The 114,879-nt window shown below is 70.6% G+C and carries 102 protein-coding genes, 4 tRNA genes and 4 pseudogenes (2 of these 110 cut by a window edge); 31 read left to right on the top strand and 79 right to left on the bottom strand.

Annotated features, from left to right (window positions below; translation table 11 throughout):
- From rplV to EV371_RS10900, 32 genes and pseudogenes are all read right to left on the bottom strand, one after another.
- Positions 1-309, bottom strand: a pseudogene (gene rplV, locus EV371_RS11055) (50S ribosomal protein L22); its annotated part reaches 150 nt to the left of the window's first position; the annotation flags it as partial.
- 37 nt (positions 310-346) lie between these two features.
- The gene (gene rpsS, locus EV371_RS11050) at positions 347-628 is read right to left on the bottom strand and encodes a 30S ribosomal protein S19 (RefSeq protein ID WP_101368142.1); all 282 of its coding nucleotides are present in this window, start codon (positions 626-628) and stop codon (positions 347-349) included.
- Positions 629-643: 15 nt separating this feature from the next.
- The gene (rplB, locus tag EV371_RS11045; RefSeq protein WP_130461957.1) at positions 644-1,483 is read right to left on the bottom strand and encodes a 50S ribosomal protein L2; all 840 of its coding nucleotides are present in this window, start codon (positions 1,481-1,483) and stop codon (positions 644-646) included.
- Positions 1,484-1,495: 12 nt separating this feature from the next.
- Entirely contained in the window at positions 1,496-1,798 is a 303-nt protein-coding gene (gene rplW / locus EV371_RS11040; protein WP_101368144.1) for a 50S ribosomal protein L23, read from the bottom strand.
- The gene (gene rplD / locus EV371_RS11035) at positions 1,795-2,448 is read right to left on the bottom strand and encodes a 50S ribosomal protein L4 (RefSeq protein ID WP_130461956.1); all 654 of its coding nucleotides are present in this window, start codon (positions 2,446-2,448) and stop codon (positions 1,795-1,797) included. Before rplD ends, rplW begins: the two co-directional genes overlap by 4 nt.
- A 159-nt stretch (positions 2,449-2,607) precedes the next feature.
- Positions 2,608-3,273 (bottom strand): 50S ribosomal protein L3, encoded by a 666-nt coding sequence (rplC, locus tag EV371_RS11030; protein ID WP_130461955.1) that lies wholly within the window; start codon positions 3,271-3,273, stop codon positions 2,608-2,610.
- Positions 3,274-3,284: 11 nt separating this feature from the next.
- Entirely contained in the window at positions 3,285-3,593 is a 309-nt protein-coding gene (gene rpsJ, locus EV371_RS11025; protein WP_007073037.1) for a 30S ribosomal protein S10, read from the bottom strand.
- A 346-nt stretch (positions 3,594-3,939) separates the two neighbouring features.
- The gene (gene tuf / locus EV371_RS11020; protein ID WP_130461954.1) at positions 3,940-5,133 is read right to left on the bottom strand and encodes an elongation factor Tu; all 1,194 of its coding nucleotides are present in this window, start codon (positions 5,131-5,133) and stop codon (positions 3,940-3,942) included.
- A gap of 235 nt (positions 5,134-5,368) precedes the next feature.
- Positions 5,369-7,465 (bottom strand): elongation factor G, encoded by a 2,097-nt coding sequence (fusA, locus tag EV371_RS11015; RefSeq protein ID WP_130461953.1) that lies wholly within the window; start codon positions 7,463-7,465, stop codon positions 5,369-5,371.
- Between the two features lie 87 nt (positions 7,466-7,552).
- Positions 7,553-8,023 (bottom strand): 30S ribosomal protein S7, encoded by a 471-nt coding sequence (rpsG, locus tag EV371_RS11010; protein WP_101368149.1) that lies wholly within the window; start codon positions 8,021-8,023, stop codon positions 7,553-7,555.
- A 1-nt stretch (position 8,024) separates the two neighbouring features.
- Positions 8,025-8,399 (bottom strand): 30S ribosomal protein S12, encoded by a 375-nt coding sequence (gene rpsL, locus EV371_RS11005; RefSeq protein ID WP_101368150.1) that lies wholly within the window; start codon positions 8,397-8,399, stop codon positions 8,025-8,027.
- 509 nt (positions 8,400-8,908) lie between these two features.
- Positions 8,909-9,514: a hypothetical protein gene (locus EV371_RS11000; RefSeq protein ID WP_349338945.1), complete on the bottom strand. Its 606-nt coding sequence runs from the start codon at positions 9,512-9,514 to the stop codon at positions 8,909-8,911.
- A 478-nt stretch (positions 9,515-9,992) separates the two neighbouring features.
- On the bottom strand, positions 9,993-10,340 hold the full coding sequence (locus EV371_RS10995; protein ID WP_130465818.1) for a hypothetical protein: 348 nt from the start codon (positions 10,338-10,340) through the stop codon (positions 9,993-9,995).
- 97 nt (positions 10,341-10,437) lie between these two features.
- On the bottom strand, positions 10,438-14,325 hold the full coding sequence (locus EV371_RS10990) for a DNA-directed RNA polymerase subunit beta' (RefSeq protein WP_130461952.1): 3,888 nt from the start codon (positions 14,323-14,325) through the stop codon (positions 10,438-10,440).
- A 178-nt stretch (positions 14,326-14,503) separates the two neighbouring features.
- Positions 14,504-17,935, bottom strand: a complete 3,432-nt coding sequence (gene rpoB, locus EV371_RS10985; protein WP_130461951.1) for a DNA-directed RNA polymerase subunit beta — start codon at positions 17,933-17,935, stop codon at positions 14,504-14,506.
- 661 nt (positions 17,936-18,596) lie between these two features.
- Positions 18,597-18,980 (bottom strand): 50S ribosomal protein L7/L12, encoded by a 384-nt coding sequence (gene rplL, locus EV371_RS10980; RefSeq protein WP_130461950.1) that lies wholly within the window; start codon positions 18,978-18,980, stop codon positions 18,597-18,599.
- Positions 18,981-19,041: 61 nt separating this feature from the next.
- Complete coding sequence (gene rplJ, locus EV371_RS10975; protein ID WP_130461949.1) at positions 19,042-19,581, bottom strand: 50S ribosomal protein L10; 540 nt, start codon at positions 19,579-19,581, stop codon at positions 19,042-19,044.
- Positions 19,582-19,923: 342 nt separating this feature from the next.
- Entirely contained in the window at positions 19,924-20,613 is a 690-nt protein-coding gene (locus tag EV371_RS10970; protein ID WP_130461948.1) for a hypothetical protein, read from the bottom strand.
- Complete coding sequence (locus tag EV371_RS10965) at positions 20,610-21,536, bottom strand: ATP-binding cassette domain-containing protein (protein ID WP_130461947.1); 927 nt, start codon at positions 21,534-21,536, stop codon at positions 20,610-20,612. Before EV371_RS10965 ends, EV371_RS10970 begins: the two co-directional genes overlap by 4 nt.
- 169 nt (positions 21,537-21,705) lie before the next feature.
- Positions 21,706-22,419, bottom strand: a complete 714-nt coding sequence (rplA, locus tag EV371_RS10960) for a 50S ribosomal protein L1 (RefSeq protein ID WP_130461946.1) — start codon at positions 22,417-22,419, stop codon at positions 21,706-21,708.
- An 89-nt stretch (positions 22,420-22,508) separates the two neighbouring features.
- Positions 22,509-22,940, bottom strand: coding sequence for a 50S ribosomal protein L11 (rplK, locus tag EV371_RS10955; RefSeq protein ID WP_130461945.1), 432 nt, complete (start codon positions 22,938-22,940; stop codon positions 22,509-22,511).
- 162 nt (positions 22,941-23,102) lie between these two features.
- A complete protein-coding gene (nusG, locus tag EV371_RS10950) occupies positions 23,103-23,822 on the bottom strand; it encodes a transcription termination/antitermination protein NusG (RefSeq protein WP_130461944.1) in 720 nt (239 codons plus the stop codon).
- Positions 23,823-23,860: 38 nt separating this feature from the next.
- Positions 23,861-24,250 (bottom strand): preprotein translocase subunit SecE, encoded by a 390-nt coding sequence (gene secE, locus EV371_RS10945; RefSeq protein ID WP_130461943.1) that lies wholly within the window; start codon positions 24,248-24,250, stop codon positions 23,861-23,863.
- A gap of 274 nt (positions 24,251-24,524) precedes the next feature.
- Positions 24,525-24,597 (bottom strand) — tRNA-Trp (locus tag EV371_RS10940).
- A 139-nt stretch (positions 24,598-24,736) separates the two neighbouring features.
- Positions 24,737-25,129 carry a MaoC/PaaZ C-terminal domain-containing protein gene (locus EV371_RS10935; RefSeq protein ID WP_130461942.1) on the bottom strand — a complete coding sequence of 131 codons (393 nt, stop codon included), beginning with the start codon at positions 25,127-25,129 and terminating at the stop codon, positions 24,737-24,739.
- A gap of 1 nt (position 25,130) precedes the next feature.
- A complete protein-coding gene (locus EV371_RS10930) occupies positions 25,131-25,577 on the bottom strand; it encodes a MaoC family dehydratase N-terminal domain-containing protein (RefSeq protein ID WP_130461941.1) in 447 nt (148 codons plus the stop codon).
- Positions 25,578-25,784: 207 nt separating this feature from the next.
- Entirely contained in the window at positions 25,785-25,952 is a 168-nt protein-coding gene (rpmG, locus tag EV371_RS10925; protein WP_007073056.1) for a 50S ribosomal protein L33, read from the bottom strand.
- Positions 25,953-26,081: 129 nt separating this feature from the next.
- Positions 26,082-26,154 (bottom strand) — tRNA-Met (locus EV371_RS10920).
- Positions 26,155-26,179: 25 nt separating this feature from the next.
- A tRNA-Thr gene (locus EV371_RS10915) sits at positions 26,180-26,252 on the bottom strand.
- Between the two features lie 117 nt (positions 26,253-26,369).
- Positions 26,370-28,940 carry a sensor domain-containing phosphodiesterase gene (locus EV371_RS10910; RefSeq protein ID WP_130461940.1) on the bottom strand — a complete coding sequence of 857 codons (2,571 nt, stop codon included), beginning with the start codon at positions 28,938-28,940 and terminating at the stop codon, positions 26,370-26,372.
- Positions 28,941-29,004: 64 nt separating this feature from the next.
- Positions 29,005-29,235, bottom strand: coding sequence for a hypothetical protein (locus tag EV371_RS10905; protein WP_130461939.1), 231 nt, complete (start codon positions 29,233-29,235; stop codon positions 29,005-29,007).
- 428 nt (positions 29,236-29,663) lie between these two features.
- Positions 29,664-30,197: a TetR/AcrR family transcriptional regulator gene (locus EV371_RS10900; protein WP_207230730.1), complete on the bottom strand. Its 534-nt coding sequence runs from the start codon at positions 30,195-30,197 to the stop codon at positions 29,664-29,666.
- A gap of 230 nt (positions 30,198-30,427) precedes the next feature.
- Here EV371_RS10900 and abc-f point away from each other — a divergent pair, with 230 nt between their 5' ends.
- Both abc-f and EV371_RS10890 read left to right on the top strand, forming a co-directional pair.
- The gene (gene abc-f, locus EV371_RS10895) at positions 30,428-32,083 is read left to right on the top strand and encodes a ribosomal protection-like ABC-F family protein (protein WP_130461937.1); all 1,656 of its coding nucleotides are present in this window, start codon (positions 30,428-30,430) and stop codon (positions 32,081-32,083) included.
- 72 nt (positions 32,084-32,155) lie between these two features.
- A complete protein-coding gene (locus tag EV371_RS10890) occupies positions 32,156-33,046 on the top strand; it encodes a virginiamycin B lyase family protein (RefSeq protein WP_130461936.1) in 891 nt (296 codons plus the stop codon).
- A gap of 43 nt (positions 33,047-33,089) precedes the next feature.
- Here the strand turns inward: EV371_RS10890 and EV371_RS33375 are convergent, their stop codons facing one another.
- The 5 genes from EV371_RS33375 to EV371_RS10870 form a co-directional block, all read right to left on the bottom strand.
- Positions 33,090-33,248 (bottom strand): hypothetical protein, encoded by a 159-nt coding sequence (locus EV371_RS33375; protein WP_165436664.1) that lies wholly within the window; start codon positions 33,246-33,248, stop codon positions 33,090-33,092.
- A gap of 217 nt (positions 33,249-33,465) precedes the next feature.
- Positions 33,466-34,347, bottom strand: a complete 882-nt coding sequence (locus EV371_RS10885) for a hypothetical protein (RefSeq protein ID WP_130461935.1) — start codon at positions 34,345-34,347, stop codon at positions 33,466-33,468.
- 80 nt (positions 34,348-34,427) lie between these two features.
- Positions 34,428-35,579, bottom strand: coding sequence for a DUF6596 domain-containing protein (locus EV371_RS10880; protein WP_130465817.1), 1,152 nt, complete (start codon positions 35,577-35,579; stop codon positions 34,428-34,430).
- 11 nt (positions 35,580-35,590) lie between these two features.
- A complete protein-coding gene (locus EV371_RS10875; RefSeq protein WP_130461934.1) occupies positions 35,591-35,998 on the bottom strand; it encodes a YciI family protein in 408 nt (135 codons plus the stop codon).
- A 236-nt stretch (positions 35,999-36,234) separates the two neighbouring features.
- A complete protein-coding gene (locus EV371_RS10870) occupies positions 36,235-36,594 on the bottom strand; it encodes a metalloregulator ArsR/SmtB family transcription factor (RefSeq protein ID WP_130461933.1) in 360 nt (119 codons plus the stop codon).
- Between the two features lie 74 nt (positions 36,595-36,668).
- On the opposite strand from EV371_RS10870, the gene EV371_RS10865 reads away from it, so the two are divergent.
- Both EV371_RS10865 and EV371_RS10860 read left to right on the top strand, forming a co-directional pair.
- A complete protein-coding gene (locus tag EV371_RS10865) occupies positions 36,669-37,175 on the top strand; it encodes an ArsI/CadI family heavy metal resistance metalloenzyme (RefSeq protein WP_130461932.1) in 507 nt (168 codons plus the stop codon).
- A gap of 153 nt (positions 37,176-37,328) precedes the next feature.
- The gene (locus tag EV371_RS10860; RefSeq protein WP_207230457.1) at positions 37,329-37,466 is read left to right on the top strand and encodes a hypothetical protein; all 138 of its coding nucleotides are present in this window, start codon (positions 37,329-37,331) and stop codon (positions 37,464-37,466) included.
- Between the two features lie 14 nt (positions 37,467-37,480).
- Here EV371_RS10860 and EV371_RS10855 read toward each other — a convergent pair whose 3' ends face one another.
- The 4 genes from EV371_RS10855 to EV371_RS10840 all read right to left on the bottom strand — a co-directional run bounded on the left by EV371_RS10855 (position 37,481) and on the right by EV371_RS10840 (position 40,402).
- Complete coding sequence (locus EV371_RS10855; RefSeq protein ID WP_130461931.1) at positions 37,481-37,876, bottom strand: hypothetical protein; 396 nt, start codon at positions 37,874-37,876, stop codon at positions 37,481-37,483.
- A 251-nt stretch (positions 37,877-38,127) separates the two neighbouring features.
- Positions 38,128-39,594 carry a tyrosine-type recombinase/integrase gene (locus EV371_RS10850; protein ID WP_130461930.1) on the bottom strand — a complete coding sequence of 489 codons (1,467 nt, stop codon included), beginning with the start codon at positions 39,592-39,594 and terminating at the stop codon, positions 38,128-38,130.
- Positions 39,591-39,773, bottom strand: a complete 183-nt coding sequence (locus EV371_RS10845; RefSeq protein ID WP_486484571.1) for a helix-turn-helix transcriptional regulator — start codon at positions 39,771-39,773, stop codon at positions 39,591-39,593. Before EV371_RS10845 ends, EV371_RS10850 begins: the two co-directional genes overlap by 4 nt.
- Positions 39,774-39,796: 23 nt before the next feature.
- A complete protein-coding gene (locus tag EV371_RS10840; RefSeq protein WP_486484928.1) occupies positions 39,797-40,402 on the bottom strand; it encodes a replication initiator in 606 nt (201 codons plus the stop codon).
- A 100-nt stretch (positions 40,403-40,502) separates the two neighbouring features.
- Here EV371_RS10840 and EV371_RS10835 point away from each other — a divergent pair, with 100 nt between their 5' ends.
- A complete protein-coding gene (locus EV371_RS10835; RefSeq protein WP_130461928.1) occupies positions 40,503-41,435 on the top strand; it encodes a hypothetical protein in 933 nt (310 codons plus the stop codon).
- A gap of 201 nt (positions 41,436-41,636) precedes the next feature.
- On the opposite strand, the gene EV371_RS10830 is transcribed toward EV371_RS10835, so the two are convergent.
- Positions 41,637-42,239, bottom strand: coding sequence for a hypothetical protein (locus EV371_RS10830; protein ID WP_130461927.1), 603 nt, complete (start codon positions 42,237-42,239; stop codon positions 41,637-41,639).
- Positions 42,240-42,245: 6 nt separating this feature from the next.
- Positions 42,246-43,841: a reverse transcriptase family protein gene (locus EV371_RS10825; protein ID WP_165436663.1), complete on the bottom strand. Its 1,596-nt coding sequence runs from the start codon at positions 43,839-43,841 to the stop codon at positions 42,246-42,248.
- 437 nt (positions 43,842-44,278) lie between these two features.
- Here EV371_RS10825 and EV371_RS10820 point away from each other — a divergent pair, with 437 nt between their 5' ends.
- From EV371_RS10820 to EV371_RS10810, 3 genes are all read left to right on the top strand, one after another.
- A complete protein-coding gene (locus tag EV371_RS10820; protein ID WP_130461925.1) occupies positions 44,279-44,863 on the top strand; it encodes a hypothetical protein in 585 nt (194 codons plus the stop codon).
- 651 nt (positions 44,864-45,514) lie between these two features.
- A complete protein-coding gene (locus EV371_RS10815) occupies positions 45,515-46,384 on the top strand; it encodes a hypothetical protein (protein ID WP_130461924.1) in 870 nt (289 codons plus the stop codon).
- A 249-nt stretch (positions 46,385-46,633) separates the two neighbouring features.
- A complete protein-coding gene (locus EV371_RS10810; RefSeq protein ID WP_130465816.1) occupies positions 46,634-47,899 on the top strand; it encodes an IS701 family transposase in 1,266 nt (421 codons plus the stop codon).
- 386 nt (positions 47,900-48,285) lie between these two features.
- Here the strand turns inward: EV371_RS10810 and EV371_RS10805 are convergent, their stop codons facing one another.
- Positions 48,286-48,588 carry a hypothetical protein gene (locus tag EV371_RS10805; RefSeq protein WP_130461923.1) on the bottom strand — a complete coding sequence of 101 codons (303 nt, stop codon included), beginning with the start codon at positions 48,586-48,588 and terminating at the stop codon, positions 48,286-48,288.
- 186 nt (positions 48,589-48,774) lie between these two features.
- A tRNA-Tyr gene (locus EV371_RS10800) sits at positions 48,775-48,858 on the bottom strand.
- A gap of 146 nt (positions 48,859-49,004) precedes the next feature.
- On the opposite strand from EV371_RS10800, the gene EV371_RS10795 reads away from it, so the two are divergent.
- Together EV371_RS10795 and EV371_RS10790 are read left to right on the top strand one after the other, a co-directional pair.
- Positions 49,005-49,499 carry a YajQ family cyclic di-GMP-binding protein gene (locus tag EV371_RS10795; protein WP_130461922.1) on the top strand — a complete coding sequence of 165 codons (495 nt, stop codon included), beginning with the start codon at positions 49,005-49,007 and terminating at the stop codon, positions 49,497-49,499.
- A 272-nt stretch (positions 49,500-49,771) separates the two neighbouring features.
- Positions 49,772-50,530 carry a DUF5131 family protein gene (locus tag EV371_RS10790; RefSeq protein ID WP_130461921.1) on the top strand — a complete coding sequence of 253 codons (759 nt, stop codon included), beginning with the start codon at positions 49,772-49,774 and terminating at the stop codon, positions 50,528-50,530.
- Positions 50,531-50,551: 21 nt separating this feature from the next.
- On the opposite strand, the gene tcmP is transcribed toward EV371_RS10790, so the two are convergent.
- Positions 50,552-51,742 (bottom strand): three-Cys-motif partner protein TcmP, encoded by a 1,191-nt coding sequence (tcmP, locus tag EV371_RS10785; RefSeq protein WP_130461920.1) that lies wholly within the window; start codon positions 51,740-51,742, stop codon positions 50,552-50,554.
- A gap of 139 nt (positions 51,743-51,881) precedes the next feature.
- Between tcmP and EV371_RS34255 the strand changes: the two are divergent.
- A pseudogene (locus EV371_RS34255) lies at positions 51,882-52,031 on the top strand (FAD-binding protein); the annotation flags it as partial.
- A 355-nt stretch (positions 52,032-52,386) separates the two neighbouring features.
- On the opposite strand, the gene EV371_RS10775 reads toward EV371_RS34255, so the two are convergent.
- Positions 52,387-53,652: an MFS transporter gene (locus EV371_RS10775; RefSeq protein WP_130461919.1), complete on the bottom strand. Its 1,266-nt coding sequence runs from the start codon at positions 53,650-53,652 to the stop codon at positions 52,387-52,389.
- A 273-nt stretch (positions 53,653-53,925) separates the two neighbouring features.
- Here EV371_RS10775 and EV371_RS10770 point away from each other — a divergent pair, with 273 nt between their 5' ends.
- Complete coding sequence (locus EV371_RS10770) at positions 53,926-55,599, top strand: right-handed parallel beta-helix repeat-containing protein (RefSeq protein ID WP_130461918.1); 1,674 nt, start codon at positions 53,926-53,928, stop codon at positions 55,597-55,599.
- 29 nt (positions 55,600-55,628) lie between these two features.
- Here the strand turns inward: EV371_RS10770 and EV371_RS10765 are convergent, their stop codons facing one another.
- Genes EV371_RS10765 through EV371_RS10745 form a run of 5 tightly spaced genes read right to left on the bottom strand, consistent with a single transcriptional unit; the run spans position 55,629 to position 66,709 of the window.
- A complete protein-coding gene (locus tag EV371_RS10765) occupies positions 55,629-56,135 on the bottom strand; it encodes an MSCRAMM family protein (RefSeq protein WP_130461917.1) in 507 nt (168 codons plus the stop codon).
- A 1-nt stretch (position 56,136) separates the two neighbouring features.
- Positions 56,137-57,696: an ICP22 family protein gene (locus EV371_RS33370; RefSeq protein WP_165436662.1), complete on the bottom strand. Its 1,560-nt coding sequence runs from the start codon at positions 57,694-57,696 to the stop codon at positions 56,137-56,139.
- 1 nt (position 57,697) lies between these two features.
- Complete coding sequence (locus EV371_RS10755; protein ID WP_130461916.1) at positions 57,698-65,977, bottom strand: toxin glutamine deamidase domain-containing protein; 8,280 nt, start codon at positions 65,975-65,977, stop codon at positions 57,698-57,700.
- Positions 65,958-66,302 (bottom strand): PE domain-containing protein, encoded by a 345-nt coding sequence (locus EV371_RS10750; protein WP_130461915.1) that lies wholly within the window; start codon positions 66,300-66,302, stop codon positions 65,958-65,960. The genes EV371_RS10755 and EV371_RS10750 overlap by 20 nt, the downstream gene beginning before the upstream one ends.
- A complete protein-coding gene (locus tag EV371_RS10745; RefSeq protein WP_130461914.1) occupies positions 66,299-66,709 on the bottom strand; it encodes a YbaB/EbfC family nucleoid-associated protein in 411 nt (136 codons plus the stop codon). The genes EV371_RS10750 and EV371_RS10745 overlap by 4 nt, the downstream gene beginning before the upstream one ends.
- 47 nt (positions 66,710-66,756) lie before the next feature.
- On the opposite strand from EV371_RS10745, the gene EV371_RS10740 reads away from it, so the two are divergent.
- Both EV371_RS10740 and EV371_RS10735 read left to right on the top strand, forming a co-directional pair.
- Positions 66,757-67,899, top strand: a complete 1,143-nt coding sequence (locus tag EV371_RS10740; protein ID WP_130461913.1) for a S8 family serine peptidase — start codon at positions 66,757-66,759, stop codon at positions 67,897-67,899.
- A complete protein-coding gene (locus EV371_RS10735) occupies positions 67,860-68,576 on the top strand; it encodes an SUKH-3 domain-containing protein (RefSeq protein ID WP_130461912.1) in 717 nt (238 codons plus the stop codon). Before EV371_RS10740 ends, EV371_RS10735 begins: the two co-directional genes overlap by 40 nt.
- Positions 68,577-68,652: 76 nt before the next feature.
- On the opposite strand, the gene EV371_RS10730 is transcribed toward EV371_RS10735, so the two are convergent.
- The 4 genes from EV371_RS10730 to eccD form a co-directional block, all read right to left on the bottom strand.
- A complete protein-coding gene (locus tag EV371_RS10730) occupies positions 68,653-68,949 on the bottom strand; it encodes a WXG100 family type VII secretion target (protein ID WP_130461911.1) in 297 nt (98 codons plus the stop codon).
- A 15-nt stretch (positions 68,950-68,964) separates the two neighbouring features.
- Positions 68,965-69,348 (bottom strand): WXG100 family type VII secretion target, encoded by a 384-nt coding sequence (locus EV371_RS10725; protein WP_130461910.1) that lies wholly within the window; start codon positions 69,346-69,348, stop codon positions 68,965-68,967.
- Between the two features lie 71 nt (positions 69,349-69,419).
- Complete coding sequence (gene eccB / locus EV371_RS10720) at positions 69,420-70,823, bottom strand: type VII secretion protein EccB (RefSeq protein ID WP_130461909.1); 1,404 nt, start codon at positions 70,821-70,823, stop codon at positions 69,420-69,422.
- A gap of 106 nt (positions 70,824-70,929) precedes the next feature.
- Positions 70,930-72,327, bottom strand: coding sequence for a type VII secretion integral membrane protein EccD (eccD, locus tag EV371_RS10715; RefSeq protein WP_130461908.1), 1,398 nt, complete (start codon positions 72,325-72,327; stop codon positions 70,930-70,932).
- A gap of 89 nt (positions 72,328-72,416) precedes the next feature.
- Between eccD and eccCa the strand changes: the two genes are divergently transcribed.
- The 3 genes from eccCa to EV371_RS10700 all read left to right on the top strand — a co-directional run bounded on the left by eccCa (position 72,417) and on the right by EV371_RS10700 (position 78,440).
- On the top strand, positions 72,417-76,457 hold the full coding sequence (gene eccCa, locus EV371_RS10710) for a type VII secretion protein EccCa (protein WP_130461907.1): 4,041 nt from the start codon (positions 72,417-72,419) through the stop codon (positions 76,455-76,457).
- Positions 76,458-76,579: 122 nt separating this feature from the next.
- The gene (locus EV371_RS10705; RefSeq protein WP_130461906.1) at positions 76,580-76,984 is read left to right on the top strand and encodes a hypothetical protein; all 405 of its coding nucleotides are present in this window, start codon (positions 76,580-76,582) and stop codon (positions 76,982-76,984) included.
- A 19-nt stretch (positions 76,985-77,003) separates the two neighbouring features.
- Entirely contained in the window at positions 77,004-78,440 is a 1,437-nt protein-coding gene (locus tag EV371_RS10700) for a hypothetical protein (RefSeq protein ID WP_130461905.1), read from the top strand.
- A gap of 182 nt (positions 78,441-78,622) precedes the next feature.
- Here EV371_RS10700 and EV371_RS33365 read toward each other — a convergent pair whose 3' ends face one another.
- Complete coding sequence (locus tag EV371_RS33365; protein WP_165436661.1) at positions 78,623-79,318, bottom strand: hypothetical protein; 696 nt, start codon at positions 79,316-79,318, stop codon at positions 78,623-78,625.
- 163 nt (positions 79,319-79,481) lie between these two features.
- Here EV371_RS33365 and EV371_RS10690 point away from each other — a divergent pair, with 163 nt between their 5' ends.
- The gene (locus EV371_RS10690) at positions 79,482-80,597 is read left to right on the top strand and encodes a hypothetical protein (protein ID WP_130461903.1); all 1,116 of its coding nucleotides are present in this window, start codon (positions 79,482-79,484) and stop codon (positions 80,595-80,597) included.
- A gap of 92 nt (positions 80,598-80,689) precedes the next feature.
- Here the strand turns inward: EV371_RS10690 and htpX are convergent, their stop codons facing one another.
- The 8 genes from htpX to EV371_RS10650 all read right to left on the bottom strand — a co-directional run bounded on the left by htpX (position 80,690) and on the right by EV371_RS10650 (position 89,889).
- Positions 80,690-81,577: a zinc metalloprotease HtpX gene (gene htpX / locus EV371_RS10685; RefSeq protein ID WP_130461902.1), complete on the bottom strand. Its 888-nt coding sequence runs from the start codon at positions 81,575-81,577 to the stop codon at positions 80,690-80,692.
- A 130-nt stretch (positions 81,578-81,707) separates the two neighbouring features.
- On the bottom strand, positions 81,708-83,300 hold the full coding sequence (locus EV371_RS10680; protein WP_130461901.1) for a proton-conducting transporter transmembrane domain-containing protein: 1,593 nt from the start codon (positions 83,298-83,300) through the stop codon (positions 81,708-81,710).
- 31 nt (positions 83,301-83,331) lie between these two features.
- Positions 83,332-84,870, bottom strand: coding sequence for an NADH-quinone oxidoreductase subunit M (locus EV371_RS10675; protein ID WP_130461900.1), 1,539 nt, complete (start codon positions 84,868-84,870; stop codon positions 83,332-83,334).
- The gene (locus EV371_RS10670) at positions 84,867-86,807 is read right to left on the bottom strand and encodes an NADH-quinone oxidoreductase subunit L (protein ID WP_130461899.1); all 1,941 of its coding nucleotides are present in this window, start codon (positions 86,805-86,807) and stop codon (positions 84,867-84,869) included. Before EV371_RS10670 ends, EV371_RS10675 begins: the two co-directional genes overlap by 4 nt.
- Positions 86,804-87,298 carry an NADH-quinone oxidoreductase subunit NuoK gene (gene nuoK, locus EV371_RS10665; protein ID WP_130461898.1) on the bottom strand — a complete coding sequence of 165 codons (495 nt, stop codon included), beginning with the start codon at positions 87,296-87,298 and terminating at the stop codon, positions 86,804-86,806. The genes EV371_RS10670 and nuoK overlap by 4 nt, the downstream gene beginning before the upstream one ends.
- Positions 87,295-87,798, bottom strand: a complete 504-nt coding sequence (locus tag EV371_RS10660; RefSeq protein WP_130461897.1) for an NADH-quinone oxidoreductase subunit J — start codon at positions 87,796-87,798, stop codon at positions 87,295-87,297. Before EV371_RS10660 ends, nuoK begins: the two co-directional genes overlap by 4 nt.
- The gene (locus EV371_RS10655; protein ID WP_130461896.1) at positions 87,795-88,529 is read right to left on the bottom strand and encodes a 4Fe-4S binding protein; all 735 of its coding nucleotides are present in this window, start codon (positions 88,527-88,529) and stop codon (positions 87,795-87,797) included. Before EV371_RS10655 ends, EV371_RS10660 begins: the two co-directional genes overlap by 4 nt.
- Before the next feature lie 151 nt (positions 88,530-88,680).
- On the bottom strand, positions 88,681-89,889 hold the full coding sequence (locus EV371_RS10650; protein ID WP_130461895.1) for an RNA-guided endonuclease InsQ/TnpB family protein: 1,209 nt from the start codon (positions 89,887-89,889) through the stop codon (positions 88,681-88,683).
- A gap of 160 nt (positions 89,890-90,049) precedes the next feature.
- On the opposite strand from EV371_RS10650, the gene EV371_RS10645 reads away from it, so the two are divergent.
- On the top strand, positions 90,050-90,622 hold the full coding sequence (locus EV371_RS10645; protein ID WP_130461894.1) for a Uma2 family endonuclease: 573 nt from the start codon (positions 90,050-90,052) through the stop codon (positions 90,620-90,622).
- A gap of 118 nt (positions 90,623-90,740) precedes the next feature.
- Positions 90,741-91,001 carry a hypothetical protein gene (locus tag EV371_RS10640; RefSeq protein ID WP_130461893.1) on the top strand — a complete coding sequence of 87 codons (261 nt, stop codon included), beginning with the start codon at positions 90,741-90,743 and terminating at the stop codon, positions 90,999-91,001.
- A 114-nt stretch (positions 91,002-91,115) separates the two neighbouring features.
- Here the strand turns inward: EV371_RS10640 and EV371_RS10635 are convergent, their stop codons facing one another.
- Positions 91,116-92,081 carry an NADH-quinone oxidoreductase subunit H gene (locus EV371_RS10635; RefSeq protein WP_130461892.1) on the bottom strand — a complete coding sequence of 322 codons (966 nt, stop codon included), beginning with the start codon at positions 92,079-92,081 and terminating at the stop codon, positions 91,116-91,118.
- Positions 92,082-92,317: 236 nt separating this feature from the next.
- Positions 92,318-92,923, bottom strand: a pseudogene (locus tag EV371_RS10630) (NADH-quinone oxidoreductase subunit C); the annotation flags it as partial.
- A gap of 102 nt (positions 92,924-93,025) precedes the next feature.
- Here EV371_RS10630 and EV371_RS10625 point away from each other — a divergent pair.
- The 3 genes from EV371_RS10625 (at position 93,026) to EV371_RS10615 (ending at position 96,730) form a co-directional block, all read left to right on the top strand.
- On the top strand, positions 93,026-94,069 hold the full coding sequence (locus EV371_RS10625; RefSeq protein WP_130461890.1) for a glucose 1-dehydrogenase: 1,044 nt from the start codon (positions 93,026-93,028) through the stop codon (positions 94,067-94,069).
- Between the two features lie 116 nt (positions 94,070-94,185).
- On the top strand, positions 94,186-95,388 hold the full coding sequence (locus EV371_RS10620; RefSeq protein ID WP_130461889.1) for an FHA domain-containing protein: 1,203 nt from the start codon (positions 94,186-94,188) through the stop codon (positions 95,386-95,388).
- Between the two features lie 16 nt (positions 95,389-95,404).
- Positions 95,405-96,730 (top strand): serine/threonine-protein kinase, encoded by a 1,326-nt coding sequence (locus EV371_RS10615; RefSeq protein WP_130461888.1) that lies wholly within the window; start codon positions 95,405-95,407, stop codon positions 96,728-96,730.
- 45 nt (positions 96,731-96,775) lie between these two features.
- Here the strand turns inward: EV371_RS10615 and EV371_RS33770 are convergent, their stop codons facing one another.
- The 10 genes from EV371_RS33770 to EV371_RS10565 all read right to left on the bottom strand — a co-directional run bounded on the left by EV371_RS33770 (position 96,776) and on the right by EV371_RS10565 (position 106,935).
- Positions 96,776-98,341, bottom strand: a complete 1,566-nt coding sequence (locus tag EV371_RS33770; protein WP_207230456.1) for a serine/threonine-protein kinase — start codon at positions 98,339-98,341, stop codon at positions 96,776-96,778.
- Positions 98,342-98,409: 68 nt separating this feature from the next.
- Positions 98,410-99,726 carry a DUF2252 domain-containing protein gene (locus tag EV371_RS10605; protein ID WP_130461887.1) on the bottom strand — a complete coding sequence of 439 codons (1,317 nt, stop codon included), beginning with the start codon at positions 99,724-99,726 and terminating at the stop codon, positions 98,410-98,412.
- 31 nt (positions 99,727-99,757) lie between these two features.
- On the bottom strand, positions 99,758-100,408 hold the full coding sequence (locus tag EV371_RS10600) for an NADH-quinone oxidoreductase subunit NuoB (RefSeq protein ID WP_130461886.1): 651 nt from the start codon (positions 100,406-100,408) through the stop codon (positions 99,758-99,760).
- Between the two features lie 66 nt (positions 100,409-100,474).
- Entirely contained in the window at positions 100,475-101,092 is a 618-nt protein-coding gene (locus EV371_RS10595; protein ID WP_130461885.1) for a DUF305 domain-containing protein, read from the bottom strand.
- Between the two features lie 108 nt (positions 101,093-101,200).
- Positions 101,201-101,944 carry a lytic polysaccharide monooxygenase gene (locus tag EV371_RS10590; protein WP_130461884.1) on the bottom strand — a complete coding sequence of 248 codons (744 nt, stop codon included), beginning with the start codon at positions 101,942-101,944 and terminating at the stop codon, positions 101,201-101,203.
- Positions 101,945-102,050: 106 nt separating this feature from the next.
- Positions 102,051-103,520 carry a pyridoxal phosphate-dependent decarboxylase family protein gene (locus tag EV371_RS10585; protein ID WP_130461883.1) on the bottom strand — a complete coding sequence of 490 codons (1,470 nt, stop codon included), beginning with the start codon at positions 103,518-103,520 and terminating at the stop codon, positions 102,051-102,053.
- A gap of 88 nt (positions 103,521-103,608) precedes the next feature.
- Positions 103,609-103,848, bottom strand: a complete 240-nt coding sequence (locus EV371_RS10580) for a winged helix-turn-helix domain-containing protein (RefSeq protein WP_486484570.1) — start codon at positions 103,846-103,848, stop codon at positions 103,609-103,611.
- Positions 103,849-103,963: 115 nt separating this feature from the next.
- A complete protein-coding gene (locus EV371_RS10575; RefSeq protein ID WP_130461882.1) occupies positions 103,964-105,382 on the bottom strand; it encodes an MFS transporter in 1,419 nt (472 codons plus the stop codon).
- Positions 105,383-105,528: 146 nt separating this feature from the next.
- Positions 105,529-106,170 (bottom strand): GNAT family N-acetyltransferase, encoded by a 642-nt coding sequence (locus EV371_RS10570; RefSeq protein ID WP_165436660.1) that lies wholly within the window; start codon positions 106,168-106,170, stop codon positions 105,529-105,531.
- 249 nt (positions 106,171-106,419) lie between these two features.
- Positions 106,420-106,935 carry a winged helix-turn-helix transcriptional regulator gene (locus tag EV371_RS10565; RefSeq protein WP_130461881.1) on the bottom strand — a complete coding sequence of 172 codons (516 nt, stop codon included), beginning with the start codon at positions 106,933-106,935 and terminating at the stop codon, positions 106,420-106,422.
- A 283-nt stretch (positions 106,936-107,218) separates the two neighbouring features.
- On the opposite strand from EV371_RS10565, the gene EV371_RS10555 reads away from it, so the two are divergent.
- The 6 genes and pseudogenes from EV371_RS10555 (at position 107,219) to EV371_RS10535 (ending at position 111,638) form a co-directional block, all read left to right on the top strand.
- Positions 107,219-107,551: a YciI family protein gene (locus tag EV371_RS10555; RefSeq protein WP_130461880.1), complete on the top strand. Its 333-nt coding sequence runs from the start codon at positions 107,219-107,221 to the stop codon at positions 107,549-107,551.
- 97 nt (positions 107,552-107,648) lie between these two features.
- Positions 107,649-107,993: pseudogene (locus tag EV371_RS10550) on the top strand (transposase); the annotation flags it as partial.
- A gap of 217 nt (positions 107,994-108,210) precedes the next feature.
- The gene (locus EV371_RS10545) at positions 108,211-109,239 is read left to right on the top strand and encodes an ABC transporter permease (RefSeq protein WP_165436659.1); all 1,029 of its coding nucleotides are present in this window, start codon (positions 108,211-108,213) and stop codon (positions 109,237-109,239) included.
- 66 nt (positions 109,240-109,305) lie between these two features.
- Positions 109,306-109,461, top strand: a complete 156-nt coding sequence (locus EV371_RS33360) for a hypothetical protein (RefSeq protein WP_165436658.1) — start codon at positions 109,306-109,308, stop codon at positions 109,459-109,461.
- Positions 109,462-109,591: 130 nt separating this feature from the next.
- A complete protein-coding gene (locus EV371_RS10540) occupies positions 109,592-110,248 on the top strand; it encodes a response regulator transcription factor (protein ID WP_130461878.1) in 657 nt (218 codons plus the stop codon).
- A gap of 13 nt (positions 110,249-110,261) precedes the next feature.
- Complete coding sequence (locus EV371_RS10535) at positions 110,262-111,638, top strand: sensor histidine kinase (RefSeq protein ID WP_130461877.1); 1,377 nt, start codon at positions 110,262-110,264, stop codon at positions 111,636-111,638.
- Between the two features lie 25 nt (positions 111,639-111,663).
- Here the strand turns inward: EV371_RS10535 and EV371_RS10530 are convergent, their stop codons facing one another.
- Entirely contained in the window at positions 111,664-112,644 is a 981-nt protein-coding gene (locus EV371_RS10530) for a TAXI family TRAP transporter solute-binding subunit (RefSeq protein WP_349338390.1), read from the bottom strand.
- Between the two features lie 130 nt (positions 112,645-112,774).
- Between EV371_RS10530 and EV371_RS10525 the strand changes: the two genes are divergently transcribed.
- Entirely contained in the window at positions 112,775-113,422 is a 648-nt protein-coding gene (locus EV371_RS10525) for a hypothetical protein (protein WP_486484569.1), read from the top strand.
- A 64-nt stretch (positions 113,423-113,486) separates the two neighbouring features.
- Here the strand turns inward: EV371_RS10525 and EV371_RS10520 are convergent, their stop codons facing one another.
- A complete protein-coding gene (locus tag EV371_RS10520; protein WP_130461876.1) occupies positions 113,487-113,795 on the bottom strand; it encodes an MGMT family protein in 309 nt (102 codons plus the stop codon).
- A 71-nt stretch (positions 113,796-113,866) separates the two neighbouring features.
- Here EV371_RS10520 and proB point away from each other — a divergent pair, with 71 nt between their 5' ends.
- Positions 113,867-114,879, top strand: the 5' portion of a protein-coding gene (gene proB, locus EV371_RS10515) for a glutamate 5-kinase (RefSeq protein WP_130461875.1). It continues 178 nt past the right edge of the window; the window shows 1,013 of its 1,191 coding nt (coding positions 1-1,013); its start codon is at positions 113,867-113,869; its stop codon lies beyond the right edge, outside the window.

The raw sequence follows: 114,879 nt of genomic DNA, 5'->3' as shown, positions 1-114,879 counted from the left end.
CGCCCGGCCCTGCGCGCGCGGCTGGAACCGCTTCATCGTCGGGCCCTCGTCCACGAACGCCTCGCTGACGAGCAGCGCGTCGGGGTCCAGCCGCTCGTTGTTCTCCGCGTTGGCGATCGCGCTCGCGAGCACCTTGTACACCTGCTCACTCGCCGCCTGCGGCGCGAACTGCAGCACCGTGAGCGCCTCCTTCGCGGGCAGACCGCGGACGAGGTTGACCACCCGGCGCGCCTTGGTCGGCGAGATGCGCACGTGTCGCGCAACCGCCCGCGCGCCCGGAAGCACCGGAGCGTCGCCCTTTACTGGCATCGCTGAAACCCCTTGATCCTTTATCCGTGGTCGGCGCTCAGCGCCGGCGGCTCTTCCGGTCGTCCTTCTCGTGACCCTTGAACGTGCGGGTCAGCGCAAACTCACCGAGCTTGTGCCCGACCATCGCCTCGGTGATGAACACCGGGACGTGCTTGCGCCCGTCGTGCACGGCGATCGTGTGCCCGAGCATGTCCGGGATGATCGTCGAACGGCGCGACCAGGTCTTGATGACGTTCTTCGAGCCCTTCTCGTTCTGCGTCTCCACCTTCTTGAGCAGGTGGTCGTCGATGAACGGGCCCTTCTTCAGGCTGCGAGGCATGTCTACCTATCTCCCTTAGCCGCGCTTACGGGTGGCGTAGCGGCGGCGGACGATGAGGCGGTCGCTCGCCTTGCCCTTCTGCCGGGTACGACCCTCGGGCTTACCCTGCGGGTTCACCGGGTGACGACCACCGGAGGTCTTACCCTCACCACCACCGTGCGGGTGGTCGACCGGGTTCATCGCCACACCACGGACGGTCGGGCGGCGGCCCTTCCAGCGCATCCGGCCGGCCTTGCCCCAGTTGATGTTTGACTGGTCGGCGTTGCCGATCTCGCCGATGGTGGCCCGGCAACGCACGTCCACCCGCCGGATCTCACCGGAGGGCATCCGCAGCGTCGCGTACGCGCCCTCCCGGCCCAGCAGCTGGATGCCGACGCCGGCCGAGCGGGCCAGCTTGGCACCACCGCCGGGACGCAGCTCCACCGCGTGGATGCTGGAACCGACCGGAACGTTGCGCAGCGGCAGGTTGTTGCCCGGCTTGATGTCGGCGCCCGGACCGGACTCGACCCGGTCGCCCTGCTTCAGGTCCTTCGGCGCGAGAATGTACCGCTTCTCGCCGTCGGCGTAGTGCAGCAGCGCGATCCGCGCGGTGCGGTTCGGGTCGTACTCGATGTGCGCGACCTTCGCCGGCACGCCGTCCTTGTCGACCCGCTTGAAGTCGATCAGACGGTACTGCCGCTTGTGCCCGCCACCGTGGTGCCGCGTGGTGATCCGGCCGTGGGCGTTGCGTCCGCCCTTCTTCGGCAGCGGGACCACCAGCGACTTTTCCGGGGTCGACCGGGTGATCTCGGCGAAGTCGGCGACGCTGGAGCCACGCCGGCCCGGCGTCGTCGGCTTGTACTTACGGATAGCCATTGTCTATACCCCTCAGCTGACCGGGCCGCCGAAGGCCTCGATACGGTCACCGTCAGCCAGCTTCACCATCGCCCGCTTGGTGTTCTTGCGCTTGCCGTACCCGGTGCGGGTGCGCTTGCGCTTGCCCTCGCGGTTGAGGGTGTTCACCGTCAGGACGCGCACGTCGAAGATCTGCTGGATCGCGATCTTGATGGCGGTCTTGTTGGCGTCCGGGTGCACCAGGAAGGTGTACCAGTTCTTGTTCAGCTCGCTGTAGCTCTTCTCGGAGACGACCGGCGCGAAGATGATGTCCCGCGGGTCGGCGATGGTGCTCACTTGTCGCTCTCCTCACCCTGCGCCCCACCGCGGACACCCAGGAACTCGTCCAGGGCCTCCTTGGTGAAGATCACGTCGTCGGCCACCAGCACGTCGTACGTGTTGAGCTGGCCGGCCTCCAGCAGGTGCACCCTGGGCTCGTTGCGCAGCGAGAGCCAGTTCAGCTCGTCGGTGCTGCTGAGCACCACCAGCACCCGCTTGGCCTCGGTCGCCTTGCGCAGCGTGGCGAGGGCTGCCTTGGTCGACGGCTTGTCGCCGCTGACGAAGGCCTCGACCACGTGCACCTGACCGCCGCGGGCACGGTCCGAGAGGGCGCCCCGCAGCGCGGCGACCTTCATCTTCTTCGGGGTCCGCTGGCTGTAGTCGCGCGGGACCGGACCGTGCACGACGCCACCGCCGGCGAACTGCGGCGCCCGGATCGAACCCTGCCGGGCCCGACCGGTGCCCTTCTGCTTGTACGGCTTCTTGCCGCCGCCGGCGACCTCGCCACGGGTCTTGGTCTTGTGCGTGCCCTGCCGCGCGGCGGCGAGCTGAGCGACCACGACCTGGTGCATCAGCGGAATGTTCGCCTGCACGTCGAAGATCTCGGCGGGCAGCTCGACGGAGCCGCTCTTGGTGCCCTCGACGGTCAGCACGTCAACGGTGGTCACTGTGCTCGTCCTCCGTTCGCGACTGCGGGGCTCGCAAGCTCACTCCTCGCGCTCACTGTGCTCGTCCTCCGTTCGCGGCTGCGGGGCCCGCAAGCTCTACTCGCATCCCGGCGCGAGCGCGTGCCACGTGAGCCGCCTCGAAACGCTCGCTCCTCGCGCTCACTGGGCCGCACCGCCCTTCTTCGCGAAGACCTTCGCGGCCGAGCGGACCAGCACCAGCGCGCCCTTGGGGCCGGGGATGGCGCCGCGGACCAGCAGCAGGTTGTTCTCGGGGTCCACCGCCTGGATGGTGAGGTTCTGCACGGTGTAGCGCGCGCCACCCATCCGGCCGGCCATCCGGGTGCCCTTGAAGACGCGGCCCGGGGTCGCGCAGGCGCCGATCGAGCCGGGCGAGCGGTGCTTGCGCTCGACACCGTGACTGGCGCGCAGACCGTGGAAGCCGTGCCGCTTCATCGGACCGGCGAAGCCCTTGCCCTTGGTCCGGCCGGTCACGTCGATCGCCGTGCCCACGGGGAACGCGTCGACGCTGACCTCCTGGCCCAGCTCGTAGTCCGAAGCGTCGGTGGTGCGCAACTCGACGATGTGCCGGCGCGGCGCCACGTTGGCCTTGGCGTAGTGGCCGCTGACCGGCTTCTTGACCTTCCGGGGGTCGACCACGCCGTACGCCAGCTGGACCGCGGAGTAGCCGTCCTTCTCAGCGGTGCGGACCTGGGTGACGACACACGGTCCGGCCTGCACCACGGTCACCGGGACAACCTTGTTGTTGTCCCAGACCTGGGTCATGCCGAGCTTGGCGCCCAGGATGCCCTTCACTTGCCTGTCCATTAGTCCGGTCCCTACAGCTTGATCTCGATGTCGACGCCAGCCGGCAGGTCGAGGCGCATGAGCGAGTCGACCGTCTTGGGGGTCGGGTCGATGATGTCGATCAGACGCTTGTGCGTGCGCATCTCGAAGTGCTCACGCGAGTCCTTGTACTTGTGCGGCGAACGGATCACGCAGAAACGGTTGATCTCCGTGGGCAGCGGCACCGGGCCCGCGACCTGAGCCCCGGTACGCGTCACCGTCTCAACGATCTTGCGCGCCGAGGAGTCGACCACCTCGTGGTCGTACGCCTTGAGCCGGATGCGGATCTTCTGTCCCGCCATGGTGGCCTCTGTTCCTTCTCTTCGCCTTGTCCGTCCCGCCCGCTCCAGCGGAGCCGCTCTCCCGGAGGGGAGCGGGATGTTCCATGCCGGGCTCGGGCGCTGCCCAGTTCCCGTGCTTTCCGACCCCCGCGGTCGGGCGTGTCGCACCCCGAGGCCGGACTCCACTCCCGGAAAGTCCGAGGCGGTCCCACCCGTGCGGGAAATATCGGGGCGCCGAAGATAGATCAACTACCTCCGGACGCCCAGCAAGGGTGGTTGACTGCTGGGCAGCCAACCACCCCGCCGGTACGCAACCTGACCAGTATGCCGTACTACCGCACGGCAACGCTAATCGGGGTTACCTGAATTACTTTACGATCTTCGTGACGAACCCTGCGCCGACCGTCCGGCCACCCTCACGAATCGCGAACTTGAGGTTCTCCTCCATCGCGATCGGCTGGATGAGCTTGACCGACATCGTGGTGTTGTCACCCGGCATGACCATCTCGGTGCCCTCGGGCAGCGTGACGACGCCGGTAACGTCCGTGGTCCGGAAGTAGAACTGCGGACGGTAGTTCTGGAAGAACGGGGTGTGCCGGCCGCCCTCCTCCTTGGAGAGGATGTAGACGGTCGCCTCGAACTCCGTGTGCGGGGTGGTGGTGCCGGGCTTGACGACCACCATGCCGCGCTCGACGTCCTCGCGCTTGATGCCCCGGAGCAGCAGGCCGACGTTCTCGCCCGCGCGGGCCTCGTCGAGCAGCTTGCGGAACATTTCGATGCCGGTGCAGACCGTCTTCTGCGACTTCTCGCGGATACCGACGAGCTCCACCTCCTCGTTCGGCTTGAGCACGCCACGCTCGGCGCGGCCGGTGACCACGGTGCCCCGACCGGTGATCGTGAAGACGTCCTCGATCGGCATCAGGAACGGCTTGTCGGTCTCGCGCTCGGGCTGCGGGATCGCGGTGTCGACCGCGGTCATCAGCTCCAGGAGCCGCCCGGTCCACTCCGGGTCGCCCTCCAGGGCCTTCAGCGCCGAGACCCGCACGACCGGCAGGTCGTCGCCGGGGTACTCCTGCGACGAGAGCAGCTCGCGGACCTCGAGCTCGACGAGCTCCAGCAGCTCCTCGTCGTCCACCATGTCGCTCTTGTTCAGCGCCACGACGATGTACGGCACGCCGACCTGACGGGCCAGCAGCACGTGCTCGCGGGTCTGCGGCATCGGGCCGTCGGTCGCGGCCACCACCAGGATCGCGCCGTCCATCTGCGCGGCACCGGTGATCATGTTCTTGATGTAGTCAGCGTGACCGGGGCAGTCGACGTGTGCGTAGTGCCGCGCCTCGGTCTGGTACTCGACGTGCGAGATCGAGATCGTGATACCCCGCGCCTTCTCCTCCGGCGCGTTGTCGATCTGATCGAACGGCGTGTACGGGTTCAGTTCCGGGTACTGGTCGTGCAGGACCTTGGTGATGGCCGCCGTCAGCGTCGTCTTACCGTGGTCGATGTGACCAATGGTGCCGATGTTGACGTGCGGCTTAGTCCGCTCGAACTTCGCCTTCGCCACTGGTGTCCTCCTGTGGACTTCTTGGTTCGTACGCCCGGCACGCCATTCGGCGCTCAGGACTCTGTCGACAGCCTTTCCGACCGAGGTTCCCGGCCGGGAAGTCATGTGGGTCTTGCGGCGGTGAAACCTTCAGGCCCGGTCTAGCAGCCCGGCCCGTGGACGCCGCGGGCGAGATTACCCGCCCGCCGCGCTCGCGGTATCACCGGCCCGGCCCCGGATCAGTGCGCGTTTCCGCTCACTCACCCGTCGCCTTCGCGATGATCTCCTTCGCCACGCCCGCGGGGACCTCGGCGTAGGAGTCGAACTGCATGCTGTAGCTAGCCCGGCCCTGGGTCTTCGACCGCAGGTCGCCGACATAGCCGAACATCTCCGACAGCGGCACCAGAGCCCGGACGATGCGAGCGCCGCTGCGCTCCTCCATCGCCTGGATGATGCCTCGGCGGGAGTTGAGGTCGCCGATCACGTCGCCCATGTTCTCCTCGGGCGTGGTGACCTCGACGGACATCATCGGTTCGAGTAGTGCCGGGTCGGCCTTGCGGGCCGCCTCCTTGAGCACCATCGAGCCGGCGATCTTGAAGGCCATTTCCGAGGAGTCGACCTCGTGGTACTGACCGTCGAGCAGGGTCAGCTTCAGGCCCACCAGCGGGAAGCCGGCGAGGATGCCGTACTGCATGGCGTCCTGGGCACCGGCGTCCACCGAGGGGATGAACTCCTTCGGGATCCGCCCACCGGTGACCGCGTTCGCGAACTCGTACGTCGGCGAGTCGTTCTCCAGCGGCAGCGGTTCGAGGCTGACGATGACCCGGGCGTACTGCCCCGAACCACCGGTCTGCTTCTTGTGGGTGTACTCGATCTTCTCCACCTTGCGGCGGATGGTCTCCCGGTACGCCACCTGCGGCTTGCCGATGTTCGCCTCGACGTTGAACTCGCGGCGCATCCGGTCCACCAGGATGTCCAGGTGCAGCTCACCCATGCCGGAGATGACCGTCTGGCCGGTCTCCTCGTCGAGCTTCACCCGGAAGGTCGGGTCCTCCTCGGCGAGCCGCTGGATGGCGGTGCTCAGCTTCTCCTGGTCGGCCTTGGTCTTCGGCTCGATCGCGACCTCGATGACCGGCTCCGGGAAGGTCATCGACTCCAGGATGACCGGGTTGGCCGGGTCGCAGAGGGTGTCGCCGGTGGTGGTCTGCTTCAGACCCTGCACCGCGATGATGTCGCCAGCCTTGGCGGAGCTGCGCTCCTCCCGCTTGTTGGCGTGCATCTGGTAGATCTTGCCGACCCGCTCCTTGCGGTCCTTGGTGGAGTTGACCACCTGGGACCCGGACTCGACCACGCCGGAGTAGACCCGGAAGTAGGTCAGCTTGCCCAGGTGCTTGTCGGTCTGGATCTTGAAGGCGAGACCGGAGAACGGCTCCGACGTGGAGGGCTTGCGCTGCATCGGGGTCTCGCCGTCGGTCGCAGTACCCTCTATCGCCGGGATGTCCAGCGGCGACGGCAGGTAGGCGACCACCGCGTCGAGCATGGGCTGTATGCCCTTGTTCTTGAACGCGGTGCCGCAGAACACCGGGTTTGCCTTGCCGGCGACGGTCGCACGCCGGATGGCGGCGTGGATGTCCTCGGCGGAGATCTCCTCGCCCTCCAGGTACTTCTCCATCACCGAGTCGTCGACGTCGGCAAGGGTCTCCAGCAGCTTCTCGCGCCATTCGGCGGCGCTCTCCGCCAACTCTGCCGGGATCTCCTCGATCGCGTAGTCCTCACCCTTCTGGGTCTCCCCGCGCCAGGTGAGGGCGCGCATGCCGATCAGGTCCACCACGCCGATGAAGTCGGACTCGACGCCGATCGGCAGCTGCAGGACCAGCGGCGTGGCGTTGAGCCGATCGATCATCATCTGCACGCAGCGGAAGAAGTCCGCGCCGGTGCGGTCCATCTTGTTGACGAAGCACATCCGCGGGACGTTGTACTTGTCGGCCTGGCGCCAGACGTTCTCCGTCTGCGGCTCCACGCCGGCGACACCGTCGTAGACCGCGACCGCACCGTCCAGGACGCGCAGCGACCGCTCCACCTCGACAGTGAAGTCGACGTGGCCGGGCGTGTCGATGATCTGGATCGTGTGGCCCTTCCACTCGCACTTCGTGGCGGCGGAGGTGATGGTGATACCGCGCTCCTGCTCCTGCTCCATCCAGTCCATGACGGCGGCGCCCTCGTGGGTCTCGCCGATCTTGTAGGTGATGCCGGTGTAGAACAGGATCCGCTCGGTGGTAGTGGTCTTACCGGCATCGATGTGCGCCATGATGCCGATGTTGCGTACGTTGGCGAGCGCGTCTGCGGCGGCCACTTCAATCCCTACTTGTCGTCTCGTCAGTGTGATCGCGACCGGTGCCGGGCGCCGGCGCGGCAGACCGCGCCGGAACCCGGATGGCCGTTACCAGCGGTAGTGCGCGAAGGCCTTGTTGGACTCAGCCATCTTGTGGGTGTCCTCACGCCGCTTCACGGCGGCGCCAAGACCGTTGCTCGCGTCCAGCAGCTCATTCATCAGCCGCTCGACCATCGTCTTCTCCCGGCGGGCCCGGGAGTAGGTGACCAGCCAGCGCAGGCCCAGGGTGGTGGCACGCTGCGGCTTGACCTCGACCGGCACCTGGTAGGTGGCGCCACCTACCCGGCGGCTGCGGACCTCCAGGGTCGGCTTCACGTTGTCCATCGCCCGCTTGAGCGTGACCACGGGGTCGGTGCCGGACTTCTCCCGGCAGCCCTCCAGGGCCTCGTAGACGATGCGCTCGGCGAGCTGGCGCTTGCCGCGGAGCAGGATCTTGTTCACCAGCTGGGTGACCAGCGGGGAGTTGTACACCGGGTCCGCGACCAGCGGCCGGCGCGGAGCAGGGCCCTTACGCGGCATGTCAGCTCTTCTCCTTCTTCGCGCCGTAGCGGCTGCGGGCCTGCTTGCGGTTGCGGACACCCTGGGTGTCCAGCGAACCGCGGACGATCTTGTAACGCACGCCCGGAAGGTCCTTCACCCGGCCACCGCGGACCAGCACGAGGGAGTGCTCCTGGAGGTTGTGCCCGACGCCCGGGATGTAGGCGGTCACCTCGATCTGGCTGCTGAGCTTCACCCGAGCGACCTTGCGCAGCGCGGAGTTCGGCTTCTTGGGGGTAGTGGTGTACACGCGCGTGCACACGCCGCGCCGCTGAGGACTCCCCTTCAGCGCCGGCGTCTTGGTCTTGCTCGTCTTCGCCTGGCGGCCCTTGCGGACCAACTGCTGGATCGTGGGCACCGGGTTTTCCGCTCCCTTCGGCCGCCCTCTGCGACCGCGCCGTGTGTCTTAGCCGTCCTCATGGACGGCTCTCTTACCTTCCCACCAGGGCCGCGTCGGTACGGTCCCGGCACCCGCGGTCGGGCGTGTCGCCCGCTCACGGTTCCCGCCGCCACTCGTCGACGCCGGATTCCCAGCTCGCCGACACGCCGCTCGGGCGTAGCCGACTCGTTTCGACTTTGTCGTGGGTTGCTCGATTGTCACCACGTGTCGATTGCCACCACGTGGACTCGGGCACACGCACGAGTTGCCCGGGCAGGCCCGGGCACGAGAGGAAAGAGTACCTACCGTGAGTGGGCACGTCAAAACAGGACTCCAGAGGTTGTCCACCAACCTCCGGCCAGGCCCGGATCTCCGCGTCGCTCCCGAGAAGCACTGCCGGTTTTCAAGTGTACCGGCTGATTCCGCCCTCGGCCCGTCGGCCCGGCAAGCCGACAAGCCACTCGTCCCGCCGACCCTCCGCGAGGCGCTCAGCCCAGTTGCAGCAGCACCGCCACGACCAGCGCGACCACCGTCAGGGCCAGGCCCGCGCCGGCACAGCTGAGGCCGGCGATCGCCAGGCCCCTCCCGGTGAACCGGACCGGCGGTGCAGTGGGACCCGGTGCCGCCCCGGGCGCGACCCGGCGGCGACCGGGCCAGGGCGCCCGGCCGGTGGGCGAGGTCTGCCGGCGCCCCAGTTCGCCGAGCAACACTCCGGCCACGCCGAGCAGCCCGGCGAGCAGCGCGAAGGCGCCCGCCACCCAGCCACCCCAGTCCGCCGGACTGCTGCCGGCGAGCCCGAGGCAACCGGAGGTGAAGGCGACCAGCACGGATCCGCCCCCGGTCACCAGCGAGGCCACCGCCGGGCCCGACGTCACCGGGGCAACCTCGAGGTGCACCAGACCGAACGGCGTACCCGGGACCGCATCCACCCGGCTGGGTGCCCGCAGCGACTCCCGGGGCGGCGCCGGCACCCCGGTCGCTGCGCCGCCGCCGGCCAGCCCGGTCGTCCCGGAGTACGCCATCGGCACACCACCGCCCGTCGTCGCGGCCCGGAGCGGCTCCGCCACCGGGTACCCGACAACGCCGGCTGTCACCGGGGACGGGTGCGCGGTCGGGGACGGGTGCGCGGTCGGGATCGGCCCGGCGGGCGGGGGCGCCGATGTCGGGGCGGTAGGGGGCCCGGACCAGACCGTGCCGTGAGGTCCCGGCCCGGCACCGGATCCAGCGGGCGCGGGGCGGGACCATTCGCTGGCCGCCCCGGTCGGCTCTGCCGGACCGCCGGTCGGCGATCCCACGGCAGCCGTGGGCAACGTGTACGAGGGCTCGTGATAGCGAGGCTCGTGCCCGGCGGCCTCCCCCGGCGTCCCGGCGGCCTCCCCCGGCGTCTTGTCCGCCGCACGCTCCACCCCGGGTGGCTGCGCCTCCTCCGTCACGGAACTCCCCCTGGAAACCACCGAGCCGCCAACCACGGCGGGATCGACCGGCCGAGGATGATCCGTCGACCGGGTCCGACACATCGTGCCAAGGTCAGGTTACCGCCGCGCGGCCAATCGCCACCGGCCCGGATTATGGTCAGTCGACCCCGGGCGCGAAGTCCTGGCCGACCGAACCGTCGGCCAGCCTGACCACGCCGATCACGGTCGCCACCACCACCGCGGTCGCGGCCAGCGCGACTCCGGCCCAGGCCAGCCGCTCGCCGCGGCGCAGCCAGGCCGCGCCGGTCAGATAACCCCCCGAGGCGTACGCCTCCCGGCGGGCCTGCCGCGCGAGCAGCATCGCCACCGTCGCCGGGACGATGCCCCCGACCAGTGGGCCGGTCAGCAGCGCCATCAGGCCGAGGGCGAAAACCGTCCGTGACTTGGTGGAGGGCACCGGATCCGGGTCGAGCGGATGGCGGGTGGCCGGGCCGGCGGCCGGCATGGCGGTCACCACGCCAGCCTACCCAACCTGGGACAGCCGGCCGGGAAAGCGCGACGCCCCGCCCGTCCTGCGACGGGCGGGGCGTCCACGTGTTGCGTCAGCGGTACGACCCGAAGTCGAAGTCGTCCAGCGGCACCGCCTGGCCGCTGGCCGGCCCGAACCCGTAGTCGGTCTCCGGGTAACCGGTCATCGAGTAGACCTTGGCCTTCGCCTCCTCGGTCGGCTCGACCCGGATGTTGCGGTACTTGCTGATGCCGGTACCGGCCGGGATGAGCTTACCGATGATGACGTTCTCCTTGAGACCGATCAGCGAGTCGCTCCGGGCGTGGATCGCCGCGTCCGTGAGCACCCGGGTGGTCTCCTGGAAGGACGCCGCCGACAGCCACGAGTCGGTGGCCAACGAGGCCTTGGTGATACCCATCAGCACCGGCCGACCCGCCGCGGGCTCGCCGCCCTCGGAGACGAGCCGGCGGTTCTCCGACTCGAACAGTGCCCGGTCGACCAGCACACCCGGCAGGAACTCGGTCGCGCCGGAGTCGATCACCGTCACCCGCTTGAGCATCTGGCGGATGATGATCTCGATGTGCTTGTCGTGGATGAGCACACCCTGCGACCGGTAGACCTCCTGGACCTCCTGGGTCAGGTGGACCTGGACCGCCCGCGGGCCGAGGATCCGCAGCAGTTCGTGCGGGTCGATGGTGCCCTTGGTCAGCTTCTGACCGACGTCGACGTGATCCCCGTCGTGTGCCTGGAGCGGCACCCGCTTGGAGATCTTGTCGTACACGATCTCGTCGCTGCCGTCGTCCGGCACCACGATGATCTTGCGCGACCGCTCGCCGTCCTCGATCCGGATCCGGCCCGGGGTGTCGGCAATCGGCGCCTTGCCCTTCGGGATCCGAGCCTCGAAGATCTCCTGGACCCGGGGCAGACCCTGGGTGATGTCCTCACCCGCCACACCACCGGTGTGGAAGGTACGCATCGTGAGCTGCGTGCCCGGCTCACCGATCGACTGGGCGGCGATGATCCCGACCGCCTCGCCGACGTCCACGGTCTTGCCCGTCGGCAGCGAGCGGCCGTAGCACGCCCCGCAGACGCCGAGCTTGGACTCGCAGGTGAGCACGCTGCGGACCCGCACGGTGTCCACCCCGGCCGCCACGATCCTGTCGACCAGGATCGTGTTGATGTCCGCGCCCCGCTCGGCGACCAGGTTGCCGTCGGCACCCTTGATGTCGTCGGCCAGGGTACGGGCGTGCACGCTGGTCTCCACGTGCTCGTGTGCCACCAGCCGGCCGTCGAGCTGGGTCGCGATCTGCATCGGGATGGCGCGGTCGGTGCCGCAGTCCTCCTCGCGGATGATCACGTCCTGCGAGACGTCCACCAGACGACGGGTCAGGTAACCCGAGTCGGCGGTACGCAGCGCCGTGTCGGCGAGACCCTTCCGGGCACCGTGCGTGGAGATGAAGTACTCCAGCACGGAGAGACCCTCCCGGTAGCTGGCCTTGATCGGCCGCGGGATGATCTCACCCTTCGGGTTGGCCACCAGACCACGGATCGCCGCGATCTGACGGAGCTGGAGCAGGTTACCGCGAGCACCCGAGTTGATCATCTTCCACAGCGGGTTCTCCTGCGGCAGCGCCGTCTCCATCTCCTTGGCGACCTCGTTGGTCGCCTTGGTCCAGATCTCGATGAGTTCGCCGCGACGCTCCTCGGCGGTCATCAGACCCCGCTGGTACTGCTTGTCGATCCGCTCGGCTTCCTTCTCGTACCGCTCCAGGATGTCCCGCTTGCGCGGCGGCGCGATGACGTCCTCCATGCCGATCGTCACGCCGGACCAGGTTGCCCAGTGGAAACCGGCCTCCTTGAGCCCGTCGAGCGTCGCGGCCAGAGCCACCTTCGGGAACCGCTCGGCGAGATCGTTGACGATCGCGGAGAGCTGCCCCTTGCGGATCTCGTAGTTGACGAACCGGTAGCCCGGCGGCAGGGTCTCGTTGAACAGCACCCGCCCCAGCGTGGTCTCGACCGTCACCGGCTCACCCGGGACCCAGCCCTCCGGCGCGGTCCACGGCGACGTACCGGGGCCGTTGTCGACCTCGACCACGCCGCGCAGCCGGATCTTCACCGGCGCCTGCAGGTGCAGCTCACCGTTGTCGAAGGCCATCCGCGCCTCGGCGTCCGAGCTGAACACCCGGCCCTCGCCGGCCTCGCCCGAGGTGAGGTGGGTCAGGTGGTAGAGACCGATGACCATGTCCTGGGTGGGCATGGTGACCGGCTTGCCGTCCGCCGGCTTGAGGATGTTGTTCGAGGAGAGCATCAGGATCCGTGCCTCGGCCTGCGCCTCGGCGGAGAGCGGTACGTGCACCGCCATCTGGTCGCCGTCGAAGTCCGCGTTGAACGCGGTGCAGACCAGCGGGTGGATCTGGATCGCCTTGCCCTCGACCAACTGCGGCTCGAACGCCTGGATGCCCAGCCGGTGCAGGGTCGGCGCCCGGTTCAGCAGTACCGGGTGCTCGCCGATGACCTCCTCCAGCACGTCCCAGACGACCGGCCGCTGCCGCTCGACCATCCGCTTCGCGGACTTGATGTTCTGCGCGTGGTTGAGGTCGACCAGCCGCTTCATCACGAACGGCTTGAACAGCTCGATCGCCATGCCCTTGGGCAGACCGCACTGGTGCAGCTTGAGCTGCGGACCGACCACGATCACGGAACGACCGGAGTAGTCGACCCGCTTGCCCAGCAGGTTCTGCCGGAACCGGCCCTGCTTGCCCTTGAGCATGTCCGACAGCGACTTCAGCGGCCGGTTGCCCGGGCCGGTGACCGGCCGTCCACGCCGGCCGTTGTCGAACAGCGCATCCACGGCCTCCTGGAGCATCCGCTTCTCGTTGTTGACGATGATCTCGGGCGCGCCGAGGTCGATCAGTCGCTTGAGCCGGTTGTTCCGGTTGATCACGCGGCGGTACAGGTCGTTCAGGTCCGAGGTCGCGAACCGGCCACCGTCGAGCTGCACCATCGGGCGCAGGTCCGGCGGAATCACCGGTACGCAGTCCAGCACCATGCCGAGCGGCGAGTTGCGGGTGTTCAGGAACGCCGCCACGACCTTGAGCCGCTTGAGCGCCCGGATCTTCCGCTGGCCCTTACCGCTGCGGATGATCTCGCGGAGGTTCTCCGCCTCGGCGTCCAGGTCCATGTTCTGGACCAGTGCCTTGATCGCCTCGGCGCCCATCCCACCGGTGAAGTACTCGCCGAACCGGTCCCGCAGCTCGCGGTAGAGCAGCTCGTCGGTGACCAACTGCTTCGGCTCCAGCTTGCGGAAGGTGTCCAGCACCTCGTCGAGGCGGTCGATCTCGCGCTGCGCCCGGTCGCGGATCTGGCGCATCTCGCGCTCTCCGCCCTCCTTGACCTTGCGCCGCACGTCGGCCTTGGCACCCTCGGCCTCCAGCTCGGCCAGGTCGGCCTCGAGCTTGGCGGCCCGCTTCTCGATCTCCGAGTCGCGGCTGTTCTCGGCCTGCCGCTTCTCGGCCAGGATCTCGTTCTCCACCGTGGCGAGGTCACGGTGCCGCGCCTCCGCGTCGACGCTGGTCACCACGTACGACGCGAAGTAGATGATTTTTTCGAGGTCCTTCGGGGCCAGGTCGAGCAGATAGCCCAGCCGGCTCGGCACACCCTTGAAGTACCAGATGTGCGTCACCGACGCGGCCAGCTCGATGTGCCCCATCCGCTCCCGGCGCACCTTGGAACGGGTCACCTCGACGCCGCAGCGCTCGCAGATGATGCCCTTGAACCGCACCCGCTTGTACTTACCGCAGTAGCACTCCCAGTCCCGCTGCGGACCGAAGATCTTCTCGCAGAAGAGCCCGTCCTTTTCCGGCTTCAGGGTGCGGTAGTTGATCGTTTCAGGCTTCTTGACCTCGCCGTGCGACCACTGACGGATGTCGTCGGCGGTGGCCAGGCCAATCCGCAACTCGTCGAAGAAGTTGACGTCGAGCACGTTATATGTCCCTCGTGTCGTGTCGTTTCACTGCTAGCTCACCGGGGCTGGGGGTTCGGGGCGGCGTAACCCGGTCAGGGATCAAGCCTGACCTCGCGAGTTCCGGCGCACCCGCTTTGCATCGCGCCCCGGAACCCGCGCCGGAGCGGGTCGCGCCGCCCCGAACCCACCACGCACCTCACACCTCTTCGACCGAGCTCGGCTCACGCCGGGACAGGTCGATGCCGAGTTCCTCCGCGGCCCGGAAGACCTCGTCGTCGGTCTCGCGCATCTCCAGAGCCACACCGTCGCTGGAGAGCACCTCCACGTTGAGGCACAGCGACTGCAGCTCCTTGAGCAGCACCTTGAAGGACTCCGGGATGCCCGGTTCGGGAATGTTCTCGCCCTTGACGATCGCCTCGTACACCTTGACCCGGCCGAGGACGTCGTCCGACTTGATCGTCAGCAGCTCCTGCAGGGCGTACGCGGCGCCGTACGCCTGCATCGCCCAGCACTCCATCTCGCCGAACCGCTGGCCACCGAACTGCGCCTTACCACCCAGCGGCTGCTGCGTGATCATCGAGTACGGGCCGGTCGACCGAGCGTGGATCTTGTCGTCGACCAGGTGGTTCAGCTTGAGGATGTAGATGTAGCCGACCGCGATCGGGTCGGGCAGCGGCTCGCCGGAACGTCCGTCGAAGAGCCGTGCCTTGCCGCTCGCGCCGATCAGCTGCTCGCCGTCCCGGTTGGGCAGGGTCGACGAGAGCAGACCGGAGATCTCCGCCTCCGTGGCGCCGTCGAAGACCGGCGTCGCCACGTTGGTGTCCGGCTCGGAGGAGTCCGCGTCGATCGCACGCAGCGCCCGCTTCCAGTCGGCGTCGTCGCCCTGGACCTGCCAGCCGGTCTTGGCGACCCACCCGAGGTGGGTCTCCAGCACCTGGCCGATGTTCATCCGGCTCGGCACGCCGAGCGGGTTGAGCACGATGTCGACCGGGGTGCCGTCCTCGAGGAAGGGCATGTCCTCTATGGGCAGGATCTTCGAGATGACGCCCTTGTTGCCGTGCCGGCCGGCGAGCTTGTCACCGTCCTGGATCTTCCGCTTCTGTGCCACGTAGACCCGGACCAGCTCGTTCACACCCGGCGGCAGCTCGTCGCCGTCCTCCCGGCTGAAGGTGCGTACCCCGATGACCGTGCCGGTCTCGCCGTGCGGCACCTTCAGCGAGGTGTCCCGGACCTCACGCGCCTTCTCGCCGAAGATCGCCCGGAGCAGCCGCTCCTCCGGGGTCAGCTCGGTCTCACCCTTGGGGGTGACCTTGCCGACCAGGATGTCCCCGGTGACGACCTCGGCGCCGATCCGGATGATGCCGCGCTCGTCGAGGTCGGCGAGCATCTCCTCGCTGACGTTCGGGATGTCCCGGGTGATCTCCTCCGGACCGAGCTTGGTGTCCCGGGCGTCGACCTCGTGCTCCTCGATGTGGATCGAGGTGAGGGAGTCCTGCTGGACGAGGCGCTGCGACAGGATGATCGCGTCCTCGTAGTTGTGGCCCTCCCACGGCATGAAGGCGACCAGCAGGTTGCGACCGAGGGCCATCTCACCGTCGTCGGTGCACGGACCGTCCGCGATGACCTGGCCCGCCTCCACCCGGTCGCCCTCGAAGACGATCGGCTTCTGGTTGACACAGGAGCCCGCGTTCGAGCGGCGGAACTTGTGCAGCAGGTAGGTACGCCGGTGGCCGTCGTCCTGGTGCACCGTCACGTAGTCGGCACACAGGTCCTCGACCACGCCGCCGACCTCGGCGACGACCACGTCGCCGGCGTCGACCGCGGCCCGGTATTCCATGCCGGTGCCGACCAGCGGCGCCTCGGCCTTGACCAGCGGCACCGCCTGGCGCTGCATGTTCGCGCCCATCAGCGCCCGGTTGGCGTCGTCGTGCTCGAGGAACGGGATCATGGCGGTGGCGACCGACACCATCTGGCGCGGCGACACGTCCATGTAGTCGACGGCGGTGGGCGCGACGAAGTCGACCTCACCACCCTTCCGGCGGACCAGGACCCGGTCCTCGGCGAAGGTGCCGTCCGCGCGCAGCGCGGTGTTGGCCTGCGCCTTGACGAACCGGTCCTCCTCGTCGGCGGTCAGGTAGTCGATCTGGTCGGTGACCCGGCCCTCGACCACCTTGCGGTACGGCGTCTCGATGAAGCCGAACGGGTTGACCCGGCCGAAGGTCGACAGGGCACCGATCAGGCCGATGTTCGGGCCTTCCGGCGTCTCGATCGGGCACATCCGGCCGTAGTGCGACGGGTGCACGTCCCGAACCTCGAAGCCGGCCCGCTCCCGGGACAGACCACCCGGGCCGAGCGCGCTCAGCCGACGCCGGTGGGTGAGCCCCGCCAGCGGGTTGGTCTGGTCCATGAACTGGGACAGCTGCGACGTACCAAAGAACTCCTTGATCGCCGCCACCACCGGACGGATGTTGATCAGGGTCTGCGGGGTGATCGCCTCGACGTCCTGGGTGGTCATCCGCTCCCGGACCACCCGCTCCATCCGGGAGAGGCCGACCCGAACCTGGTTCTGGATCAGCTCGCCCACGGTACGGAGCCGGCGGTTGCCGAAGTGGTCGATGTCGTCGGCCTCGTAGCCCTCCTCACCGGCGTGCAGCCGGCAGAGGTACTCCACGGTGGCGACGATGTCGTCCTCGGTCAGCGTGCCGGTGTTGATCGGCACGTCGAGCTCGAGCTTCTTGTTGAACTTGTATCGGCCGACCTTGGCGACGTCGTACCGCTTCGGGTTGAAGAAGAGGTTGTCGAGCAGGGTCTGGGCGTTCTCCCGCGTCGGGGGCTCGCCCGGCCGGAGCTTGCGGTAGATGTCGAGCAGCGCCTCGTCCACCCCGGCGATGTGGTCCTTCTCCAGGGTGGTCATCATCAGCTCGGACCAGCCGAACCGCTCACGGATCTGCTCGTTGGTCCAGCCGATCGCCTTGAGCAGGACGGTGACGGCCTGCCGGCGCTTACGGTCGATGCGGACACCCACGGTGTCGCGCTTGTCGATGTCGAACTCCAGCCAGGCACCCCGGCTCGGGATGACCTTGACGCTGGAGAGATCGCGGTCGGAGGTCTTGTCCGGCTGCTTGTCGAAGTAGACGCCCGGGGACCGGACGAGCTGGCTGACCACCACGCGCTCGGTGCCGTTGATGATGAAGGTGCCCTTCGGCGTCATCATCGGGAAGTCACCCATGAACACCGTCTGGCTCTTGATCTCGCCGGTGGTGTTGTTGGTGAACTCCGCGGTCACGAAGAGCGGGGCGCAGTAGGTCAGGTCCTTCTCCTTGCACTCCTCGATCGAGGCCTTGACCTCGTCGAAGCGGGGCGCGGAGAAGGAGAGCGACATAGTGCCGGAGAAGTCCTCAATGGGACTGATCTCGTCGAGGATCTCGGCGAGACCCGATCGAGCGTGCGGGTCGTCGGCCGACCGGCCCTGCCAAGCCTCGTTGCCGACCAGCCAGTCAAACGACTCGTTCTGGATGGCGAGGAGGTTGGGGACCTCGAGGTGTTCGGTAATCCTGCCGAAGGAGATTCGGCGGGGCGCGAAAGCGCTCGACGTACGACTGGTCTTCGCAGGGCGGGAAGCTGCCAAGATGCGTCCTTCCGAGGACCGGTGCTGCTAGATGCGGCTGTCACGCGTGCACTCCAATGGCCCCACTCCAAACGCCCAAAACTGGACATTCCGAGCAGGGGTCAAGTCGGAAGGCAGCGCAAACTAGCAGTGTAGCCGAGCGGCTAACCGCTGTCCAGCCCACCACGGCAGGGCGTTGCAGAACGTGTCGCCAACCGTCGGTCGGCGCGCGCCGAGCGCGCTCACACGTCCCGCACGCATCCCGCTAGGCCTCGTAGTGACCGGCGGCTCGTGGTGCTGCCGTTGGCCCTTACCCAGGTGTCGGCCGTCGCAAGCGCGGAAGGTCTTGCTGATGTCAGCGTGCCTGCCGGTTCGTGTCGCGTCAAGGGCTGATGCCCGGGTCGGGCGACGTCTTTGCCCGCGTCGCCACCCGAGCCTGACCGCCCGGACGTGCCGGCGACAGCCGTCCGAGGCGCCAAAGCCCTGATCATCCACGGTCGCAGCCAGTCAGCGGACGGAGACGGGCGGCGATCCGGCGCCGGATCGCCGCCCGTCGGCGACACTTCTGTGCGTCAGGTCACTCGGCCGACGCGGGCCGCCGCGGTGCCCGTACCTCCGCTGCACCCCGCTCGGCGGAGCGGAGAGTGGGGGGTACGGGCCCCTCGGCGACGTACTGCGGAAACTACTTGAGGGTGACCTTCGCGCCCTCGGCCTCCAGCTTGGCCTTGGCCTTTTCGGCGGCCTCCTTGTTGGCCTTCTCCAGGACCGGCTTCGGCGCGGCCTCGACGAGGTCCTTGGCCTCCTTCAGACCCAGGCCGGTCAGCTCGCGCACGACCTTGATGACCTGGATCTTCTTGCCGCCGTCCGCCTCCAGGATGACGTCGAACTCGTCCTGCTCCGGCTCGGCCTCGGCAGCCGGGGCCGCCGGGCCACCGGTGGCGACGGCCACCGGCGCGGCGGCGGTCACGTCGAAGGTGGTCTCGAACTGCTTCACGAACTCCGAGAGCTCGATCAGCGTCATCTCCTTGAACGCGTCGAGCAGCTCTTCGGTGCTGAGCTTCGCCATGGTGTCTGGCGTCCTTTCCTAATCTCTTACACGAATATCGGGGTACCGGAGGGCTGGCCGCTCAGGCCCGCCCCTCCTTCTCACGCTTGTCCTGCAGGGCAGCCGCCAGGCGGGCGGTCTGCGCCAGCGGCGCCTGGAACAGGGCAGCGGCCTTGCTCAGGCTGCCCTTCATCGCGCCGGCCATCTTGGCCAGCAGCACCTCACGGGACTCAAGGTCGGCGAGCTTGTTGACCTCGTCCGCGGTGATCGCCCGGCCCTCGAAGACGCCACCCTTGATGACGAGCTTCGGGTTGGCCTTCGCGAAGTCCCGCAGACCCTTCGCCGCCTCGACCACGTCGCCGGAGACGAAGGTCAGCGCGGTAGGACCGGTGAACAGCTCGTCGAGGCCGGCAATGCCAGCATCCGTCGCGGCACGCTTGGCCAGCGTGTTCTTCGCCACCTCGTAGGTCGTGTCCCGACCCAGCGAGCGGCGCAGCTGGGTCAGCTGGGAAACCGTCAGCCCGCGGTACTCGGTCAGCACGGTGGCTCCCGAGTTGCGGAAGTATTCGGTGAGCTCGGCGACGGCGGTGGCCTTGTCGGCCCGAACCGGCTTGTCCGCCATGTCCCTCCTCTCTCGTTGCTCCAGGCTGGCCACGGCCCGACCGGCCGTCCGGGCGCGGTCGGAGCCCGGGTGCGCTCGGAGGTTCCGCCACAACGAGAAAGCCCCGGCGCAGGGCGCACGGGGCGGGGAAGGTCATGTGGACACGACCTGGCACGCTACCGTCTCTCCCTGCGCGGGCCGCCCGTCGAGCGGGACCTTCGACCGTGCCGGGGCACGGTGACCAGCGGTCTCTGGGTAAAACGTCGGCCAAGCTAGCCTGACCGGCTTATCAGAGTACGGGATGCCGGCCGTGACGACCAAATCACCCGAGGTGGTCCGGCTCACGTCCGCCCCGCGCGCCGATCACGTCCGGCGACGGCGCAGCAGGGCGTAACCGGCAAGTGCCGTCGCGCTCCAGAACAGGGCGTGCCCGGTCAACAGCAGCACCGAACCACCGGTCGGTCCGGCGGTGCTGGCCCGGGCGACGGCGAGTACCGGAGGGGCGACCCACGGCAGCAGGGAGTCCTTCAGTCCGAACACGTACACCCCGACCACCCCGCCGACCAGGGCGGCCAGTCCGTACAGCGGGCTGCTGGCGGCCGCCCGGCTGGCCAGCGCGCCCAGGGCGACGGCCGCCGGCAGGACCAGCAGGTGTGCCCAGAGCCCGATCGTCAGGCCGAGTGCGAGCGGCAGGTCGCCGTCGCGTTCCGGCCCGGTCACCCCGCCTACCAGCCAGGGCAGCAGCAGCGCGACCGGAATCAGGGCCAGCCCGGCCAGCCCGGCGGCGAGTACTCCGCCGGCCAGTTCCGCGCGGCGTCCGGCGGCGACCACCGCAAGCCGGCGCTGGGTGTCCGGCTCGGTGTCCAGCAGGAGCTTGGTCTGCCAGGCCAGGACCGGGAAGAGCACCACGGCGGAGACACCGTACGCCTCGGCGGCCTGTGCGGCACCGCCCCCGTACAGCACGGTGAGCGCGACCAGCCCGGCGATCAGCGGTGGCAGCGCTCGGGCGGTCCGGACGAAGCCCGCCAGTCGCATCCGGGCCAGCGCGGTCATGCCGCCCCACCTTCCAGGGCCTCCGCGGCAGCCGGTGGATCCGCCGACCGCCCGTCGCCCCCGTCGGGCTCGCCGGCCGGCGTGGCCGCACCGTCGGCAGCGGCTGGCGGTTCGGCGGGGCGCCGTACCCCGAGCACCCGGTGGCCGGCGCGGCGCAGCGCGGCGACCGTCTCCAACGCCCGGGCGGTCGAGACCGCGATCTCCACCACCAGGGTTCCTGCCCCCGCGACGGTCTGGTCGGCGGCGACCGGAGTCCCGGCGGAGGCACTGCCGGCGGAGGTGTCGTCGACCCGCTGTTCGGCGGCGGCCGGGGGCTGTACGGTCACGGTCCCGTCGGTCACGGTCCACCGCACGGCGTCCGGCAGCCGTACCGTCTCGCCACGGTGGTCGCTGACCAGCACCGCGCCGCCGTCGGCGAGCACCTCCCCGATGAGTTCGGGGACCAGCTCCCGGGTGGCCGCGTCCAACCCCTCCCACGGTTCGTCCAGGACGAGCAGACCGGGCGGGCAGAGCAGGGCCTGGGCCAGCCCCACCTTCTGGGCAGTGCCCTTGGAGAGCGCCGGCAGCCGGACCTCGCGGTACGGGGCCAGTCCGAGGCGCTCGATCCAGCCGGTCGCGGTACGGGCCGCCGCCGCGCCGGAGAGTCCTCGGACCCGGCCCATCCCGGTCAGGTACTGGACGACCGTGTACGGCTGGTCCGCCGGGAACCGCTCCGGCACCCAGCCGACCGTCCGGGGCCGATCCCGGACCACGCCCCGGGTCGGATCCAGTACGCCGACCGCCGCCTGGAGCAGCGTCGACTTGCCCGCACCGTTGCGGCCGAGCACCACGGCGCTCTGCCCGGGGGCTATCTCCGCCTCGACCGCGCGCAGCACCCACGGAGCGCGGACGCCGTACCGCAGCCAGACCTGTTCCAGTCGCACGGGTTGCAGAGTGCCACAGCGTCGCCCGGCCCGTGGGACCCGTGGCGCCCCGGTGGATGGGGCGGCAAACGACCGAAGCCCGTCATGCACCCGGAACGCAGACGCGGGGCGCCCGCGAAACTTCGCTGGGCGCCCCGCGTCGGACGGGACCGACCGGTTCGGTCGAGGCTCAGGCCTCGGCCGACTCCCGCAGGTTCTTCACCACGTTCGGGTCGACCGGAACGCCCGGGCCCATGGTGGTGGTGAGGGTGATCTTCCGCAGGTACTTGCCCTTGGCCGCGGACGGCTTGGAGCGGAGCACCTCGTCGAGCACCGCGGCGTAGTTGTCGACCAACTGGGTCTCGGAGAACGACGCCTTGCCGATGATCAGGTGCAGGTTGGAGTGCTTGTCCACCCGGAAAGTGATCTTGCCACCCTTGATGTCCGAGACGGCCTTGGTGACGTCCATGGTCACCGTGCCGGTCTTCGGGTTCGGCATGAGACCGCGCGGGCCCAGGATCCGCGCGATCCGACCGATCTTGGCCATCTGGTCGGGCGTGGCGATCGCCGCGTCGAAGTCCAGCCAACCCTCCTGGATCCGGGCGACCAGCTCGTCGGTGCCGACCACGTCCGCCCCGGCGGCGGTCGCCTCGTCGGCCTTGGCGCCGGCCGCGAAGACGATCACGCGGGCGGTCTTGCCGGTGCCGTGCGGCAGGTTGACCGTGCCCCGGACCATCTGGTCGGCCTTACGGGGGTCGACGCCGAGGCGCATCGCGACCTCGACCGTGGCGTCGAACTTGACGGTGCTGCTCCCCTTGGCCAGGCGTACGGCCTCGACCGGGGTGTAGAGCTTGTCCCGGTCGATGGCCTCGGCGGCCTTGCGGTAGCTCTTGCTGCGCTGCATATCTAATTACTCCTGTGGTGTCTGGCGGGCCGCGGGCGTGCCGCCGCCCTCCCACGAACTGATCGTGCCGGTAGGGGTGGGGAGGAGGACTATTCCTTGACCGTGATGCCCATCGACCGGGCGGTGCCGGCGATGATCTTCTCGGCGTGCTCAACGTCGTTGGCGTTCAGGTCGGCCATCTTCTTCTCGGCGATCTCGCGCAACTGGGCGCGGCTGATCGAGCCGACCTTCTGGCTGTGCGGGACGCCGGAGCCCTTCTGCACGCCGGCAGCCTTTATCAGCAGTCGGGCGGCCGGCGGGGTCTTCAGCACGAAGGTGAAGGTCCGGTCCTCGTACACGCTGATCTCGGCCGGCACGATGTCGCCGCGCTGCGACTCGGTCTGCGAGTTGTAGGACTTGCAGAACTCCATGATGTTGACGCCGTGCTGGCCCAGCGCCGGGCCGACCGGCGGCGCCGGGGTGGCCTGGCCCGCCGGGAGCTGAAGCGTGAACGTCTTGACGAGCTTCTTCTTCGGAGGCATGTCTCTTCCTGGGCTTGAAACGTGAGGAACTGCACCTGACGTCGTCCGTCGGCGCGCACGGTCAAGCGCGCCTGCGTCGCGGGCGACGTTCAAGAGTAACGCAGCACCGGCTGGGCGACGCGCCGAGGTCGGCCCGGGCCGGGAGCCCCGGGCGCCCGTCGATCAGATCTTGGCGACCTGGTTGAAGTTAAGCTCGACCGGAGTCTCCCGACCGAAGATCGACACCAGGACCTTGAGCTTCTGCTGGTCGGCGTTGATCTCGCTGATCGTGGCCGGCAGCGACGCGAAGGCGCCGTCGGTCACCGTGACCGAGTCGCCGACCTCGAAGTCGAGCACCTTGACTTCCGGCTTCGCCTTCTTGGTCTCGGTCTCCACCGCCGGGGCGAGCCACTTGAGCACCTCGTCGAGCGAGAGCGGTGCCGGCCGGTCGGCCCGGTCGGTCGCGCCGACGAAGCCGGTCACCCCGGGGGTGTTGCGCACACAGGAGTACGACTCCGGGGTCAGCTCCATCCGGACCAGGATGTAGCCCGGGAAGACCTTGTTCTGGACCTGGAGGCGCTTGCCGTTCTTGACCTCGACCTCTTCCCGGGTCGGCACCTCGACCTGGTAGATGAACTCCTCCATGTCGAGGCTGGTGATCCGGGTCTCCAGGTTCGTCTTGACCTTGTTCTCGTAACCGGCGTACGAGTGGACCACAAACCAGTCACCGGGCGCGTAGCGGAGCTTCTGGCGCAGCTCGGCGACCGGGTCGTACTCCTCGTCCGCTGCCTCGCCAGCGGCGAACTCCGATTCGTTGGCGGCCTCGACCGACTCGGTACCGCTCGCCGTCGCCACCGCGGACTGCTCGTCCGGGGTCTCGGCGGTCTCGTCGTACTCAGGCACGCTCGCTCACTTCCGTCACTATCAGGTGGGGCAGGTGGTCAACTGGAGCCGCCGAAGACCCACAGCACGCCGCGGGCGAAGGCGTAGTCCAGCCCGGCCACGATCGACAGCACCACGGCGACGAACACGACCACCACGGCGGTGTAGGTCAGCAGTTCCTTACGGGTCGGCCAGATGACCTTACGCAGCTCCGCCACGACCTCGCGGAAGAACCGGGCAAGCCGGCCGAATATTCCGACCCGACCCTCTGGCTTGGTCTTGGGCCTGCTGTCCGCCGAGTCGGCCTTGGTGCGCTCGCGAATGGCGGTGCCACCACGCCCGACCGGCTCGTCCGCCTCGTCGTCGGCGTCATCGTCGACAACGTCGTCGATCATCTCGTCGTCGAGACGGTCGTTGTCGTCCTCGTCGCGCCGATTCTTCTCGGCCACTTCGCCCTCCGTCGCCGGGTGGTTGGTACGCACGCCGGTGGGCGCGCGCTGCGCTTTTCACGCCGGCCGGAATCCGGAGTCCCGTCGCGGGCGCCGACCGCCCTCGACCGAACCTCCGGACGACCGTCCCCGGAACGGCCCGCGGCCGGCGGTTCCGTCGGGGAGCGGACCGGGCGGACGAACCGCCTCGGCTCGACCCCGCCGATGCCACCAACACGAGCCGGTCGCCACCGTGGTGGCGACGCCGATCCCGGGACCGGTCAGGCCGTAGGCGCAGGGGTGACAGGACTTGAACCTGCAGCCTGCGGTTTTGGAGACCGCTGCTCTGCCAATTGAGCTACACCCCTGTGGGGGCAGCCGGACCCACTCAGGTACGCACGCCTGAGTAGAGGCCACTTGCCCCACGGCGGACCAGTGTACGGGTAGAGGCACGAGTTTCCCAACCGGTGTGTCCAGCGAGCCCCGTCGAGCTTCTCCGCCACGGAGCTAGGCCGGGGTGCGGATCACCGCCCGCGCCTGGGCCAGCACCTTCTCCCCCTGGCAGGTGGCGGTCAGGTCGAGCCGGGTGAGTCCGTCCTCGGGCTCGCCCCGGACCGTGGCGCTCACCTCGATCTCGGCGCCCTCGTCGTCGTCCGGCACCACGACCGGCCGGGTGAACCGGACGTTGTACTCCACCACCGCGTCCGGTGAGCCGGCCCAGTCGGTGACGGCCCGCCCGACCAGCGCCATGGTGAGCATGCCGTGCGCGATCACCCCGGGCAGCCCGACCTTGCCGGCGAACCGGTCGCTCCAGTGGATGGGGTTGAAATCCCCCGAGGCGCCGGCGTATCGGACCAGGTCCGCGCGGGTGATCCGGAAGGTACGAGGTGAAAGATCCATCTCAGCCCTCTCCGCGTACGACGAGCTTGGTCCAGACGGTGACCACCGGCTCCCCGGCGGTCGTGCTCACCTCGGTGCGGGTGGTCATGAAGCCGTGCCCTCCCCGGTTGACGATCTCCTCGATCGTGTTGACGCAGACCAGCTCGTCGCCGGCCACCACCGGTCGGGTGTACCGGAACCGCTGGTCACCGTGGACCACCCGGCTGTAGTCGACACCGAGTTCCGGATCCTCGACGATCTGCCGGTTGGCCGCCATCGTGATCGTGAACGGATAGGTCGGCGGGGCCACCACGTCGGCGTGCCCGAGCGCCCGGGCCGCGTCCGGATCGTGGTACGCCGGATCGGCGGCGCCGATCGCCGTGGCGAACTCTCGGATCTTCTCGCGGCCCACCTGGTAGGGCGGAGTCGGCGGATAGCTGCGGCCGACGAAGGACGGGTCCAGGGACATGCCGCCGAACCTACACGGCCGGGGCGAGCCGTCGGGGACGCCGCCCGGCGGCCGGAACAGAGCTAGCGGGAGGCCGGAGCGGGGCGGGGCGCGGAGATGCAGAAATCGCCGCCCGGGCCTCGGCGGGAGCGGGCTCGGAGGGCGCGCTCGCCAGGGCCGGAACGGCGATCCTGGGGTGCCTGGTGGGCCGACCGACGTCGGCCGCGGTCAGCGGGTCTCGCGGTGAACGGTGTGCCGGCCGTCCCGGGGGCAGAACTTCTTCAGCTCGATGCGGTCCGGGTCGTTGCGGCGGTTCTTACGCGTGATGTAGTTGCGCTCCTTGCACTCCACACACGCCAAAGTGATCTTGGGACGGACATCGGTCGCCTTGGCCACGGCGGGGCGCCTTCCTGGTTAGCGGACTGAACTACGACGTACCAGCGTAGACGCCTGCCACGCGGACACGCAAAGTGGGCGCCAACGGCGCCCTCGTTTCGGTCTCCGGGGTGGCCCGGCGCCCGAGAGTAGCGGTGGCCGGACTTGAACCGGCGACACAGCGATTATGAGCCGCTTGCTCTGCCATCTGAGCTACACCGCCGTGGCGGGTCCAGCTGAACCCTCTGAGCCCCCTTACGGAATCGAACCGTAGACCTTCTCCTTACCATGGAGACGCTCTGCCGACTGAGCTAAGGGGGCGCGCACGCGATCTTTCCCGGTGGCGCGCAGAGGTAAGAGTACACGTCGCCGGGCACGAGGTGAAATCAGATCCCCGGCGACCATACCGGGGCATCGGTCCCGGGTCGGCGGTGCGGCTCAGGGCACCGCCCGCAGCCGCCGTACGTCGGATGGGCCGGACTGGGCGTCGGACTCCGTCTGGGCGGCGAACCACGCCTCCAGGCGCTCGTACGGCAGCGGACGGCTGAACAGGAAGCCCTGCCCGATCTGGCACCCGATGTCCTGGAGCAGCTCCAGGGTGAGTTCGCTCTCCACCCCCTCGGCCACCACCGCCAGGCCGAACTGCTGGGAGAGCGTCACCACCGCGTTCACGATCGCCAGGTCCACCGGATCGGTCGCCATCCCCTGCACGAACGAGCGGTCGACCTTGACCTCGTTGACCGGCAGCCGGCGCAGGTAGGAGAGCGAGGAGTGGCCGGTGCCGAAGTCGTCGACGGCGAGGCGTACCCCGATGTCGCGCAGCCGGCGCAGCCCCGGCACCGCGCGTTCGGTGCCGTCCAGTACGCCGGCCTCCTTGATCTCCAGCGTGAGCAGCTCCGGGGCGACGCCGTACTCCGCGAGCATCCCCTGCACCAGGGTCGGGAACTGCTGGTCGGCGAGCGTACGCGGCGAGATGTTCACCGAGACGGCGAGGCTGTCGCCGCCGCTGGTCCAGTCGCGGCTGCGCCGCAGCGCCTCGCCGAGCACCATCCTGGTCAGCTCGGGCAGCTGGCCGGTGTGCTCGGCCACCGCCACGAAGTCCTCCGGGGCCACCGTTCCGTGCGCCGGGTGCACCCACCGGGCCAGGCACTCCACCCCGACCAGCCGTCGGTCGGTCAGCGCGACCTTTGGCTGGTAGTAGACCTCCACCTCGGCGTGGTCGAGCGCGCGGCGCAGGTCGCCGGCGAGGCCGAGCCGGCGCGACGACCGGGACTCCAGCCCGGGGCTGAACAGCTGGATCCCGTCCGGGGCCGACTTTGCCCTGGTCACCGCGAGATCGGCGCGCTGGAGCAGGGTCGCCGGGTCGTCCCCGTGGTCCGGATGCACCGCGACCCCGACCACGGTGTCGATGTCGAGGACCAGCACGTCGAAGACCATCCGGTCGCGGATCTGATCGCGCAGCTCGGCGGCGAGGTCGAGTGCGGCGTCGCTGCTCTCCATCCGCAGCGTCACCACGAACTCGTCGCTGCCGACCCGGCCGACCAGGGCGGCGGCGGGGGCCAGCGCGCGCAGCCGGGTGGCGACCTCGACCAGGACCCGGTCACCGGCCGCGTGCCCGACGGACTCGTTCACGTGGCGCAGGCCGGCAACGTCGAAGAGCAGTACCGCGACGACCTCGTTCGGGGCGCGGACCCGGACCGCCTCCTCCAGTGCGCCGCGCACCCGCCGCCGGTTGGGCAGGTTGGTCAGCGCGTCGTGGTACGCGTCGTGCCGCAACCGGTCCACCAGCCGGGAGTTCTCCAGCGCGACCGCCGCGTGCGCCGCGATCGTCTCGAAGACCGGCAGGTCGGCCTCGGTGAAGTGGCCGGTGTCACCGAGCCGGTTCACCACCTCCAGGGAACCGATGACCGCCTGACCGGATCGCAGCGGGGTGACGATCACCTCCTTGAGGCCCGCACCGCGCAACGCCTCCCGGATCTCCCGGTCGTCGCCCACCCGAGCGCCGGCGGCCACCGTACGCCCTTCCTCGCATGCCCGCTGGCGGGCGATGACCGGGGTCCGGGAGATGTCGAGCAGCCCGCGTTCCTCGACCCGCGCGGTCAGCAGTACCTCCGGATGCCGGCCCTGCGCCGGCAGCCAGAGGGTGGCGGTTTCGGCCTGCATGATCGCCCGGACCCGGCCGAGCAGCGAGTCGGCCAGCGTGCCGTCCTGCCCGCGCTCGCTCATCGCCTTGGTCAGCTCGTACACGTCGGCCAGCGTCCGGTGCTGCCGGAAGAACTGCGAGTAGGACCGGTACAGCACCGCCAGAGCGCTGGCGAGCGCCACCAGCAGCAGGGCGGACCACCCGGTGGTACGGAGGCAGAGCATGATGACCAGGCCCACGGCGACGTTGATCGCCGCGGTGATCAGGCCCGGTCCGGAGGAGCGGACCATCTCCCAGCCGGCCGAGGCGTCATGGATCACTGCGATCAACGCCGCCACGGCGACCAGGGTCATCAGGGTGTGACTGCCGACGGCGGCGGCCAGGATGGCCCAGGTCCCCGGCCCGAACCCGCGCATGTCCGGCAGGGCGAGGACGACCAGGCTGGCCAGCGAACTCGCCGCCGCGGCCTTGGCGACGTTGAACCAGAGCTTCGGTTGGGCGAACCGGCGGCGGAGTTGGGCGATCAGCGAGCCCAGGGTGAAGACCAGTACGACGGTCAGCGGCGGCAGCACGAAGAGCGCGAAGAGCAGCGGAATCTCGGTGATGGTGAAGGGAATCGTCTGGCGCCGGATGACGATGTAGAACATCGGCATCTCGGAGGCGAGGACCAGGGCGAGGACCAGGGCGGCCAGTGCCCACTCGCCAACGGATTCCCTGACCAGCACGGCAAGCGCCCACTCGCCGGTGCGTTCCCTGTCGAGGACGCCGAGCGCGACCGTCATGACGACGGCGAAGATCCCGAGCGGGCCGGTGACGAGCCAGGCATGCTCGGGGGACCGACGCGTCGCGGAAGAGCCCCTAGGCATACCACTCCCCATCCACGGGAGGTTGCTCCTCAACCCCGGAAGGTCGCTCCGCTACGGGGAGTCTCTAACCCCACTCGAAGCCGAAGGCATGCACGTCGCCCTCCGGGTCGGTGACCTCTGGGTCGGTGACCTCCGGTTCGGTGACTTCTGCCTCGTCACCCGACAACTCGGAGGCGACGACAGCGTTCCGCTCTGACCAACCGACCGCGCCGGCGCTTGCGGCGAACCCGCCGACGGCAAGCACGGCGAGCACAAGAAGAGAGCCTATGAACCGGCCCAGCCTCCATGCAGGCATTGGTTGCTCCCGTCGAGATGATGAGGTGAAAGCCAGATGTTCCATGATGGTGCCACAATCCAAGGAACCGGCAAAGCCATCGGAAGGGCGACCAGCCGGGGGATCGGCAAAGTCTAACCGTTCGGTAGGTTGAACTCCCCCGCCCGGCCGCAAGCGCCAGGCAGGCAAATGACCGACATGATTCACTCAGCGCTCAATAAGACTCACCGCACGTACGCGCTCAGGTATCTCAAACGCCATCGTAGGTAGATTTCACCTAAATCGCTTCAATAGCGGGAGTATGACCATTTCGGACGGAGCCCAGACGAGTCGGGCGCACCAGGTCCGGGGCAACCGAGTGCGTCCACCCCGGAGAGTCACCGACGATTCGACCGGCCACCCCGGGATGTTCATACCCGTCGGGCCGGCACGTCCACGACCCGACAGCCTCAGGTGAAGGCGCCGGCCCGAGCCGCGAGCACCGCACTGCCGGCGGCCTCGGACCCGAGCTGCCCGCCGGGTGCGGACCGCAGCAGCACCAGTTCGTGGTAGAGCGGCGCGGTGGCGGCGACGAGCAACCGGTGCGGGTCGCTGCCCGCGGGGATCTCGCCGCGTCGTACGGCCCGGTGGACGATGACGGCGCAGCGGTCGTACCGGTCCGCCCAGAAGGAGCGCAGGGCGTCCGCGGCCGGCGCCGATCGGAACGACGCGGCGATCAGCGCCATCGTGACCGGGGGCTCGGCGGTCAGCGCGGCGTACACCTCGGAGTTGACGGCGCGCAGATCGCCCTCCAGCGTGCCGGTGTCGGGTGGCCGCCAGTCGTCGTCGGTGGCCGCCATGAGCAGGTCGGCGAGGAGTCCACCGACGTCACGCCAGCGCCGGTAGACCGTGGTCCGGTGCACCCCCGACCGTTCCGCCACGGCGTCGATGCCGAGCGCGTCGTAGCCGTACTCGACCAGGTGGGCCCGGACCGCGTCGAGCACCCGGCGGCGAACCTCGGCGCTGCGGCCGCCCGGCCGGCGGACGGGCCCGGCGGCGGAATCGGTTGGCACTCGCGGCGGGGACATGGCATTATCTTACTGCTACATCAGTAGACTTAAGGTAGTCCCCGTCAGACTTGGTAGGTACCCGTCCGATGATCAGGTGAGCGTTCCCCGCGTCCCGAGCCGCCGCCCGACCGGTGGCTGATCCGCCGACGACCGGAGTCGCTCCCATGCCTACCCAGCTCAGCCTGCACAACGTCACCAAGCGCTACGCCGACCGGACCGTGCTCGACGCGGTCAGCTGCGCCATCGCCCCGGACGAACGCACCGCGATCATCGGGGAGAACGGCTCCGGCAAATCCACCCTGCTCCGGCTGCTCGCCGGACGGGAACGCCCCGACGAGGGACAGGTGACCGTCGTCACCACCGGCGGCCTCGGCTATCTCGGGCAGGACGCGCCGCTGCCCGGACACCTGACCGTGCGGCAGGCCATCGACGACGCCCTGGCCGAGCTGCGCCGGATCGAGGCGCGGCTGCGGGAGTTGGAGCCGCTGCTCGGCGACGGCGACCAGCGGCAACTCACCGAGTACGGCGACCTGGCCACCGTCTTCGAACTGCGCGGCGGGTACGACGCCGACGCCCGGGTCGAACGGACGATGCACGCGCTCGGCCTGGCCGGGATCGACCGGAGCCGGCGGCTCGGCGAACTGTCCGGCGGTGAACAGGCCCGGCTGCACCTGGCCGCGGTGCTGTCGGCCGGCTCCGAGGTGCTGCTGCTCGACGAGCCGACCAACCATCTCGACGACGACTCGCTGAACTGGCTGGAAGAGCAGCTGCGCAGCCGGCGGGGCAGCACGGTGCTGGTCTCGCACGACCGGGTCTTCCTCGACCGGGTCGCCGGCACACTGATCGAAGTGGACGGTGACCGGCACACCCTGGTCCGGTACGGCGACGGGTACACCGGATACCTCGCCGAGAAGGCGGCCTCCCGGCGGCGCTGGGCCCAGGTTCACCTCGACTGGCAGACCGAGGTCGGCCGGCTGCGGGAGGCGGCGGCGACCACGGCCCGGCAGGTCGCACCGGGCCGGGCGATGAAGGACCGCAACAAGATGGCGTACGACCGGGACGCCGGCCGGGTGCAGCAGTCGGTCGCCAGCCGGGTACGCAACGCCGAGCAGCGGCTGCGCCGGCTGACCGAGCATCCCGTACCGCCACCACCGCAGCCGCTGCGGTTCACCCCGACGCTGCCCGGCGCCGGCACCACCGGGGTACTGCTCGACGCCGACGGCGTGGCCGTCGACGGACGGCTGGCGGCGACCCGGTTGACGCTGGACAGCGGGGCGCGGCTGCTGATCAGCGGGGCGAACGGGGCCGGGAAGAGCACTCTGCTGCGGGTACTCGCCGGAGATCTGGCTCCGGACGCCGGCCGGGTCCTCCGGCGGGGTCGGATCGGCTACCTGCCCCAGGAGGTCGAGCTGGAATGCCCCGGGGAACCGCTGCTCACCGCCTTCGGGCGGGGTCGGCCCGGGCCGCCGGCCGAGTACCTCGACGAACTGCTCTCGCTGGGGCTGTTCGACCGGGAGCGGCTCGGCGTACCCGTCGGGAAGCTCTCCACCGGTCAGCGGCGACGCCTCGCGCTGGCCCGGCTGGTCAGCGAGCCGGCCGACCTGCTGCTGCTGGACGAGCCGACCAACCACCTGTCACCGGGGCTGGTCGAGGAGTTGGAGGCCGCCCTGGCAGATCATCCGGGCGCGGTGCTGGTGGTCAGCCACGACCGGCGGCTGCGCGAGCGGTGGCGCGGTGAGCACCGGGTGATGGCCGCCGGGGTACTCGATCCGGAACCGGCCTGCCGCGACCCCCTGCGCGTCCGGCAGCTGGCGGGTTGATTACCCAAACGTCCGGTGCCGATCTGCGATTCGGCTCCTCGCCCCGGTCACAATTCTGCGGAAAGGAAACCAATGACATCCGCCCGTCATCCATCGGTCCGGGAGTTTCCGGTAGCCGATTCCACCGCCGGTCCGTACGGCGTCACCATCGGACCGGACAGCGCAACATGGGTCACCCTGGTACATGGCGGGGAAATCCTCCGAATGACGGCAACCGGGGAGATTCGTCGTTATCCGCTCGGCGAATCGACCGGCCCCTCCGTCATCACGGCGGGACCGGACGGCGCACTCTGGTTCACCCGACGAGACCACCGGATCGGGCGGGTGTCGCTCTCCGGAGAGGTCACCTCGTATCCGATCCCGTCGCCGAACGGCGGCCCGTACGGGATCACCACCGGGCCGGACGGCGCGCTCTGGTTCACCGAGCTGAACGCCGACCGGATCGGCCGGATCGGCACCGACGGTGCGATCGAGGAGCATCCGCTGCCCGAGACGGGTGGCAGCCCAGCGATGATCACGGCCGGTGCCGACGGGGCACTCTGGTTCACTCTCCACCAGGCGAACGCGGTCGGCCGGATCGCACTCGACGGCGCGGTCACGCTGCACCCGCTGCCGACCGCCGACGCCGGACCGGTCGGCATCACGGGCGGTGCGGACGGCGCGGTCTGGTTCGTCGAGATCGCCGCCGGCCAGCTCGGCCGGATCACCCCGGACGGGGAGATCACCGAGATCCCGCTGCCGGACCGGGCCGCCCGGCCGCACGCGATCGCCGCCGCACCGGACGGGAGCTACTGGTTCACCGAGTGGGGCGCCAACCGGGTCGGGCGGCTCGGCCCCGACGGCACGATCCGGGAGTACGACCTGCCGACGCCGGGGTCGGAGCCGCACGGGATCGCGGTCGACCCCGACGGCGTGGTGTGGGTCGCCCTGGAAATCGGCGCGGTGGCCCGGCTGTCGTGGTGAACGGGGCGGTGTCGGCCGCCCGTCGCCGTACCGCCGGGGGTTGTCAGCGGCGCTGGCTCGCCTGGCGGCGGCGGTCGGCATCCTCGATCGCGTGGCGTACCGCCAAGCGGACGACCCAGTAGAGCAGTGCGAGCGTGACCGCCGACAGGGCGACGTACACGGTCAGGAGGAGCACCAGCTCGGGGATCTGGTCGGAGGCCATACGGTCACGCTAGGACACCCGCGCCGCGTCGCCGCCCCCGCCGGGTCCCGGTGATCAGCGGAGGGTGCGTCGTGCCGCGACGGTCCACGGTGAATGGCGCGATGGGTGACGCGGTGAATGGCGCGATGGGTGACGCGGTGAATGGCGCGATGGGTGACGCGGTGAATGGCGCGATGGGTGACGCGGTGAATGGCGCGATGGGTGACGCGGTGGATGGCTAGGTCGGGTCGGCGGCTCGGCAGGCGCGTAGTGCGCCGACCGCGAGCAGCGCCGGCGCGGCGAGCGTCACCGTGGCCAGCAGCGCCGCCGACACGTCGACCAGACCGGCCAGTGACGTGGCCACGCCGGCCGAGAGGAAGAGGCCGTCAGCCGGGTTGGCAAAGGTCCACCAGGCCGACCAGCGCCGGACGAGATCGTGGAAGGCGACGGCCGCCGAGACCGTGAGCAGCAGCACTCCGAGCGGAACGAGGCCGGCCCGGTCGGCGCGCGACGCCGACAGCGCCAGCACGGCCGCCGCCACGAGGGTGGCCAGCAGCGCCGGCCAGCCAGCCCCGAGCAGGCCGAGCAGCGGGTCGTCGTCGACCCGGGACCAGGTGTCCACACCGACGATCACGAGCAGGAGTACGGCGACGACTCTGGCCGGTACCGTGGCCTTCGGCCGTTGGCGGACCGGCAGCGCGAGTACCGCCACGGCGAGGCAGAGGACTCCGAGCAGCAGTGCCACGCAGGCCAGCCGTTCCTGGTCGAGTGCCTGCCGCCACTGGTCGAGAATCGGCTGTGGAAGTGTGGTCCGGCCGGTCGACGCGGCACCACCGTCCAGCGGCATGTAGATCGGAATGAGCAACTGGCGGGTGGCCGGTCGCGCGGGGCTGCACCAGAGTTCCACGGCGGTGGGGATCGCCAGCAGGGCGATGCCGGCGACCAGCGCCGGTCGCACCCGCGCGACCGTCGGGCCGGCGAACACGACGTACCCGATCAGCGCGGCCGATGCGACGAGCGCGCACTGCGCGGCGGCGTGGTCGGCCGAGAACAGCGTCGCCAGCACGGACAGCGTGCCGGCGACGACGAAGATCGTCAGTAGGACACGCGTGGGGCGCACGGTCAGCGATCATTCCACAGCCGGGACGCGACGAAGGCCCACCCGCCGCCGCGCCCGCTACGGGGTCACGGTGTGGGGCGTCAGTGCGAGTGGGACCGTTGCGTGTTGATTCGGGCGGCCTGCCGCGTCAGATGGTCACGCTCGGCGAGGTTGGGTGCCGTCCGGGCCGCCTCGGCGTACAGCCGTGCCGCCGTCGCGAGGTCGCCGTCCCGCTCGTGCAGGTACGCCGCCACCGCCGTGTGTCGGGGCAGTGCGTCGTCCAGCGCCGCGAGCGCCGCCAGCCCGGCGCGCGGTCCGTCGGCCTCACCGACGGCCACCGCGCGGTTGAGCCGGACGACCGGGCTGTCGGTCAGGCGCACGAGTTCGTCGTACCATTCGACGATCTGGACCCAGTCGGTCTCCTCGGCTTTGGGAGCGTCGGCGTGCAGTGCCGCGATGGCGGCCTGGGCCTGGAACTCGCCGAGCCGGTCGCGGGCGAGGGCCGCCTGGAGGATCTCGACGCCCTCGGCGATCAGCGTGGTGTCCCACCGGCTGCGATCCTGCTCGGCGAGCGGCACCAGTGCACCGTCCGGCGTGGTCCGGGTGGCACGCCGGGAATGGTGCAACAGCATCAAGGCCAGCAGCCCCGCCACCTCGGGGTGGTCGATCGCGGCCGCGAGTTGCCGGGTGAGCCGGATGGCCTCGGCGGCGAGGTCGACGTCGCCGGAGTAGCCCTCGTTGAAGACCAGGTAGAGGACGCGCAGCACGGTGGCGACGTCGCCGGGCTGGTCGAACCGTACGGCGGAGACGGTGCGCTTGGCCCGGCTGATCCGCTGCGCCATGGTCGCCTCGGGTACCAGGTAGGCCTGGGCGATCTGGCGGGTGGTCAGGCCGCCGACGGCGCGCAGCGTGAGTGCGACCGCCGACGACGGTGTAAGCGACGGGTGGGCGCAGAGGAAGTAGAGCTGGAGGGTGTCGTCCACCGTGGGTACGGGACCGGGCGCCGGCTCCTCGTCGAGGAGGTTCTCACGGCGGCGGCGGGCCGCGTCGGCCCGGGTCGCGTCGAGGAACCGGCGCCACGCCACCGTGATCAGCCAGCCCTTCGGGTCCTGTGGCGGGTCAGCCGGCCAGACCCGGACCGCCTCGACCAGGGCGTCCTGGACGGCATCCTCGGCCGCCGCGAAGTCGGCTCCGCGGCGGACGAGGATCCCGAGCACGCTCGGTGTGAGGCTCCGGAGCAGTGCGTCGTCCATGGCGGGAGGGGTCACTCCGTGATGGTCGGCGGCGCGGTCAGGAACGGACGCACCTCGAGCCACTCGTGGATCGGCTTCCCGCCCGCCCCGGGTGCGGCCGACAGCTCCCCGGCCAGTTCGAGGGCGCGCTCGTAGCTGTCGACGTCGATGATCATCCAGCCGGCGATGAGATCCTTGGTCTCGGCGAACGGGCCGTCGGTGACCGGCGGCCGGCCCTCACCATCGTATCGGACGAACGTCCCCTCGGGGGCGAGCGCCTGGCCGTCGACGAACTCGCCGGTCTTCTCCAACCGGGTCGCGAAGTCGCTCATGTACTGCATGTGCGCCGAGATCTCCTCCGGCGTCCACTGGTCCATCGGTACGTCGTTGACCGCAGCCGGAGCGCCACGGTAGTGCTTGAGCAGCAGGTACTTGGCCATGGTGTTTCTCCTCGGTGCTGGTTGCGACCCATTCTGGTCGCGTTCACAGCCGGGACGGAGCCGGTCACCGGTTCTCGACATCGCCGGCAAAGTTTTTCCTCGCCGGTGGCTGAGCCGTCCTCTCCCGGCGGCCGAGCCTTTGTCTTCCGGCGGGCCGAGCCTTCCTCTCCCGTGGCTGAGTCCCGATCGGGCAACTCCATCCCACGCCGTACGCCGGGCCAGGCTCACCCGGAGCTTCAGGACGTCATCGCCGACGTGTCGAGCAGCCGGGACAGCGCACCGAGCCGGCCGGGCATCACCCAGTAGTAGACCCAGGTGCCTCGACGCTGGGAGTCGACCAGGCCCGCTTCCCGGAGCACCTTCAGGTGGTGCGAGATCGTCGGGCCGGTCAGGTCGAACGCGTCGGTCAGTTCGCAGACGCAGACCTCCCCGCCGGCTCGGGCCGCGATCAGCGACAGCAGGCGCAGCCGTACCGGATCGCTCAGGGCCTTGAAGCCTCGGGCCAGATCGGCCGCCGCCTCCCCGGTCAGGGCCTCGGCGACCAGCGGCGGGCAGCAGCTTTCCGGGCTGAGTACCGGCAGCTCTTGTCTCGACACCGGTCTAGTTTGACAGTCATCTAGTCAGCGTGGCAACCTATTGTTTAGATAGCCATCTAGACAGGAGGTGCGGGATGTCCCGCGTCCAACTCGCGCTGCGCGTTTCCGATCTTGAGGGGTCGGTGGCGTTCTACTCCAAGCTGTTCGGGGTCGAGCCGGCCAAGCGCCGTCCCGGGTACGCCAACTTCGCCATCGAGGAGCCGCCGTTGAAGCTCGTCCTGCTCGAAGGTGCCCCGGACCAGCCCACCGTCATGGACCACCTCGGCGTCGAGGTCTTCGACGGCGCAGAGGTCGCGGCCGCAACCGACCGGCTCACCCAAAGTGGGTTGATCACCCTCACCGAGAACGACACCTCCTGCTGCTACGCCGTGCAGGACAAGGTGTGGGTGCGCGGCCCCGGCGACGAGCCGTGGGAGGTGTACGTGGTCAAGGGCGACTCCGACCAGTACGGCAAGAGCGCCGACGCACAGCCCGGCGCCGACGACGACTGCAGGTGCGGCGAGGCGAGCGACACCGACGGCGGCAAGGACGGGAAGGCAACGGCCACCGTTGGAGCTGGCTCTGGGGGTTGCTGCTCGTAACTGCCGACGGTTTCACCGGGGAACGGGCGGGTCCGCTGGCGGGCTGCGTACCCATCAGCGGATCCGCCCGTTTGGCGTGGGCCGTGGCGTTTCGATCGGTAGTGGTGCTGCCAGGTCTTTTGCGGAAGCGGTTGGACGCGGCATGATCTCGTGGTGGCCACCTACGAGGTCGCGCTCGTGCTGCTTGTCGACCCCTCGGGCGCGGTGCTTCTACAGCACCAGGATGAGGATGCGGCCGCGTCCCCGAATCAGTGGAGCCTGCCAGGCGGACGTAACCCCCGCAGTGCCTGAACAAGGGGGCCCGCCTACCTCATTTCCGCTGATCTGCGCGGGAAAGGCCGGGGTGCGGGCGGAGTGGGCGGAGCCCCACGTCCGTCGGGTGGGGGAATACACCGCTGGCCGTGGTCGCCTTGAAGATTGGCCTGCAAGTCCTCGGCGATAGCTCCAAACTCTCGGTAGGCGTCGCCGTCGAAATGGCCCTTGATCTCGATGGCGCCTTCGAACCAGGTCAACGAGACAACGCTTCCGTCTGCGCAGGTGTACTCGTAGATGGGCTGGCGGTCCTCGCCCGATCTGAGCCATCCGCCTACCCTGAGCGTGGAGTTGCTCTCCGCGTACGATAGCCACTCGTCCAGGGCGATGGGGTGCTCTTCACTGTCGTAGTACTCCTCGGCTCGGCTGATGTGAATCTCGTATCCCACGCTTCCTCCGCGTAGGGCGCTGTCCTGCCTCGAAGAAGCGCAGGATACCGGCACATCAGTTGCCGGCCAGCCCGGCCGATTCGGCCGGAGGTCGTCAGCAGGCCGAGCGCGGTGGGCTTGCGCGGCGCCTTGATTGGACACGGCTGGACATGACGAAACGGCCCCTGACCGGCGTTCGCGCTGGTCAGGGGCCTCTTTGTGCACCTGGTGGCGGGTAGAGGATTCGAACCTCTGTAGCTTTCGCGACGGATTTACAGGGGAGTGCCGACGCGCCTCCGTTGAACCCATCTGACCTGGGCCTTACCGGTCCTGGAGCCGGGCGTCCGGCGGGGCTTCCCCCCGATGCGCCCCCGCCCCCGACTGGTCGCCAGGGCCGCCGTGATCTTGACGTTCACGGCCTCCTCCTCACCGTCGACACAGTTCGCGTAGACCTTGAGGAGGACCGCCACGCTGCGACCCGCCCGCCGAGCGACCTCGGTCGCCGGCACTCCCCCGTTCAACCACAGCGACACCGCCGCGTGTCGGAGGTCGTACGGCCGCCGAGCCAGTGGCGAAGCCACCTGCTCGACGGAGAGCACCCGTTTCCGCGCCTCCTTCCACACCCGGTCATACGTCGACGACGCCAGCGCGCCGCCCCGAGCGCCCCGGAAGAGATGGCCCTCCGGGCCAACCCCGTACCGCTCGATGTGCTGTCGGAGCAGTGCGACAAGCTCCGGCGGAACCGGGATGGTCCGGGTCTCCCCCTGGCCGCGATGCTTGAGGCCACGCACCTCGCGCCCGTCCTCGGTGTCGCTCCAGGTCGATCCGGCGTACGGGTTGGTCTCGGCGAGGACCAGGCGCCCCCAGCTAGTTGCCGAAAGATGGCAGTCCGCCCGCCGGAGGTTGGCCGCCTCCGACGGCCGCAGTCCGGCGTAATACAGGCAGCCGAAGAAAGCGACGAACCGGCCACCGTCCCGGACAACGTCGGGCAGAGCCGCCAACATCGCCTCCACCTGGCTCGTGTTGGCGACGACCCGCCGGTCAACGGTCTCGGCCACGTCGGGGGCGGTCCATTGGATCTTGTCCAACGGGTTGTAGTCGAGTAGATCTTGCTCGACAGCGAACCGAAGCGCGTTGTAGAAGGTGGCCCGCTTGCGCTGGACCGTGCGGGCCGCCGCTGGCTTGCCGTCGAGCTTCCGAGCGCAGGCGTTGAGGCCGGCGCGCACGGCATCAGCCTTCGACAGGTCGGCGACCGGCTGTGAAATCTTTCCGAGCCAGGCCAGCGCCGTGCGGATACGTTCCGGCGGATCGAGGTTGCGGCTGTTCGGGTTGAACGCCCAGGAGTAGAGCGCGTCCCGAAGCACCTCGGTATCTGGGCTGCCCTTGTTGCTGCTGGTCAGCGCCACCGTCAACGTAACCAGGGCCTCAACCGTCGATCGCCGAGACTTGGCAGCCAGGCTCGGCCACTTCATGTCGATGTACGCGCAGGCGTGGTCGTACCAGCTCGTCTGCTTCTGCTCACGGACCGAGGACTCCGGCAGGCCGGTCGCCTCGTCAAACGCCTGCCCATCCTTCACGGCCCGGAGAAGATCCGAACGCCAGTGATCGGCGAGCGCCTTGGTAGTGAAGGAGCGCTCTCGACGGACGCCGGCAACGACCCACCGGACGCGATACCCCTTGGCCTTGCCCCGGTCGCTCCGCTTCCCAATGTCGTGGATCTTGACGTCATAGCTGCTCATGCGGCTTCCTCCCGCTCACACAGCCACGTGTCGAGGTCAGCGCGCCGTATGCGCACCTCTCCGTTGGGCAGCTTGAGAGAGCGCGGACCGATGCCCAGGCTGCGCCACTTGTAGAAGGTGGATCGGGGAACGTCGAGTTCCGCCAGAACAGCCGCGACGGTGAGCAACTTTCGCTCCAAGCCTGACTTCCTCTCTTTACTGGTCATGCGGCTCGCCGGGTCAGGTGGTTAGTTGCCGAAACGGCGCCGGCGGCCCGTTGCCGGGCCGTGTTGAGGTCTGTTCGCCAGCGGATGCGGGCCGAGACGGCTCGGAGGATGCGGTGTTCGAGGGGTAGGACGTCGGGGTCTTCGGGTCGGGCGAGTTCGAACCGGTACCGCTGGGGGTTGTCGTCGGCCGCCTGGCCGTGCGCGTCGCCCTGGTCCTCGTCGGTGGGGTCGGTGTCGGCCATGCCGCCAGCGAGGACGGCGCGGATCCAGGCCCGGTTGTCGGCTCGGTGGTCGGCGAGGGTCTTGCCGGACCATTGCCGGGAGACGAGGACGCGCCGGCCGGTGAAGCCGAGCGTCGAGCGCTGGTGGACCTTGCCGGTGCAGCGGCCAGGGGTCAAGCCTGCCTTGACCCCGTCAGGCTGGACGCCGTACAAAAGCCAGTTCGCGCAGGTCGGCGAGCAGGGCAGGACGGAGAGTTCGGAGCCATCCCGCCTGCCATCGACCAGGACAAGCCGAGCAGACCACCGCCCGAGCCGCCGGCGTCCGCACGAGCCGTCAAGGTCCGCTTGACGTGGCGGGCCGGGCGGCGGCCCGCTCCCCATGCGGGCGGGTGGACGGCAGACGGGATGGCGGGTAGCGCTACTACGATAGTCTCCATTGGATGTCCGGCGTCGGTTCGGCATCGATTGCGGAAGGTATGAATTGAGCCAGGAAGCGCGAACAGATTCCGGGAGCTACCTCATGCCGTCGGCCGAAGAGGTCCTGGGCGCTGTGAGAGATGCAGGATGGCTCCTAGAGCACGACACCGAAAAGGCTTTGCAGGCAGCAGGATCCAACACAATGCCTGGGAAGGCATACGGCGATCCAGACGAGCCGGGAACGTCACGAGAGATGGACGTATTTGGCTACAAGCGCCTCTACCATGATGAGTCCCTGACCTTTGGTTCTGGCGTGCGGGTGATCGCCGAATGCAAGCAGAGCTCAATGCCGTACGTTCTAATTGGCCGAACCCCTACTGACTACGAATTGGGGCGCGATCGGCCAGAGCATCATTTCAGGTTCCCAGCTGTCAGTGTGCGTCGCGAGCCTATAGGAAATGGTGGTTACAGGATTCATCAAGTATCCGCGCGAGAGTACCTTGGCCTTGACAGGCTCCCAGGAAATCCTTGGGAGTGCAGCTTCCTGGCTACTCAAATGACGCGCTTGGACAGGAGGAAGGTCTGGCTCGCTGACAACAGAGGTATCTTCCCCTCTCTAGTGTATCCGCTGGCGAAAGCAGTAACCTCAATTCGCTCACAGTCGAATCGGACGAGCTACGTGATGCACAGGCCAGGCCACGAGTGGGCGTGCGTTGACTTCTACTACCCCTTGATTGTGACATCCAGTCCAATTTTCGCGCTGAACACGTCGCAGGAGCCGATTGAGCCGACCATTGTTCCGTGGGCAACGATGGTTCGAGAGTTGAAGTCTAAGAACATTTCCGGAGTGTTCAGCATCGACGTGGTCTCTTACCCCAATCTTGATGACTACCTAGCTCGGCGGGTGGTCCGCTTTACGGATGCTGTAGCAGATTTGATAAAGCAGGACCCGAAGCGGTTTGTGACGCATGAAGATTATGGGTTCAAGTCGTCCTGATGAACGAACCTCGGATTTAGGGCTAGATGGCAGAGCCGCTGAGGTGAGCTGCGACCACACCCTACGCCGCTACCGTCCATAGCATGGAGGAGGACAGCACAGGCACGGCCTGGCGGGCTGACACCTAGACGGTCGTGACGATCGCTGTCCTGCCAGGCCGGTGCGCGATAGAACGAGAGACAGGTCCTTCCCTGACGCATGCTACGCAGCCAAGGGGAACGGAACTTGCTCGTCTACGGAGCGAACAAAATCAGAGCATGCGGTGCGGACCAGTTCGATTGTCTTGCCGTCATAACGAAGCTCGCGGTCCACTATGACCACCTCGATACTCTTGAGTCGTGCTTCGACCGTCCTCCTCTTCGCCGCCTGAGTTGCTGTCAGTCGACCGAGGCCATGTGCGATTGAATTCCGGACGTCAATCGCGGCTTCCAACTCTCGCCAAGCGGCCCGCTTTCTCAGATTGATTTTGTGGTAGCGGTTGTACGTCTGGATGCGCCGTGACCATGTAGCAGTGGTGCCAGAATCAAAATCTTCAAGGAGTGGCTCAAGCATAGGAAAGTGCTGCGGAATGGCGTCGGCTACCAATTCCCGTGAGAGTGTGTCAAGGTACGATTCGACAATGCTTACGATGCGGAACAAGGTTGCTTGCTGGCGCACGATGGCTGGTGCGACTGGCCCAAGTGAGGTGCGAATGACCCTGCCTCGGGATTCCACAGTTCCTTCCGGAAGTCGCAAATCATCCAGCGACCAGTGGATTAGCTTGAGGGCCGCCTCTGTTAGCTCTCTATTCGGGAAGATGGACAACCTGGCTCACTGTTTAAGAAGAGTTGAATATAGCGGGGACGACTGCCTGATGGCCTGCATTTCCTGCTCCGTAGGAGCAAGTGGGCTACTCTCCAGGTGCTTCATTGCAAGCACATACCACGGGGAAAGCGCATCTGGTGCATTCCTCAGAGCGAAGTCAAGCTCATCGAAAGCCACTTTGCCGACGGATGCGAGAGCTAAATACGCCTCGGCGCGTAAGGTTTCCTGGTGGCGGCCCCTCGCGAGCTCCTCCACCCATCTAATGCGCTCTACTTGATCTCCCAAGATGTTCATCTCGCGCGCTGCGTTCACAAGCCAAAGGGATTGCCAGTCGCTGTCTGATTCATCCTTAAGTGCGTCCCATAGCTGGGCCGCCTCCTCTCGGGAATCCCTGCCGACAATGATCAAGTAATTAACGAGCTGAGGCGTGAGCGGTGTTGCAAACTGGAATAGACGCCTTAGCCATTGCAGGCCTTGGGGATCGCCGTTTCGGGCGAGTGCGTTGATTGCGCCACGAAGTGCGCGGAAGTCTTCTCGGTGCAAATTCTTCAGATCGATACGGACAGGTGCAGGGCTTAGGTCCGACGATGTCGCAAATGGATCGGGTGTTCCTGCCCCTGTCGGAGTTTCCCATCGAACCCGAGCTGGCGGCGTTGGCGGGCCGGCATCGATTCGGCTCAGAGTCGCGACGGCCGAGGCCACCGACGCCTCGGGTTCGAGATCGAAGTATTCCGAAACCGCAACCTCCACATCCTGTGGATCGAAGGCTGCAGCCGCTTCGTTGATGTCCATTCCAGTGTACGTGAGGACGTAGTTGAAGAATGTCCTTGTTATGGTCTTGTGGTCTCCGATTACGAGACCCACATTCCGGGCAGCGGATGACAGTTCCTCAAGGCTCCTGAGGGCCGAGCGATAGTCTCTGCATGCGATCCTAAAGTCGTCGTTGAAGCGCCAAACAGGAAGGCCTCGCCTGATGAGATCTCGCTCGACTATCCGAATGTATATCTCGGACAGCCAATCCGACGGTTCTAGTAGCTGGGGAACTCCGAATTGCTTGCCAGTTATATCCGCGAGAAGCTCCACCAAGTGTTCCGTAGCCTCAATCTCTCCAGTCTGCATTAGCAACTCTTGGCGCAAGACGTCGTGGTCGATGTACTGATAGAAGGCCGTAACGTCTGCCTCCACGACATGGCCAACACGGCTATCAGCAAAGGTCACGCGACCCCGGTCAAGATGCGCGAAGGCGAACTTGATTGGTGCCTGAATAAACTCCTTGTATTCTTCCGGCGTGCGATTTGGCAACTCATGCTCTGACAGGATATAGGCCGTTAGCGCCCGGTAGGCAACCCGCTCTGCTATGCCAACTATCGGCACAGGGCGGATGCCATGGCCCGCCTTTCGGACGCTCACGATTGGGCTAGAAGCATTCGGCTGGCCCGTCAGCAGTCGAGCGCGAACCCAGGATGCAACGTCGCTAGGTCTTGCGCTGGCTGCGGCAACCCATGGCTCTGGTGGTATTAGGTTGCGGATGGCGTCTACCTCGGCGGAAACAGCTCCCTTCAGGTCCAGCTTCGCGACAAGCTTTGGATCCAGTGCACGCATGGGTACCACCATCACGGCTCGCGAGTCGGCTAGCCGGGTCACCGTACATTGTTTGAGAAGCCCGAACTACCCCTGACGCCTAGCAGCCGGTGCGCCGTGCCGCGACCGCGGAGCTCCTCAATCCTCCGCTGCAACAGGTCCTCGTGAATCATGGCCGACAGCGTGCCCGGTAGCGATCCTGGGCCGCAAGTACCCAGCGCGTCGGCAAGATCATCGGGCGCAACGCGGGCACAACTGACGCCGACAGGGGCTGTCAATCGCTGTAAGGCACGGAGGCACTCTCCGAGGTGAGGCGGCCAATCCACCCGATTGGAGTCGACCAGCAGCACGCCGGAGGGGTTTGAGGTTCGAGTCCCTGGCCGCGCACCGCAGGGAGCAGCGGTCTCGTGCAGGTGTGTCGCCGTCATGGAAGCGCCGCCGGCCGGCACACTCCTCACATGCCGTCGATCAATTGGGACACCGTCGCCACATCCGCCGTGACCGCGCTCCTGGTCACCCTTGCCGTCGAGTATGCGGCGAAACCGCGTCTCGAAGCCCGCAAAGAACGGATCCTCGGAGCGCTCCGCTCCCGGCGGGAGCTGTCGGCGGCCATCACGAGTATTGCTCTGCCTGCCGTGTTCCTCTCCATCGACATGCCGAAAGACGTCATGGGTGAGGTGAGGGACAGCCTGCTCGCCGAGCGGAAGCGCCAATACGAGCGGTTGCGCGACCAGACGCAGGCTCTCGCTGACTCCATGGACCGGCATGCCGGCACCTTCCCGGACCCATCGATGAAGCTGGTTATGTCGTACATCAGCACCGTGCAGGGGCTCATGCTGTCGGCCCGTACCCGTCACGACAAGGCGCGCCTAATTCATGACCTGTCGAAGCAGATTGCGATGATCCTCGACGGCCGGTGGTGGCAGACGCCTGCCCGGGTGCGCGCCGTGTGGGAGTTGGATCGGCTGGTGAAGCGCAGCCAGGATCAGGACGGTGATGAGAAGCCGGTGAGCGAACGGCGGGAGACCGCTAATGCCACCTGAGGAGCAGCTCGCCGCTGCGCACGGAGGCCCACCTGCGTGAGGGGAGCTTCCCCACCGGGGGTCGACGTGGGTCGGGAGCGGAACGACTGTCGACAGCAACGCCGACAGCAACGGTGCCGGACGGCGGCACGCTGATGAGGGCTGGCATAGACGAGGCTCCGAGCCTGCGGCCGTTCCCGGACGCGCGCGGACGCGACGCACAGAGCTTGTAAGCGAGACGTCGGGGAAGATCCTCACAATGTCCACTGCCGAGACGTTCTCTTTAAGATCAAGGCGGCCCGCAAGCGGACCGCGCCGGCCGGCTCCGGCCTGCTGGCGGCCTCCGGCCGGCATCGGCCGGGCCGGTCGGCCACACTGAGGGAGCACGAATCTCATCGTCGTGCAGTCACCCCACCTGACGTCTGACCCACCGACCTGAGGCCGATCCGTCCTACCGACTGTGCGACCGGGTCCGGCCCGAGAAGGGTCTGCCCTTGCGGTGCCTGGCGAGGCGTCGGCTCTGCCTGTGAGCTCGGAGCATCCACGGCCAAGGCCGAGGTTTGGACTCGTCTGCCTCAGTGGCTACCCCGATCGGCACGTCGCAGACAGGATCATCCCGCCCGTGCAGTCAGCTACCTGCAGTAGTTGAACAGGGCGGTCATACTTCCCAGCGTGCGTCTCGCTTCTATACCAACCCCGTCCCCCACAGCGGCGATATCACCTTCGCCGACCTCGGTCGATGTAGCCCCAGCCCTGACGACCAACGTTCCCACACCATCGCCCACAGCGATCATCAACGTTGTCGACAACTCGACCAGTTTCTTCGACAAGATCACACCGGGCGCATGGCCTGACTGGCTCGCGGCTGCCGGAACGTCCCTGGCCTTCATGGTTGCTGCCGTTTCCTATTGGCGCAGCATCCAGGTGCGCCGGGAAGAACAGGCGCGGCTCGTCTACTCCAAGATGACCCACGTTCAGCATCACGAGGTTGGCACTCGATTCGACCTTCTACCCAATGACGCGAAGATTGGGGCAAATGGGGGCGGCGCCAGCATTGTGAGGCCCCAATCACCTGAGGAGAAGGCCCGCCACCTCGCACTTACGCCGGTAATACAGCTGACCGCCGTTATCCGCAATGGCAGCAAGGAACTTATTGGCCCGGTCAAGGTGCAGGTCGTGAACACCGGCCAGAGGCGCATCTACGAAACATTTTCGGTCGTCGTCGGCACCGTCGATCCCGAGAGCGACTACGTCGTAGACTTTGTTTGGCCCAACACGGACCACCCTGGACAGCCGGGGCTCGGCACGACGCTAATTTTTCGCGATGCAAGCGGTCGGTGGTGGCGACGACATCTCGCCGAGCCCATTGAGGCCGTGCACGACGACCCCGAAAACGGCGCACACACGCCGGCCGAGCGTGCCGGTTGGGCGGCTAACGCTCGCAGAATGGGGCTCAAGCCATCTCCTGAGCCCGCTGTGCCACTGCGGGCTAAATGGCACCGCTTTCTGCGCAAGATGCAGGGAAAGTCTCCCCTACCGTGAGCGACTAAATTGCGACGTGTCTTCGGAGATTCCGGCTTGCATGACTTTCGCATCCTTCTTAGGGAGATCGATCCCTAACACGGTGATTAGTACGGCAGCCGCCGTTTGGGATCTTGCTGCTCGGGTGGGGTGGACGCGAGACGGCCACCGCGTGATCGTCTGTGTGTTGTGGACACAACATCAGATCTTGCGGTGGCCGCGTGCCACAGCGTAGCCGTCGTCCGGTGGGAGCGGGTGCTGGCCGGCGTGCTGGGGTGCTTCGCGGGCCGGTTCGGGCGGGTGGAGCCGCGTCGTGCAGCGGCGGAGTTCGTGACCGGGTTGCTGGCTGATCTTGAAATCAAGACGTGTTGGCAGTTGGCGGAGCGGGCCGGTCACGCCCGGCCGGACGCGATGCAGCGGCTGCTGTACCGGGCGGTGTGGGACGCCGACGCCGTCCGCGACGACCTGCGGCAGCTGATCACCGACCGGTTCGGTGCCCCGGAGGCAGTCCTGGTGGTCGACGAGACCGGCGACCTGAAGAAGGGCACCCACACGGTCGGGGTGCAGCGGCAGTACACGGGCACCGCCGGGCGGATCGAGAACAGCCAGGTCGGGGTGTTCCTGGGCTACGCCGGCTCGGGCGGGCACACGCTGATCGACCGTCGGGTGTATCTACCGGCGTCGTGGACCGAGGACCGTCAGCGGTGCGCAGCTGCTGGCGTGCCTGACGAGATCGAATTCGCTACCAAGTCGGAGCTGGCCGCCGACATGATCACCGCCGCGATCGACGCCGGCGTGCCGGCGGGCTGGGCCGCCGCGGACGAGGCTTACGGCAATAGCGGCGCGTTCCGCGCTCACCTGCGCGAACACCGCCTCGGCTACGTCCTCGCGGTGTCCCGCAGCCACCTGGTCCCACTCGACGGCGGCAAGACCAGAGTTCGCGCCGACCGCATCGCCGACGACCTGCCCGACTCGGCCTGGCAGCGCCGATCGGCCGGCGTCGGCTCGAAAGGCCCCCGCTACTACGACTGGGCCTGGCTCGACGATGTCACCACCGACGCCGACCCCGACAATGACGGCCACCACAGCTTGCTGATCCGCCGCAACACCACTACCGGTGAGCTGGCCTTCTACCGCTGCTGGACTCCGCGCCGGGCCGCCCTCGCCCAACTCGTCCGCGTCGCGGGCATCCGATGGACCGTTGAGGAGAGCTTCCAGGCCGCGAAGGGCCAGATCGGTCTGGACCAGCACCAGGTCCGCCGCTGGGACTCCTGGCACCGGTTCACCACCCTGGCCCTGGCCGCCCTCGCCGTCTTGGTGATCTGCGCCGCTGACGCCGCCAAAGACGATCCGGCCAGCACTGGGTTGATCAAGCTGACGGTCAACGAGGTTCGACGACTGATCAACGCCGGCATCATCCGCCCGATCACCCAACTCGCCCATCGTCTGCGCTGGTCACAGTGGCGACGCCGGCATCAAGCCCGAGCCCGACGATGCCACTACACACGCCGCCTCAACCTCGAACTTCAGCTCTGATCACGAAGGGCGGCTGCCGTATTAGGATGGTGACTTACTACTCAAGCCGGCGCCGCGACGATCGCGGAGGTGGCGGGCCACCGCCGAGCGGCGGGCGATCGCTGCCGCGCCGCTGCGCGGCTTGCCACCGGAGCCCGTGGCTCAGGTGCGCGGCAACCGGCGCCACGGCAAACCGTCACGGCCCCAAGGCCAGGGCGGGAGGCCGTACGACGTCGGCCAGCCGCGTACGGAGGCCCGAGCGCGTGCCAGCCACGTGCCATAAGCCCGTGCCGTAGACGGTCATCAACGGGCAGGAGCGGGCACCGCCACCCGCCGCCGGCCAGGCACAACGGACAGACCTGGGCAGCCGGAAACGATCTTCCAAACTGACGGTACGACCGGTCAGCTCAGCCGGTGCCCTTGAGCGCCTGGTCGATCAGTAGCCTCGACCGCTCACTCATTCGCGCGGCATCCTCGGCGTTCGGAGCCTCGCGCACGGTGACGGCCACCACAACACGCACGTCTTCGCGCTTCGCCGGGTCCGTCTGCATTGTGACGATCCTCCAGCCGAGTTGCCGCCCAGCCTTCCGACCTGCTGACCGGACCAGCGCGATCCGCTCGGTATCCCACGGCTCGACGTGCTCGACGTACTGCCAGTCGATCTCCAAGTGACGCATGATCTTCAACGTCAGCTCGTCCGACTCACTCACGGGCAACTCCCAGACGCCTCGGGAAACCTGCTCCCGGCTCCCCCAGACCCAGCCGCCGACCCCGTTGATCTTCCCCCCGATGCGCCCCTGAACGCCGAGCGCCAGCGAGATCTAGCGAGACACGGCGGGACGGAACGAAGAAGGCCCCCGACAGCGTTTGTGCTGTTCAGGGGCCGTTCTCGCACCTGGTGGCGGGTAGAGGATTCGAACCTCTGAAGCTTTCGCGACGGATTTACAGTCCGCTCCCATTGGCCGCTCGGGCAACCCGCCAGGGCGTGCCGCCACGCGGGACGCGGCAGCGGAAGCAAGGATAGCTGTTGCACCGGCCCACCGCGCAAGCGGGTACCGTCGGCTTGTCGTACCGGCGCCGGGCCGGCCCGGCGCACCTTCATGTCGTCCACAGCAGGAGCGGAATCATGGCAGCCAACCCGTCGTTCGACATCGTCAGCAAGGTCGACCGGCAGGAGATCGACAACGCCCTCCGGCAGACCGAGAAGGAGCTCTCCACCCGCTTCGACTTCCGGGGCACCGGCGCCGACATCTCGTGGTCGGGCGAGGAGGGGGTCAGCCTCCAGGCCGAGACGGAGGAGCGGGTCAAGGCGGCCCTGGATGTCTTCAAGGAGAAGCTGGTCAAGCGGAACATCTCGCTCAAGTCCCTGGACGCCGGCGAGGCGCGCCCGTCGGGCAAGGTCCACAAGATCGACTGCAAGATCATCCAGGGCATCGACTCGGACAAGGCCAAGGCGATCAGCAAGAAGATCCGCGACGAGGGGCCGAAGGGCGTACAGGCGCAGATCCAGGGCGACCAGCTCCGGGTGACCGGCAAGAAGAAGGACGACCTCCAGACCGTGATCTCCCTGCTCAAGAGCGAGGACTTCGGCATCGCCCTCCAGTTCACCAACTACCGGTAACGCGGCTCCAGCCGGCCTGGTCATCGCGCCGGCAACGCCTTGTCACCCGGGTGGACGTCGTCACCAGTAGTCATCGTTGGTCGCCAGCGATCGGCCTGCGGCGGCCTGGTGACGGCCTGGCCGCGTCTGTCTCTGCCTCCTGCGCGTTGGTCCAGCGAGAGTACGGGCGACCGCTGCGCTTGTTGCTTATCCGGCAAGAAAGATCGCCTCCACGTCTTTCAATCCGTACGCACGTTCGAGAGAATTGACCCAACCGGCCGGGGAGTGTGGTGATGGCAGACAAGAGCTCTATCGAGTGGACCGAAGCCACGTGGAACCCGACAACCGGTTGCGACCGCATCTCGCGTGGCTGCGATCACTGCTACGCGTTGACCTTGGCGAAGCGACTGAAGGCCATGGGGTCCGCGAAATATCAGACGGACGGTGACCCGCGTACGTCGGGACCGGGCTTCGGGGTGGCAACACACCCCAGCGAGCTGACGCTGCCCCTTCGGTGGCGAGAGCCTAGGGTCGTGTTCGTCAACTCGATGAGCGACCTGTTCCATGCGAAGGTTCCCTTCGACTTCGTCGAGCAGGTCTTCGAGGTCATGGCGGCAACTCCGCAGCACACCTACCAGGTACTCACAAAGCGGGCCGCGAGGCTCGCGAAGCTCGCCCCCCGACTCACCTGGTCGGCCAACGTCTGGATGGGTGTTTCTGTCGAGGATGATGAACAGACAGAGCGCATCGATGATCTCCGCCGGGTTCCCGCGGCCGTTCGGTTCGTCTCGGCCGAGCCACTCCTCGGCCCGTTGGACGACCTGAACCTCGACGGTATCGGCTGGCTGATTGCCGGTGGTGAGTCCGGTCCCGGCTGCCGACCGATCGACCCTGATTGGGTGCGTTCCCTACGGGACCAGTGCGTCGCGGGCGGCACGGCTTTCTTCTTCAAGCAGTGGGGCGGCAGAACGCCGAAGACCGGCGGTCGGGAGTTGGACGGGCGGACATGGGACGAGATGCCGGCAGCACGGGAACTTTCCCCGACAGGGTAGAGCTCACCCGACGCTGAGGGGTTACAGCCCCGATGGACGCCGCAGTTGCTCCTTCCAAAAGTCGCCCTTACCGGTGTTCGCCACAGAGGTTCCTCTCAGAAGCTTCACGGCCGCGCGGACGTGAGGCGTGCTTGCCTGGCCCAGCGTCGTGCCGTAGACCTCCGGCACGTGGTCGGCAGGGCAGAAAGGGCCCAGCTTATCCAGCAGCCGTTCGAGGTTTGTCGCAATGATCCTCGTCCACTCCGGGCCATGACTGCTGCTGTGGCTCTCGGGGGTAGGCAACTCATCGTCGCCGAAGAGCGAGCCTTGCCCGTACTTCTCCCCCTTGCGGAGCAGGTCCGTCTGCCACGCCACCGACCACTCCACGCCCGCCTTACCCAGCGAGTCTGCGAAGTGCCAGGCTCCCTCGTTGCTGGCCGTGAACAGCGCCAGCACGTACTTCGGAAGCAGATCGGGCCTGGGCCGAACCGGCATCTTGACCGCCCGGTATCTCGTTCCGGTGGTGAGGAGCTTCTCGTACGTGTCGCACACCTCCAAGGCGATCTGGGTAGCGCGCTGCTCATCACCTTCGTCTCGGACCCCGGCAAAGTGTTCTTGCCACCAGTCGCCACCAAGGAAGCGGTCCAGCCGGTCCGCCGTCTTCTGATCCGCCGGCGAAAGCTCCCCGCGCTTTGAACGAGCCGCATGTACGGCGCGACCCATCCGCGCGACAGTCAACACGCTGAAGTGAAGCAAGACCTCGGTCGGCGGCCACGACGGCCGACCAAGCAGGGCAGCCTTGAGGACGTCGAAGTCCAACGCCGGGCCGAACGGGTCGAGGAAAGCGAACAGCGACGCGCCCTGGGCCCGCTTTAGGACCTCAGGAAGGTGCTCGTCGACCGAGCCCAACCGGACGATGCGCTCAGCAGCGCCGCCCTTCTCGTCGAGTACGCGCTCCAGGTTGGCGAAGTTGTCCGGGTTCTGCTCAACGAAGAACCCGAGCACGCTCCGATAGCCCTTCACGAACTCTGCACACCGCGACAGGAGCAGCGGCGATCCTGGCTGCCCGTCGTCATACTCTCCGCGCCCTGCGTAACCATCCAGGAAGACAACCCGGTTTCCCTCCACGCTGCGACCGGTCTTCGAGGCGAAAACCACCGGGTACCGACTCAAGATTCCGTGCTTGAAGACAGCCGCCGATCTTCTGGATGCGAAAAAGTCAGTCCCGGCCACGAGCCCTCCCCGACGGCTACAGCAGGTAGCGTCAGGCTAACGGAAGGTCGCGATCGATGGAAGGCGGTAAAAGCCTCGGCGGGGACGAGCTTTTCGCCCGCTATCCGCTGGTCATCGTCGTCGCTGAGAGACCCGGGATGTGGTCAACGCCCTCACCTGGGCGCGGCAGAACGACGTCGCGCTGCGGGTAGGGAGTGGCCGGCACAGCCTGGAGGGCTGGTCCAACGTGGACAACGGCATCGTGATCGACGTGAGCGAGCTGAAGTCGACCCGGATCGACACCGCGAACCGCATCGCGACAGTCGGCGCCGGCCTCAACCAGTTGGAGGCGGTGACCGCGCTCGGGCAGACGCACCGTCCGACGACAGCAACTTCTTCACCCAGGCCTTCGGCACGGGGCGCAGACGAGCGAACCGCCCGCGGCTCGGCGTTCCCGCACCGCGACGCGCTCTTCTACTCCGAGCCCGGCGCCGGCTGGGGTTCCCGTGGAGAGCCAGACAGCGGCGACGCCACCACCCCGGTCGCGCAGGCGTGGATCGCGGAGTTCAGCCAGGCACCGCGCCCCTACGTGCACGGCGCCTACCTCAACGTGCCGAACATCGGGATGTCGGAATGGGAGACCGCCTACTGGGGACCCAACTTCCTCAGCTTTCGGTGGCGAGCGCCTGCTCCAGGCGTACCTCGGCCTGGGCCTCGGCCCGGGCGATCGAGCCGGTGGGTAGCGCCGCGACCACCGCGGCGGCCGCCACCCCCACACCGGCGAAGATGAACGCCCACGGTACGCCGACCTGGTCGGCGAGTATCCCGGCCACCGCGCCGCCGGCCGCGCTCGCTCCGACCGCCACGGTCACCACCCAGGTGTACGACTCGTTCAGCATGCTCACCGGCGAGATCCGGCCGACCATGGTGTTCTCCACGGTCAGCGCGGGTGCGATGGTGGCCCCGCCGAACACCAGGGCAACGCCGAGCGCGATCGGGTTCGGCATCACCGCGAAGACCGCGAAGGTGGCCGCGAGCAGGCCGAGGAGCTGCCCGAACTGGCGGGCGGCGTTCCGGGCCGGCTTGCGGGTGCCGAACCAGAGGCCGCCGAGCGCGCTGCCGGTCCCCCACATCGCCAGCAGTACCCCGCCCACGCTCTGCGCGTTGGCCGGATCGTGCGCGGAGGCGTACGCCGGCACGGCCACCCCGGCGGCGCCGAACGCGATGCCGAGGCCGGCGACGCAGAACAGCAGTGCCGGGAAGCCGCCGACCCGCAGCGGGCCGAGTCCTTTGGCGTGGCTGTCCCGGGGGTGCGGTCGCCAGCCGCGCATCACCGGGCCGAGTGCCACGGCAGTGGTGCCGACCAGGGTCACCACGGCGGCCCCGAGCAGCGCCGCCGCGGCGTCGGCCAGCAGCACGAAGGCGGCGACCAGCAGCGGGCCGACCACGAAGACCACCTCGAAGAGCGTGGTCTCGGCGGCGAGTGCGGTGTTGCGCAGGGCGTACCGGCCGGAGGCGGGGTCGGTGAGGTCGTTCCAGGCGCCCCGGATGGCGGCGGTCAGCGGCGGGTACGTCGCGCCGGCCATCGCCGACGCGGTGAAGATCAGAGCCAGGGCATCCGAGCCGGCGCGGCTGGCCAACAGCAACCCGACCATGGCCAGCGGGTGGGCGACGGCGGTGACCAGCAGCACCCGGCTCGGCCCGACCCGGTCGGCGATCCGGCCGGCGACCGGGCTGAGCGCGGCACCGGCGAGCGCGTACACCCCGCCGGCCACGGCGGCCAGAGAGTACCGGCCGGTGACCTGCTGGACGACCAGCAACAGCGCCAGCGGGGTCATGCCGATGCCGAGCCGGCCGACAATGCCGGCGATCAACAGCATCGGCGCGCCGGGGATGCGCCACACTCCCAGGTACTGCCGCAGCGCGGTCACGGGCGTGACTCCTTGGATCATTGGTGTAACGAGTGGATCACCGTGTAACGAGTGGGCGACCTTCCGACCCTAACGCGAACGTCCCGGCCCGCTGAACCGGATTACGTCCACGTCACTCCTACCCCCGCAGGGCCCGACGCCCACCCGGCCGGCAGTGCGGGCTGGACCGGGTTCCGGTGCGATATGGTCAACATCGGCTGCATCGACCCGCCGCCGGTCCCTGCCCCCGTCCGGTCCCTGCCCCCGTCCGGTTCCTGATCCCCCTACGGAGCGATGACGCACACCCTGCTCGTCTCGGCCACCCAGTCTGACGCGTACCCCACCATCGCGGACGCACTCGACGGGGCACCGGACGGCGCCACCATCCTGGTCACCCCCGGGGAATACCTGGAGCACCTGCGCATCGAGCGGGCCAACGTGATCATCGGCGTCACCGGTGATCCCGGATCGGTGACCATCCGCGCCCGCCGGGCCGACGACCCGGTCGTGGAGTGCCGGGACGCCACCGTCGAGCTGCGCGAGCTCGTCTTCGCCGGCGCCGATGCCCCCGCCCTGGCGGTCTTCGGCGGCACCGTCCGGGTGGTGGACACCGAGGTCTCCGCCGGTCGGGCGGTCGCGATCCAGGTGGGTCCGCGCAGCGAGTTCGAGTTCACCCGGGTGCGCGTCACCGCCGCGCAACGGGGCATCCTCTGGGACACCTGCGCCGGTACGGCGGTCGGCTGCGAGATCACCAACGTGGTCGAGGACGGCCTGCTCATCCGCTCCGCCGACCCGACCATCCGCAACTGTACGGTCGCCGAGTGCGGCTACCGGGGCATCTACGTCTACGACTACGCCCGCCCGCTGCTGGAAAACTGCGAGGTGACCGGTTCCGGGCTGGGCATCGCGGTCGCCCAGGAGAGTTCACCGACGCTGCGGCGCTGCCGGGTGCACGATGTGCGGGGTCTGGGCATCACGGTCGGTCCCGGCTGCGGCGGCCTGATCGAGGACTGCCACACCGAACGGACCGCCGCCCCCGGCATCCAGCTCAGTCCGGGCGCGACCGCCCAGGTGACCACCAGCGAACGCGGCCTGCCCCGCTCGGTCGGCGCGGGCGAGGCCCCGGCGACCCGCAGCGATCCCCGGCGGATCGAGGAACTCACCGGCGAACTGGAACAACTGGTGGGCCTGCCCGGGGTCAAGGCCGAGGTGCGCGCGATCATCGACGAGATCCAGGTCAACGAGTGGCGGCGCAGCGGCGGGCTCTCCGTCACGCCGAGCAGCAACCACCTGATTTTCGCGGGGGCGCCCGGCACCGGCAAGACCACGGTCGCCCGCATCTACGGTCAGCTCCTCGCCGCGCTCGGCGTACTGCCGAAGGGCGGGTTCCGCGAGGTCAGCCGCCGGGACCTGGTCGGCCAGTACCTCGGCCACACCGCCGAGAAGACCTCGGCAGCGTTCGAGGCGGCGCTGGGCGGCGTGCTCTTCATCGACGAGGCGTACACCCTCTCCCGCTCCTTCGGCTCCGGCGGTGACTTCGGGCAGGAGGCGATCGACACGCTGGTCAAACTGATGGAGGACCACCGCCACGAGATCGTGGTGATCGTCGCCGGCTACACCGACGAGATGCTCGGCTTCCTGGCCGCCAATCCCGGGCTGGCCTCGCGGTTCAGCCGGACCATCGAGTTCGAGAACTACAGCGCCGTCGAACTCGCCGAGATCCTCAGCAGGATGGCCGAGAACCACGAGTACGTGCTGGCCCCGGAGGTCGCGGTCGCGGCCCGGTCACACTTCCAGACGGTCCGCAAGGACAAGGACTTCGGCAACGCCCGGGACGCGCGCAAGCTCTTCGAGGGCATGCGGAAGGCACAGGCCCAGCGGCTGCGGCAGTTGCGGCGGGTGCCGAACGCCGAGGAACTGCAGCTCATCACCCTGGAAGACCTCGCCCTGGTCATCCAGGCGCCCTGACCCCGGCCGCCGCCGACTCCACGCGGGGCTCAGCCGGATCCGGACGTACGTCCCTCGCGCAGCAGCCGACCGATCCGGTCGAGGATCTCGTCGCCCACCTCGGCCGGCCATTCGTAGCGCCGCTCCTCGATGTGTGCGAGGAGTTCCGGCTCGGGCGGCACGCCGTACCGCTCGGCGAAGTAGGCCAGCGACTCCGGCCACACCCAGCGGCCGTCGGTGTGCAGGTGCGCCGGCACCACCTCGGGGTGCTCCGGGTCGAGCGGATCCGGATCGTAGCCCCAGTTCGCCATCACCACGGGCGACTCGCGCAGGTACGCGACCACCGCAGCCCGCTCGGCGTACTCCAGCCGCCGCGCAGGCGGTACCGGCCGGCCCGCCCGGTCCCGGTCGAACCGGACGGCGGCGAACCGCGGCTCGTCGTCGGCGGGCGAGCCGGCGTCCGAGTCGGCGGGCGAGCCGGCGTCCGAGTCGGCGGGCGATCCGGCGTCCGAGTCGGCGGGCGATCCGGCGTCCGAGCGGTGCGCGGGCGGCGACATGTCAACGACCATAGCGGGCCAGGAAGCCGGCCAGCCGCCGTCGGCGCCGGTCACGCTCGGCGGTCAGCCAGTCCCTGGTGAACTGTTCCGGCAGGCGTTGGTGCTGCTCCCACCCGTCCACCGTCCAGATCGCGCTGGTCCCGATGGCGGCGGCGTCGGGCGGAAGGAACCTCAACGCCTCGTCGAGTGCGCTCGCGGCGCCGACGAGGAGCTGTTCGATCTCCTCCCGGTCCACCGACCACGACGGGTCCGAGCGGCCATCCGGAGTGGACCGGTCCGCCTCCGACCCGTCCGGCCCGTCCAAGCCTTCCGGGCCGTCCAAGCCTTCCGGGCCGTCCAGGACGTCCGGGCCGTCCGAGGCGTCCGGGCCGTCCGAGGCGTCCGGGCCGGGTGGGATGCCGAGGCTGTCCAGCAGCACCTGGTAGCCCTCGGCGACGCCCAGCCACTGTCCGGCGTCGATCGCCTCAGACGGCCCGTCCTCCAGATAGCTGAACTGGTACGGCGACTCCGGCGGCACTCCCGGTCGCTGGGGCATCCGCAGTACGAACTCGCGGTGCCGGCCACACCCGGCGCAGGGTCCCGCATAGCGGACCAGCACCTCCTCGTCGTCGCTGCGCACGACGTCGAGCTGACCCCGGGGGAAGAGCGCCGAGCCGCACACGCACGGATGCAGATCGAGATAGAGATGCGCCTCGGCGAAGGTGCGCACCCGGACCGGCGCCTCCGCTGCCGGTGCTCCGGCCGGCTCCGGACCGGTCGCCTCCACCGTGGGCGCCGGCTCGGCCGGCACACCGTGCGCCGCTCCGGCGGCCTCCGGCCGGGTCACCGCCCCGGATGGCTCCGTCAGCGGGTCCGCCGGCGGGTCCGACACCGGGTCGGCCGGCGGGTCCGACACCGGGTCCGGCACCGGGTCGGGCAGGTCGTAGCGGGTCACGAAGTCGGCCAGCCGGCGCTGGTAGTCGGCCCGGGCCGCGTCGAGCCGGGACCGGCGGAACAGCTCCGGCCGGTCGCCCCGGAGCCGCTGCCCCAGCGTGGTCCAGCATGCCGTCGCCGGCACCACGTCGCTCTCCGACGCTCTGCCGTCGGCCGAGTGTGCTGATCCGTCGAGCGGTGCCGGCAGGAACTTCGCCACCTCGTCGGCCGCCGCCCGCGCGGCGTCCCAGGCGCCGTGGATCGCCCGGTACGTCTCGTCGTCCGGTGGCGCGCCGCCGAGCTGGGCCAGCCCGGTGCGGGCCAATTCTGCGTGGGAAAGCTCCAGCAGGCACCACTGGCCGGCGTCGATCAGGGTCGACCGTCCCTCCCCGTACGACAGCCGCGACTCGTCCCGCGCGTCGGGGTCCGGCACCGGTACGACCACCTCGATGGTGTGCCGCCTGCCCTGGTAGGGACCGTCGAAGCGAAGCAGGTAGGTGTCACCGGAGCGGTGCAGGGTGGTGAACCGGTCGAAGTCCACCCACTCCTCGCCGGGCGGCAGGCTCAGTTCGACGAAGGCGTACGCCTCGGCCAGGGTGCGTGCCTCGGGCAGGCCGGCTGCCTCGGTCATCGGGTGTGCCTCGGTCATCTCAGTCACCCAACACTACCGGCCGGTCCGGGAGGGTCACCGGACCGGATCGGAACGGCGCCGGCCGTTCCGGCTCGGGCAGCGTCTCGCTGATCCGCTCCAGCTGTTGCAGCCGGTGGAAGATCGAAACCGTCCGCCTCCGCAGGTGGTCGGTGTCGAAGGTGAAGACCGCCAACTGCTCCTCCGGGGCGGTGCCGAAGAAGCGTTTACGCAGTTCCGCTCGGGTTTGGGACAGCACGGCCTCACTGCTGTCGAAGGAGATGTTGCTGGCCTCCTTCGCCCCGCTGAAGCTCAACACCTGGCTGATCGTGACAGCCGGGTTGGAGGTCGTCGCGCCGACCACGATGCTCGCGGCGGTGCCGACGGTCTGCCCGGTGGCGTCCGTCCCGAACTTCATCAACCGGCTCCGCGCGCTCGGCAGCCCCACCGGGATCGCGCTGATCCGGTCGACCTCCTGGCGCAGCCAGGCCTGCACACTCGCCAGGATCTCGTCCGGTGAGCCGGTCGGATCGATCCGCAGCATGTGTGCGACGTCCGAGTTCACCCGGTACGCCATCAGCGTCCCGCCGTCGGTCCGGCCGGTACCCAGTTCGAAGGTCAGGCTCTCCGGCCGGCCACTGACGCCCTCGCGATGGAAGAGGAATCGGAAGGTGTGCTCTGCCTCCGCCACCGGCTCGATACGGCCGTTGCGCGGCCATTGCCCTGCCTTCGCCACCTTCTGGGCGACCTTGTCGAGCAGGTCGGGCTCCGGTACCGCCCCCAACTGGGCGTGCATCGTCGCCACCTCGGCAGCCGTACGGGGATCCTGGGCGAGTTGCTCCTCCATCTGTCGCACCCGCTGCTCCAACCCCTGCACCGCCGCGCGCTGCTCGTCGAGCGACCGGCGCAGGTCCGCCGGGCTCACGTCGTCCTCCTCGATGGCGAACGCCTTCCGCAACGCGATGTCGTTCACCCGCATCGCATGGAAGCGGGCGCTCCACCGCTGCCCGAGGTGCGCCACGGCGCTGGCACCGGTCATCAGCCCCCACAGCGGTCCACTCAACGCGGCGACTGCCGCCGCGCCGGCCAGCCCGACTCCGGTGGGCAGGTAGTCCTCCAGTAGCCGGCGCCGGGGCGGCAGCGGATGCTCCCGGTCGAAGAGAATGTTGTCGCAGACGTGCTCGATCGTCCGCTGAATCTCGTCCGGGGCGGCGTCGACGTTGACGGTGAACTCGAAACGGCCGCGCTTGAGCCGACGGACGGCCGGGACGACCGGCCGGTTGCCTTCCACGGTGCCGAAGGTCAGGGTGAGCGTCACGTCGCGCTTGATCCCGATCCGGTCCGACCGGAACACCCGGGTGTCGGGGTCGCGCTCCGCAGCGTGGTCGCGTGCGAAGTGGTGCCGGTGGCGCCGGTTGACCTGGTTGATCGCCCGGGCTGCGGCGTCGATCGCCCGCTCGGTGTCGGCCGGCGTGGGCCCGAACCCGGTTGTCCCGGAGCCGAAACCGGGGGTCGCGGGGCCACTGCCGGTCGTCCCGACGACGGTTCCGGTGGCCGCGGGGCCACTGCCGGCGAGCTCGGAATCGATGGCCTGGGCAATCGATTCGCCGCTGCGGGCCAGCGCCACGATCTGGTTGGCCATCGGCCGCCGCTGTTTACCCGGCAGCCGCGTACTGTAGGCGGCGTCGTGCCGTTCACGCAGGTCACGAAGCACCTCGTCGCGTCGGCTAATGGCCCGGTCGGCAAAGACCTGGACGATCGACCGGGCGACGGCCGACTCGCCGAGTACCTCCCCGAAGTGGGTCCGGGCCAGGTTCCCGACCGGCACACTCGGCAGTACCCCCGTGCCGGTGGCGGTGGCGCCCTTCTCCAGGTGACCGACCACCTCGGGCGCGGCCAGGCTCACCTTCTCCTGGCGTTCGGCCACCTTCTTCAGCGCCGCCCGAACGGCCTCCTCGAGAGCGTCCCGGTCGGATCGGGCAAGGTCCGGAGGAACCCGCAACGTGATGGCGGGATCCTCGAACTTCACCTCGATCTTGGACGGATCGCCGGTGACGGCCACCTCGACCCGTACCCGAGCGTCGTTCCCCTCCCCCTTGATCCGCAGCCGGTATCGGTCCTCGCCGCGGTGTTCGACCCGGAGCAGGTGCTCGACCGGCTTCTTCTTGCGAGCATGGTCGATCTGTTCGATCACAACGCGGATCCGGCGACGGAGCGCCCTGGCGGAGTCGTCGTCGATCGCCGGTGACGACGACGGCGGGGGCGCGGGCGCCGGGGTGGGTGGTCCGGGAACGAGTAGGTCCGGCCGGCCCACCGCGCCCGTCGCCAGTTCGGCGGCCTCGGCGAAACCACGATCGACCAGGCGTTGGAGCCCGCCGTCCTCGATTCCGGTCCGATCGGTCCGCAGGGCAAGCCGTCGATCCTGCTCCCGGTCGGCCTTGCCCAGTTTGCTCCGCCGGCTGACCCCGCCCTGCGTGATCATCTCGACACCGGCCACCACCACACCCTTCACCGCGAACGCGGGCACCCCGAGGGATTCGGCGACGACAGCCATGGTGGTCGCGCCGGCGGCGGCGGGGGCACCGGCGATGCCCCGGTCCCGCCAGCGCCGCGACACCTCCGGCGGCCGGGCAGCCTGTTCCTCGACTGTTGTCTGCAGGACCGCGCGCAGCTGGTTACGGAACTGTGCCCAGGTCGGTACCAGGGTCGGTACCGCACCGGCCGAATGGTCGATCAGGGACGGGTCGACCACCAGGGCGAAGTGCCGGTCCTCGGCGGTGTTGCGGATCTCGATCCCCCGCCCGCCCGGGACGGCGTCGGAGCGCAGCTCGACCGTGAACGCCACCCGCCCCAGCTTGGCCCAGCCGGCCGGGAGCACCCGGAAGACGGCCCCTTGCCCGCTCGGCACCGGAGTGACCAGGGCCACGGTGGGGTCGAACAGGACCCCGGAGAGAGCCTTCCGGGTGACCGCCACGGCCGGATCGGAGTCGAGCGCCCAGGCCCGTTCCTCGGTGAGCAGGCGGTACGCCGACGCGGAGAGGCGTTCCCGCGCCAACTCGACCCGCTCGTCACCGCCGGGGAAGCCCTCGCGCAGCCCGTACCGCTCGATGAAGTCGCGGATCTCGGCCCGGAGCGCGGACCGTTCGGCTCCGGTCGTCGTCGGCAGGAGTAGGGCCATTGCCTCGAACGTGCCGAGATTCGCGGCGTCCCGCTCGGTCAGTCGCGGCCGGCGTACCGAGATCGGCTGGTTGGCCAGGACGTCCGTCTTCTTGCCTCCCGGAGCGGCCCCGACCACCCTGTTGTGGGCGTACAGGAGCGCCCCGGCCAGTACCCGCTGCACGCTGGTCTGGTCCAGGCCGTCGAGCTGGTCGTGGAAGAACTCGATGTCGTGCTCCCGATCCGGACCGACGTGCAGCGCGAACCTCCCGTTGCCCGGGTCACGCGGCGAGGTACGCAGGTTCAGCCGGTACGGCGCACCCTGCTCTGGCCGGATCTCGACCACCCGGGGGGCGGGCACCGCCACGTGCTGGATCCCGGGTGCGCCGGTCAGCAGGCCGGCGACCTGCTGGGCGGCCGTCTGCAACCGATCACCGAGTCCGGGGTCCACCGCTGCCGACCTGGCCGGCAACCGGTCTGCCACGCCCGTCAGGTCGAGCCCGGACAGGTCGAGCGGGGTCCTCCGGACCGAGACCCGCTGATGATCTGGTATGTCCACCTCGACCTGGTACGCCTGCACGGTCAGCTCACCCCGGACCAGTGACCGGTGCAGCGCGTCGAGCAGCTCCGGATGTTGCCGCAGGTGCTCGTGCAGCTCCCGACTGGTCTCCAACACGTCCCGGATGTGGGCCGGGGTGCCGCGTTCGGCGAGAGTGCCGTCCTGGAGCAGGTGGCGGCTGCCGCTGGTCGGCTCGGTCTCCAGCACCACCAGGCGCTGCCTGTCCGGATCGAACCCGGCCACCGCGAACGCGCCCGGCGGGCGTGGACCGGTACGGCCAGCGGTCAGCTCGGCGCTGCCGTCGATGCGGAAGTCCTCGGCGAGAAGCCGCCGGGCCATCGCCTGGGGAGCCTCGGCGCGGGCCTGTCGCACCGCCGACTCCAGCCGGTGGTACTGCCGGACCGCCGCCGCCAGCTCCGCCAGCCGGGCCGGGGAGGGCCGGCCCGTCGGCCGGGCGACCAGGTCGGCAAAGGTCGCCGTCACGTTCGGCTCGGCGAGCTGGCTCAGGTCCGCGATGCCCAGTTCGGTCATCAGCGCGGCGAGCCTGCCCCGCCGGAGGTGTTCGAGTTGCATTCCCTGCAACGCCAGCTGCGGCACCACCTTCTGGGCCGGACGGCTGTAGGTCCGGTCCGGCGGACCGGGGACGGACCGGTGTGTGACTGGCCGACCCCGCGCGAGGAGCGGATCGCGCACCACCTTGCCGGTGCGCGCCGACCTCAGCTCGAAGCTGTACTCGTCCCGGTAGGTGCCGGCGGAGTCTCGCTCGTGGTGCAGCCGGCCGGTTTCGTCGTCGCGGTAGGTGTAGGGCCGGTCGTCGTACCGGTGCAGTCGCCGGTCGTCGGTCCGGTAGGTCCCCGACAGGTCGCCGCTGAGATGGCGGTGGTCGCGCAGGTCCGGCGGCAGCAGCGGCCGGCCGGGCGGGCCGGTGGCGGCGGTGGTCGGGCCGGTAGCCACCTGCCCGGTGGTGGCCGTCGGACCGGTCGTGGCCGTTGGACCGGTGGGTGTCGCCGTCGGGCGGGGGGTGGAGCGGGACGAGCCGCTCGGCTGGCCGGACGGGGTGAAGGTGTGCCACGCTCCGTCCGGTGGCTGCTTCGGCCGGCTCGAGTCGCGGGGATCCGGCTCGGCGACCACCACCGTACCGTCCAGGAAGGACCAGACCTTCGCGTCGGCACCGCTCACCTCGTGTTGCCGACCGAGGTCGAGCAGGCGCTCGGCGAGCATGGCGGCGAGCGGGCGGCGGCCCCGGGGAGCCGTCCCGGAGTAGTTTCCCACCAGCACGACCCGGCCGGTGCCGAGGTCCAGATCGCCGGACTGGACCAGCTCCGCCAGCGCGTGGACGAAGTCGGCGCCGAGCATCCGGACATCGGCGACGCCCACCTCCCCGCCACGCTGGCCGCGCAGGACAAGCTTGACCGTGCCGGGCTCGGGGTGCAGCGCGTTGGCGACCCGGCGGTGCCGGCGCTCACCCGTCAGGTCGAAGCCGGCCGGGATCGCCCGCAGGTTGTCCCGCACCGCCTGGACCGCCTCGGCACCCGCGACCAGTCGCGGCTGGCCACCCGGACCAGGCTGGCCACCCGGACCAGGCTGCCGGCCGGGCTCCGCCGGTGCGTGCTGGCCGGGCAACGACGCACGCAACGAGTCGGCGTACCGGCTGTCCAGCACCGCCTGCCGCCGATCGGTGGGCGCCGCCAGCTCCCCGTCCGGGTACGGCGACACCGGCTCGCCGTGGGCGTCCAGCGGCAACGCCCACACCTGGTCGGTCTGTCCCTGGTAGAGCGGCGTCTCGTCGGAGATCATTCCGGTCTGCGGCTCGACCCAGACGATTGTCCCGGTGTGGTTGACCGCCACCCACATGTGTGAGCCGCCGTCCGTCCACTGGCTGATGATCACCGCCGCCGCGCCGTGGCCCTGGATCAGCAGCTGCGACCCGACGGCGTCGAGTCCGGCAGCGCCGGCACCCTGCTGGACGAAGTCTGTGCCGAGCCATCGTTGGATCCGGGCGGTGCCGTCCGCCACGCCCCGCGACAGGTCCTGGTTGAGCGCACCGGCCACGCTCGGCCGGCCGTACCAGGTGGAGAGGAACGCACGGACCGTGTCGGTGCAGTTGGTGGCCCGGCCGGGCCGGGTCGGGCCACCGTCGTTCAGGTAGCCGACCCAGCGTGACGGGTGCCGGGGATCCGGGTGGAGCACCGGGCTCCGCTGCTCGTCGACCGGGATCCGGCCGCTCAGCTCCCGTTCGTCCCAGGCGGACGCCGGATCGAGGTCCTCGTCACCGGTAGCCGGGCTCTGGGTGGGCCCGGGGCGCGGCCGGGTCGGGCCGCCGGTGCTCGCCCCGCCGGCACGCGGAGGTCCGGAATGGTCGGCCGGGCGCAGCACGGCGGCCACCCCGGCCAGCCCGAACCCGGTTCCCGCATTTCCCTGGTCGGCCGTGCCGACCGGCCGACCGTCGAGTCCGGCCGGCGCCACCGAGGTCCCGCTGTGTCCGCCCGCCGATCCCGCGCCACCCTGCCCACCGCTGGCCGAACCACCACTGGACGGGCCACCACTCGACGGACTGCCGCCCGACGGGCCACCGCCGGACGGGCCACCACTGGACGGACCACCGCTGGACGGACCACCGCTCGGGTGGCCGGTGGGTGGGTGGCCGGTGGGTGGGGAGGTCGCTGCCGGTCCCGTCGTGGCCGGGCCGGCAGCGGATCCGGTGGTACCGGCGCTCGGGGTGCCAGCGGTGGAGGACGGGCTGCCCGACCCGGCCGGGCCGCCCGAGGTCGGCGAGCCTGGGCTGCCCGAGGTGGGTACCTGGGCGCCGGGGGTGCCGGAGCCTGCCGTGAGTCCCGTGGGGCTTCCGCCGGCCGGCGCGACACCGACCGGAGGCAGGTACGCACCGGATGTGGCGACGGGCGGCATCGCGCCGACCGGGCCGGTAAGCCCGCCGTGGCCGGTACCGATCGGACTCGACGTGGGTGTGCCGGAGGCTGCTCCCGGCCCGGTCGGCGCGGGCCCCGACGACACCGTGCCGCTGGACGGCGGCGAGCCAACCGACGAGACCGGCTGGTGCGGCCGCCCCTGGTCGAGGTCCTCGGTGGGCCGGGCCGGTGTGACCGGATCGGGGGGCGGCGGTGGCGGTCGCGACGGCTCCGCGGCGGCGGGCTGCCCACCTCCCGCGGCACCGGAGGAATCCGGCCGTCCCGGCCCGGAACCGCCCGGTCGCTCCGGCCCGGACTCGGCCGGCTGCCCCGGCGCGGGCTGACCCGAGCCGGGCCCGCCCGGCTGGCCCGGCTGCGCCGAGCCCGGCAGGCCGGCCTGATCCGGTGCCGACGGCCGGGACCGGTCCGGTTCCGAGGGCCGTGGCCGATCCGGGTCCGACGGCCGGGACTGATCCGGCCCGGATGGCCGCGACTGGTCGGCGCCCGACGGGCCCGGCTGCCCGGGGGACGGCGACCTCGGCTGCCCCGCGCCGGGCGGTCCGCTCGACTGACCCGGGCCCGAGGCGCCCGGCGGGGTCGTGCCGCCGACCGGGCCAGCGCCCGTTCCGTCGGGATCGCGCTCCGGCGCGGGGCCGGGCGTCGTCCCGGTCGGCGGCAACGCGCCCGGCGGCAGACCGGTCGGCGCCACCGGGACGGCTGTCGGCGTCGGCGTGGGCAGCACCGGAACCTGCTGCCCGAGCCGCTCCAGCGCGTCGTCCCGGCCCTCGCTGATCCGCCCCCGTAGTCCCTCGGCGATCGCGGAGTTGCCGAAGCCGTCCGTGTCGATGCGCCAGTCCCCGGTACGCAGCCCGTTCACGGTCGCGTTCGTCACGGTCTCCACGCCGGCCTCGTGGATGCCGTCGATCCCGGTACGGATCGCCGAGCCGAGCGGATTGTGCGGAGCACGCCGGCCCAGGAGGTTGGCGAGCGGACCCGTCCCGGCGGCCAACGCGCCCGCCCCGGCACCGGCCCCGGCCGCCCAGAGCGTCCTCTCGGCGTCCCAGCCGGTCCGGGTACCCATGCCGGCCTGGATCCCCTGCGCGGTCAGATCCGTCGCCAGCTCCTGGAGCCCTTCGAGCACCGCCTCGCGCAGTGCCAGCCGCCCCAACGAGCTGGCGGCCCGGCTCAGCAGCAGGCGCAACGCCGCGGCGATCGCCATCCGGGCGATGCCGATCGGCCCGGCCGCCGCAGCGAGCGCCGCGCCGAAGGTGAAGAACGACAACACGATGATCGCGAAGATCTCCAGGCAACAGGTGAGGACGGCGATCAGGACCGTGATTTTCTCGTACTCGATATCCAACGCGGCCTGGTCGGCCGCCTGCGCGACCTGCTGGGCCAGTTGGGAGAACTTCGGCAACGCCTGGTCGACGACCTTGCTGAACTCGGCCTGGAAGGTCAGGCCGGACGGGCCGCCCCAGGCCTCCGCCAGCGCGGTCCGCTCGGCGCTCGCCTCGACGAGCGCCTGGTTGAGGCTCGCACCCGCGTCCCGCCAGGCCTGGGCCAGTTGCCGGATCCGGTCCTCGTCCGCCTCCGGCCAGGCCGAGCCACCCGTGGAGACCCAGACCAGCAGATCCCAGACCTGCTGCCAGGGCTCACCCCAGTCAGGCGGACCGAGCGTCATGCCCGCCGAGAAGTCTCTTCGTCCGCAGGTCCGTCTCGATGAGAGTGTCCACGCTGGTCAAAGCGACGTTGCCGAACCCGGTCACCGACTTGCCGACCTGGCTCAGCGCCGCCTTCAACTCCTCGGCCCCGGCGAAACCCTCCCGGTACGTCTGGCCGACCTCGTCGTTGCCCCACGGGTCGCCGACCCCGTTCAGCGCGGCGACCGCTCTGTCCATCGCGGCGCCCAGTCGTTCACCCGCCCCGGCGAGTCGCCCGGCGGCGCTGACCGCACCGTCCGGATCCGGTACGTGTGCCACGTATCCCGCGTCGCCGGGCTGCGTCATCGGATCGAACCCTCCTCGGGCAACCGCTCGACCATCCGCCTGATCGCCCCGTCGAAGTCGTGGTTGCGATAGGCCTCCATCGACTCCTCCGACACGTAGGGGCGGCAGGCGTCGAAGACCCGGCGCTGCGCCTCCTCCGCCGCCACCGCGATCGTCGCCTCGATCTCCTCGGCCAACCGGCGCGGGTCGCCGTAGTCGAGGACCTCCGGGCCGAGATCGAGCCGCTGCAACCGGCCCTCCGGGCCGACCGTGGCGGTGATCGAACCGTCGGCGGAGGTGGCGGTCACCGTCACCGCCCGGACCCGGGCGGAGATCTCGTCAAGCGCCGAACTGGCCTGACGGAACTGGGCGGTGAGGCGCTCGGCGCGAGCCCGCAGCTCGGCAACCTGCTCACCGTCCACAGTCATGTCGCAACGGTACTGGACCTCGATCAGCAGCCGCTACCCTCACAGGCATGGTCAGGCATCCCGTGATCGCCGCCGTGGCCGGCGTACTGGCCGTGCTTCCGGCGATGCCCACGGCTCTCCTTCCGGCGGTGCCCGCGGCCGCGGCGCCGGCCACCTCGCTCCGCTGTCCCACCGCGGCGAACGCCACCTCGGCGGTCGCCCGCGAACCGACCTGGTCGCACCACTGGCTGGCGGCGGAGCGGCTCGCGCCGCACACCGGTGCCGGAATCACCGTCGCGGTGGTCGACACCGGGGTGAACGTCACGCATCCGCAGCTCGCCGGCAGGGTGCTGGCCGGATACGACGTGATCCGTGACCGGGCCGGCGCCACCGTCGACCACACCGGGCACGGCACGGCGGTGGCCAGCATCATCGCCGCCAAGCCGATGCCGAACACCGCGCTGCTCGGCCTCGCTCCGGGCGTACGGATCCTGCCCGTCCGGGTCAGTGACTGTGCCCGTACGGTCCTCGACCGGGACGTGGACCCGGTGCACCTGGCGGACGGCATCAGGTGGGCGGCGGACCACGGAGCCCGGGTCGTCAACGTCTCGCTCGCGGTGCCGAAGAACCACTCCGGGCTCCGCGCCGCAATCGCGCACGCGCTGCGCCGGGGTGTCGTGGTGGTGGCGGCGACGGGCGACGCCCGGACCAGCCCGACGTCGTATCCGGCGGCCTACCCCGGGGTCATCGCCGTCGGCGCCCTGGACGAGGCCGGCAACGTCACCGGCATCCGCTCCACGATGGACCTGGTGGCGCCCGGCGACGAGGTGCTCGCGGCGGCGCCCCGCGCCGGGCACATCATCTGGGCCGGGACCGACGCCGCCGCCCCCGTGGTGAGCGCCACGGCCGCGCTGGTCCGGTCGGCTCTTCCGAAGGCCACCGTGGACGAGGTCCGCGCCCGGCTGACGAACACGGCGACCCCGATCGCGAACGGGCCGGGAGCGGTGGACCCGTACCGCGCGCTGCGCGAGATGCTCGCCTCGCCGACACCGGTACCGCAGGTGGTGATGGACCTGCGCCAGCCCGAACGCCCCGAGTCGCCCTGGCCGGGCCGGGCCGGACCCTGGGCGGGACTGCTCGGCGCCGGGGCGGTGCTGGTGCTGGTGCTGCTGTGGCTGCGGTCCCGCTGGCGTACGGCGGGTGGCGGATGATCGCCCGAGCCGAGGCGTACCGGTTGGCCCGGGAGTGGGCCCGCCGCGAACTGGGTACCGAGGATCCCGGCTTCCGCGAGTTCGAGGCCGGGTACGTGGTGTGGGACCGACCGCCCGCCGCGCCGGGACCGCTGCCGCCGGGGAGTGGCGCCGGTCAGCCACCACCCCGGGTCGGCGCCGCCCGAGGTGTGCTCGACCGGGAGACCGGGCAGTGGTCCAGTTGGCCGTCACTGCCGATCGACGACGTCATCCGGCTCTACCTGGCCTACCACACCGGATCGGCACGGTTTCCGGAGGACGTCCGTACGATGCTGCGGATGGCCGGCTGGGTACCGGGACGTGACGGCTCGGCGCTGCTGCGGACCTGGTGCCGCCGGCACCGGATCGACGAGACCGTGCTCTTCCCGGTGGCCCGTACGGTGGCCGCCGACTTCGGCGGTCTGACCATCGCCGGGTACCGGTTCACCCCGACCCCCGACGACCGGGTCCCGCCGGCCCATCCCGACCTCGCTGACCGGCTCGGAATGCGGGTGTGGCAGATCGCGGCCGGTGATGGTCGGATGCTGGTCGTCGACGAGTCGGGCGCGGTGCACCGCCGTGACCGTTCCGGCGACGCGGCGTACGCCTCCAGCGTCGACGACGCTCTCGTCCGGCTGGTCCGCCACGAGGACGGGTGACCAGGCGCTGAACCCCGCCTGGTCCGGGGAGCGGACAGCGCGGTGCCGCCCCTCCCCGGCCCGCCGATGGCGATTGCTACATGTGGTGCGCCCGCATCATCGAGACGAGTTCGCTCTCGGCGTCCGACATGAGCGCGTGCGATCCGCTGATCTTTCCCTGGATCTGGCCACCCATCTCGACCAGGACGCGTGCGGCGTCCCGCCACTCGGCGCGGAGCATCTCGTACTCCTGCACCGAACTGCCGCGCCAGGTCGCCATCAGCGACTCGATGTGCTTCTCGATCGAGGTGAGCCGCTGGTTCATGTTCTCCATGGCCTGGCCGTACGCGGCCGCGCCGGTGGTCATCGTCGCGCCGACCATACGAATCTGCATGACAGTCCTTTCGAATCAGCCCCGCAGGGCGGCGTAGACACCGCTGGACGTGTCGGCTCCGGTCCCGCCGGTGCCGGGGATGCCCTCACCGAGGTCGACCATCGAGGCCCGGATCTGCGAGTCGGTGAACTCGTGCTTCTCGGCGACCCGGTTCAGCAGCTCGGCAAGCCCGTCCAGGGCAACCTTGATCCGGTCGAGCTGCTGCTGGTAGCCGACGTTGACCTCGCCGAACATGGCACCGCCGGCGCCCATCCAGTCGTCGGGCATCCGGCTGGTGCCGGACTGGATCGCGCCCTTGACCTCGCTTTCGATCAGGGTCGCCTGGGTCCGCACCTGGCCAGCGGTTTCCCGCATTTCTTCGATGTAGTTCTGTACCAGTTCCTCAGTGCCACCTGCCACGGCCGCTCCCTCCACTGGAACTCGCCGACCCGACGAGTTGGTGTCAGGGTACTGTGGATGATCGCCTTCTTCTATCCCGCCGGGTTCGCTCCCGGCGGGATAGCCCGGACCGCCGCCGAGGGCTCCAACACCGGGCCGTGCGGCACCCGGGCCAGCAGGCCGGTGGGCAGCTCGACCGCCCGCTCCGGCTGGTATCCGAGCCGAGCCAGCACCTCCGGACCCGGTACGGGATAGGCGATCCCGTGATCGGTGACCAGGAACCAGGTACCTCCGGTCGCCCCCGGCGCCGGCTTGGCCAGTACCACCACACCCCGGCCCGGCTCCACCGCGACGCGGTCGGCCAACGGCACCCCGGTGGCGGTGGCCGGAGGCCGGGCGGCGGCGGCCGCGTCCCCGGTTACCGGTACGCCGACCGTGACGACGCGTCCGTCCCCGGCGTCACCGATCCGCACGCACACCCCGGCACCCGACCCGACCGGTACGACCCTCGGGGTGGGTTCGGCGGGCAGGGCTCCACCGGTCGGAAGGTTCCCGTCGACCGTCAACGGGGTGCCGCCGACCGGCGTCGGTCCCGGCGTGCCCGGATAGCCGGGGTCGGCCAACAGGATCCGAGCCTGTAGCTCGGTCACCCGGTCGACGCTGTTCGGCTTGACCACGTAGTGCTGCTGGGTCGCCGGGTCGACGAGTACCTCGCCCACCTTGGTGCCCTTGCGCCAGCTGCTCTCCCGGCCCCGGTTGTCGACCTTGATCGCGCTCAGCGGGGCGCCGGCGGGCAGGACGTCGAGCCAGGCGAGCGTCACCGGGTACGCCTGGGCCGGAGCGACCCGCAGCGCGTCGGTGACGATGGCATCGTCCCGGATGGCGTGCCGCCGGCCGTGCCAGATCAGGTGCCGGGCGCCACTCGGGTCCACCACCAGAACCGCGGCCGATCCGAGCTCGTCACCGCCGCCCGGCCGCCATCCCGCGTACACGTAACTGAGTGGCACCGGATAGCCGACGGCATCCCGGGCGGTCACCCCGCAGACCGACCACGGGCTGGTACGCAGCTTCTTCGGGTCCGGCAGGTTGTCGGGGGCGCCGACGATGCCGACCCGGGGCCCCTTCGGCCAGGTCAGCGAGGCCCGGGCGACCAGGTACGGATCCTTCGGCCGGTCCAGCAACAGCCGCGCCGAGGCGTAGTTCGCCACCGGGTACAGGGTGCGCAGGTCGGGGCGGCAGTAGTACTTCGTGCCGGTCTCCCGCTCGATCACCACCGCGTCGCAGGCCTGCCAGCGCTTGTTGCCACTGGGAAAGAACTTGCCGTAGACGCCGACCGCCGCGAGCGCGATCACCGTGACCATCACCGCCGCCAGCGAGGCGCCGGCCAGCCGCCGGCCGGGCCAGTCCAGCGGATCGGGATGCTGCGCGAGCAGGGCGGCGGTGAGCCGCCCGCGCAGGAACTGTCGAGAGTGGATCAGATCGCGACGGGTCAGCATGCCGCCGACCCCGCTGCCGCGCCCGAACCTGCCGGCACCGCTGCCGTGCCCGACGCCGACGGCATCGCCGCGCTGGCCGACATTTCCCTCCTCCGGTGGGTGTGGTTCAACCGAACAGTCCTCGAGCGAGGCCGAACAGACCCAGCACCGCGCAGGCGAGCAGGGGGGCGAGGACCACGCAGACGATTTCGACGATGTCGCCGATCCGGCCCAGGTTGGGCGGGAGCGGGCGGCGGGCCGCCGCGGCCGCCACCCCGTACGCACCGGCCGCGACCGCGAGCATCCCGGCCAGTACCGGGATGATCAGGTCGACCCGGGTCGTGGTGTCCAGTGCCAGCCAGCCGGCGCCGACCAGCAGCAGCGCACCGAGCAGCGCGGTGGAGCCGACCGGCACCCGGTGCCGCACCGCCGCGAACGTGCGCATCCGGAGGGCGCAGACCAGTACCACCACCACGGCCAGGATCGACGCGCTGACGTCGGCGGCCCTGGCGAGCACCCCCACGCAGAGCAGCAGGATCACGGAGCTTCCGGCCAGTACTCCGGTCAGCAACTCGTCCGCCCGCCGGACCAGCGCGGTCAGCCGGGCCAGCGACGGGAGGGACGCGAACTTCGAGACGTCGTCCCCCGGCCGGGGCACCTCCGGGCTCGGCAGGCCACCGTGTGCCGTGGCCAGTCGCGGCAGCAGCGGGGCCAACAGCACCAGCCCGCCGGCCAGCCCGGCGGCGGCGGCGACCGGGCCCACCTCGGTGGCGACCAGCGCCCAGATCTCACCGAGCAGCCCGATCGTGAGACCCGTGTGGAAGACCGGCCGGTGCACGTCGAGCCCGGCCAGGGCGAGGGAGGCGGCCAGCATCAACCCGGCGGATCCGACGAGCAGCGGCCAGGCGCGCAGCGCGGCACCGAGGTCGGCGGGGCCGGGCAGCAGCGCGCCGCCCACCGCCGCGTACACCATCCCGTACACGCCGAGCAGGGTGGCCAGGCCGGGTTCCCGGCGCCACCGGGCGACCGCCGCACCGGCACCGATCAGCACCGCGGCGACCGCCAACGCCACCTGACCCGCGCGGACCAGGGGCGGGCCGGCCAGCAGGAGCAGCAGCAGCGCGCCGCCGAGGACCGCGGCGACGGTGACCAGACCGGCGCGGTAGGTCGAGCTGCCACCCCACGCGCGGCCGTGGCGCGCCGCGGTCTCCGCCACTCCGCCGGCGAGGTCGTCGTAACCGGGCTCCGGCCAGTGCTGGTCACGCGGGGCGAGCAGCAGTACGTCGCCGTCCCGGACGCCCAGCCCGGCCAGTGACTGGGTTGGCTCCAGCACACCCCCGTCGAGCTTGCGGACCACCCAGCCGCCCCGCGGCACGCCGTCGTCGGCCAGCCCCTCCCCACCGTGCCGGAGCAACGCCGGTTGCAGGTACGTCAGTGGCAGGTGGTCCGGCAGCGCCATGTCCACGCGTCGCTTCGGTGTCATCAGGACGATGCGGGTGAAACCGATCGTGGTCGGCGTCGCCATGAGCAGCCCCTCAACGGCCTTTGACAATCCGGACTGGACACTCTCGCCGCGACACGTATCCCCTACGATGCCCGGGTGGGAGCGTCTGCATGGGCACAGTAGTACGCAAGCGGCCCGCGCGTCGGCTGGCTCCGCCCTATCCGCAGGGCGAGGTGGCCCTGGAGCCGGTGCCGGAGATACCCACTCCGGGCGGGCGCTCGTGGAGCCGGTTGCTGATCATGCTGCCGATGCTGGCGGGCGCCGCGGCCATCGCACTGATGTTCGCCGGAGGCAGCGGCAACAACCCGTTCCGGATGTTGACCGGCGCGCTGTTCGGCGTGTCGATGCTCGGCATCGTCGCCGTGCAGTTCACCTCCTTCGCCGGCGGGGCGAGCAAGCAGGAGATGCAGGCACAGCGGCGCGAGTACCTGTTCCAGCTGAACCAGCAGCGGCGGGCCGTACGGCAGACGATCCAACGGCAGCGGGCCGCCGAGTACTACGCCCACCCCGACCCCGACGCCCTCTGGTCCCTTGTGGACAGCGTGCGGCTGTGGGAACGGCGGTACACCGACGCCGACTTCGGCCAGGTACGGATCGGGCTCGGGCCACGCGACCTCGCCGCCACGCTCGTCGTACCGCCACCGGTGCCGGCGGAGAAGGCCGAGCCGGTGAGCGCGTTGGCGGTACACCGCTTCGTCGAGGCGTACCGGCAGGTGCCGGAGCTGCCGACGGTGCTCGCCCTCGGCGGGTTCGCCCGGGTCTACCTGCGTGGTGACCGACGCCGGGTTCGGGCGATGGTCCGGGCACTCATCGCCCAGGCCGCCGTCTGGCACGCCCCGGAGGACCTGATCGTCGCGGCCTGCGTCGGCCGTTCCGCCCGGGCCCGGTGGGAGTGGGCGAAATGGCTGCCGCACACCCTGCACCCGACGTCGACCGACGCGCTCGGCCCGGTACGCCTGATCGCCCCCTCCGTCGTCGCGCTGGAGGCGATGCTGGAGGACATCGTCGCGGACCGGCCGAGGTTCGACCCGACGGCAGCCGAGGCGCAGTTCGACGGGGCACACCTGCTCGTCGTGATCGACGACGGCGACCCGGCCGGCTCGGACCACCTGCTGATCGACGGCGGCGTCGAAGGTGCCACCGTGCTCGACCTCAGCGGCGAGCCGCCGCGCAACCTGGACCGGGCCACCGTCGTCTTCGACGTCGACGCCGACGGGGATCTCCGGGCGACCACCTACGCCGGCAACCAGCGGCTGGGCCGGGCGGACGCGTTCAGCCTGGTCGCCGCGGAGTCGCTGGCGCGGCAACTCGCCCCGCTACGGCTGTCCGGCGGCGGTGGGCAGGACCGGACGATGAACGCCGAGCACGGCCTCGCCGAGCTCCTCGGGCTCGGCGACCCGTACGAGTACGACGCCGCGCTCGGCTGGGCGCCCCGGCCGCACCGCGAGCGGCTGCGGGTGCCGATCGGGATCGGGCCGGACGGTGCGAAGGTGGAACTGGACCTGAAGGAGTCCGCCCAGGACGGGATGGGCCCGCACGGCCTGCTGATCGGCGCGACCGGCTCCGGCAAGTCGGAGCTGCTCCGCACCCTGGTGCTGGCGCTGGCGGTGCAGAACTCCCCGGAGACGCTCAACTTCGTGCTGATCGACTTCAAGGGCGGCGCCACCTTCGCCACCCTGGACCGGCTGCCGCACACCAGCGCGGTGATCACGAACCTCGCCGACGAGCTGCCGCTGGTCGACCGGATGACCGACGCCATCAACGGCGAGCTGATCCGCCGGCAGGAACTGCTGCGCCGCTCCGGAAACTACGTGTCGCAGCGGGACTACGAGCGCGCCCGGGCGGCCGGCGTACCGCTCGCGCCGCTGCCGACCCTCGTCGTGGTCTGCGACGAGTTCAGCGAGTTGCTCTCCGCCAAGCCGGACTTCATCGACATGTTCGTCCAGATAGGACGGCTGGGCCGCTCGCTCGGGGTTCACCTGCTGCTGGCCAGCCAGCGGCTGGAGGAGGGCCGGCTGCGTGGCCTCGACACGCACCTGTCGTACCGGGTCGGGTTGCGGACCTTCTCGCCGGTGGAGAGCCGGACGGTGCTCGGCGTCAACGACGCCTACGAGCTGCCCCGGGCACCGGGGCACGGTTTCCTGAAGTTCGGCACCGAGGCGCTGGCCCGGTTCCGGGCCGCCTACGTCTCGGGCGCGTACCGCCGGGCGGGCGCGACCGAGCCGGCCTCCGGCGACGACCGGGTCCAGGTCTACACCTCCGGATACGTCCCGCCGGACGACCTCGACAGGGCTCCCGGGACGCGGACGCCGACCGGGACGCACGAGTCGACCGGCCCGAACGGGTCGACCGGACCGAGCGAGTCGGCCGGGATGCACGGGTCGGCCGGGATGCACGGGTCGGCCGGCCCGAGCGAGTCGGCCGGGGTCGAGCCGGACGGCGTCGAGGGCGAGCCCGGTGACGAGACGCTGCTGGAGATCCTCACCGGGCGGCTGACCGGCCGGGGCGTGCCGGCCCACCAGGTGTGGCTGCCACCGCTGTCCACCCCACCGAGCCTCGGCGAACTGCTGGCCGACGAGGCACCGGAGCCGTTGCGGGTGCTGGTCGGCGTGGTGGATCGCCCGTTCGAGCAGCGGCGCGAACCGCTCCGGCTGGATCTGTCCGGCGCCGGCGGTCACGTTGCCGTGGTGGGTGCACCGCAGTCGGGCAAGAGCAGCCTGCTCCGTACGCTGATCGTCAGCCTCGCTCTCACCCACACCCCCCGCGAGGTGCAGATCTACTGCCTGGACTTCGGCGGCGGCGTACTCGCCTCCGTCCGGGACCTGCCACACGTCGGCGGCGTCGCGGCCCGGCGGGACGCCAACCAGATCCGGCGGACGATCGCCGAGGTGGAGACGATCGTCGCCGCCCGCGAGCAGCTCTTCACCGAACGCGGCATCGACTCGATCGCCACCTTCCGGCGGATGCGGGCCGCCGGGGAGCTGCCCGAGGAGCGGTTCGGCGACGTCTTCCTCGTGGTGGACGGCTGGGTCACGGTCCGGGACGAGTTCGAGGACCTGGCCGAACGGATCATCGCGCTGGCCGGCCGCGGCCTGTCGTACGGCGTGCACATCGCCGCGACGGCCGGACGCTGGCTGGACCTCCGGTCGGCGCTGCGGGACGCCTTCGGCACCAGGCTGGAACTGCGGCTGGGCGACCCGTCCGACTCCAGCATCGACCGACGGGCGGCGGCGAACGTCCCGGTGCACGCGCCGGGCCGGGGCATCACACCCGGCCGGCACCAGTTCCTGGCCGCCCTGCCCCGGCTGGACGGCGGCTCCGACGTGGCGGACCTGCCACCGGCACTGACCGAGCTGGTCGTCAAGATCCGCGATGGCTGGACCGGTGACCCGGCGCCCCGGGTACGGCTGCTGCCACCGATGGTCCCGTACGAGCTGTTGCCCGCCGCGGCCGACGGGCCGGGACCCGCGGTCGGGCTGGCCGAACTCGACCTCGGTCCGGTCCACCTGGACCTGAACGCCGACCCGCACTGCTTCCTGATCGGCGACGTCGAGTGTGGCAAGTCGTCGTTCCTGCGGATGCTGGGCCGGGCGATCGCCGACCGGCAGACGCCCGGGCAGGCCCGGATCATCGCGATCGACTACCGGCGTGGCCTGCTCGGCGCGCTTCCCGAGGAGCACCTCCTCGGCTACGGCAGCTCGGTCAACCAGGCCACCGAACTGCTCCGCGACGCGGCCGGCGCGCTCCGGGAACGACTCCCGGGTCCGGAGATCACTCCGGAGCGGTTGCGCGCCCGGGACTGGTGGACCGGCCCGGAGCTCTACGTCCTGGTGGACGACTACGACCTGGTGGCCGGAGACCGGAACCCGCTGGGCGTACTCCACGAGTTGCTGCCGCAGTCGAGGGAGGTCGGGTTGCACGTGGTGGTGGCGCGGCGCAGCGGCGGTGCGAGTCGGGCCTTCTACGACCCGGTGCTCGCCCGGATCCGGGACCTCGGGTCACCGGGCATCCTGATGTCCTGCGACCCCGTGGAGGGTCCGCTGCTCAGCGGGGTACGCCGACCCACCCCGCTGCCGCCGGGCCGCGGCTGGTTGTCCACCCGTCGCGAAGGGGCCCGGCTGGTCCAGTTCGGCTGGCTCGATGTGGACTGACCACGCGAAGTGGCCTGCACATTGGCCTGCCGCGTTTGACCGGTCGGGTCTGCCGCGCGCTGCGTGATCCGATTAGGATCGCTGATCAACGCCGCGCTGTGCCCGTGACGAGGAGGACAGAGATGGCTGCCACTGACAACCAGGAGGCCGCTGGCGGTTCCGCCGGCCTCGACCTCGACGTCGAAACGGAGCACCTGAAGTCCTTCGGCGAGAAGATGTGGAGCGCGGCGAACGCGTTCAGCACTGAGGTGCTCAAGGCAGGCAACTCCGGCTTCCCCGTGCCGGCTCCGGAGTTCGCCGAGATGGTGGAGTTCACCAAGAAACTCACCGACGACACGATGGAAGCCAACCGGTTCACCTCCGACGCGGCGAACGGCCTGATGTCGTACGGCAGCGCCGCGATGGTCAGTTTCAACAAGTACGGTTGGGGCGACGACCAGGCCCGGCTCTCGTTGCAGGACGTCCGCGACGCGATGAAGGCCACGGAGCAGCCGGGGTCCGCTTCGCGGAACGCCACGGCAGCCTGACGACCGGACTCGGGCGATCATGGCCGCTACCAACTGGGAACAATACGACCTCGACAAGATCCTGAGCATCTTCGCGTCGGTCGACGTCGCGAGCCTCAACGAGCACGCCGCGCGCTGGCGGGCGATCGGGGCGGCGATCGACACCGGCGGAAGGACGCTGGCCAGCGAGACCCGGAGCCTCGCCGGAAGTTGGAAGAGCCGGGCTGCCAGCGAGTTCACCGAAAGCGCCAACCAGGCGGTCGAGCGGATGACCCAGTGGGGGTCCCAGGCTCCGGTCCGCGGCGACCACATCGAACTGGTCGGCATGGCCGTCAGCTGGGCGAAGGCCGAGCTCGAGCGCCTCAGGGCGGAGCGTCAGAAGGAGTTGGAGCAACTCCAGGCGGACAAGGAACGGATTCCCTTCCACGACATGTCCGGCGCGTTGGAGGGCCAGATCATCAACCGGTACAACGAACTGGCCCGGGCGGTGGCCAGCCAGGCCGGTGGCGAGATCAGCGGGCTGACCCCCTGGACATCTCCCGGGCCCTACGTCGGGCTGCGCGACGTCCAACGCACGGTGCCCACCCCGAACCTGGGTCCGAACGGCACCCCTGGTCCGCCCGGCACCAGCCTTCCGAACGGCACCCCGACCGGCGCCCCGGACGGCACTCCGACCGGCACTCCGGACGGCACCACCCGTCCAGATGGGCAGCCGCTGGTCGACCATCCGCCGGGACCGCTGCACCAGAACGTTCCCACGAACGAGCCGGTTGCCGACCCCCGACAGGACAGCAGCCCGCAGACCGGCCCGCAGGAGAACAACGCCGACCAGTCGCCGAACCAGCAGCAGGTCACGGCGCCGCAGACCGACGTCCCGCAGCTCGGCGAGCCGCCAACGGCGGGCCGACCGCCGGGCTCCGATGTGGCACCACCACCGACGCTGCCGGGTGGCGTACCCGGGGGCGTACCTGGTGGCGTGCCGATCGTCCCGTTCGTGCCCGGTGCCGTCGGTGCCGGTTCCGGTGGTCGCGGTGCGGGCGGCCTCGGTGGCAGCGGCCTCGCTTCGGGCGGCGTCGGCGGAGGCGGTTCGGGCGGCGTCGGCGCGGGTCGGGCCGGGGCGGGCGTACCCACCGTCTCGAATGACCTGCTCGGGCGGCTTGCCGGCGCCGAGGGCGGCGGAGGCGGAGGCGGCCTACTCGGCGCGGCCCGTCCCCCGGTCGGCGTCCCTGCCGGTGGAGGTGCCCCGATGGTCCCACCGATGATCCCTCCGGTCGCACCCGGAGCCGGGCAGGGCGGCGCACTCTCCGGCCGGCAGACCCGGCGTACCGCACGAAGCGGTGGCGCGCCTCGCGTCGTCGGCCAGGAACCCGTCGCCGCTCCCCAGTCGATCAGTGGTCGCCCGGTGGACAGGAAGAAGGCGCCGCCGCCGCGACAGCAGGAGACGGAACGGCAGTCGGCGGTGACCTACGGCGCGTGATTCCAAGCCGCCCTGCCGAGCATCCGGCGACCTCTGGGCGTACGGCCCTACCGGCCGAACCCGAACGTCTGAAACGGTGAGCATCTGTTGCCTGTGATCATTTGCCCTGCCTGTGGGGAACCGGACGACGACGACTCGGTCTACTGCCTCAATCCGGGCTGCGGGGCTCTCCTGGCGGTGTCTCAGCCCGAGCAGCCACCGGAGCAGGCGGCGAGCGCTGACCTGTCCGAACCGGCCGTACCTGCCGAACCGGCCGCTGCGGCCGGTACCTCCGACGGGCCGACCGCAGCACCTGCAGCGGTAGCGCCTTCTGAGCCGACCAGACCGGCGAAGGCGGTCAGAATCACGAAGTCGGCCAGGCTGGCGAGATCGGCCAGACCGACGCAGGCAGCCAGGGCCACCAGGTCGGCCAGGATCGCGAAATCCGCCGGAGCCGCGAAGTCGGCCGTACCGGCGAAGTCGGCTGGGCAGGCCGGCTCAACCGAGCCGACCGCACCTGCCACCCCGGCCGAGCCGACCAGACCGGCCGAGCCGACCAGACCGGCCGAGCCGACCAGACCGGCCGAGCCGACCAGACCGGCCGAACCGACCAGACCGGCCGAGAAGGCCGCACCGCAACCCGATAGGGCGACGTCACCGGCCAAGGAGGCCGCACCCGCAGATAAGGCCGCACCGCCGGCCAAGAAAGCCCCACCCGCCAAGAAGGCCCCATCCGCTGAGAAGGCCCCAACGGCTGAGAAGGCCCCAACTGCCAGACCGACGACAGTGGTCGGCGAGGTGCTGGCAGCCAGAACCGCCGAGAAGGCGCCGGCCAAAACAGCAACGAAGTCCCCGCCGCCCAGGACAGCCGAGCAGGCACCACCGGCCAGACCAGTCACGAAGACTCCGCCGGTCAAAACAGCCGGAGAGAAGGCGCCGGCTGTCGCCGCGGCCGAGGGGCCGGCTGCTTCGGTCGGAGTGTCCGAAGCGACGAAAGCGCCCGCACCGGAGGGGAAGCGCCGGACCGGGTCGGGTAGCGCAGGGACCGCACAACCCGGCCCGGTGACGCCAACGATCGAGCCGGGTGATTCCGGCAAGCTCGCCGGGCCAGGCTTCCGAGGCACGTTGGGCAAGCTGGCCCGGATCGGTCGGCGGCGCGGCGCACCGCCAGCGGCGACACCTGCCGCCGCACCGGCCAGCGGCCCCGGGCCGGACGAGGTCGGTGTTCCTTCCCTCGCTGGCGAGGTCACCGTCGGTTCGTCTGCAGAGCCGGTCGAGTCCCGACCCGCTGAGCCGGCCAAGGCCCGACCCGCAGAGCCGGCCAAGACCACACCCGCCGAACCGGCCAAGGCCCGACCCGCCGAGCCGGCCACGACCACACCCGGCGCAGCGGTCGAGGGGGCGTCCAGCAATCGGGCAGGAGCCGACCGGGGCGGTGTGGTGAAGCAGTCGACCGCCGGACGGACGGCGGCCGTCACCGTACCGGATCAGTCCCCGGACTCCGACGTGCCGCGGGCCGGCAGGCGGCTGTTGTTGCCGCTGGCGGCGGCCACGGTCGTGCTGGTCGGGGTCGGCGTGAGCCTGGCGGTGAACGACGGCGGCCGGTCCGGCAAAGCCCCTCCTGCGGCGGCGCCGACCGAGCCCGAGCTGGCGCTCGGCTCGCCGTTGCCGGCCGCTCCGACTTCGGCGCCGGCCGTGCAGCCGAGCCCGACGCCGCAGGCGAGCCCGACGCCGAAGGCCAGTAAGGCTCCGCCCCGACCCGCCCGCCCGGCGTCGGCGCCGAAGCCGGCCCGGACACCGAGCCGGAAGCCACCGGCCAAGACCACCGCTCCGGCGCCGAAGCCTCCGGCGCCGCAGGCCCGGATCTCGGCCAGCGGCCGGGTCGAGTGCACCCGCGTCGACCGGGGCTGGGGCGTTGCGATCACTGGCAGCGTGACCAACACCTCGGCGACCATCCGCAGCGCCCGGGTCTCCTACAGTTCCAACGAGACCGGGCCGGCGAGCAACTCCGACACGTTGACGCTCAATTTCAGCGGCCGGTCCTTCGATCGCAGAATCCCGAACACCAACGGCTGGGAGTTCATCGGTGGATCGTCCGTCTCCTGGACGGTCACCGTCACGTTGAGCGACGGCAAGACGGTCTCCACCTCGGGGTCGAACAGATACTCCTGTGGATAGGTCCGGCTCCGGCCCATCGGGGCAGCGCAAACCCGCGCCCGCTCTCGCCTGAGGCGTGAGCGGGCGCAGGTCGGTCGTGGTGGGCGGTGGAGTCAGCGTCCGCGCCGGTACTGGACCGGGCCGACGTTGAGCCCCGCCATCTGCTCCAGCCGGTGCACCCGCTCCTCCATCTTCGGGTGGGTGGAGAAGAGGTTCGCCATGCCACCACCCTTGAAGGGGTTGTCGATCATGAGGTGGGCGGTGCTGGTCAGCCGGTTGTCGGCCGGCAGCGGCAGCGCCCTGGTGCCAGCGTGGATCTTGCGTAGCGCGCTGGCCAGCGCCAGCGGGTCGCGGGTCAGCGCGGCACCCGAGGCGTCCGCCTGGAACTCCCGGTTACGGCTGATGGCAAGCTGGATCAGGCTGGCCGCGATCGGGCCGAGGATCAGCGTCAGCAGCAGTACGGCCGGGTTCGGCGAGTCCTCGTCGTCCCCGCCCAGCGGGAGGAACCAGGCGAAGTAGGCCAGCATGGTGATGATGCCGGCCAGGCCGGCGGCCACGCTGGAGATCAGGATGTCCCGGTTGTAGACGTGGGACAGCTCGTGACCGATGACGCCCCGCAACTCCCGGTAGTCCAGGATCTGCGTGATGCCCCGGGTCACGGCGACCGCGGCGTTCTGCGGGTTCCGTCCGGTGGCGAACGCGTTGGGCTGCATGGTCGGGCTGACATACAGCCGGGGCATCGGCTGCTTCGCCTCGGCCGCCAGCTCGCGGACCATCTGGTAGAGCGCCGGGAATTCGGCCTCGGTGACCGGCTGTGCCCGCATGGCGCGCAGCGCGAGCTTGTCCGACCAGAAATAGCTGGCCCCGTTCATGGCCAGCGAAACGACTACGGCGATGACCAACCCGCCGCTGCCGCCGAACCAGTAACCGACGCCGAGGATCAGAGCGGTGAGCAGGCCAAGTAGCGCGGCTGTCTTGAGCCGGTTGTGATGGCTATGCACGATAACTCCTTCGGTGCGTGGGCCGGTGGACCCACTGACCGTTCCAACACCGGACTACCCCCTCAACAATCCGGATATGACTGTGAGTTGCCTGAGAAAGCGCCCCAACCACGGCTCGGAGCGGCCAATCTCACAGTCCGGCGACGTCCAGGACGAGTTGCGGGGCGAAGCCGACGACGATCGCGATCACGGTGGCCAGGGCCAGCGCGGCGACAACCGCCCAGGCTGGCCGGACCGGTTCCGCAGCCGGCACCGGAGCGCCGGGCGGCACGGCGGGTGCGCCCGGCTCGGCCGGTACGACCGGTGCGGCGGCGGCGTCGCCGGCCCGGGCGGCGGCCGGCTCCGGGGCATAGAGGATGGCGGCGACCCGCAGGTAGTAGGCGAGCCCGATCACCGCGTTCAGCGCCACCACCACGGCGAGCCAGCCGGCGTCACCGGCCAGCAGGGACCGTACGACAGTGACCTTGGCGAAGAGCCCGGCCAGCCCCGGCGGCAGGCCGGCCAGCCCGACCAGGGCGAGCACGAACGCCGCGCCGACCCACGGCCGGCGCCGGGCCGCCCCCCGGTAGTCCGCGATCTCGCCCCCGTCGGCGACCGCCGGCCGCAGCGCCACCACCGCACCGAACGCGGCCAGTTCCAGCACCACGAAGAAGACCGTGTACGCGACCGCGGCGGCCACCGCCGTGTCGATCGCCTCCGCACCCCGCCCCGACGACAGTGCCAACGCGCCGAGCGGGGCGACGATGTAGCCCGCCTGCGCCACCGACGACCAGGCCAGCAGCCGGACCATCCGGCGCTGCCGGAGCGCCACCAGGTTGCCGACGGTCATCGTCGACACCGCCACCACCGCCAACAGCGGACCGGTCAGCCGGGCCGGCAGGGCGGCCGCGGTGACCGCGAGCAGCGCCACCACCCCGCCGAGCTTGGATGCGGTCGACAGGTACGCCGCCACCGGCACCGGGGCGCCGTCGTAGGTGGCCGGCGCCCAGGCGTGGAACGGCACCGCCGCGACCTTGAAGGCGAGGCCGAGCACGATCAACGCCACCGCGACCACGGTCAGCGGCAGGCCCAGCAGGGGCGGCCCCTCCGGGAAGCCGCCGCCGACCGCGACCGGCCGGTTCGCCTCGGCCGTGAAGACCGCGTCGAGCCGGCTCAGGTGCACCGCCCCGGTGACCGCGTAGAGCAGCGCGGCGCCGAGCAGGGTGATCGCGGTGGCCACCACGCTGACCACGAAGAAGGTCAGCGCCGCCTCGGCACCGGCGACGCTGCGGTGCCGGAGCCCGACCAGCACGTAGAGCGGCAGGGTCAGCGTCTCCAGGGCGACGATCAGGGTGATCAGGTCGCCGGCCGCGCCGAGTACCACGCCGCCGGTCATCGAGCAGGCGAGCAGGAAGCAGTACTCCCCCGGCGGCACCTGCCCGGAGCGCAGCAGCGGGGCGGAGAGTGCCAGCACCCCGAGGGTGAGCAGCGCGAAGAGGCAGCCGACCAGCGCCGCCCGGCCGCCGGCCAGATAGGAGCAGTCGGTCCCGGCGCAGAACGTCCGTCGGGCCCCGGCGGCACCGACCAGCACCGCGCCGAGCGCGGTGGCGGCGGCACCCGCCGCGAAGACGGCCACCGTCGCGCCGCGCCGGGCGATCAGCAGGTCGGCCAGGAGCACGAGTACGGCGGTGCCGGCCGCCAGGTACGCCGGCAGCAGCGCCACGTTGTCCACGCTCTGGATCACGACGCCCCCCGCCCGACCCGCTGGACGCGGCTCATCGGATCGCCTCCAGTAGTGCCCCGACCGGCACCTCGGCAAAGCCGAGCACCAGGGTCGGGGCGAGCCCGATGGCCAGCGCCAGCAGCACCAGCGGCCCCCAGGCGAGCAACTCGGCACCAGCCAGTCCCGGCGTCAGGGTCAGCACGGCGGGGCTGGCCGGCCCGTGCGTGACCCGGCGCAGCAGCCGCAGCAGGTACGCCGCGGTCAGCGCCCCGCCGAGCGCGGCCAGTACGGCCAGGGTGGTCCAGAGTGGACCGCCCACCCGCCAGGCGGCCACCACCGCGAAGGCCTCGCCCCAGAATCCGGCCAGGCCGGGCAGCCCGAGCGAGGCGATGGCGGCGAAGCCGAGCAGCCCGGCTAGTCGGGGCGTACTCTCGCGCAGCCCGCCCAGCTCTGCCAGCGCCCCGGTGTGCGCCCGGTCCTTGATCGCCCCGGCGAGGAAGAAGAGCAGGCCGGTGATGACGCCGTGCGCGATGTTGCCGATCAGCGCCGCCTGGATGCCGGTGGCGGTCAGCGTAGCGATGCCGAGCAGCACGAACCCCATGTGCCCGACGCTGGAATAGGCGATCAGCCGCTTCAGCTCGCTCTGCGCCAGGCAGACCAGCGAGCCGACGATGATCGCCGCCACCGCGAGGGTCCCGAGCACACCGGCGGCCGCCCGGGCGCCCTCCGGCGCCACCCCGACCGCGACCCGGATCAGCCCGTACGTCCCCATCTTCAGCAGTACGCCGGCCAGGATCACGCTGCCGACCGTCGGTGCCTGGGTGTGCGCGTCCGGCAGCCAGGAGTGCAGCGGCCAGAGCGGACTCTTCACCGCGAACGCGATCGCCAGCAGGACGAACGCGGCGATCTGGGTGCCCCGGGACAGTCCGGTGCCGCCGGTCAGCACGGTCAGGTCTGCGGTGCCGGCGGCGGCGACCACGGTGAAGACGCCGACCAGCAGCAGTACCGAGCCGAAGAGGGTGTAGAGGGCGAACTTCCGGGCCGCGTGCTGCCGGTCCTCGCCACCCCAGACCGCGATGATCGCGTACATCGGCAGGAGCACGACCTCGAAGAAGAGGAAGAAGAGCACCAGGTCGAGGGCGAGGAAGGTGCCGAGGATGCCGACCTCGACCACCAGCAGCAGCGCGACGAGGCTGCGGCCCCGGCCCGGCGCCGGCACCCGCCACCAGGTGTACGCGCAGCAGAGCAGGGTCAGCAGCGCGGTCAGCACCGCCAGTGGATAGGAGACCCCGTCGACTCCGAGCTGGAAGCGCAGGTCGAGGCCGGGTACCCAGGTCAGGTCCACCCGGTGCCACGGCCAGATGGCCGGTGCCGCGCCCACCGGCGCGCCGGGTGGAGACGGATCGTAGACCGCCCAGGTGTCGGTGGCGCCGACCGTCAGCAGCGCGGCGATCACCAGGGTCACCGCCGCGAAGGCGGTACCGGTGATCCGGGCGGCCCGGTCGAACCGCCCCGGCAGCAGGGCGAGCACCACCGCGCCGACCGCCGGCACCGCCAGCGTGGCGACCAGCGCCGTCCCGCCGAGGTTCATGCCACACCCCCGAGGGTCAGTACGGCGGCGAGCCCGAGCAGCAGCGCGCCGCCGAGTACCGCCACCACCGCCCGGGGCATCCCGCCCCGGTGCAGCAGTTCCATCCCGCCGCCGAGTCCGGCGGTCCCCCGGCCGGTCCCCTCGACCGCCCCGTCCACCAGCCCTTCGTCGCCGCGCCGGATGAGCCGGCCCAGCGCCCGCACCGGGCGTACGACCAGGGCGTGCTGGGCCTCGTCGAGCCAGAAGGCCCGGGCGAAGGCCGGGCGCAGCGGACCCAGTCCGGTGGCCGGGTCGGCGGCCGGATCGGCCCGCCAGCGCCACCAGGCGAGCCCGGCGCCGGCCAGCAGCAGCGCCATCGGGATGACCACGAAGCTGTCCAGGTGCGTCTCGTCCAGCGCCAGCGCGTCCCGGAACGGGGTGACGAGGACCGCCAGCCCGAGCGCCGCGCTCGGCACCGCGAGCAGGACCACCGGCCAGCGCAGCAGCCCGGGCGGGTCGTGCGGCGGACCGGGCGGGGTGTGTGCCGGCGACCCGGCCGGCGCGTCGATCGCCGACGCCGGGCTGGCATGCGCGGCCGGGGTGTCGACCGGATGGGTCTGCGCGCGGGAGGCGCCGAAGAAGGTGCGCAGCAGCAGCCGGGTGGCGTACCAGGCGGTCAGCCCGACCCCGACCAACCCGGCGAGCCAGACCAGCCAGCCGACCCAGGCGGCGGTCGGGCCGGCGTGGTGCCGGGCCGCCTGCTCGGCGACGACCAGGATGCCGTCCTTGCTCCAGAACCCGGCCAGCGGCGGCACCCCGGCCAGCGCGGCGAGCCCGATCGCGGTGCACCAGAAGGTGACCGGCATCGGCCGGCGCAGCCCACCCATCGCGGACATCAGGTTGCTGCCGACGGCGTGGATCACCGCGCCGGCGGCCAGGAAGAGCAGCGCCTTGAAGGCGGCGTGGCTGAGCAGGTGGAAGAGGGCGGCCGGTGGCGAGCCGACCGCCAGCGCCCCGGCCATGTAGCCGAGCTGCGAGACGGTCGACCAGGCGAGCACCCGCTTGATGTCGTCCTGCGCGGTGGCGGCGAGCGCGCCGAGCAGCAGGGTGACCGCAGCCATCACGCCGAGCACGGCGAGCGCGACCGGAGCCTGCTCGTAGAGCGGGAAGAGCCGGGTCAGCACGTAGATTCCGGCCGCCACCATCGTCGCGGCGTGGATCAGCGCCGAGATCGGGGTCGGGCCGGCCATCGCGTCCGGCAGCCAGGTGTGCAGCGGGAACTGGGCGCTCTTGCCGGCCACCCCGGCGAGCAGCAGCAGGCAGGCGGCGGTGAGCGTGCCGGGGCCGAAGTCGTGGGCCAGCACGTCGGAGATCCGGAAGCTGCCGGCGTGCACGCCGAGGACGACGATGCCGAGCAGGAAGCCGACGTCGCCGACCCGGGTCACCAGGAACGCCTTCACGGCCGCGCCGGGCGCCTCCGGCAGCCGCCGGTCGTGACCGATGAGCAGGTACGAGCAGATGCCCATCACCTCCCAGCCGACCAGCAGCATGATCAGGTCACCGGCCACCACCACCAGCAGCATCGCGGCGGTGAAGAGGCTCACCTGGGCGGCGTACGGGGCGTACCGGTCGTCGTCGTGCAGGTAGCCGACCGAGTAGACCTGCACCGCCAGCGCCACCGCCGCCACCGCGACCGCGACCAGGGCGGCGGCCGGGTCCAGCCGGAGGCTGAGCGTGACCGACAACCCACCGAAGTCGACCCAGTCGGCGCTCGCCTCGGCACCCCGGCCGTCGAGCGCGACGACCAGCCCGATCGCCGCCGCCAGCGCCACCGCCGCACCACCGATGCCGAGCGCCGCCGCACCGGCCCGGGACCGCTGCGGCAGCAGCAGCCCGACCAGGGCCAGTCCGAAGGGTACGGCCGGCAGCAGCCCGGCGAGCACCGTCACGGCGCTCACCGGTCCGGTCCCGCCGTCGGACCCGCCGCACCGGGCGCCAATCCCGCCGTCGGACCCGCTTCTCCGGGTGCGGATCCCGCCGTCCCGGCGGCTCCGGTCCGGGCCGGGGTCGCGACGACGGCCAGCGGCCCGGTGTCCGGGGTGCGCGCGTCGAGGCGTACGTCGTCGATGGTGACCGTGCCACGCAGCCGGTAGAGCTGGAGCACGATCGCCAGCCCCACCCCCACCTCGGCGGCGGCGATCACGATGACGAAGAGCGTGAACGCCTGCCCGGTGAGCGGCAGCGGCGCGGCACCCTCGGGGCCCGGGGCGGGGTGCCCCAGGGCCCTGTGCAGCGGGGCGGCGTCGGCGGTCACCAGCAGCAGGTTGACGGCGTTGAGCATCAGCTCGACTGCCATCAGCACCAGTACGGCGTTGCGGCGGCGGAGCACGCCGTACACGCCCAGCCCGAAGAGGAGGGCGGCGACGACGTACGGGATGACCGGCCTCACTGGCGCCGCCCCGGAATCCGTACGCTGATCGCGATCGCTCCGACCAGTGCGGAGAGGAGCAGCACCGAGAGCACCTCGAACGGCAGCACCCAGGACTGGAAGATCTCGGTGCCGATCCGTTCGGCCGTACCGGCCTCCGGCAGGTCCACCCTGGACCACCGGTACGCGTCGACCAGCAGGGCGGCCAGGCCCAGCCCGGCCCCGCCACCGATCAGCGCGGCCGGCCAGCCGGGCCGGTCGAGGTCGTCGGCGGCGCCGATCGGCGCCCGGGTCAGCATCACCGCGAAGAGCAGCAGCACCACCACCGCGCCGACGTAGATGAGCAGTTGCACCCAGGCCACGAGTTCGGCGGTGAGCACCAGGTAGAGCCCGGCGACCGCACCCAGGCAGACCACCAGGTAGAGCCCGGCCCGGACCAGGTGCCGGGTGGAGACCACGAGTGCGCCGGACCCGACCGCCACCACACCGAGGGCCAGCATCAGCACGTCGGCGGCGGTCACGGCGGCTCCTCGTCGACCGGGGAGCCGGGTCCGGGGCTGGGGCTGGGACGGTCGACGTCGGGTGGCCCGGATGCCGGCCGGTCAGCGGCGGGCGGGCCGGCGGCAGCCGGCGACCCGGAAGCGGGCCGGTCAACGGCCGGCGGCCCGGAAGCGGGCCGGCCCGGCGCGGGGCGGGGCGGGCGGCGGGTGCGTACCGCCGGACCGGCCGAACGCTCCCCCGCCGCGCCGGGAGCGGCGGCCTTGCGCGCGGCGGCCTCCTCCTTGGCCGGCTCGCCGTTCGGGTCGTGCGCGGGCGGCGGCGGCACGGTCGACATCCACTCCCCGAGGTGCTCCTTGTCGTGCAGCAGGTCCCGGATGTCGTACTCGGCGTACTCGAACTCGGGCGACCAGTAGAGCGCGTCGAACGGGCAGACCTCGACGCAGATGCCGCAGTACATGCAGAGCGAGAAGTCGATGTCGAAGCGGTCCAGTACGTTGCGCTGGCGCGACCGGGCCGCACCCGGGACCGACACCTCCTCCTTGTGCGAGTCGATGTAGATGCACCAGTCCGGGCACTCCCGGGCGCAGAGCATGCAGACCGTGCAGTTCTCCTCCAGCAGCGCGATCACGCCCCGGGAGCGCGGTGGCAGCTCGGGGGCCACGTCCGGGTACTGCTGGGTGTGGGAGCGGCGGGTCATCGTCTTGAGGGTGACGGCCAGTCCCTTCGCCAACCCCTCGCCCGGGACGCTCATGCCAGCACTCCGCCGCGCTCGGTCATGGGCCTTATCCTGCCGTGTCGGCGGTTCCCGCGCGACCACCCCCGGCCAGTTGAAGCGGTACGGTGGCATCGGGTGACGTAAGTCCGCCGTCCGCGAGAGGGAAGTCTTGACATCTTCCGCCGCCCTAAAGGGCAGGGATTCCCTTGGTCGCCCTCGGGTTTTCCTGCTTCGTCACCGGCTGCCTCGTCCGGGCACCCGCCCGTTGAGGTCTTACCCCGGCTCCACAGGCCGTAACGGAGAGCCCCTCCGCCAGAATGTTGCGGGCCGCGTTGACGTCACGGTCGTGGACGGCCCCGCATCGGCAGGTCCACGTCCGCACGTCCAGCGGCATCCGATCAGCGAGCACACCACACGTCGAACACAGCTTGGACGACGGGAACCACCGGTCGACGACGACCAGGTCCCGACCGTGCCAGTCGGCTTTGTACTCGAGCATGGTGCGGAACTGCCGCCAGGCCGCGTCGCTGATGGCACGGGCCAGCGTGTGGTTCTTGACCATGTTCCGCACGGTCAGGTCCTCGATCACGATCGTTTGGTTGTCACGAACGAGTCGAGTGGTCAACTTGTGCAGGTGGTCCCGACGCCGGTCGCTGATCCGCGCATAAATTCGGGCCACCCTCAACCGGGCCTTGGCCCGGTTCACCGACCCCTTCTCCTTACGGGCGAGTTGACGCTGGGCGCGGGCCAGGGCGGACCGGTCGGCGCGTTCGTGACGCGGGTTGGTGACCTTCTCCCCGGTACTCAAAGTGAGCAGACTGTCCAGCCCGGCGTCCACCCCGACGGCCGTGTTCACCGCCGGGGACGATTCGATCACATCGTCGCAGAGCAGGGACACGAACCAACGCCCCGCCGCGTCCTGCGACACCGTCACGGTCGACGGCGACACGCCCTGCGGCAACGGCCGCGACCACACGATGTCCAACGGCTCGGTCATCTTGGCCAGGGTCAGCCGACCGTTGCGGTAGCGGAACGCGCTGGTCGTGTACTCCGCCGACTTCCGCGACTTCTTCTTCGACTTGAAGCTCGGGTACCGGGCGCGTTTGGCGAAGAAGTTGACGAACGCGCCTTGCAGGTGCCGCAGCGCCTGCTGCAACGGCACCGACGACACCTCGTTGAGGAACGCCAGTTCCTCGGTCTTCTTCCACCCGGTCAGCAACGCGCTGGTGGCGGTGTAGGTGATCCGTTCCCGCCGCAGGGCCCACGCCTCGGTACGGGCCCGCAGGGCCAGGTTGTAGACCTTCCGGACGCATCCGAACGTACGCGACAGCTCCGCCGCCTGCGCCTCGGTCGGGTAGAAGCGGTACCTGAACGCCCGCTTCACCGTCCTGGACACGGCTCACACGTTAACGCACCAGCCGGTGAACCTCGCGCTACCGCGCGGGTAGACACCTATCCGCCTTGGCGGCGGATCGGCTATCCCCGCCCCGCCCCGCTCCGCAGGAGTTCCGTTTCCTCTCCGGCCTGAAGACCGGAGTATCCACGGAAGGAATCCGATGACCGCGGCCCTGGACGATCCGTACCCGCCGACCGGCGGGTGGACCACTGACGACCTCGACGCCATGCCCGACGACGGCCACCGCCGCGAGCTTCTCGACGGAGTCCTGATCATGCCGCCCTCCCCCACCGCGGCACACCAGACCATCGCTTGGCGGCTCGCCGCCGCTCTGGACGAGGACTGCCCGGACGAGTACGACGTCACCCAGGCCGTCGAGGTGCGGATCAGCCAACGGCGATCCTTCATCCCGGACGTGCTGGTCACCACCGCCGCCGCAGCGGCCCGCCGGACCGCGAGGTACGAGCCGCACGAGGTGGTACTCGCCGTGGAGATCATCTCCGACGGTTCGCAGTCGATGGACCGGATCCTCAAGCCGGCCCTGTACGCCAAGGCCGGGATCCCCTACCACTGGCGGATCGAGACCGATGGCGGGCTGGTCGTGCACACCCACCGGCTCGACCCGGTCGAGGAGGTCTACGTCGAGACGGGCCGGTGGACCACGTTCGTCGACACCGGTGAGCCCTGGCCGGTCAACCTGCCGATCAGCCGGCTGACTCCCCGCCACCTCTGATCGCCCCACCACGCCTGGCGGTTCCGAATCCCGCCCGCCGACGACGGACATCGAGGGTGGGGTGGATGTCGCGGGCGGCCGCAGACTGCTCGGAGGAGCACTGCGGAAGGGGACGGCGGTGGAACTCGACGCGCGAGAGGCACTGGTTCTCAGCGGTCATCTGGACGTCGCGGCGAGCGGCCCGCCACTACCCCACGAAGTTGTCTGGGCACGCCTGGTCGAGACCATCCGGCTGCATCGGATGATCGGCGGATTGTGTCAGGCGTGTGGCGAGCGGGCCGGTCCGGAGGGCCGGTGCTTCAAGGCCGCGATAGCGGTGGAATGGTGCCGGCAGAACCCGATGACGCTTCTCGATCAGTCCGCTTCCGGGTGTCCCTGATCCGCGTGACGGGTGGCCGCCGCCCCCGGGGTCGTGGAGTCGGACCGTCGCGGCAACGACGGCCCGACTCCACGGCCCCCGGGTCGCTCGGTCGGCCGTCATGACCGGAGTCCATCAGGCGATCGCGAGCTTCACCCCGGCGGTCAGCACCAGCTGGCCGAGCGCCACCGGGACCAGCACCAGCCAGCAGAGCCGCTGCAACTGGTCCTCGCGCAGCCGTGGGTACGTCACCCGGAACCAGATGATCACGAACGAGACCGCGAACACCTTGATCAGGGTCCAGAGCCAGCCGAGGTAGTCGTCGCCGAACGGCCCCTGCCAGCCGCCGAGGAAGAGCACCGTGGTCAGCGCGGCGATCACCACGATGCCGACGTACTCGGCGAGCAGGAAGAAGGCGAACCGGAGCCCGGTGTACTCCGTCAGGTAGCCGAACACCAGTTCGGAGTCGGCGATCGGCATGTCGAACGGCGGGCGGCGGATCTCAGCGAGCCCGGCGACGAAAAAGACCACCATCGCCGGGGCCTGCCAGAGCAGCCACCAGGGCTGCCACGCCTCGACGATGCCGGGCAGGCTCAGCGTGCCGGCCGCCATCGCCACGCTCGCCGCCGCGAGCACCAGCGGCAGCTCGTAGCCGAGCAACTGTGCCGCGCCCCGGATCCCGCCGAGCAGGCTGTACTTGTTGGCGGAGGCCCAGGCGGACATCAGTACCGCGACCACCCCGACGCCGACCACCGCGAGCACGAAGAACAGCCCGATGTCCAGCGGCTGCCCGACCAGGTCGTTCGGGCCGAGCGGGATCACCAGCAGGGCCAGCAGGTACGGCACCAGCGCCACCATCGGGGCGAGCCGGAACACCGCCCGGTCCGCCTCGCGCGGGGTGACGTCCTCCTTCTGCACGAACTTGACCCCGTCGGCGATCAACTGTGCCCAGCCGTGGAAGCCGCCCGCGTACATCGGGCCGAGCCGGCCCTGCATGTGCGCCATCACCTTGTGCTCGACCTGCCCGACGACCAGCGGCAGGACCAGGAACGCCGCGACCACCCCGACGACCCGGACCAGCAGCTCCAGCCAGAGCGGCATCACGCACCCCCGTCGCTGCCATCGCTGCCATCGCCGCCATCGCCGCCGTCGCCAACCGCCGGCGCGGGGCCGTCGCCCCGGCGCCGCTCGCCCGGCGGACCAGAGGCCGGAGCGCCCGGCGGACCCGAAACCGGGGCAGCCGGCGGACCAGAGGCTGGGCGGGTACGGCCGGGCGGACCGGAGGCCGGGGCAGCCGGCGGACCAGAGGCCGGGCGGGTACGGCCGGGCGGGCCGGAGGCGGGGGCGGCGGAGACCGGCGCGGCGGCGGCCACCCCCCACTCGCCCGGGGCCGGTACGCCCGGTGGGCGCATCGCCTGCCGGCGGGCCGTACCGGCCTCGGACTCGCCCGGCTCCTTCGCCCCCGGCCACGCCTTGGCCACCCGGGAGGCGAGCACGAAATCCTTGCGCAGCGGATGCCCCTCGAACTCCGGCGGCAGCAGCAGGGGCACCAGGCCGGGATGGCCGGCGAAGTCGATGCCGAACATCTCGTGCGTCTCCCGCTCGTGCCAGGCCGCCCCCGGGAACACGTCCACCACGGACCCGACGATCGCGGCGTCCCGGGGCACCCGGGTCCGCAGCAGTACGCCGTGCCGGTGCCGGGTCGACCAGAGGTGCGCCACCACGTCGAACCCCTCGGCCAGCTCGTCGACGGCGGAGAGCCAGTCGAAGAAGTCGCAGGCCAGCTCGGTGTCGTCCCGGGCCGCCCGGACCGCCGCCGGCCAGCTGCCGGACGGCACGTCCACGGTCGCCCGGGCGTACGCCTGGCCGCCGGACTGCCCGACGGTCACCTCCGCCTCCGCGAGCAGCGTGCCCAAGCGGTCACCGACCTGTTCCGGGGTCATGTCCGCGATCCTAGGGCCATCTCCGGCCACACCGCCGGGTCGCGGGCCGCTTAATCGGCGACATCCGGAGTACCGGGCGGGTCGGCGGGGAAGAATGACCACGTGCGTGCGATTACCGTGACCCCGGGCCGGACCAATTCGCTGCGGCTGGCCGAGGACTTCCCAGAGCCGAGCCCCGACGAGGGCGGCCTGCTGGTGGAGGCCCTCGCGGTCGGAATCTGCGGCACCGATCGCGAGATCATCGACGGTGAGTACGGCGAACCCCCGCCCGGCGCGACCGAACTGGTGCTCGGGCACGAGTCGCTGGGCCGGGTGCTGGAGGATCCGAGCGGCTCGTTCTCACCGGGTGACCTGGTCGCCGGGATAGTCCGGCACCCCGATCCGGTGCCCTGCTCCAACTGTGCCGTCGGCGAGTGGGACATGTGCCGCAACGGCCTCTACACCGAACATGGCATCAAGTGCCTACAGGGCTTCGCCCGGGACCGCTGGCGGATCTCGCCGGAGTTCGCCGTACGCCTCGCCCCGGAGCTGGCCGAGCTGGGCGTGCTGCTCGAACCGACGAGCGTGCTGGCGAAGGCGTGGGAGCACATCGAGCGGATCGGCGCCCGGGCCGCCTGGGAGCCGAAGCGGGTACTGGTCACCGGGGCGGGGCCGATCGGCCTGCTGGCCGCCCTGTTCGCCGCGCAGCGCGGCTACGAGTTGCACGTGCTGAACCGCTCGGCAAGTGGCGAGAAGCCCGGACTGGTCGAGGCACTCGGCGGGACGTTCCACACCGGCACCGTTCCCGAGCTGGGCATCGAGTTCGACATCGTGCTGGAGTGCACCGGCGCCCCGACGGTGGTGCTGGACGCGATGTGCCAGGCGGCACCGAACGGCATCGTCTCGCTGACCGGCGTCTCCTCCGGCCGGACGATCGACTTCGACGCGGGCGCGCTCAACCGGGCACTGGTGCTGGAGAACAACGTGGTCTTCGGCACGGTCAACGCGAACCGGCGGCACTGGGAACTCGCCGCCGAGGCGCTCGCCGCCGCCGACCGGGACTGGCTGGCCAGGATGATCACGCGGCGGGTGCCGGTCGAGCGGTACGCCGAGGCGTACAACGCGGAGCCCGACGACATCAAGGTGGTCCTCGAGTTCGGACGCTGACTCGGGTCCGGACGGTGAACCGGGGCCGGACGGTGAACCGGGGCCGGACGCTGAGCCGGACGGCACCCGCATCGCGGGCGCGGCCCGGTGCGCGGCCCGGCTGATAGCGTTGGCGGATGGAGGCGGAGCGTCATCTGACCCTCGACCCCTGGGACGCGGAGTACGTGGTCGACCTCTCCAACGTCGTCCGCGACCGACGGCTCTGCGACGACCGCGAGGCCAACCTCCAGCGCTTCCTCGAACTCCTCACCGCGCTGGTCGCACACACCGGGGACCGGTCGGTGTCGGTGTACGCGGTCACGGACCGCTCGCTGCTGCGACATTCCGCGTTGACCGCCCGGGAGCGGTCGACCCTGCACCGCTGGTTCCGCAGACGCCTCATCGAGGTACGGCCACGGGCCGACGACCGGATTCTCGAGCTCGCGGACACCGCCGGGCTCCTGGTGATCAGCGACGACCGGTACATGGGCGACTATCGGGCGTACCCCTGGATTCCGGGGAACCGCGACCGGTTCTTCCGGCAGCTGCCCGGCCCCGGCGGCATCGGGGTCGGGATCGTGCCGCGCACCATGCCGACGCCCGCCGAGTGGGAGATCTCCCGCAAGGAGGAGCAGGACCGTCTGGTGGAGGCGCGGATGTACGACCGTCGCACCGGCACCGGTGCCCGGCGCGAGTTGTTGACCCGGCTCTGGCGGTGCCCGACACCGGACTGCCCGATGTTCGGCCCGGATCCGGTCGGCGGTCAGCCGCCGCCGGTGTTCGACGGTGCGGTCGTCCGCTGCCCCACCCACCGCGAGCGGATGGCCGACCTCGGCCCGGCCCCGTCCCGGATCCAGTTGAAGGTCCGGGTCGACGGCGTCTCGCAGCTCCGGTTCATGCTGGTGGCGGGGACGCCGATGGTGGTCGGGCGGGCGCCGACGGGCCCGGGTGTCGCGCTGACCGGACCGATGCTGGACGAGGCGGCACTGAGCCGGATCAGCCGGGAGCATGTCGAGTTGGCCTGGGACGGATCGAGGATCAGCGTCCGCGATCTCAGCCGGAACGGCACCTGGCTCCGTCCAGACAGCCCGGTCAGCCCGGTCAGCCCGGAGGATCGGGCCGAGGCCGCCCCGCGCGAGGTCCCGGCGAGACGGATTCCGCCGGGCCGCACCTGGACGCTGCGCCGTGGTCAGGTGGTGGTGCTCTGTGACGGCGTCGAGTTGGTCGCCTCCGGACGGAGGTACGTCTTCGACGCCGAGCCGGGCGTCCCGGCCCAGCAGTCGAAGGTGGCGGCGGAGGCGACCGAGGTGACCGAGTTCCACCGGCCAGGCCGCAGGTGAACCCGGGCGTTCCCCGATGAACACGGCGGGGATCCGACTCAAGGGACGTTACCGACTCTCCCGGCGTCTCGGGCGGGGCGGCCAGGGCGCCGTGTACGCCGCACACGACGAGCACCTGCGCCGGACCGTAGCGGTCAAGCTGCTGCCGACCACCTTCGACTCGGAGCAGTTCGCCCGGTTCGAGCGCGAGGCCAGGGTGCTGGCCCGGATCAAGCACCCGAACGTGGTGATGGTCTTCGACTTCGACTGGCACGACGGGCGCGCCTTCGTCGTGATGGAGCACCTGGCCGGCCCGGATCTCGCCCGCCTGCTGCGCGAACGGCGGCATCTGCCGGTGCAGCGGACGCTCCGCTACGGCCTGCCGGTCGCCGACGCGCTGGCGAGCCTGCACGGCGCGGCCACCCCGGTACTGCACCGCGATCTCAAGCCGCCCAACCTCGTACTGGACGGGGACGGAACGATCAAGATCTGTGACTTCGGGCTGGCCGTACTCCCCGACTCGTCCCTGCCCCGGCTCACCGCGCCGGGAGTCAAGATGGGCACGCTCGCCTACATGTCACCGGAGCAGTACCGGGGTGAGGATCCCGGCGCCCCGGCCGACGTGCACGCCTTCGGGGCGGTGCTGCACGCGCTGCTCACCGGCGGGCCACCGTTCGGCACCGTCGGCAGCTACGGCGAGTTCGCCCATCGGGTCCAGCACACCGAGCCGGAGCCGGTGACGGTGCGCTGCCCGGAGGCTCCCCCGGAGCTGGCCCGCCTGGTCCACAGCATGCTCGCCAAGAATCCCTCGGCCCGGCCGACCGCCGGTGAGGTCCGCGACGGCCTGGCCGCGCTCGCCTCCGCACCGGCCGCGCACGACGTCGACCGGCCCGAGCGTCAGGGTGCGCCGGCCGGCCACGACATCCCGGATCCGGCCGGGGAGACCGTGGACGCCGCCGCGGAAACGATCGACCCCGCCCGGGAACTCGCACGGGAACGAGCGATGGTGACCGGCGTACGCCCGCCGACCGGGGTTTCCCGGCCTGCGTCCGGGGGCACCACCCGGCCCGATCCCGACCCACCCGAGCTGCGGCACGGTGAGCTGCTGCTCCGGCAGGGCCGCTACGTCGAGGCGGACCGGCACTTCACCGGGCTTGCGCACCGGCTGCGGAACACCGGACCCGTCGACGATCCGGTCACGTTCGCGGCCGAGTTCGGCCGGATCCGCGCCAGGTCGGGGCTGGGCGAGGAGGCGGTCGCCGCGATGCGCCTGGTCCGGCTGGCGGCGCGGGCCAGGGCCGCGCTGGGTGCCGAGCATCCCCTCGTACGCGAGATCCGGGCCTTCATCGACAGCCGGAGCTGACCGGACGACCGGCCGGGCGGGTGACCGGCCGGGCGGCGCTCCCGCTCAGGACCCGTCCGGTACGGGCCAGACCGTGACCCGCGCGGTGAGTCCCGTCGTGAAGTTGCGGGTGACCGAGACGATGGTGGCCAGCGCCACGCGTCCGTCGTCGGTCGCGACGCAGAGCACGTCGTCCTTGGCGACGGAGAGTGAGGACACTCCCTGGGTGGAGGTCAGCTCCGCGCACTGGGCGGGCGTCGGCACGTCGCCTCCGGTCCAGGTCGCCAGACCCGGTTCCGAACTCGCGACCCTCAGCGTGGTGGCTCCGGCCGCGGAGAGCCGAAGCTCGTCCTGGTGGCCGGAGTGGGGGGTGATGGCCGGCGGCACCGGGTCCAGGTCCACCCCGTCGCCGTTGATCCGGACGGTCCCGCTCCACTGTGGCTCGGATGCCGGGTCGGGGCTTGGGGACGTGCTGGGGGACGGAGGGCCGGGCGGCGGCGTCGGGGTCGGGGTCCCTGCGGCTCCGCCGGTGGGGCTGGCTCCGCTCGCCGGTCCGGTCTGCTCGCCGACCGGTTCCCCGCTGCCCCGGAACGAGTTGATCGCGATGCCACCGGCCACGCCCAGCAGGACGAGCACGGTGGCGAACGCGGCCAGCCGGCCGAGCCGGCGCGGCGGGACTGGCACCGCCGCCGGTCCGGCCTGCGGCGGTACGCCCGACGTCGCGGGCACGGTCACCGGCGGCCCGGCCGCCACGGCGGCCACGGCGGCGCCGCGGGCGGCGATGTCGGTGCTGACCGAGGCGGGCAGCCAGCCGGTGGCGAATCGTGGCGTTCCGCCGCACGCCTCCACCACCTCGGCGGTGCTCGGCCGGTCGGCCGGCTCCTTGCGCAGGCACGCCACGACCAGTGCGCGCAGCTCGGCCGGGCAGCCCGTCAGGTCCGCCTCCGCCTCCACCACCCGACGCAGCACGCTCAGGTAGTTGCCGTCGCCGAAGGCGGTCCGCCCGGTGGCCGCGAAGTAGGCGACCGCGCCGAGACTGAAGACGTCCGCCGCCGGGGTCAGGGACAGGCCGTTGGCCTGTTCCGGAGCCATGAACGAGGGCGTGCCGAGCGGGGTGTGACTGAGGGTGAGGTGGGTGGAGTCGATGGCGCGGGCGATACCGAAGTCGATGACCCGAGGGCCGTCGGCGGCGAGTACCACGTTGCGGGGGGCGAGATCCCGGTGCACCACCCCTGCCGAGTGGATGGCCTGCAACGACATCGCGACCGCCGCGACCAGCGGGCGTACGGTGCCGCTCGGTAGCGGGCCGTGCTCCCGTACCGCCTCGTGCAGGGTGGGACCGGGAACGTACGCGCTGGCCAACCAGGGGACCTCGGCCTCCGGGTCGGCGGCGTCGATGAGCTGGGCGGTGTAGACGCCGTTCACCCGCTGCGCCGCGCGGACCTCTTCGGCGAAACGCCGCCGGAACTCGCGGTCGTCGGCGTACTCCGGCCGAACGACCTTCAACGCCACCGGGCGCCCGCCGGGGGTGAACGAGAGGTAGACCTGCCCCATGCCGCCGAACCCGAGCCGGGCCCGCAGCGGGTAGCCGCCGACCTGCCGCGGATCGTCGTTGGTCAGGCTCGTGAACATCGCCGCGCTCCCCTCGATAGGACGACGTCGCCGGGCCGCGCCGCAGCGCTACAGGCCGGGTAGCGGCGCTACAGGCCGGGTAGTCGATTGTTGCGGAACAGGTCAACGAAGATCTGGTGGTCCTGCCGCGCCCGGGTCCCGTACGCATGGGCGAAGTCGACCAGGTGCGCGACGAACCCGGCCTCGTCGGCGGCGATCGCGGCGACGATCGCCTCCTCTGTGGAGAAGTCGACCAGGTCGTGACTGGACTCGTCGTCGGCGACCGAGTGCATCCGGGCCACTGCCCGGCCCAGGTCGTCGAGGACCCCGGCCAGTTCCTCCGGCTCGTTCACGTCCGACCAGTCCAGGTCGGTGGCGTACGGGGAGACCTCGGCGACGAGTTGGCCGTGCCCGTCCAGCTCGGTGAAGCCCAGCCACGGGTCGGCATGCGCCTGCAACGCCCGCTGCGACTCGGCCGTCCGGTGTCCCTGGTGCCGGAAGTAGCTCCGGACCCCGTCGTCGGTGACGTACCGGGCCACCGCCGGCACCTGGGCCCGCTTCATGTAGATCACGACGTCGTTCTCCAGCGCCTGGGTGTGCCCCTCCAGCAGCAGGTTGTACGACGGCAGCCCGGCCGAGCCGATTCCCACTCCCTTGCGCAGCACCACGTCCTTGATCTGCGCCGCCACCGGGCGATGGTCGGCGGTGGCCGACGGCAGCGTACCCAGATAGCGCTCGAACGCCGCGACGACGCCAGCCCGGACGTCCCGGTCCACCTCGTACACCCCCTCGCCGAGGGAGAACCGCCGCTCGTACTGGTCGACGGTGGTCTGCTGGGCCAGTAGGTCGACCCGGGTGCGCAGCCGGGCCTGCTGGAGCACCCGCCGGAGCACCCCGTCGGCGTTGTCCAGCCGGATCGAGCCGATCGCGTCGTCGCCGCCGTCGGCGATCGCCCGCAGCTCGGTCAGGTACGCGGCGGCGAAGCGGGTGACCAGGTCGCCGATGGCGGAGTCGGAGAGCGCCTTGGCGTACCCGAGCAGGGCGACGCTGGCCGCGAAACGCTTCAGGTCCCAGGAGAACGGCCCGACGTACGCCTCGTCGAAGTCGTTGACGTTGAAGACGAGCTGCCCGGAGCCGTTCATGTAGGTCCCGAAGTTCTCCGCGTGCAGGTCGCCGTGGATCCAGACCCGGCCGGTCCGGTCGTCGACGAACCGCTCGTCGGCGAAGTCGCCGACCAGGTCGGCGTAGAAGACCGAGGCGCTGCCCCGGTAGAACGCGAACGGCGAGGCGGCCATCTTCCGGAACTTGCGCCGGAACGCGGCCGGGTCGCCGACCATCGACTCGCCGAACTCGGCGATCAGTACGTCAACCAGCCACTCTGCCCGTTGATCAATGGTACTAGCCATGATCGCTAGGCTAGTGCCTCGCCGCCACCCGTCACTGCGGCGCGGCCGGTGGCGGCACCGACGGCGCGGTGAGCGACTCGGCACTCCGCCCGACCGGCGAGCCGGCCGGGTCGTTCGGCGAGCCGGCCCGACCTCCCGACGAGCCGACCCGGCCGCCCGACATGCTCGACGAGCCGGCCCGGTCGACCGGCGAGGCGAGTTCGTCGGGGCGGGCCACGCCGCCGATGCCGGACCGCTCGGCGGCGATCTTGTCCTGCAATCGCAGGATCCCGTGCAGCAGCGCCTCCGGGCGCGGCGGGCAGCCCGGCACGTAGACGTCGACCGGGATGATCTGGTCCACGCCCTTGGTCACCGAGTAGGAGTCCCAGTACGGGCCGCCGCAGTTGGAGCAGGCGCCGAACGAGATCACGTACTTCGGTTCGGGCATCTGGTCGTAGAGCCGCTTGATCGCCGGGGCCATCTTGTCGGTGACCGTCCCGGAGACCACCATCAGGTCGGCCTGGCGGGGGCCGTGCGCGAACGGGATCACGCCGAGCCGGATGAAGTCGTGCCGGCCCATGCTGGTCGCGATGAACTCGATCGCGCAGCAGGCCAGCCCGAAGTTGAAGACCCAGAGCGAGTAGCGCCGACCCCAGTTGAGCACGAACCGGATCGGCTCACCGAGCACCGCGGGTAGCTGCACGGCCGGCCTCCTTCCCGTCGCCCACCCGACAGTGAACCACAGGACCGGCCCCGACCGTCCGGCCCGCTAGCCAGCCGGCGGCAGCATCTTGAGCATCTGGTCGATCTGGGCGGTCCGGGACAGGTCGATCCGCCGGGCCAGCTCGCGCACCTCGGGGTGGATGCCGGACCTCGTCTCCATCCGGGCCAGCTCGACGGCGTTGTGCTGGTGCCCGATCAGCAGGTTGAGGAAGTCGGTCTCGAACCTCGCCCCGCTGCTGCGGGAGAGCGCCGCGAGCTGCGCCGGCCCGAGCACCGGCAGCCCGCCGTGGTCGGCGTGCGCGTGTGCCTGCGGGTCCGCCGTGCTGCTCCGGCCCCAGCCGCGCAGCCAGGTTCGCATGGTCCGCTGTTCGGCCTCCTGGGTGACGTCGATCGCGGCGGCCAGGATCTTCAGCTCCTCCCGCTGCGCGCGGCCGGGCGCGAGCCGGACCAGGGCAAGTCCCTGGCCGTGCGAGGTCACCATCATCTGCAGGAACATCACGTCGGTGTCGTTGAAGGCGCCGCTGGGCGCGGCCGACGCCGGGGTGGAGCCGGTCGGCGCGGGTGCCGGCGCCGCGTCCGGCCCGCCGGTCCCGGCCGGTGCGGACGCGCAGCCGCCGAGCAGCGACAGCACCGCGACGATCAGGGTACGGCGGAAGCGGTCCATGGTCTCGTCTCCAGGTGCTACGCCTTCGGGAGCGGACCTGTGGCGGATACGGACCCGCAGGGGGTACGGGTCCGTATCCGCGACGGGTACGTCCCGGTGGGCTCGGCGTCAGACGCGCTGCCAGAGCGCCGGTACGTTCGGCGGTTCCCAACCGGCGATCGCGGTGTGCGCCTGACGGCAGCGGTACGTCACGCCGCCGTAGGTCACCTGGCTGCCGACCTGGTACGTCGTGCCGGCCTGCCAGGTTCCGCCGGCCGGCGGTGCGGTGGTCGCCGGCGGGGTGGGCGGGGCGGTGGTGCGGGTCGGGGTCGGGGTGGGGGTGGGGTTGCCGCTACCGCCGCCGATCTGGAGGTCGACGCAGGCGTAGAAGGCGTTCGCGGTGTCGGCGATGTTCCAGATCGCCAGCAGTTTCTGCCGGCCGCTCCGGCCGGCCATGCTGACGGTGTGCGAGACGGTGGCGCCGGGCTGCCGTCCGCCGTCGTCGAAGACGGCGAGCCGGGAGCCGCCGATGTAGTACTCCCAGGTGCTGGTGGCGTGCCGGGCGGTCAGCACCCAGTTGAAGGTCACCGTCTGCCCGACGGAGGTGGCCGGCCAGGGCCGGCTGTCGTCGTTGAGCACCGCGAAGTGCCCGATGTTGGCGTGGCAGTTGCGCAGCCCCTTGGGGCCCTCCACGCTCTGCGGCTCCCACTGGATCTGACCGCAGTCGAACGACACCGCCCGCTGGGCGCAGAGCGCCTGCCGGCTCGGTGGCGAGGAGATGTAGCCGTGGGCCTGGGCGGCCTGCGGGGCCACGAGGAGGGCGGAGACGACGGTCGCCACCGTCGTGACCGCCAGGAGCACGGTTCTTCGCATCGTGGGCTCCTTACTTCATCCGGAAGGTCTCCTCAAGATAAAGGTAGGATTGTTAACAGTAAATACCTGACGGCAACATTCGTCGATGGCTCGCCGCCGCTCCGGCTCAGTACGCGGGGCGCTGGAGCAGGCCGAGGAACTCGGCCAGCAGCCGCTCCCGGACCGGGACCGGTGCCGCGTCCAGCACGGTGTTGACCGGCGCCATCCGCTCCGGCGGCCGGCCGGCCGCCGCCGGGTCCAGGCCCAGCCCGGCGGCCACCCCGGCGACGAGTTCCGGGGTGAGTCGCTCCGGGGTCAGCGTGCGCAGCGTCTCCAGCAGTTCGGCGGACAGCTCGACCGGGCCGGCCGCCCGGGCGTCCGCCACCGCCGCCCGCAGGTCCGCGCCGAACTCCGCCACCCGGGGCGCCACGGAGGCGGTCACCGACAGGTGGATGTTGGCGGGCAGACCGGCGTACGAGAGCTGGGGCTGGGTGTGCCAGCCACGCCGGGTCAGCTCGTCGGCGAGGACGAACAGGTCCAGCCCGGGATCGGTGCCGGTGAAGCAGACCACCGTCGACTCCGGCTCGGCGACCAGCCGCAGCCCCTGCACGCCCCGGACGGCGTCGACCAGTCCGCGTACCGCCGCCAGGGTCTGCTCGGCCAGGGTCAGGTAGCCGGCGTCACCGAGGTGCCGCAGGGTGGCGTACGCCCCGGCGATCGGTCCGCCGGAGCGGGTGGACGAGATCACCGGGTTGACCATCGTGTAGCCGGGCCAGCCGGCGAAGGCGAAGTACTGCGACCGGCGCAGCTCCGGATCGCGGTGCAGCAGCACCGAGACGCCCTTCGGGGCGTACGCGTACTTGTGCAGGTCCACCGAGATCGAGGTGACTCCCGGCAGGCGGAAGTCGAACGGCGGCACCGGCACACCGAGCCGGCGCAGATAGGGCAGGGTCCAGCCGCCGAAGCAGGCGTCCACGTGGCAGCGCACCCCGGCCGCGGCGGCGACCTCGGCGATCTCGGCGACCGGATCCACCACCCCGTACGGATACGACGGCGCCGAGCAGGCGACCAGTACGGTGTCCGGGCCGATCGCGGCGGCGACCTCCCCGGGCGCCGGGCGGAGCGTCCGGGCCGAGACCGGCACCTGGTCGAGAGTGAGCCCGAGGTAGTGCGCCGCCTTGGCGAACGCGGCGTGCCCGCTGGTCGGCACCACCAGCCGGGGGCGGGTCACCTCCGGCCGGGCGTCCCGGGCCGCCTTGACGGCCAGGATCAGCGACTCGGTGCCGCCGCCGGTGACACTGCCCACGACCTCCGGCGCCGCCGTGCCCGGCCCGGCGCCGAGCAGTCGGGCGGCCGCGCCGACGAGTGCGTTCTCCAGCGCCAGCAGGGACGGAAAGGCGGTCGGATCCAGCCCGTTCACGTGCGCCGCCAGCGCGTACGCCGAGTGTGCCAACTCGTCCAGCCCGGGTACGGCGGAGTCGTAGACGTAGGCGAAGAGCCGGCCACCGTGCGTCGGCAGGTCGGCGGCGCGCAGCTCGCCCAGTTCGGCCAGCACCTTGTCCGCGGGTACGCCCACCGGCGGCAACGCGTCGATCATGGCGGCCACCGTAACAGCTACAACGCCCCTGGTGAGCAGGTCGTAACCGCAGACCACGGCACGGATCCGTGCCGTGGCACCTGCCCGGTCAGTCCTTCTTCACGTAGACGCCGACGCCGGTCAGCGTCTCCGTGATGCCCTTGGCGCGGAGATTCTGCATGGCCCGATCGATGACCGGCTCGGTGACGCCGTAGTGCTCGATCAACTCTCGTCGGCTGGGCAGCCGAGAGCCGGGCGGGAACTCTCCCGCCTCGATCCGCTTCTCCAGGTCGTCAGCTATTTCCTCGTAGCGGTAGCGCGGTGGCACGGTGATCCCTCCGGTCGGCACCTACAGGGAATCACCAAAGGGAAGCCATTGACTCACTACCGCCTGGGGTCGTCGCGGCACCCCGCAAGATTCTGCTAGTTCCCGGAAATAGTGGCTTCACCGCGCGTGGAGGCCACTACTTCCCGGATATTGCGCGATCCTCCGGGTGGTGCGGAGGCTGCGTGGTGGCAGTTGCCAGTCGGTGCGGGGTGAGGTCGTAGTTGCGCATGGTCAGGACGGCTAGCCCGACCAGCAGGGCGGGCAGCACGGTGAAGCCGATCAGCACGCCGGCCCGGGCGCTCGCCGGCTGCGCCGCCGCCTGGCCGGTCAACGAGGAGACGTAGCCGGACAGTTGCAGCACCAGGCCGTAGATGCCCGGCCCGAGAGCCAGCCCGAACGTCTCGCCGGCCGTCCACACCCCGGTGAAGACCCCGGCCTGGCGGCGGCCGGTGCGCGCCGTGTCGTACGCGATGCAGTCCGGCAGCATCGCCATCCCGAAGACCTGCTGGCCGGCGTACCCGCAGCCGATCGCCGCGACGACCAGATAGACCACCGGGGCCGGCAGTACCGGCGCGGCGACCAGGGTCAGGGCGCCGGCCGCGAAGATCAGCGACGCCACGGTGAACGCCCCGGGCTTGCCCAGCCGGGCACCGGCCCGGCTCCAGAGCGGCATCACCAGCAGCGCCGGGCCGACGAAACACGCGAAGAGCAGCGTCGGCCCGGTCTTCGGGTCCCGTAGGACGTGTTCGGCGAAGTAGTTGACCCCGGCCAGCACGGTCGCGATCCCAGCCGCCTGGACCACGAAGCAGATCAGCAGCAGCCGGAACGGCCGGTTGGCGGCGGCGATCGCGAGCTGGGCCCGCAGGCTCGACTCGCTCGGCACCACCGGCCCGGTCGGGGCGGACCGGGTACCGAGGAACGTGCCGACCGCACCGACCGCGATCAGTACCGCCACGAAGAGCCCCAACCAGCGGTGCCCGGGCACCCCGTCACCCCCCGCGCCCACCACCATCGGGGCGAGTGCGCCGGAGACCAGGATGGCCAGGGCCAGTACCGCGACCCGCCAGGTCATCAGTCGGGTCCGCTCGGCGTAGTCGTCGGTCAGCTCGGCCGGCATGGCGACGTACGGCACCTGGAAGAAGGCGAACGCGGTCGCGGTCAACAGGAACGCCAGCGCGACGTACCCGGCGGCGGCCGGGCCGGGCGGGAACGGCGCCGCGAAGATGGCGGCGAAGAGTACGGCGAGGCCGAGCCCGGCACCGAGCAGGTACGGCCGGCGGGCGCCCCAGCGGGACCGGGTCCGGTCCGAGATCCGTCCGGCGACCGGGTTCACCAGCACGTCCCAGGCCTTCGGCAGCAGCACCAGCAGTGCGGCCACCCCGGCGGCCACCCCCAGGGTGTCGGTCAGATACGGCAGCAGCACGAGCCCCGGCACTGTGCCGAAGGCGCCGGTGGCCAGTGAACCGAGGGCGTACCCGGCGTGCACCCGGCGCGGCAGGATCACCCCGGCCGGGGACTCGGAGGGGTCGGCGCGAGTGCCGGACACGGCGTCCATGGGCCGGGATGCTATCGGCCTCGATCTTGCCTGCGGGCTCCCGCTTTCGTGTGGCCGTGCTCCCGCTTTCGTAGGGCGACGGTGGCCGATCGGCGTAACGCGACCGGCCACCGGCCGCCCGGGTCAGGTCGGTGCTGCCCCGCCGGTCACGGCTGCCAGACCATCGTCTGCTGGTGGAGGTGCCTGCCGCCCTGCCTGGCACCGGGGACCAACGGAGTCGGACCGTGTCTGGCGAAGCCGGCGCGTTCGAAGAACCGCACCGCACGCGTGTTCTCGGCCAGGGTCTGCAGGTGGCACCCGGGCGAGCCGGTCTGGACGAGTCGGTCGAACCATCGCGTCATCAGGCCGTCGGCGGCACCGGTCCCCCGGGCCGGGGGCGTCACGTTGATGTGCAGGTGAGCCGGCCAACGGGCATCGTCGAAGCCCTCTGCGGTCGGCCTCCGCCGCAGCGCGGCCGACGCCATGTCGACCATGCCACGAGCGAAGAACGCTGCGGGCCTGGGTCGGAACACCAGCCTGTACGTCGCGATCGCCCTCTCCATGCGCTCCCTTTCGCTGGGGAAGGTCGAGCTGTCCAGGCACCCCGCCAGGTAGCCGACGACACGGCCACCCGTCACGGCGACGAACAGCGAGTCCGGTTCCCGGCTCATGTACGGCTCCAGGTACATGGCCGCCTCCGACTCCTCGTGCCCCCACAACAAGGAAGACGGAGAGCCCTCGCCGGCCCGGCCGAACAGCTCACGCAACGTGGCGCGGTCAGTATCCGCGAAGCTACGGATTTCGATCATCCCGAGCCACTCCCGACATCCTCCCCAGCTGGTTCGCCCAGCCTGCCACGGCCATGACCAGCGGATTCGAGGACGGGACCTGCCGCCGCCGGATCCACCCCGAGCTTGAGCGCCGGGTTTCCGGCCAATCTGTGGCCACGACGGAGCATCGCCGCTGCGATACCGCCGACCGGGACGACGAGCCAGCAGGAGAGCAACCGGTAGATCAGGACGGCGGCCGCCGGGCCGATTGCTGGCCGGGAGCGAGTGTCATGCCGACGGTCCAGGATGCCGATCGGTCACGGCCGGGTAGGCCCCGTGCAGGCGTTCGCGCACGGTCTTGCCGGCGGGGGGCGGCTCGGCGGGGATGCCGAGGTGTTCTTCGCGGAGCTCGGCCATGAACCGCTCGTGGAGTTCCGGGCCGCCTTCTTCCAGCAACTGCGCCCGGATTGATAGGTCCTCGGTGACCGGCAACCAGCGGCGGCCCCAGCCGCCCAGCGCCGCCATCACCGGGATGAGCTGGATGGCCGCCTCGGTCAGGCTGTAGATGGCTTTCTGCTTGTGCCCGGGATCGGGGTGTTTGGTGAGCATGCCGAGTCCGACCAGGTGTTTCAGCCGGGCGGCCAGGATGTTGGAGGCTATGCGTTCCTGCGAGCCGTTGAGCAGCTCGCGGAAGTGCCGCTGCCCGCCGAAGATCATGTCGCGCAGGATCAGCAAACTCCACCTGTCGCCGAAGACCTCAAGCGACAGGTTGATCGGGCAACCCGAGCGGGATGCGACGGCCACTCCAATCCCTCCTCAGCGACTGGTTGCGTTCTGAGAGCAGTCTACGCTACGGTCGGCGAACTGCTTGCAAAGCGCAAGCGGTTGTTGAAGAGTAAGGAGGCCTCGGATGGGCATCCCCGACGATGTGCGTGTCGACCTGGAGCTGCTGGACGAGCGGCGGTTCAGCAACGGTGTGGTCGACCTGCGTTACGGCATCAAGGACAGCGCATAGTGCTGCGCTCGCCATGTCGCCTGCGTCGTCGACAGCGTCGCAGTCGATGCGAACCAAAGGAGGGGTCCGCTTGTGGCCAAGTTCGTGACGATCGGGTACGGCGACCAGGACGGTTACGCCCGCACTGATGCCGCAGTACGCGAGAAGGCGCACGCGCATGATGCGCGCCTGCGCGAGGCGGGAGTCGACATGGGTATTGCCGGCGAGCCCGCACAGGTGCGGAACCACGACGACGCTGGCATCACCGTGTCGAACGGCTCCTTCATGTCGTCTGCACTCCCGGTGGCGGGGTTCGCGATCATCGAAGCCGCGACGATGGAGGAAGCCATCCAGCTGGTGTCGAAAACACCATGCGCGGTTGCCCAGGGCGTCGTCGAGGTCTGGCCCTTGCAGGAGTCGCCATAGCCCGCGAGGACGACCATCGCCACGGCCGATCGAGAGGAACGGGCGCTTTGGAATCCCACTGCGCCGCGCGCTTTCGACTCAGGTGTTGCGCGGCGCGGAGGCCCGCCACCGCGCCCACGCCCGCGCGGAAGACCGCATCCGCACCGGTAAAGACACCGGCTTCGGCCGCTTCCCGTCACGAGTGTTCGCCATCAACACCGCCTGGCTGGAACTCGCCCTCACCGGCATCGACCTGCTCGCCCGGACGCAACACTGACTGCTCGACGGCGAACTCGCCCGAGCCGAACCCAAGAAGCTGCGCTACCGACTGCTGCACGTGCCAGCCCGGCTGACCCGCTCAGCCCGCCGCACCCGGCTCCGCATCGCCGAGCGCTGGCCCTGGGCCGATCACCTGGTCACCGCGTACGCCCGCCTCACCGCGCTACCAAGACCGCTCTGCTGAACAACACGTCCCAGCCCCGGCGAACCGTTGGAGGAACCCGACCACCGCGTCGGGTCGTCACCATGTCCATCGCTGATCGACCCGCCAGAAGAGATCAACAACGGGGCGGCACGGCCTTGATCAACAGTTAGCGAAAGACCGAGGTTAGGTATCCGGGCTCGTGCATCCGCGGTGACCTGGGGGTTAGTGTCAGCCTCCGCACAAGGGAGGAATCGCTGTGGTTTTCACGCCTGCACAACCGTCGGCACCCGCCGGACCGGTCACGTCCCGTTCCGGTGGCTTTCTTCGGCCGCACCTGTTCTGGGAGGCGGCGCTGCTGGCGCTGACCGTCGTCGCCGCGGTGGTGTGGTACACCCAAGACGGGTCGCGGGTGTCGCCGCTGGTGTTCAACATCGCCTCCGCCGGCCTGCTGGCGACCGCTTTCGCGCTGTCGCTGCGCACCGCCACGCCCAACCTCGCGGTCGTCGCCGTCGCGGCCCTTGCCGGCCTGACGTACGCGGAGGTGCTCGACGCCGGCGCCCCGGTCCTCGTCGCGGCGGTCGCCGCGATCGCCGCCGCGGCGTTCATCGGTCTCGGGATGGGCCTGGTCGCCGGGCTGCTGCAGGCGCCCGGGTGGGCGGTGTCGCTGGGCGGGCTGGCGCTGACGCAGGGCATCCTGCTCGCCGCCACCGGGAGCGGCGGTCCGCAGCGGCTCGCGAGGGAAGGTTGGATCCGGTCCGACGGTGCCGCGGCCGGGTGGCTGGTGCTGTTTCTCCTGCTGTCGATCGGCGGCGCGGTGGTGTGGTCGATCCCGGCGGTGCGGCGGGCGCTGAGCGGCAACCGTGTCGTCGCCGGGGAGCCGCCGTCGCCGTTCGGCGCACGGCTGCTGGGCGCGGTCATCGGCCTGGGCGGTTCCAGCCTGATCGCGGGCGCGGCCGGAGTCCTGCTCGCCGGCCGGATCGGCGCCACAACCCTATCGGCCGACATCGGCCAGCTGGCGTTCGTGGCCGGCGCCGTCCTGCTCGGCGGCGTGAGCGTGGCCGGCGGGCGGGGCGGCTTCGCGGGCACCGTGCTGGGGGTCGTCCTGCTGAGCCTGGTGCAGATGACCATCCTCGTCGCGGATGCCCCCCGGTGGCTGTCGACGGTCGTCTTCGCGCTGGCGGTCCTCGCCGGCCTGGGCGTCAGCCGGGCGCTGGAGGCCCTGCAACCGGCGCCGCCCGCGAGCGTGCCGGGCGCCGGGCCGGCGGAGCCGTCGCGCAAGTACTGACCGCTGTCAGTCGGTGGCCGCTGTCCCGGGGCCGGTCCGGAGTGCTACACCGCCCAGGCGCCTCCGGTGGTCGTCGGGCGTGGGGTGTTGGTCGGTGCGAACACCCACAGGCTGGCGAAGAAGTGCCGCGAGACGTACACGCCGTGCGTCGGCACGGTGTACCTGGGTCTGTTGACCGGGGTGCTGGCCTCGGACAGCAACCACCTTGGAGCCCTCGTGTGACGATCACGTAGCGGCGTGAAGCCGGTCCTTGAGCCAATCTTGAGTGTTCCGGCGTTCCGCCGCGCTGTGTTCGGCCGCGTCGATGCGGGATGATCGCTGCGGCTGGTACGACAGACGAGGAGCGGCCGGCATGCGCATCCTGTTGGTCGAGGACGACACCCGGGTGGCCGGTGCGATGGCCGCCGCCCTGTCCCGGCGCGGGTACGACGTCGAGCGGGCCGGCACCGCCGCCGCCGCGCTCGCCGCCGCCCCCTGTGACCTGGTGCTGCTCGACCTCACCCTGCCCGACGGCGACGGGGTGGACGTGTGTCGGGCGCTGCGGCAGCGCAGCGCGCAGCTCGGCATCATCGCGGTCACCGCGCGCGGCGAGGAGCGCGACCGGGTGATCGGGCTGCGGATGGGCGCCGACGACTACGTGGTGAAGCCGTTCTCGATGGCCGAACTGGAGGCCCGGATCGTCGCGGTGCTGCGCCGGGCCCGGGCCAGCGGCCCGCGACCCGAGGTCATCGAGATCGGTCCGATCTGGATCGACGCCGCCGCCCGGCTGGTCACGGTGGGCGGCGCCGGGGTCACGCTGACCCGCAAGGAGTTCGACGTCCTCGTCTCGCTCGCCCGGCAGCCGGGCGTGGTGGTGCCGCACGAGCGGATCGTCCTCGACGTCTGGCCGACCACCGGCGCCGCCCGGCACACCGTGGAGGTACACGTCGGCTCGCTGCGCGGCAAGCTCGGCGACCCCGACCTGGTGCAGACCGTGCGTGGTGTCGGCTACCGGCTCCGGGCCGAGTGACCGGAGCCCGTACGTGCGCCGCCGCCTGGTCTTCAGTTACTCGCTGCTCATGATCCTGGTCCTGCTCGCCCTGGAGACCCCGCTGGCGATCACCCTCGCCAACCGGGAGACCGAACGGATCAGGGCGGACCGGCTCGCCGACGCCAACCGGTTCGCCTCGCTCTCCGGTCCCGCGCTGCGTACCGGCGCGGTCAGCGCGATCACCGACGAGTTGCAGCGCTACCAGGAGCTGTACGGGATCACCGCCGCGGTGGTCGACCGGGAACGGCGGAAGGTGGTCGCCTCCGCCAGCCCACGGATGGACTCCGAGCTGACCGATCGGGCGATCTTCGGCGCCCTCGCCGGCCGGCAGATGACCGTCCCGGATGTGCTCTGGCCCTGGCAGGTCGGTCCGCTGGTGGTGGCCGTACCGGTCAACGACGGTGGCGAGGTGATCGGTGCCGTCATCACCGTCTCCGCCACCGAACGGGTACGCCGGACCGTCACCGTCTGGTGGGCGGCCCTGGCCGCCGTCGGGCTGCTCGCCGTCTCCGCCGGGGTGATGACGGCGTTCCGGCTGGCCGGCTGGGTGCTGCGACCGGTGACCGTACTCGACGTGGTGACCCACGACATCGCGGCCGGTGACGGCCTGGCCCGGGTACCCACCCAGCAGGGTCCGCCCGAACTGCGCCGACTCGCCACCAGCTTCAACGAGATGGCCGACGCCGTCGCCGACGCCCTGGAACGGCAGCGGGCCTTCGTCGCGCACGCCAGCCACCAGCTTCGCAACCCGCTGACCGCGCTGCGGCTGCGGGTCGAGGAACTCGGGCCGAGCCTGACCGACGGGTACGGCCGAGACGAGCACCGGCTGGCGCTGGAGGAGACCGACCGGCTCGCCCAGGTACTCGACGGGCTGCTCACCCTGGCCCGTGCCGAGCGGGCCGAGCACACCATGGTGGTGGTCGACGCGGCGGCGGTGGTCCGGTCCCGGGTCGCCGCCTGGCAGCCGCTGGCCAACCACCGGGGCATCACCCTCACCCTCGTCCCGGTCACCGGCCCGGTGCCCGCCCGGGCCGTGCGTACCGCCGTGGACCAGGTGCTGGACGCGCTGATCGACAACGCCGTCAAGTTCGGCCATTCCGGCGGCCGGGTCGAGGTCTCGGTGCACCGCGCCGACGACGGGGTGGTGGTCCGGGTCACCGACGACGGGCCGGGGATGACCGGTGCCCAACTGGAGTCCTCTACCGAACGGTTCTGGCGGGCGCCGGACACCCAGAACATCGACGGGGCGGGGCTCGGCCTGACCATCGTGGCCGTACTCGTCGACGCCTCCGGCGGTCGCCTCACCATGCGACCCGCCGAGCCGACCGGGCTCACCGCCGACGTCTGGTTCCGATCCGGCGAGGGGTGACCCGGCCCGGCGCAGCGGGGGTCGGTCAGGGCTTGTGCGTCTGGTAGTAGCGGGCGGCACCCGGATGCAGCGCCAACGGGGTGGTGGTGATCGCCGACTGGGGGTTCAGGCGGGCGGCGGCCGGGTGGGCGCTGCTGAGTTCGTCCCGGCGCTGCATCAGCAGCCGGGTCACGTCGTAGACGAGCTGCTCCGGCATGCTGGTGGCCACCACCAGATAGTTGGGTACCGCCACAGTGGTCACCGGCGCCGACCCGTACGCCGAGGCGGGGATGTCCCGCTGCACGTACACCTCGCGGTAGACCTGGCGCAGCGGCTCGACCCACTGTCCAAGGTCGACGAAACGGGCCCGGGTCTGCGCGGCGAAGTCGGCCACCGCCTTGACCGGCAGGCCGCCGGAGAAGAAGAACGCGTCGATCTTGCCGGCCCGCAGCGCCGCGACCGAGTCGTCGATGCCGAACCGGAGCGTCTCGGCCAGCTTGTCGTCGACCTCGGCGACCCGGAGCAGGCGTTCGGCGGTGATCGCGGTGCCGGAGCCCGGCGCGCCGATCGCCACCCGCTTGCCGCGCAGGTCCGTCAACTGCCGGATCGGCTCCTGGCTCAGCGTGACCAGGTGCAGCAGGTCGTCGTAGACCCGGGCGACGGCGCTCAGCCCGGCGCTCCGGCCCGGCTCGGCGGCCAGGATGTCGGCCTGGGTGAAACCCAGTTCGGCCTGGCCGGTGGAGACCAGCGAGACGTTCTCCGCCGACGCGGCGGTCACCACCACGCTCGCCGTCACGTCCGGCAACTCCCGGTTGAGGATGGTCGCCAGTGACTGACCGACGGCGTAGTAGACCGCGGTGGCGCTGCCGGTCGCGATGCGCAGTCTGGTCGGCTCGGCCGCCGGCGAGGTGCAGGCGACGGTGGCCGGCATCGCCACCGTGACCACGGCGAGCGTCGCGGCGAGCGCGCCGAGCCGCCGACCGGGCCGTCCCCGGCCGGCACGTCGCGGCCACCGTGCCCCGCCCACCCCACCACCCCGGCGATGATCGACACTCAGCGCAAATTTTGCTCAAGCCTTCGACCGATGTCTACCGCCCCGGCGCGCCAACGGCCACCGTTGGAAGCAGTTGTCGTCGCGAGGACGGGGGGCGGTAGAGATGGTCTGGAGCACCGCAGCGTACGCCTCGACGCGGCCGCCCCGACGGCCGTCCGGCGGAATCAGCGTGCTGGACCGAGCGTCGCTGGCGGACGCCTTCGAGGCGGCGTGCCTGATCCGGTGCATCCGGGTGGACGGGCTGCGGCAGCCGGCCGGCATGGTGGCCGAGTTCAGCTCGGAGGCGGCCGCCACCCGGCTGGCCGAACTGCTGAGCCGGCTCGGCATGCCGGCCCGGCCGGAGCGGATCACCGCCGGGGTCCGCCGCCGCTACGAACTGCACCGGCTGCACCTCACCGAGCCCGGGCAGCCGGCCGTACTGTCGATGGGCTGGCGGCAGGGTCGGACGGCCCTGCTCGACCCGGCCGCCGTCGGCGCGTCCGCGCCCCGGCACGCCCGCCGACAGGCGCTGGCCGCCGCCGCCTGGCGCGCCGCGCTGCTCGCCGCCGGCCGACACGTCCGGACCACCATTCTCGGGGTACGCATCTGCGACACCGAACTCGCCGCGGTGCTGGTGCGCAGCGCCCAACTGCTCGGCTCCCGGGCCTCGGTGGCGCCCCGCTCGGGTTGCCTGCTGGTGACCGTGCCGGGCGGCCCGGACAAGGACCGCATCCTGCGCCGCAGCGCCCAGCCGGTCTCCCTGGTGGGCTGACCGCAGCACCGCAGCACCGCAGCACCGGCTCGGCGGCTGGGCGGCTGGGCGGCTGGGGCGCCGGTCAGTCGGCCGGTTGCCAGTGGGCCGCCGCCATGTCGACCCCGGCGGCGCGCAGCGGGGTACCCTCGGCGGCCAGCCGGGCCCGGGCCTCGGCCTCGTGTCCCGGCGGCAGCCGGCCGGCCGAGTTGACCACCCGGTACCAGGGCACCGCAGCACCGTGCCGCGCCATGATCGATCCGACCAGTCGGGCCGACGCCCGGCCGGACCGCTCGGCCAGGTGGTCGGCGATCGCGCCGTACGACATCACCCGGCCCGGTGGGATGCGCTCGACCAGCGCGAGCACCTCTTCGACGTACTCCTCCGGCGTCATGACCTGCCACGATATGGGAGTGCCGGGCGGGCCGGCGGGGCGGGCGGATCCGGGCACCGCAGAATGGGCGGGTGCGGGAAGCAGTTACCACAGCTCGCCGGATCGTGGTCAAGGTCGGCTCGTCCTCGCTGACCACCGCGGCCGGCGGCCTGGACGTGGCGCGGGTCGACGCGCTGGCCGACGTACTCGCCAACTGGCTGGCCGACGGACCTGCCGGCGCCCCACCGGCCGAGCTCGGCGCCCGACCGACCGGGGCGGGCCGCAGGCGGGTCGGCCCGGCGGACCGGCGGGAGCTGGTCCTGGTCTCGTCCGGGGCGATCGCCGCCGGCCTGGCCCCGCTCGGGCTGGCCGCCCGTCCCCGTGACCTGGCCACCCAGCAGGCCGCGGCGAGCGTCGGGCAGGGCCTGCTGATCGGCCGCTACTCCGCCGGTTTCGCCCGGCACGGCCGTCGGGTCGGTCAGGTGCTGCTCACCGTTGACGACGTGACCCGGCGGGCGCACTACCGCAACGCCTACCGGACCCTGCGCAAACTGCTCGATCTGGGCGCGGTGCCGATCGTCAACGAGAACGACACCGTGGCCACCGACGAGATCCGGTTCGGCGACAACGATCGGCTGGCCGCCCTGGTGGCCGCCCTGGTCCACGCCGACCTGCTGGTACTCCTCTCCGACGTGGACGCCCTCTACACCGGCGACCCGGCCCGCCCCGGCACGGTACGCGTCGAGGAGGTCCGCGACGAGCAGGACCTCGCCGACGTGGCGGTCGGCCGGGCAGGCCGGGCCGGGGTCGGCACCGGCGGCATGGTCACCAAGGTGGAGGCGGCCCGGATCGCCACCGGCTTCGGTATCCCGGTGGTGCTGACCGCCGCGCCGCTGGCACCCGCGGCCCTGGCCGGCGAGCCGGTCGGCACGCTCTTCCACCGGGTACGCCAACGCCCGGCGGCCCGGCTCTTCTGGCTGGCCCACGCCACCTCCCCCCGGGGGCGGCTGCACCTCGACCCCGGCGCGGTGCAGGCGGTGGTGGCCCGGCGCAAGTCCCTGCTGCCCGCCGGGATCACGGCGGTCGACGGCACCTTCACCGCCGG

The sequence above is a fragment of the Plantactinospora sp. CNZ321 genome, from assembly GCF_004217235.1.
This window is presented reverse-complemented; position numbering and strand designations above follow the sequence as displayed.

What these genes read in the sequence shown, in the direction of transcription:
- rpsS (WP_101368142.1), bottom strand. Translation starts at nt 628, where the DNA reads ATGCCTCGCAGCCTGAAGAAGGGCCCGTTCATCGACGACCACCTGCTC.
- rplB (WP_130461957.1), bottom strand. Translation starts at nt 1,483, where the DNA reads ATGGCTATCCGTAAGTACAAGCCGACGACGCCGGGCCGGCGTGGCTCC.
- rplC (WP_130461955.1), bottom strand. Translation starts at nt 3,273, where the DNA reads ATGGACAGGCAAGTGAAGGGCATCCTGGGCGCCAAGCTCGGCATGACC.
- rpsJ (WP_007073037.1), bottom strand. Translation starts at nt 3,593, where the DNA reads ATGGCGGGACAGAAGATCCGCATCCGGCTCAAGGCGTACGACCACGAG.
- rpsG (WP_101368149.1), bottom strand. Translation starts at nt 8,023, where the DNA reads ATGCCGCGTAAGGGCCCTGCTCCGCGCCGGCCGCTGGTCGCGGACCCG.
- EV371_RS10995 (WP_130465818.1), bottom strand. Translation starts at nt 10,340, where the DNA reads ATGCCGGCCGCCGGCCCGGCCACCCGCCATCCGCTCGACCCGGATCCG.
- rplL (WP_130461950.1), bottom strand. Translation starts at nt 18,980, where the DNA reads ATGGCGAAGCTCAGCACCGAAGAGCTGCTCGACGCGTTCAAGGAGATG.
- rplJ (WP_130461949.1), bottom strand. Translation starts at nt 19,581, where the DNA reads ATGGCGGACAAGCCGGTTCGGGCCGACAAGGCCACCGCCGTCGCCGAG.
- EV371_RS10970 (WP_130461948.1), bottom strand. Translation starts at nt 20,613, where the DNA reads ATGACCGCGCTGGCCCGGATGCGACTGGCGGGCTTCGTCCGGACCGCC.
- rplA (WP_130461946.1), bottom strand. Translation starts at nt 22,419, where the DNA reads ATGCAGCGCAGCAAGAGCTACCGCAAGGCCGCCGAGGCCATCGACCGG.
- rplK (WP_130461945.1), bottom strand. Translation starts at nt 22,940, where the DNA reads ATGCCTCCGAAGAAGAAGCTCGTCAAGACGTTCACGCTTCAGCTCCCG.
- EV371_RS10935 (WP_130461942.1), bottom strand. Translation starts at nt 25,129, where the DNA reads ATGGATCTTTCACCTCGTACCTTCCGGATCACCCGCGCGGACCTGGTC.
- EV371_RS10930 (WP_130461941.1), bottom strand. Translation starts at nt 25,577, where the DNA reads ATGTCCCTGGACCCGTCCTTCGTCGGCCGCAGCTATCCGCCGACTCCG.
- EV371_RS10910 (WP_130461940.1), bottom strand. Translation starts at nt 28,940, where the DNA reads ATGCCTAGGGGCTCTTCCGCGACGCGTCGGTCCCCCGAGCATGCCTGG.
- EV371_RS10905 (WP_130461939.1), bottom strand. Translation starts at nt 29,235, where the DNA reads ATGCCTGCATGGAGGCTGGGCCGGTTCATAGGCTCTCTTCTTGTGCTC.
- abc-f (WP_130461937.1), top strand. Translation starts at nt 30,428, where the DNA reads ATGCCTACCCAGCTCAGCCTGCACAACGTCACCAAGCGCTACGCCGAC.
- EV371_RS10890 (WP_130461936.1), top strand. Translation starts at nt 32,156, where the DNA reads ATGACATCCGCCCGTCATCCATCGGTCCGGGAGTTTCCGGTAGCCGAT.
- EV371_RS33375 (WP_165436664.1), bottom strand. Translation starts at nt 33,248, where the DNA reads ATGGCCTCCGACCAGATCCCCGAGCTGGTGCTCCTCCTGACCGTGTAC.
- EV371_RS10880 (WP_130465817.1), bottom strand. Translation starts at nt 35,579, where the DNA reads ATGGACGACGCACTGCTCCGGAGCCTCACACCGAGCGTGCTCGGGATC.
- EV371_RS10875 (WP_130461934.1), bottom strand. Translation starts at nt 35,998, where the DNA reads ATGGCCAAGTACCTGCTGCTCAAGCACTACCGTGGCGCTCCGGCTGCG.
- EV371_RS10865 (WP_130461932.1), top strand. Translation starts at nt 36,669, where the DNA reads ATGTCCCGCGTCCAACTCGCGCTGCGCGTTTCCGATCTTGAGGGGTCG.
- EV371_RS10850 (WP_130461930.1), bottom strand. Translation starts at nt 39,594, where the DNA reads ATGAGCAGCTATGACGTCAAGATCCACGACATTGGGAAGCGGAGCGAC.
- EV371_RS10840 (WP_486484928.1), bottom strand. Translation starts at nt 40,402, where the DNA reads ATGGGGAGCGGGCCGCCGCCCGGCCCGCCACGTCAAGCGGACCTTGAC.
- EV371_RS10825 (WP_165436663.1), bottom strand. Translation starts at nt 43,841, where the DNA reads ATGCGTGCACTGGATCCAAAGCTTGTCGCGAAGCTGGACCTGAAGGGA.
- EV371_RS10820 (WP_130461925.1), top strand. Translation starts at nt 44,279, where the DNA reads ATGCCGTCGATCAATTGGGACACCGTCGCCACATCCGCCGTGACCGCG.
- EV371_RS10795 (WP_130461922.1), top strand. Translation starts at nt 49,005, where the DNA reads ATGGCAGCCAACCCGTCGTTCGACATCGTCAGCAAGGTCGACCGGCAG.
- EV371_RS10790 (WP_130461921.1), top strand. Translation starts at nt 49,772, where the DNA reads ATGGCAGACAAGAGCTCTATCGAGTGGACCGAAGCCACGTGGAACCCG.
- EV371_RS10770 (WP_130461918.1), top strand. Translation starts at nt 53,926, where the DNA reads ATGACGCACACCCTGCTCGTCTCGGCCACCCAGTCTGACGCGTACCCC.
- EV371_RS10765 (WP_130461917.1), bottom strand. Translation starts at nt 56,135, where the DNA reads ATGTCGCCGCCCGCGCACCGCTCGGACGCCGGATCGCCCGCCGACTCG.
- EV371_RS33370 (WP_165436662.1), bottom strand. Translation starts at nt 57,696, where the DNA reads ATGACCGAGGCACACCCGATGACCGAGGCAGCCGGCCTGCCCGAGGCA.
- EV371_RS10755 (WP_130461916.1), bottom strand. Translation starts at nt 65,977, where the DNA reads ATGACGCTCGGTCCGCCTGACTGGGGTGAGCCCTGGCAGCAGGTCTGG.
- EV371_RS10750 (WP_130461915.1), bottom strand. Translation starts at nt 66,302, where the DNA reads ATGACGCAGCCCGGCGACGCGGGATACGTGGCACACGTACCGGATCCG.
- EV371_RS10745 (WP_130461914.1), bottom strand. Translation starts at nt 66,709, where the DNA reads ATGACTGTGGACGGTGAGCAGGTTGCCGAGCTGCGGGCTCGCGCCGAG.
- EV371_RS10740 (WP_130461913.1), top strand. Translation starts at nt 66,757, where the DNA reads ATGGTCAGGCATCCCGTGATCGCCGCCGTGGCCGGCGTACTGGCCGTG.
- EV371_RS10730 (WP_130461911.1), bottom strand. Translation starts at nt 68,949, where the DNA reads ATGCAGATTCGTATGGTCGGCGCGACGATGACCACCGGCGCGGCCGCG.
- eccB (WP_130461909.1), bottom strand. Translation starts at nt 70,823, where the DNA reads ATGCTGACCCGTCGCGATCTGATCCACTCTCGACAGTTCCTGCGCGGG.
- eccD (WP_130461908.1), bottom strand. Translation starts at nt 72,327, where the DNA reads ATGGCGACGCCGACCACGATCGGTTTCACCCGCATCGTCCTGATGACA.
- eccCa (WP_130461907.1), top strand. Translation starts at nt 72,417, where the DNA reads ATGGGCACAGTAGTACGCAAGCGGCCCGCGCGTCGGCTGGCTCCGCCC.
- EV371_RS10705 (WP_130461906.1), top strand. Translation starts at nt 76,580, where the DNA reads ATGGCTGCCACTGACAACCAGGAGGCCGCTGGCGGTTCCGCCGGCCTC.
- EV371_RS10700 (WP_130461905.1), top strand. Translation starts at nt 77,004, where the DNA reads ATGGCCGCTACCAACTGGGAACAATACGACCTCGACAAGATCCTGAGC.
- EV371_RS10675 (WP_130461900.1), bottom strand. Translation starts at nt 84,870, where the DNA reads ATGAACCTCGGCGGGACGGCGCTGGTCGCCACGCTGGCGGTGCCGGCG.
- EV371_RS10655 (WP_130461896.1), bottom strand. Translation starts at nt 88,529, where the DNA reads ATGAGCGTCCCGGGCGAGGGGTTGGCGAAGGGACTGGCCGTCACCCTC.
- EV371_RS10645 (WP_130461894.1), top strand. Translation starts at nt 90,050, where the DNA reads ATGACCGCGGCCCTGGACGATCCGTACCCGCCGACCGGCGGGTGGACC.
- EV371_RS10635 (WP_130461892.1), bottom strand. Translation starts at nt 92,081, where the DNA reads ATGCCGCTCTGGCTGGAGCTGCTGGTCCGGGTCGTCGGGGTGGTCGCG.
- EV371_RS10620 (WP_130461889.1), top strand. Translation starts at nt 94,186, where the DNA reads ATGGAGGCGGAGCGTCATCTGACCCTCGACCCCTGGGACGCGGAGTAC.
- EV371_RS10615 (WP_130461888.1), top strand. Translation starts at nt 95,405, where the DNA reads ATGAACACGGCGGGGATCCGACTCAAGGGACGTTACCGACTCTCCCGG.
- EV371_RS33770 (WP_207230456.1), bottom strand. Translation starts at nt 98,341, where the DNA reads ATGTTCACGAGCCTGACCAACGACGATCCGCGGCAGGTCGGCGGCTAC.
- EV371_RS10605 (WP_130461887.1), bottom strand. Translation starts at nt 99,726, where the DNA reads ATGGCTAGTACCATTGATCAACGGGCAGAGTGGCTGGTTGACGTACTG.
- EV371_RS10595 (WP_130461885.1), bottom strand. Translation starts at nt 101,092, where the DNA reads ATGGACCGCTTCCGCCGTACCCTGATCGTCGCGGTGCTGTCGCTGCTC.
- EV371_RS10590 (WP_130461884.1), bottom strand. Translation starts at nt 101,944, where the DNA reads ATGCGAAGAACCGTGCTCCTGGCGGTCACGACGGTGGCGACCGTCGTC.
- EV371_RS10585 (WP_130461883.1), bottom strand. Translation starts at nt 103,520, where the DNA reads ATGATCGACGCGTTGCCGCCGGTGGGCGTACCCGCGGACAAGGTGCTG.
- EV371_RS10575 (WP_130461882.1), bottom strand. Translation starts at nt 105,382, where the DNA reads ATGGACGCCGTGTCCGGCACTCGCGCCGACCCCTCCGAGTCCCCGGCC.
- EV371_RS10570 (WP_165436660.1), bottom strand. Translation starts at nt 106,170, where the DNA reads ATGATCGAAATCCGTAGCTTCGCGGATACTGACCGCGCCACGTTGCGT.
- EV371_RS10540 (WP_130461878.1), top strand. Translation starts at nt 109,592, where the DNA reads ATGCGCATCCTGTTGGTCGAGGACGACACCCGGGTGGCCGGTGCGATG.
- EV371_RS10525 (WP_486484569.1), top strand. Translation starts at nt 112,775, where the DNA reads ATGGTCTGGAGCACCGCAGCGTACGCCTCGACGCGGCCGCCCCGACGG.
- EV371_RS10520 (WP_130461876.1), bottom strand. Translation starts at nt 113,795, where the DNA reads ATGACGCCGGAGGAGTACGTCGAAGAGGTGCTCGCGCTGGTCGAGCGC.